This is a genomic window from Arthrobacter sp. MMS18-M83, from assembly GCF_026683955.1.
GTDB lineage: Bacteria > Actinomycetota > Actinomycetes > Actinomycetales > Micrococcaceae > Arthrobacter.
In genome coordinates, this window is the sequence record NZ_CP113343.1 from 2818680 (window position 1) to 2931757 (window position 113078).

Consider the following 113078-nt stretch of genomic DNA (forward strand, 5'->3'; position numbering starts at 1 on the left):
CCGAACGCCTTGCCGTAGCGGGCGATCTTGCTCCCGATCTTGCCCAGTCCCAGCACTCCAAGGGTCTTTCCCGACAGTTCGAAACCCACGGTGCTCTGCCAGTTTCCGGCGCGCAGCCGACGGTCCTCGAACGGCACCTTGCGTGCGAAAGCCAGGAGCAGGGCCCACGTCAGTTCCGGCGCTGCGGCGGGCGAACCGCCTGTTCCACAGACGACGACGCCCTGCTCCTCGGCAGCGCGCAGGTCAATGGCCGCGTTGGCCATCCCGGTGGTGACCAGGAGTTTCAGCTTGGGCAATTGCCGAAGGAGGCCGGCGTCGAAGGCGGTCCGTTCCCGCATGGCCATGATGATGTCGAAGTCGCGGAGCGCGTCCGCCGCGTCCGCCAATGGCTCCGTGAAAACGGTGACATCGACGCCGTCGTCGGCGAGCTCGGCCCACGGTGCGTACTTGTAGGCGACGGTCTGGTAGTCGTCAAGGATGGCGAGGCGCTGGCCCATAGAATTCCCTTCGCTTTTCCGGATCACGGCGGTCCCGGATACGTGGAAAGTTACACCCCCGAAGCCAGCGCTAGCTCTTCGGCAGGCCCGGCGGGTTCAGTTCAGACTTCTGGATCCCTTCCGCCGAGAGTCCCCAGCGATCCAGGATCTTCCCATACGTCCCGTCCTTGATCAGCGAGTTCAGGCCGGCCTGCGCTGCCGCCGCGAAGCCGTTGCCCTTCTTGGTGGTGACCGCAATGTTAGCCTTGAGCGGCCAGCCGCCGTCCACCAGGCCCACGTTCTTGGTCTTGCCATCGGTTTGCGACTTGTAGGACGCCGTCGCGTTCGGCCCGAACGTAAGGTCCGCACGGCCCGACTGAAGCGCCAGCGTGGAGGCCGAGTCGTCGTCGTAATACTGGAATTCAACCGGCTCTTCGCGGTAGCTGGCGAAATCGAACTTGAGCTTGCGCTCTTCCGTCACCGTGACGTTCGAGATGACGGCCTCGTACTTGCCCGATTCCACGCCCAGCGGCCAGTCGGCCCAGGCCGTCGGGACAATGTCCGCCTTGAGCCCCAGCGGATCTGCCAGCGCGACGGCGATATCCACCTCGTTGCCCACCGGCGTCTTGTTGTCCGCGGCATAGACGGCCAGCGGCGCGGCGAAAGGGCTCACAGCGACGGTCAGCTTTCCGTCTGTCTTGACCGACTGCGGCACCTGGGCGGCGGCTTCCGGTGAGACCTGTACAGGGAAGCGGTTCTGTTCCGGTGACAGGTTGAAGGTCTTGGCGGCTGAAGAGCCAGCGGACGACGACGGCGCTGACGCCGCTGAGGCGCGCGGGTCCGAGCACGCGGCGAGTCCGAGAGTCGCGGTCACTGCGAGTGCCAGTGCGGTGCCTGATTTGAGGCGTGAAATAGCCATGGAGTCCCCTTCGAAAGTGGTGGATGGTGTGCTTGTGGCAGCAACTATCCGGCAGGGTCTAGGGCCGGTCAAAGCGGCTTGAAACGCTGGGATACAGGAGTTAACGGGGTTCATTCGAGGTCCCGAGAGGTCACACTCGGGCACGGTGTAGGCTTCCCACACAACGGCCCATACCAGAGGAGATTTTTCGTGAGCAACGAGCAAACCCCAGTTGCACAGGCACTGGATTCCTACGCCGCCGCCGTCCAGGCGAAGGATGTGGATGCCTTCACGGCGCTCTACGACGACAACGTCCACATCTACGATTCCTGGGGGCAATGGCAATACACGGGAATCGATGCTTGGCGGTCGATGGCGGGCGAATGGTTCTCCTCACTTGGCGACGAGCGCGTGCAGGTCGAATTCAACGAAGTGCGGTCCGTTGCGGGGGAGGACGTAGCTTTCGGGCATGCGGCCGTCACCTTCGCCGGGATCTCGGCGGAAGGCGAACGGCTCAGGGCGATGACCAACCGCTTCACCATTTGCCTTGAGAAGAAGAACGGCGCTTGGAAGATCGCCCACGAGCACTCTTCCCTGCCCATCGACATGGAGACGGGCAAAGGCATCTTCACAAGCTGAGACGGAACCCACGGAAGTCAACGAAATAACCCAGCGGCCGCCGTCGTTGTCGCAAGAGTGGCCGGGAAACCGGCCGCTTGAACGAAACCACCTTCGAAAGGCCGGCACCAACGTGACTGTTCCCCTCTCCATCCTCGACCTGGCAATCATTGGCAAAGGCCAGACGGCGGCGGAGAGTTTCGCCGGGAGTGTCGCCATAGCGCAACTGGCCGAGCGGCTCGGCTACCGTCGGATTTGGTACGCCGAGCACCACAACATGGGCTCGATCGCTTCCTCGGCCACGAGCGTCCTGATTGCCCATATTGCGGCCAACACGAGCACCATCCGGCTCGGCGCCGGCGGGGTCATGCTGCCCAACCACTCGCCGCTCACTATCGCTGAGCAGTTCGGCACGCTCGAAACACTGCACCCGGGCCGCATCGACCTTGGCCTCGGACGGGCACCCGGCAGCGACCAGAACACCATGCGTGCACTCCGCCGCGACCCCATGGCCGCGGACACGTTCCCGCAGGACGTATTAGAGCTGCAGGGCTACCTCACGGGACCCACTCGCATCCAAGGGGTCGAAGCGACGCCGGGCAAGGGCACCAACGTGCCGCTCTACATCCTCGGTTCCTCCCTGTTCGGGGCGCACCTCGCCGCACAGCTTGGCCTGCCTTACGCCTTCGCCTCGCACTTCGCGCCCAACGCGCTGCAGGACGCCGTCGCCATTTACCGCCGCGAGTTCAAGCCGTCTGAGCAACTGCAGGAGCCGCACGTGATCGCGGGAGTGAACGTGGTGGCAGCCGATTCGGCGGCCAAGGCCCAGCGGCTCTTCCTTGAGGTCAAGCGGGACCGCGTCTCCCGTTTCCTGGGTGGTGGGCGCGAGTTCACCGACGCCGAAGCGGACCTCATCCTCGACTCGCCGCAAGGCCAGCACATCGCCCAAATGGTGAAGTACTCGGCAGTGGGGACGCCGGAGGTTGTGCGCGATTACCTCGATGAGTTTGCCCGCCACGCCGACGCCGACGAACTGATCGTGGCCCACCAAAGCACCGGAACGGAGCAGCGCCTGCGTTCCGTGGAGCTGGTAGCGGAAGCCGTGGGGCTGACCCGGGTGTAGCCGACGCCCGGCTCGCGCCACTCCGAGCAAACTTTTGAAACGCACGACGACGGCCTACCGCGGAATTGCGCGGAACGCACCGCTGCGCCGGACCAAAAGAACGTCTGGCGTAACGCACCCTGCCGAGCAAACTCGGAAGCGTTACACCCCGGCAATACGCGGGTCATGGAGGCGAAACTCCGCGGGCGGAAACTGGACGAATCCACCCCGGAAGGATCGTCCCCATGGCTACTCCGCTCAACCAGTCAGTGGCCGATTCGGCGTTGCTGACAAAGTCGCTTCCACTCGGCCTCCTGCGGACCTTCGCCCAGTCCGAGGCCGCCCACGACGGCATCACCCCGGAACTCCTCTCCGAGCTGAGGATGCTCGCCCGAACTCCGGGACTCCTGGTGGCTTGCAACTACGGTGGAACCCTCTGCGCGGCTGAAGGCGTGTCAACCGAGACGCTCCCTTTGGGGGGTGCCGCCGTCGCGCTCCGGGCACTGGCCGCACTGCCGAACACGCACACGGCCGTCATCTCCGGCAGATCGCTCCGGGACTTGGCCGCTGTTTCCAGGCTCCCAGCGGAGGTTCACCTGGTGGGTTCGCACGGCGCTGAGTTCGACATGACCTACGCGTACGGCATCTCCATGGCCACCGAGGCCGTCCTTCAGCGGGCAGCCACCGCAGTCAATGAATCAATCGGCTTCGAAAAGGGCATCAGCATCGAGCGCAAGCCCGTGGCGGTCGCGATCCACACAAGGCCGGCGACGCCTGCCGTCGTCGCACGGGTGACGCGCGAGGCGAACCAGATCGCCCGGGAATTGGGCCTGTTCTTCATTGTGGACGGGTCAGTGCTGGACCTCTCCATCGTGGAGCCCTCGAAGGACGCCGCGCTGGAGCATCTGCGAACGCAGTTGGGGGCCAGCGCGGCCCTGTTTGCGGGCGACGCGGACAGCGATGAACTCGCCATCGCCACCCTGCGTGGCCCGGATCTAGGGCTGCACGTGGGCGACCGGGAAACCTCGGCGCGCCACCGACTGCCGGACCCGGAATCCTTCGCCAAAGTGCTCGCCATTCTGTTCGAACTCCGCCGGGCGTGGCTGTTTGGCGAGGACGCAGTGGGGCTGGAGCGGCATTCGATGATCGGCAACGGGACCTCCACTGCGCTGCTCACCCCAGAAGCCAAGATTTGTTGGATGAGCCATCCCCTCCCGGATTCCGGCTCCTTGTTTGCCCACATCCTCGGTGGCGATCCCGCCGGCCACTTCAGCGTGGAACCGGTCAAGACGTCGAAGGTTCTGGGCCAGCGCTACGTGGACAACACCATGATCGTGGAGACGCGCTGGGCGGACGTCACAGTCACCGACTACCTTGAACCCGCACCGGACGGCATCACCAGCCTGGTCCGTGTCCTGTCCGGAACCGGCAGTGCGCGGATTGTTTTCGCACCACGCCCGGACTACGCCAATGCTCCCTTCAACATGGAAATCCGCGGTGAAGAGTTGCACGTCGTGGGCACGTCGGACCCCATCATCCTCTTCGCTCCCGGGGTCTCCTTCACGGTCACCAGCGACGGCAAGCATGGCACCGCCACCGCGGAAGTCAGCCTCGCGTACGGTCCCGTAGTCATGAACCTCAGGTGCGGGGACACTGAGCCGACGACGCCGGACCCCGCCGGAGAGCTCGCCCGGCGGGCCGCCGTCGCGCACCAATCCCGGCAGTGGGTCCGCGGGCTGGAACTGCCCGAAATGAAACCGTCGTTGGTGCGCCGTTCGGCGCTGGTCCTGAAGGCCTTGGTGCACGAACCCACAGGGGCAGTCCTCGCGGCGCCAACCACGTCGCTGCCGGAAGGGATCGGTGGGACCCGCAACTGGGACTACCGTTACTGCTGGCTCCGCGACGGTTCCATGACGGTCAACGCGCTGGTGGATCTCGGTTCCACCGAGGAAGCGGACGGTTTCCTCCGCTGGCTGGGCCGCATCCTCGACAACGCGCCCGGACCGGAATGGCTGCACCCGCTGTACTCCGTGACGGGCTCCCCGCTGTCCACGGAGGCCATCATCGAAAGCCTGCCCGGTTACGCAGGATCCCGACCCGTGCGGATCGGGAACGCGGCGGACCACCAGGTCCAGCTGGACGTTTTCGGACCGATCGCCGAACTCATTCGCGGGCTCAGCAAACGTCGCGGCACCCTGCCGGACGAACACTGGAAACTCATGGAGCAGATGGCCTCGGCCGTCCTGGCCCGCTGGCACGAACCCGACCACGGCATCTGGGAAGCCCGGCGCGCACCGAGACACCACATCTACACGAAGGTGATGTGCTGGGTGACGCTGGACCGGGCCATGCAGACGGCGGTCCGGTTCCGTCGCCCAATTGGAGCCGCGTGGGAGGAGACGGCCAACATCATCCGCTCCGAGGTCCTCCGCGAGGGCTGGGATGATTCCGCGAGTTCCTACACTGTGGCCTACGACAGCCCGGACCTGGACGCGGCTGTGCTCCACATCGGACTCTCGGGCCTCCTGGATGTCCGCGACCAGCGCTTCCTGGACACTGTCACCGCCGTCGAGCGGGAACTGCGGGTGGGTCCCACCGTGTTCCGGTACAAGTACGACGACGGCCTGCCGGGTTTGGAGGGCGGGTTCCACATCTGCACCACATGGCTGATTGAGGCGTACCTTGCCGTGGGCCGGCTGGACGATGCGCTGGAGTTGTTCAACCAGCTCGTGGCGCTCTTTGGGCCTACGGGTTTGCTTCCCGAGGAGTTCGACCCCGGCACGGAGACCCACCTGGGCAATCACCCGCAGGCGTACTCGCACCTGGGATTCATCCGCTGCGCGCAGCTCCTGGACAGGTACCTCGACTTGGTGGACGAAGAGTAGGCCCAAGGACACCAGCCGCCCGCCCAACTGACTCGCATTAGATGTCGTTTTGAGCGCTCAAAACGACACCTAGTGCGAGTCAGTTGGGTCTAGGCAAGCAGCAGGGCCACTGCGATCATTGCCGGGACCGCCACCACCGTGGTGATCAGGACGGTGTCCTTGGCAACGGTGATTCCGGTGTTGTAGCGGCTCGCTGCAACGAACACGTTCTGCGCCGTGGGCAATGCCGAAGTGACCACCACCGCGAACAAGGCGTGTCCCTCCAGACCCAACGCGAAGCGGGCAAACAGGTAGGCCATCAAGGGGTGGACGAACAGCTTGAAGCCGCTGGCCAGCAAGGTGTCCAGGCGGCGGCATGTGTCCTTTTGCAATGGGGGCGAGCCGTTCAAGCTCATGCCGAACGCCATCAGCATCGCAGGGATGGCGGCGCCTCCGATCAGATGGATCGGCTCCATGATGAGCGCGGGCACTTGCCAGCTGGTGCCGGCCACCACCAAGCCGAGGGCCGATCCCACGATCATCGGGTTCCGTACGATCATCAAGACGAATCGGAGGGGAGTGGTGCGGTGGCTGCTGGTGCTGGCATCGAGTGCCATCAGGTACATGGGCGTGAAGAACGCGAGCTGGAAGATCAGCAGCGGTGCCACATAGCTGGCGTCGCCCAGGACGAACACTGCGATGGGGATGCCGAGGTTCGCGGAGTTGGCCAACGAAGCGCTCATGGATGACATGAGCGATTCTGGCAGGGAACGTTTGAGCCAGAACTTTACAATGACGAAGAACAGGGTGCCTGTGGCTACGGCCCCCACGGCTGTGACCAGGAGCGGAGCAGCGAAAATTTCGTGAAGATGGGCCTTGCCCAAGGTTTCAAAGAGGAGCGCAGGGCTCGCGACGAAGAAAGTCAGGCCGCTGAGGACCGAACGCGCATTGTCGCCCAGGATCCCGCGCTTGCCGACGAACATGCCCACCAGGATGATGGCCCAGACCACGAAGAACCCGGAAAGGACGCCCAGCACTACGGCATCCGGAGGGGGATGGGTGCGGGGCGGCGTGGGTTCACAGTCCCAGCCTAAATCAGCTTTATTCGGCGGTAAGGCTCGACGGCGGGATGTTCCGCCATGTGGACGGCGTCAAGGGGCGTCCCGCGGGGCTAGGGAGTCTAGTTCAGGTCGGCGTTGTTGAGGGCGTGCGGCGGGCGCATGAGGCCCGGAGTGAGGCCCTCGGCGGGATCGCTGCCGAGCTGGACGATCTTGTTGGACCTATCCACATGGACAACCTTAGGCTGGTAGGCCTTGGCCTCTTCGGTGGTCATCTCCGCATAGGTGATGAGGATGACGATGTCGCCCACGTGCACCAGGTGCGCTGCGGCACCGTTGATGCCGATGACGCCGGATCCGCGCTCGCCGGCGATGGTGTACGTTTCCAGGCGCGCCCCATTGGTGACATCAACAATCGAGACGAGCTCACCGGGCAGAATGTCCGCAGCATCCAGCAGATCCAGGTCGACCGTCACAGAACCTACATAGTGCAGGTCGGCATGGGTCACCGTGGCACGGTGGATCTTGGACTTAAACATTGTGCGGTTCATAACGTGACAAGTTTAGCGCGTGGGCGCTCGATCGCCGGGTGATGCCTGACACAGGCTAGGCCCTGGCGCCGGCCTTCCTTCCCTGCCGCCTCTTCAGGGAACCGTAGCCAGCGAGCAGCTTGGGAACGGCGAAGTAGACGGCCGTCGGAACCACCACGAGAGTCAAGATGAGGGCGCGCAGGGCAGGGTGCCAGGATTCGGTCAACGGACCAAGGATCGTCAGGCCGATCGCCACGAGCGGGAAGATGGCCAGCCAAGTGATGACTGCGCGCACGTGCACAGAAGGGACGTGGGCGGAATGTGCGTGAACAGAAGGCGCGGGCGCGGAAACCGGCGCAGGCCCGGTGCTGTCCACGGGTGCGGTAACTGGGGACTGGGTGCTCATGAAATTCTCCAACCAATTAGTTGTTTTCCGGGTGAGTTCAGACTAGACGCCACTTCCGAAAACTGCAACTACTTGGTTGGACTCTGTTACGATGGGTGCATGGCATGGGATACCGAGCGGACCAAGCGCCTCCTCCTTGAGGCGGCCACCGCCGAGTTTTGCCAATTCGGACTCGCCGGCGCGAGGGTAGACCGCATCGCAGCCGCGGCCGGAGTCAACAAAGAGCGCATCTATCAGTACTTCGGCAAGAAAGATCTCCTCTTCGACGCCGTGATCGCGTCCCAGCTCAGCAAGGTGGTGGACGAAGTCCGCATCGAGGGCAGTGGTCCCGAAGCCTTGGCCGATTATGCCGGACGCCTGTTCGACCACCACCACCAAGACGCCACCCTGCCGAGGCTGCTGTTCTGGGAGGGGTTGGAGCGGGGCGACTACGTGGTGAACCGCCCTGACCGGGCCGCGAACTGCCGCAACAAGGTTGATGGCGTCATCCGGGCCATGCCGGGCACTTCCAGGGAAGACGCAGCCGATCTGATCCTCACCATCGTTGCGCTGTGTGACGCCTGGCCGGTACTGCCGGAACTGGATGGCCTCATGGCTGGCAAGGGATCAGGCAGGGTGCAGCGGCGACGGAAGGCGATTGTCCAGACCATCCTCCTGGCCGCGCGGGCATTGGTCCCCGAGCCTAGTCACCTCTAGCCCGGCGCCTTCGAGTTCCGGATCCGTGGGAACTATGCCTGCTTGTTGAGCGTCCGGCCGATGATGGCTTGCGTGAGCGCATCCACTACCTCTGCGTTCGCGAGCGGGTTGCGGATGAGGGTGAAGTCGACTTCGCCCACGGGCGGGAGGCCGAAGCGCCGGGTGATTACCGTGAGGTCCTCGGGAACCAGCGACGACGGCATGACGGCGACGCCGATGCCGGCGCGCACCGCAGCCAGGACGCCCGCGATCTGCTTGGTGGAGCAGGTGACCCGCCACGTCCTGCCCATGGCCTCGAGGGCATCGATGGCCAACTTGCGGCTGACGCTCGGTGCCGGATAGCAGATCAGCGGCACGGGGCCCGCAGGGTCCAGCACGGTCTGTTCGACGCCGACCCAGGCAAAGTTGTCGTGCCGGACCACGGTGCCGTCCTTGGCCTCGCCCACCCACTTCACGAACACCAGGTCCAGTTGGCCGGCGTTGAGGCGTTTGTAGAGCTGGTCGCTCTGGCTCACCGTGAGTTCGAGGTTGATCTGCGGATACAGTTGCCGGAATTCGCGAAGGATTCTCGGCAGGCCCGTAATGGCAAGATCGTCGGCGGTTCCGAAGCGGAGCCGGCCGCGCATGGCGGAACCGGAGAAATACCTCGCCGCGGAATCGTGGGCCGCCAGGATGTTCCGGGCAAAACCTGCCATTGCGTCGCCATTGTCCGTGAGCCGCACATCCCTGGTGTCGCGTGCCACGAGCGCCCGCTTTGCCGCCGTTTCCAGCTTTCTCACGTGCTGGCTCACTGTGGGCTGGGCCAGGCCGAGGCGCTCGGCGGCCTTGGTGAAACTCAGGGTCTCGGCGACGGCCAAGAAGGACCGCAGCTGCACTGGCTCGAACACGAGGCTCCTTGAAAGGTGGGGGGACAGTTGCTCAGGGTACTGTATTGCAATTCGCAATGCTAGTTATACAGCCAATTCACTTCCATAATTGTGGCTGCCCACCCTAGCGTTAAGTGCATCCCAGCGAAACGTCTATCCAAGGACTTCTTTTGGCACCCCCACCGCCCTCAGCGGCACATGTCAGCCAATCCTCCATCGATTCACTCGTCGCAAGCAGCAGAAATTCAGGCGCTGCTGACTACTCGGACACAGCCACCCAGCCGATCGCCGTCGTGAGCGAACGGCTACCTTGGCGGCACACATTCATTTCCCTCAAAGTACCCAACTTCAGGATCTTCGCCATTGGCCACTTCGTGGCCGTGATTGCGCTCTGGATGCAGCGGATCGCCCAGGACTGGCTGGTGCTCCAGCTTTCCGGCTCCGTCACCGCCGTCGGAATAACCGTGGCATTGCAGTTCATGCCGTCGCTTTTCCTGGGCCCCTGGGGCGGCATGATGGCCGACCGCTTTCCCAAGCGACGCATCCTCATCCTGTGCCAAAGTGTCGCGGCCGGCCTCGCGGCCATCCTTGCCATATTGGCGTTGAGCCACCGCATCGAGGTGTGGCACGTTTACGTCATTGCGTTTGTCCTGGGCCTCGTGACCGTCCTGGACCAGCCCGCGCGGCAGGTCTTCGTCAATGAGCTTGTGGGACCGAAATACCTGCGGAACGCCATCAGCGTCAACTCCACCACGTTCCAGCTGGGTGGCCTGATTGGTCCCGCCCTGGCCGGCGTGCTGCTGACCGCGGTCGGCGCGGGTTGGGCATTCGCGGCAAACGCCGTCGCGTGCTGTTCCACAGTCACCATGCTGCTCATGCTCCGCAAGAACGAACTCTTTGTCAGCACGCCTGTGCCAAAACGCAAGGGGATGCTGCAGGAAGGCCTGCGATACGCTCTAAGCAAGCCCACCATCTACTGGCCGTGGCTCATGGCCGGCTTTGTAGCGGTCTTCGCGATGAGCCTGCCTGTGCTCCTCGCCGCCTTCGCGGACCATATCTACCATGCGGGCGCCGGCGGCTACGGCTTGCTCAACGCCATGGTTGCCCTTGGCGCGCTTGCCGGAGCAATCACTTCCGCCCGCCGCCGCCAATTGCGTCTGCGCTCGGTGGTCCTGTCCGCCGGGATGTACGGCTTGATGCTGTGCCTGGCCGCGTTGGCGCCGTCCATGGTGTGGCTTGCAGTTGCCATGGTTCTCTCCGGGTTCTGGTGCCTCATGTTCCTGACCGCCGCCAACCAACTGGTCCAAGTCAGCGCGAACATGAGCATCCGCGGACGCGTCATGAGCCTCTACATCATGGTGCTCATCGGTGGCCAAGCCATCGGTGGACCCATGATGGGTTGGCTCGCCGAGCACCTGAACCCGCACGCAGCGCTCTTGGTGTCCGGCGGGGTGCCGGCGCTCGCAGCGGCGACGGTCGCCGTCGTGCTCGCGCGGAAGTCTGAGTTACGGCTCAAAGTGAACGTTCGGGACCGACGCCGGATGGTGCGGATCGTCCCGCAGTCGGCGTAGCGCCGAACGCGGCTGAGCCGGGCGCCTGCCAGGCGCCCGGCTGCAAGGGTGTTTGAACCAGGGTCCGCTTAGGGCACAAGGTGCGGGTAGTCGGCCGCGCGCCCCTGGAATTGCAGCACGTCCGGGTTGCGGATGATGCCGTCCCGGATCTCGATGGCACGGGAGATTGTCTCGTTGGCGTCCCAGGCTTCCGGGCCCGAAATGACGGTCTCGACGAACGGCAGGAGCGCTTCGCTGATCTCCCAGCTGGACGAGTTCCACAAGTAGGACGGGCTGTGGTCCACCGCGTAGTAGTTGATGTGGTCGCCCACGGTGAACATGGGTTCGGCGAAGGTCGTGGTCTGCGCCCAACTGAAGCCCATTCCTTCGTCGCAGGAGACGTCGACAATCAAGCTTCCCGGCTGGAACGCGTCCAGGTCCTCAGTCCGCAGGTACGTCAGCGGCGAGTTCGGGTCCTGCAGGGTGCAATTGACCACGATGTCGCTTGCTGCGAGGAACGGCGCCAACGGCAGGCGGCCACGATCCGTAATGACCTCACTCAGGAACGGGGCGTTCTGGTCGTGGTCGAACTGCACGATCCGCACCGAGTGGATAGGGGAGCCGACCGCCGCAACACCGCGGTTTGTCAGGACCTGGACGTCGTGGATGCCATGGGCATTCAGGGCGGTGACCGCGCCACGCGCTGTGGCTCCGAAACCAATCACGACGGCGCTGAGGCGCCTCCCGTAATCACCGGTGGAGCCAGTCAGGGCAAGGGCATGGATGACGGAACAGTAGCCTGCAAGCTCGTTGTTCTTGTGGAAGACGTGGAGGCCAAAGCCGCCGTCGCTGGCCCAGTGGTTCATCGCCTCGAAGGCGATCAAGGTCAGCTTCTTATCGATGGCGAGCTGGGTGATCGCCCGGTCCTGGACGCAGTGCGGCCAGCCCCAGAGGACCTGCCCGTCACGGAGATCGGCAAGGTCTTCCGGTTGCGGCTTGGGCAGGAGGATCACATCTGACTCGGAGATCAATTCTTCGCGGCTTGCCATGCCACCGACCAAAGGCTCCAGTTGGCTGTCCGAAAAGCCGAATCGCTCGCCGTAGCCGCGCTCCAGCCGGATGTGCTGCCTGAGTTCCGGAACAATGCGCTCCAGATGCAGGGGATGGACTGGAAGCCGGCGCTCGTCCGGCTTCCGCGATGAGGAAAGGATTCCGAGGGTCATGGCGCCTATATGGCCGCTCACTTTTTGTTGCCGGTTGCCGGCTTCGCCACCGTGGTTGCGGAGGACTCTGACGCCCTTTTATCCGCACGCTTTTCTTTGATGGATTTGCCGGATTTTTTCGATGCAGCTTGGCGAGGTGATTTGTCAGCCATGATTGCTCCCTAGAGCAGAGCCGAAATGGCTCCTAGCTCCTGACGATACACCCTTCAGGGTTGGGCGCCTTGTATCCGAAGGGCCGCCGAGGGGCCAGACAAGGATGCCCTGCCAGGGATAATGGAGCGGGCGACGGGAATCGAACCCGCGTATCGAGCTTGGGAAGCTAGCGCTCTACCATTGAGCTACGCCCGCAATGCCCGGCAATTCAGCCGGAGCAGATCCCAGCTTAGCGCAGATAACGCGGCGATTGAGACACAGACTCACCGGCTGCTGGCGCGTTTTCTTCCGCCGCTATCACGGTCGCATCAAGTTTGGCGCTGAGCTCGTAAAGATTCGGTTAAGGCTCGACGCGGGTGTGTTGCCCTGAGTCGCGCCTGACTATTCTGTAGCAGTTAGCTGCTGTGTCATGGGGAACCCGGCTACGTCTATGAGCCGTACGCCGAAAGAGGATTCCGTGGCATTTGCAGAGCATGAAGTACTCATTGGTCGCGACGCCATGACCGTCTACCGGTTCCTTGTGGACGGCTTGAACAATCCCCTTTGGCGCAGCGGAATCCGCAGCATTTCCCTCCGCTCCGGACACGCTGGCGAAAAAGGCGCGGTCTATCAGCAGACCTTGTTAGGCGCTGACGGGCGGCCGATTGCGGCTGACTTCCAGATCACCGAGGCCCGGCCCGGCGCAGAAGTGCGTTTCGCCGTCGTCGCCGGTCCTGCGCGCCCCACCGGTGGGTACTATCTCAGTACTGAGGGCCCAAACACGCGCCTGCGGTTCGCGCTGGAGTTACATCCCAAGGGCTTGCAGAAACTCATGAACACGATGATCCAGAAGACCATCGAAGACGAAGTGGTCCAGCTGGAGCAGCTCAAGGCGGTCATCGAGGGGCAGGCGACGGAAGCGTAGCGGCACCGCAATTCGTCTCAATGTTTCCCCAGATTCGCGTTGTGCCACCTTTCCCAAACACAACAGCGGTAACGGCAGTCTATGCGGTGCACTATAGTCCCATCCGCCACTCTCGCACCGCCTGCTATGTCGCATGCGGTATTTTTGATCCTGTGCTGATCTCCGACCGCGACATACGTGCCGAAATCGACTCCCGACGTATTGTCCTGGAGCCCTACGACCCCGAGATGGTTCAGCCGTCCTCAGTGGATGTGAGGATTGACCGCTTCTTCCGGCTGTTCGACAACCACAAATACGCGCACATCGACCCTTCCGAGGAGCAGCCTGAGCTGACCCGCTTGGTTGAGGTCGAAGGCGAGGAGCCTTTCATCCTGCACCCGGGCGAGTTCGTGCTCGGTTCAACGTATGAGACCGTGAGCCTGCCGGACGACGTCGCCGCGCGGCTGGAAGGCAAGTCTTCGCTGGGACGCCTCGGTTTGCTGACGCACTCCACCGCCGGCTTCATCGACCCCGGATTCTCCGGCCACGTGACTTTGGAGTTGTCCAACGTTGCCACGCTTCCCATCAAGCTGTGGCCGGGCATGAAAATCGGTCAGTTGTGCTTCTTCCGCCTCTCCTCGGCCGCTGAATATCCCTATGGCTCCGGTGAATCCGGCAGCCGCTACCAAGGCCAACGCGGCCCCACCGCGAGCCGCAGCCACCTGAACTTCCACAGGACGTCTGTCTAGGGCTTCACTTGCGCGCGCCGGGGCGGGAGATCTCGCCTCTTTCGGCGCCGGTCGGCGGCTTTCAAGGGCACGCGGCGTCCAGCGACCCCCTTACGTGCAGGCCGATCTCCGCCGTCCCACCGAAGCAAGTGCACCAACGGCTGGCGTTCGAGGTCAAAAGGGAGGGGACAGCGCCACAGGATTGCCGCCGTCGGGCCGCAACAAACTGTTCCCGGCGAGATGCCGGTCAGTAGGCGTGCAGTGTGGGCAAGTTCCTGTGTGGCACCCTAAGGAACACGGACTCCACGGCTAGCCACGCGCAAATCCTTGCGTGAAAAGGGCGAGACCTCACGTCTCGAAGGAGGCAACGGGTTCGGATGCTTTCGGCTTGCGCGGAGACTTGCGGAAGACCTTGACCACGGGCTCCACGAAACGGGCTGCGAGCGGTCCGGCGATGGCCATGAGCAGCACATACGCCGTGGCGAGGGCTGCGAGATCCGGCGGGACTGCTCCCGAGGTTACGGCCAAACCCGCAATGACAATCGAGAACTCGCCGCGGGCTATCAGGGCGGCTCCCGCGCGGAACCGGCCAGGTACGGCAATGCCTGCCCGCTTGGCGGCCCAGAATCCGGTCAGCAACTTGGTAACAGTGGTCGCTAAGGCCAAGAGCAGTGCCCAGCCGAGTACCGGCGGGATGGTGGACGGGTCCGTGTTCAGACCGAAGGCTACGAAGAAGATAGCGGCAAAGAGATCCCGCAGAGGCTCGAGAATTCGCGTCGCGCTGTGGGCGGTTGCCCCGGAAATCGCAATGCCGAGCATGAACGCGCCCACGGCCGCGGAGACCTGGAGGGCGGACGCGATACCCGCTACCAAAAGCGCGGCACCGAGGAGATTGAGCAGGAAGACTTCAGAGTTTTCGCTGTGCACGGCCTGGGACACCCGGTGGCCGTGTTTGAGGGCCACCACCAGCACCAGGGTGACCACGGCCAATGCAATACCCACGGTCTGGAGTCCGCCCAGGAAACCCACGCCCGCGAGGATCGCGGTGAGGATCGGCAGATAGATGGCCATGGTGAGGTCTTCGAACACCAGGATGGCCAGCACCACCGGAGTCTCACGGTTACCGATTCGGCCGAGATCCGTGATCACTTTCGCGGCGATGCCCGACGACGAAATATAGGTGACACCACCCATGACGATCGCGCCCACAAGTCCCCAGCCGAGCAAGACGGCGATACCCGCACCAGGAAGGAAATTCAGTATCAGGTCCAGCACGCCTGCTTGCCAGGACCGTCGCAAGCCTGTGACGAGTTCGGCCGCCGTATATTCCAATCCGAGCATCAACAGGAGCAGGATGACACCGATTTCGCCGGAAAGATGCGCGAACTCGTGCATGCCATCGAGCTTGATCAGACCACCCGCCCCGAAGGCCAGTCCCCCGACCAGATAAAGCGGAATGGGGGACATGCCGATCCTGCCGGCCAATCGAGCCAAGAGCCCGAGGCAGGAGACGACCGCGCCCAGCTCAATGAGGGTCAGGGCCAGGGGGTCCATGAACTTCAGCCGTTGCGCAGAATGGCAGCCGCAGAGTCAAGACCTTCCTGCGTACCGACAGCCACTAGCAGATCACCCGTGTGAAGGACGAGGTCGGGTGCCGGTGACGGAACCACTTCTCCTTCGCGCATGATCGCCACGATCGAGACACCGCTGCGGGTGCGGATCTGGGCTTTGCCCATGGGCTGGTTGCTAAAAGGGGAGTCCGCGGTGATCGAGAACTGCCGCGTGGCAATGCCGGGGATTTCCTTGTGGGCCTCGGCGAGGCGCATGGCGATGTGCTGCCCGCCCAGGAGGTTGCCCAGGGCGGCTGCTTCGTCGGCGGTCAACGGGATGGACGCCTGGCAGGTATCGGGATCGTCCCAAGTAGAGACGAAAAGCTCGGTTTCGCCTTCGCGCATCTCGACAACACCGATCCGGCGTCCCGAGGCCGTGATGAAATCCTTGCGGACCCCAAGGCCTGGAAGTTCTGTCTCATCCACGTTCATAAGTCCACCCTAGCCCTCTTGGGCAGGCGGTGGAATGACGCCACTCCCAGCCGCCGAACGAAGCGATCCGCCCCTTACTAGGGGGTCAACGCGAGTCCGCGCGCGGCGTCGTCGTAGTATTCCCGGTTGGCGAGCCCGGCGGCGGCTGCCTCATCGAGAACCACCACGGCATCGGCATGCCACTGCAGGATCGATCCGGGGCACGAGGCCGTCAGTGGGCCCTCGACGGCGGCAGTGATCGCGGCCGCTTTGGCGGCACCGGTGGCGATGAGCACCAGCCGACGCGCATCCAGGACGGTCCCCAACCCTTGGGTGATGCAGTGCGTCGGGACATCGGCGTCGTTGTCGAAGAACCGGGCGTTGTCCCGCCGCGTGCGGGACGTCAGCCGCTTCAGCCGGGTGCGGGACGACAACGAGGATCCGGGCTCATTGAAGCCCACGTGACCGTTGGCGCCGATTCCCAGGATCTGCACGTCGACTCCGCCGGCAGCGCGGATCGCGGCATCGTATGCGGCCGCTCCGGCCTCGAGCTCCGCCTGCGTGGCACCGGTGCCGTCAGGAACGTTCAGCCCTGCCAGCGGGAGCCCGATGACATCGCAGACCTCACGGATCAACACCTGCCGGTAGGACTGGACATGTCCAGCCGGGAGTCCAACGTATTCGTCCAAAGCGAAGCCCACGGCGGCCGAGAAATCGACGCGGCCAGCGCGCGCAGCGGCCGCGAGCTCTGCGTACAATCCCAACGGGGACGAACCCGTGGCCAGTCCCAGCACTGCCCGCTTGCCCGCGGGAAGCCCCGAGAGGACGGCGTGGGCGGCAGCCGAGGCGGCGGATTCCGGGGTGGGCGCGACAATGACTTCCATGGCAACTTTCTGTCGAAGGGTGGTGTGCGGGCTGCGGCAGTCAGGCTTTGACAGTGCCGTCCAGCAGCAGTGATGTCAGGGCCTGGGAAACCGTGAGGGACGCACCATAGGTGACGATGTCCGCCCCGCCGCGCGGCCAGCCGCACTCGACGGCGATCACCGCGTGTCCTTCCGCCCTCAACCGGGCGAAAACGGTCCAGAGCGGGTGCTCGGCATCCAGGCCGCGCCCGACGACGGCGACCCGGGCGCCGTCGGGCACCTCGCCTTCGCCGACCACCGCTTGAGTCGCGGCGGCGGGACCCCAGGGCACGTGACCGACGGCGAAATTGGCTCCGGTTTCAACCTGCACGATGGCCACGGGCTCCTGCCGCGCGAGCCACTTTTCGGCTGCCTCGGACACCTCGAAGGCCTCGGCGATGCGCTCGCCGTCGAGTTCCTTGGCATCGGCAACCATGCCGGAAGGCTGCGGCTGGCCGGTTTGGAGCCCTAGCTGGCCCCTGATGGCGGCCTCCTGGATTTCCGCGGCGCCCGCGGCGGGGAAGCGCGAGGACAACGCCGCCGTGCGGGCAGCGGCATCAGCCAGCCGCTCAAGGGGCAGGCGTCCCTCCTCAACGGCGTCGGCGATCGCGTTGAGCGTCCGTTCGAAGAGGGCCGGGCCTGTTTCGGAGCCCAGGCACAGCAGGTCCGCCCCGGCCACCAGTGCACGGACGGCCGCTTCAGGGACGCCTGTCTCGGCGGATGCCCCGGCCATGTCCAGGGCATCCGTGATGATGACGCCCTCGAATCCCATGTCCCGGCGAAGCAGGTCTTGCAGGATGCGCGAGGAGAAAGTGGCGGGGTGATTCGGGTCCAGGGCCTCAACCAGGATGTGGCTGGTCATGACGGTGGCGCCACCCGCCGCGACGAGCGCGCGGAACGGGACTAGTTCGCGGGCATCCAGCGTAGCGGCGTTGGCCGTGACCCGCGGGAGCGCAAGGTGCGAATCGGTGGTGGTGTCGCCGTGGCCCGGGAAGTGCTTGGCGCAGGATGCCACACCGGCGTCTTCGAGTCCACGGATCCAGGCGGCAGTGTGCCGGGCCACCAGGTCCGGTTCGGCCCCGAAGCTGCGCACGCCGATCACAGGATTGTCCGGAGCGGAATTGACGTCGGCATCCGGGGCCAGGTTGAGGTTGATGCCCAGGCCTGCGAGTTCGTAGCCGATGGCGCTGGCGCTGGCGGCGGTCAGTTCGACGTCGTCCAACCGCCCAAGCACGGCGTTGCCGGGCTGCGTTGATCCGGTGAGGTAGTGCAGACGCGTGACGTCGCCGCCCTCTTCATCGACGGCGATGAGCGTGCTCGGGGAATGGGAGCGGAGCCCGGCGCAGAGCTCGCGCAACTGCACGGGGGACGCCACATTGGTGCCGTAGAGGCACACAGCCGCGAGCCCGGCGTCGTACGCATCCAGGATCCAGACGGGGACGGCGATACCGGTGAATCCGGGCATGAGGGTGCCTGCCGCCAATCGGCGGAGGTGCGCGCGGGCGGGCCCGGTGGCAAAGGACTGGGTAGCGGGGGACTGAATCGTGTCCATGTCCGGCTCCTTTGGAGGGATGCTTATTGGGTAGTCAGGGCTGGAAACGGCAGGCGCGGCGCTCAGGCCACACCGAGCTGGTTCCACAGGACCATCACGGCGGCTCCGCGCAGGACAATGTCCTGTGCGTCTGCCGCGAGACGGACGGACACCGGTGCGGGGTCCTGGTGCAGTAGCCGCCCCAGCAGGGTCTGCTGGACGGCGTCGAGAAGGGGGCCCTCCAAGAGCTCCCGGGGTCCACTGAGGACCACTTCAGCCAAGTCGAGCGCGCCCACCACGGGCGCGAGGGCGATGGCGAGCCGCTCGCCTGCTTCCCGGAGCACGACGTCGGCCGCGGCTTCCGGCTCGGAGCTCGCCGCCGCTTCGGTGAGGGCACGTTCGAGGCTCGGAACGGACATCCAGGTTTCGAGGCAGCCGGTCTTTCCGCACTTGCATATGGTTCCGCCGTCGGTGCCGACCGTGACGTGGCCGATTTCCCCTGCCGCGGAGTGGGCACCCCGGGCACGCCTGCCGCCCACGATGAGTCCGGAGCCGACGCCGCGGCCGATTTTCACAAGGACCATGTCGTCACTGCCGCCGCCGAAGGTGTGGTCCGCGTGGACTGCGGCATCTGCGTCGTTGGAAACGAGGGTCGGCAGGCCAGTGTGTTCCTGGAGGAGGTCGCGGAGGGCAAGGTCCTTCCATTCGAAGTTGGGGGCCGTGGTGACCACGCCGTCCGCATTGACGATGCCGGGGGTCCCGACGCCGATGCCCAACAACGTGGCGGTGGCGCGCGCGACTGCCTCAGAAGCGAGTTCGAGTACCTGGTTGACCACGTCCCGCCCGGTTTCCGAAGCAATGGTGCGCTCGACGCGTTCGAGGATGTTGCCGTCAAGGTCCAGGACTGCGGCGCGCAGCACGGAATTTTCGGCCAGATCCATGCCGATCACCTGGAGGCCTTGGCGGTTGATGTCCACAAGGATGGCCGGTTTGCCGGGGCGTACTTCATCCGATTGCCCCAGTTCCACTACGTGGCCGCGCTCGAGTAGGTCCGAGACGAGGTCTGATACGGTGACGCGGGTCAGGCCCAGCGTCCTGGAGAGTTCCGCGCGGCTCATCGCACCTGCCGAGTGCAGCGTCTGGCGCACCAAGGAGAGGTTGTGGGCACGCCCATCGGAGGGCAGGGTCGCGGCGCCTGTTCGATCGGTGCGGTGGCGGTCAGTCCGGGGGCGGTCACGAAGGGCTTCCATGTGAGTTAGTAAACTCTACTAACAATCAAAGATCAAGGGTTTTCCTCGTCATATTTTTGCCGTCCCGCTCAGGGCACCGGCCCGGGGCCGGGTCTTCACTGCAGAGCAGCTGTCTTAGCGCAGCGGGACTGTGGCAATTTCCGTCTTGCCAGGTGATTTGACGGGCAGGATCACCAGCAGGCCGGCGAGGAGCACCACCATGATGCCCAGAATGCCCCAGCGTTGGGCTCCGCCCGGGGCCACGAGGGGTGTTGCCATGGTGATGCACAAGGAAAAGAGCGCCGGTGCCAGGAAGCTCACTGCCCGGCCGGTAGTGGCGTAGAGTCCGAACAATTCGCCGGATTCCCCGTCTGGCGCCAGCCTCGCGAGGTAGGCGCGGGAGGACGACTGGGCCGGTCCGACGAAGAGGCTAAGGAACAGGCCGAACACCCAGAAAGTGGTGCTGCCTGCCCAGTGGGATCCGAAGAACACGTAGTCGCCATTGCCGAGCACCAGGATTCCAGTGCCGGCTACCAGGAGCCCCATCAGGGAAATGATGATGACAGCCTTGGGTCCGATCCTGTCGTCCAGGAACCCGCCGATCATGGCACCTACGGCGGCCACCACGTTTCCGAAAATCGCGAAGAAGATGACTTGCTTGAGCTCGAATCCAAAGGTCCCGGCAGCAATGACTCCACCAAAGGTGAAGACCGCCGCGAGGCCGTCGCGGAAGATGGCACTCGCGAGGAGGAAATAGATTGTGTGCGGGCTGGTTCGATAGATCGCCACGATCCGGCGGCCCAACAGACCGTACGAGGCCAGGAATCCGAGCCTGGATTCCGTTTTCTTGACGGAAAGCTCCGGCACCGCAAAGAGGACCGGCAGCGCGAAGATGAAAAACCAGAGCGCGGAGAAAACAGCCACGAGCCTGATATTCAGGCTGTCCTGAGTGGAAGCTCCGAACCACTCAAACGACGGCTGGACGAAAAGCTGCAGCACCACGAGCAGCGCTACGATTCCGCCCAGGTACCCCATTCCCCAACCGAAGCCACTCACTTTGCCGATATTGGCAGGGGTGGAGATCTGCGCCAGCATGGCGTTGTAGTTGACGCCCGCGAACTCGAAGAACACATGGCCAAGCGCAATAAGCGATACGCCAAGGAGCAGGAACTCGGGCTTGGGGAAGACGAAGAAGCACATGCCCGTGAGGACTGCGACAATCGCTGTGTTGACCCCAAGCCATAGTTTGCGGCGGCCACCGGAGTCGGAGCGCTGGCCGGTGACGGGCGCCAGGAGGGCGATCGCGACGCCGGCAATCGCCAAGGCGGCCCCCAACGTTGCCGAGGCAGAGTCTTCACCGCCGAAGGCTTTGGACGTCAGATAAACCGTGAACACGAAGGTGGTCATGACGGCGTTGAATGCTGCGGAACCCCAGTCCCAGGAGGCCCACGCAAGAATCTGGCCCTTGTTGGACAGGGCGGGCCCGGACGCAAGCTCGGATGCCGGGTGCGGGGCCTCAGGCGCGGTTGCCATGTTCATGGACTGAATGGTAACCGCCTGAAGCGACAGTTTTGGGACGTGTTGCTGGCCGGCGTCGAACCGCACCCCTATACACCGTGGAAGCGGACATTGCTTGTCACATCCGGTTGATAAACTACCTGCACCGAACCCAACGATTGACCGCCTGCTCCAACTTTTGACAATTCATTCCTGACTTTGCGGAGATACCAGTGATCACAGTTCTTGCCGTGACCTTTGCAGCGGCAACTGTGGCGCCTTGGATCTTCCGGAAACTCCAGCGGAATGCCTTCTACGTCCTCGCAGCGGTTCCAGCCGGGGCCTTCGTCTGGCTGCTTTTGCAGTATGACCAGATCTGTCCCGGAAAAGGCGGGGACCCAACCGGCGGCTTCGTCGAAGAGACCCTCCCCTGGATTCCAAACCTCAAGCTTGAGTTTGCCTTCCGCCTGGACCCCCTGGCCTGGGTGATGTCCTTGCTGGTCCTGGGTGTCGGCGCGCTCGTCTTGGTCTATTGCGCCCGTTACTTCAAGAACAAGGACGCCGATCTGGGCGGGTTCGGGGCCCAACTGCTTGCCTTCGCCGGTGCGATGTTCGGCCTGGTGACGGCCGACGACCTCCTGATGATGTTCATCTTCTGGGAGCTCACCACAGTCCTGTCCTATCTGCTGATCGGTTACGCGCGCACCCGCCTCGCCGCCCGGCGCTCAGCGCTGCAGGCCCTCATCGTGACCACCGCCGGTGGCCTTGCCATGCTCGTCGGCCTGATCATTCTGGGCCAGGTGGCCGGAACGTACCGGATTTCGGCGGTCATGGCTCAAGCAGCCACCCTCGTCACGGGACCGGCGCAGGGAGCTGTCGCTGCCGCCGTCGTACTCATCCTGGTAGGTGCGATTACCAAATCGGCGCTCGTCCCGTTCCACTTTTGGCTCCCGGGTGCCATGGCCGCCCCCACGCCGGTGAGCGCCTACCTGCACGCAGCCGCCATGGTGAAGGCCGGTATCTATATCGTGGCGCGCATGGCGCCGGGGTTCAGCGAAAGCCCCTACTGGTTGCCGCTGGTGCTCGGACTGGGCCTGGCGACGATGCTTGTGGGCGGGTATCGGGCGCTCCGGCAGACCGATATCAAGCTCATCCTCGCCTACGGCACAGTCAGCCAACTCGGGTTCCTGACCATGGTGGTGGGCCTCGGCCGGCCAGACGCCGCGCTCGCCGGACTCGCGCTCCTGCTGGCACACGGACTCTTCAAGGCTTCGTTGTTCCTAGTGGTGGGCATCATCGACCACCAATCCGGCACACGCGATATCCGCAAGCTCTCCGGGGTGTACAAGTCCTCGCGGGCCCTTGCCATCGTGGCTGGGATCGCCGCCGCGTCCATGGCCGGAATACCGCCGCTGGCGGGCTTCGTGGCCAAGGAATCCGTGTTCGAGGCGTTCGTTCACTACGGCGCCGGACCCTCCGGCGCGGGCGCTGCGTCGCAACCCTGGGGACTGATCATCCTGGCGGGTTTGGTCCTGGGGTCCATTCTCACTTTCGCTTACAGCGCCCGCTTCATGTGGGGTGCGTTCGCCACCAAGCCGGGCGTGGACCGGACGCCGTTCAAAGCCGTCCAGCCATCGTTCCTGGCGGCGCCCGCCATCCTGAGCGTCCTCACCATGGTGTACGGCCTGTGGCCGGATCCGGTTGACGCGTGGATCCAGCCGTATGCGGCCCTTTTTGCAGGGCACGACGCCGGAGCAGACAGTGCCGTTGCCGGTCACCTCGCGCTGTGGCACGGGTTGACGACCGCGTTGGGCCTGACCGCCGTAACGTTCGCGGCCGGCGTTGTGATGTTCTACGGCCGGAACCTCGTGTCCCGGGCGCAGAGCCGTATCCCGGACTGGGTGGACGGCGATCGCGCCTACCAGCGCACCATCGGTGCACTGGACGACGTCGCAGTGTGGGTTACGGGGCGCACGCAGCGCGGTTCCCTGTACTTCTACTTGGCAGTCATCCTCACGGTGGCTTTCGCTGTCCCGCTGACGGCCCTCATCATGGCCAACAAACCACTTCCGGGTGGTCTCTACCTGATCGACCCGAACTCGCCGCTCCAGCTGATCGCCGCGGCGGGAATCGTTGTTGGCGCGCTGGCCGCCGTTCGTGCCAACAAGCGCTTCCTCGCCGTGCTGATGGTCTCCGTCACCGGCTACGGCATCGCCCTGATGTTCGCGTTGCAGGGAGCCCCGGACCTCGCCCTGACCCAGATGCTCGTGGAGACCATCATCCTGGTGGCCTTCGTCCTGGCGATGCGCAGCCTCCCGCCGGAGCTCCGGGACCGTACCGGCGGCAAGTACCGGGTGGTGCGCGTCATTATCGGTGTGGCGTTCGGCGTCACCATGATCTTCGTGGCGATCTACGCCATGGGAGCCCGGATCGCGGAGCCTGTGTCGCTCTCCTTCCCCCGGCTTGCCTACGAAGGCGGCGGCGGCCTCAACGTCGTCAACGTGACGCTCGTGGACATCCGGGCGTGGGATACCTTCGGTGAGATTTCGGTGCTCGCGGTTGCGGCTACCGGCGTCGCGAGCTTGATCTTTGTGCGCAGCCGGGGTGAGCGCCTCAACAAGGCGGCCACGGTGCCCGAAGGCACCGTGGGAAGGCGCGCCGCCGTCGGGGGCAGTTCGCGCGAGGACGCTTCACTTGCACTCGTGCGCAAGTTCGCCGGATCCCTGACGGACCCCTGGCTTGTGGCTGGCCGAACCTTGGCACCCGAACGCCGTTCCATCATTTTCGAGGTGGTTACTCGGCTGATTTTCCACTCGCTGATCGTTTTCTCGGTGTATCTGCTGCTGGCGGGACACAACCTTCCGGGCGGCGGCTTCGCAGGCGGACTCACGGCCGGGCTCGCCCTGACCATCCGCTATTTGGCCGGCGGACGCTTCGAGTTACGGGAAGCCGCACCGATCAGCGCAGGCATGCTGCTCGGAACCGGTCTTGCGACGGCGGCCGCGGCGGGCTTCGTTCCGCTGCTTCTGGGCGGCCAAGTGTTCCAAAGCGCCATCATCGGGTTCTGGCTGCCGCTGTTCGGTGACATCAAATTCGTCACCTCCACGATCTTCGACATCGGCGTTTACCTCGTGGTGGTAGGCCTTGCATTGGACGTGTTGCGCAGCTTGGGAGCCGAGATCGACGAACACTTCGAAGAGACCGCAAGCGGGGACGCAGGTGGTTCCGGGGTAGCCCGGTCCGAAGCTTCCACGCCCACGGCCACCGGGGCTGCTGCGTCGGAGGCATCCACGGCAACCGGGAAGGGGACACCATGAGCGTCAACCTGACCTTGTTGATCGTCATGGGCTTGCTGTATGCCTGCGGAATTTATCTGATTCTGGAACGCAGCCTGACCCGCGTGCTGCTGGGGCTCATGCTTCTGGCCAACGCTACCAACCTGCTGATCCTGTCCACCGGCGGCTATGCCGGACTTGCTCCACTCTTCAACAAATCGACGGATCCGCGCGACTACAACGATCCTTTGCCACAAGCGTTGATCCTGACGTCCATCGTGATTTCCTTCGCGGTGACGGCCTTCATGCTCGGCATGATCTACCGGACCTGGGCTTTGGCACGCCAGGACGATATCCAGGATGACGCTGAAGACCGCCGCGTGGCCAAAACGCCCAGCTTTGACGCCGAGGACGATTCCGTGGTCCCCGAGGAAACGTCGGAGTTCCCGGTTACTGCAGTCACCGAAGCAGCCAAGGAAGGAGGCCCCGAGTGAACATCGCCAGCCTGGCGCCGCTCGCCGTCGTCCTCCCCATCCTCGGTGCCGCACTGACATTCGCCCTGAACAGGAACCCGCTGGCGCAGCGCGTGGTCAGCATCGGCCTGTTGTCCCTTACCCTGCTCCTGGAATGCTTGCTCCTTGCCTCGGTCTGGACCACGGGCACGGCATCTGTCACGTTGGGCGCCTGGCAACCGCCCTGGGGCGTGGTGATGGTGGTGGACCAGTTCTCTTCGCTCATGCTGGTGGTTTCCTCCGTCATCAGCCTCGCCGTGCTGATCTACGCGACGGGTCAAGGCATGGCCGACGGCGACCGTGAAGCACCGGTGTCGATCTTCCACCCGACCTACTTGATCCTGGTGGCCGGTGTTTCCAACGCCTTCCTCACGGGTGACCTTTTCAACCTTTACGTCGGTTTCGAAATCCTGCTCACAGCGAGCTATGTGCTTATGACACTTGGTGGGACCGGTCCGCGTATCCGCGCAGGGGTCACCTATGTGGTGGTTTCCGTGGTGTCTTCGGTGTTGTTCCTGATCGCCATTGCGATGATTTACGGAGCCACGGGAACAATCACCATGGCGGACCTCGCCATCAAGCTTGCCGAGTTGGACCCGGGTACCAGGAATTTGCTCCACGTCATGCTGCTGGTGGCGTTCGGCATCAAAGCCGCGGTGTTCCCGCTGTCCTTCTGGCTCCCTGACTCGTATCCGACAGCCCCCGCACCAGTCACCGCTGTGTTCGCCGGCTTGCTCACCAAAGTAGGCGTCTACGCGATGGTTCGTACGGAGACGCTTCTGTTTCCGGGGGACACGTTGAATACCCCGTTGATGGTTGTGGCGCTACTGACCATGCTGGTGGGTATCCTCGGCGCCATAGCCCAGAGCGACATAAAACGTTTGCTCTCCTTCACCTTGGTCAGCCATATCGGTTACATGGTGTTCGGCCTGGCGATGTCCTCGATTGCGGGGCTTGCTGCTGCCGTCTTCTACGTGGCCCACCACATCACCGTCCAAACGAGCCTGTTCTTGGTGACGGGTCTGATCGAGCGCCGCGGAGGGAGCTCGTCCATGGACAGGCTCGGTGGACTGGCCAAACTGTCCCCGCTCCTTGCGCTCTTGTTCTTCATTCCCGCCATGAACCTCGCCGGAATCCCGCCGTTCTCGGGGTTCCTGGGGAAACTAGGGCTCATCCAGGCCGGCATTGCCCTGGGAACGCCTTTGGCTATTACCTTGGTGGTGGGCGGGGTGGTCACCAGCCTCTTGACTTTGCTGGCCGTTGCCCGCGTATGGAACCGCGCATTCTGGCGGAAACCCGAGGATGCGGAGTACCCGGACCCCGTGCTGAAGGACAGGGCCGGCGTCGGACTGCTTCCGCGGACCATGGTGGGGCCAACCGCCGCGCTAGTGGTCTTTGGCGTGGCGTTGACCGTCTTTGCAGGTCCGCTGTTCCAATTGGCCGGCAACTCCGCGGAACAGATGCTGGACCGCACGGCATATATCCGCTCCGTGCTTGGCGAGCATGCCCGGATTCCAGGAATCGCCGCGCCAGTGCAAGGGGGTGGCAAGTGAGCCGCAGGCGGATTTCATTCCGCACCGAATTGCCCCTGCTGGTCTGGCTGGTAGTCGTCTGGGGAGCTCTCTGGCGGGACTTCAGCCCGGGCAACCTCGTCTTCGGTGCCTTGATTGCAGTGATAGTGGCCAGGATCTTCTACTTGCCTCCCGTGGAGCTCAGCGGACGCTTCAACGTGCTGCGTGCCATTCCTTTCGTCGTGGTGTTCCTTGGCAAAGTGGTGGCCGCGAGCTTCCAGGTCATGTACTTGGCGATCTTCCGCGGGCCCTCGGTGACCAACGCCGTCGTCGCTGTTCCGTTACGAAGCCATTCTGACCTCATGGTCACGGCCACGGGACACGTGATTTCGCTGATCCCGGGTTCGCTGGTGGTTGAGGTGGACCGCTCTACGTCCACGCTTTACATCCACGGGCTCAATGTCCGGAACGATTCAGACACCGCCAAGCTGCGCCGGGAAGTCCAGGACACCGAGGCCTCTTTGATACGGATCATGGGCACACAGGCGGAAGTAGACGCACTCCAGGCCGAAGGCTGGCCTGCAACGAGGGGAGCCAGTTCATGAAAGACATCGTGCTGATCGTTACGGCGGTGATTCTCAGCCTCGCGGCGGCCGGCGCGATCTACAGGATCGCCGTCGGGCCGTCCCTGTTGGACCGCGTGCTCGCCTCAGACGTTCTCCTGGCCATCCTGGGCGCGGCACTGGCGATCGACATGGCCGTTAACCGGCATCTCAATAACCTCGTGGTGCTCGTGGCGCTGACGTTGATCGGGTTTGTCGGTTCGGTGACAGTGGCCCGCTTCGTGGCCGACCGGAGGGGACAGGCCAATGACTCCTAACGCCACCGGTGTGGATGCCGTGATCGATGCAGTGACCGCGGTGCTGCTGATTGTTGGTGCGCTGATGTCATTGGGCGCGGCAATCGGCTTGTTGCGCTTCCCGGACCTCATGAGCCGCATGCACGCAGCCACCAAGCCGCAAGTATTAGGGCTGTTCCTGGTCTTGGCGGCCATCGGGCTGCAGCTGCGCGAATGGTGGGTATGGCCGGTGCTGCTGGTCGCCTGGATTTTCCAACTGCTGACAGTGCCGGTGTCCGCACACATGGTGGGGCGTGCAGGCTACAGGACGAAGCACCTCCACCCCGAACTGCTCAGCGCAGACGAACTCGAGGCCGTGGTGTTGCGTGCTGCTGGTGAGCGGGCAGCCGAGAAAGCCCAAGAAGCAGGCCCGGATGCGTCCCAGAGCCGGAACGGTGGGCACCCGGGCGGCATCGCAGGGGATAGCGGGCCCAAGGGGAATGGCGGCGCGTCGTCCTAGACGATGTCCGGCGTCTTCGAGAAGCGTGAGATGGCGCGCTGGGTACTGCGGCCGGCTACAACCTGGATGATGGTGCTGACAGCGGCCGAAATCAGGGCGAAGGTCAGCGCTGAGCGCAGGCTGGTTTCCATGTCGTCGTGGCCTTTGGGCGGCTTGTTGCCCGTGGCCTTTTCCCACAATGCGTTGACGAGCTTGCTGCCGACGATTCCTGCGCCGATGCTCACACCGGTGCCGAGCAATTTGAAGAGCAAGTTCATTCCGGGACTCCTTGCGGGAGGAAACAGGACCATCCCCAGCCTAACCCCACTTCAGGACAGTCACGGCGCAACGGATGGGGGTTGGCGCCTGAGCCGGAAGAACTCCTGCAGGGCTCCGGGCTCCGGCCGCACGGGCACGATGTCACGCTCTTCAGCCAACACAGCCTCCACCGTGCCGAGAGCGAGCAGTTCATCCAGCAGGACCAAAGTGGGCGGCATGAGCTTGAGGGTTCCCGCGGCCTCGGCATCCAGGATTCCACGGACTGGCATCCACAGTGATGACGACGCCTCCGTCGTCTGGTGCCGCGGCTCAGCCCCAACTGACGGGCAGGCAACGTAGAAGTACGTGTCGAAGCGCTTGGGCTGGTCTTCCGGAGTGACCCAGTTGGCCCATGGGCGGAGGGTGGCGGCGTCGAGCTTCAGCCCGGCCTCTTCGAACACCTCACGTTGCGCGGCCGCCAGCACCCGGCCGGCGTTGTGCCGAGCCGATGCAGGCTCGACGGCGATGCTGCTCCGGTGCCATGCTGCGGCATGCTGCTCAACGACGTCGTCCGTGAAGTTCCAGCCGGTGCTGTCCGCATGATCCACCCGGCCCCCGGGGAAGACGACCATGCCCGCGGCGAAATCCATCGTGGACACCCGGTGCTGGACGAACACTTCCAGATCGCTCACGGCACCTTCGGAAATCGCCGCACCGCCGGCACCTTCAAAACGGGCCGAACCTCCAGGGCTCGCGGGAATGGGCGCGTCGCGGACAAGGATCACGCTTGCGGCGAGCCTCGGTTCGGCCACGGTGGTGCTGTTCGCTTCGCTAGTGCCTGTCAAGACCGCTCCTTTGCCCTGCTTGCTGCGTCGGATTCTGCTGGATCATTCTCCCAGCTTCGGTGGCCGCCCGCGCCATTTCGGGCTTGCCCGCGCCGGCCCTGCGAGTGATCCAGCAGAATCCGTCGCTTTCCGCTCGGCAACCCCGCCAAGGTGTAAACTGAACCACGCCCAAAAGGGTTGATTGATAGCGACAGGGGAGCGCCGCCGTCGGGCTCGCAGCAATGCGGCACGGAGGAGGGGCGCTGAGAGTGCGGACAGCCGCAGACCCTCGAACCTGATCCGGCTAGTACCGGCGCAAGGGAGTCGAGTTCTCATAGTGTCCGGAACCGGCGGCGGAAGCCGTTCGCAGGCAAACCGGAAACACTTTCCCCTCCTGTTCCTCAGGAGGACAAAATGACTGGTATTTCTGCAAGGCCGGGCCTCACCAAGCCTGGATACAACTGGCGCGTCGTGGACATCGTCGTGGCAGCACTGATCTCCATCGCCGGCGGCGTGATCTTCTGGGCTTGGGACCAGATGGCCGCGCTGGTTTCGACCCCGATGAACGCCGCCTACCCGCCCGTGACCGGCATCATCGCCGGCGGCTGGATGATTCCGGCCGTGCTGGGCATGCTCATCATCCGCAAGCCGGGTGCGGCAATTTTCTGTGAGACGGTCGCCGCCACCAGTGAGCTCATCATGGGTTCCCAGTACGGCACCACTGTGTTGATCTCGGGCCTGCTCCAGGGGCTCGGTGCAGAACTCATCTTCTTGGCATTCATGTACAAGAAGTTCAACCTGCCGGTATCCCTGTTGGCCGGAGCCGGTGCGGGCCTGTTCTGCGGGCTGAACGACTCCTTCCTGCCGTGGGGCTGGAACATCGCCTACGAAGCCGTCGACAAGCTCGCGTACATCGCGTTCTGCACGGTTTCCGGTGCCGTCATTGCCGGCGCGCTGGCCTGGATCGCCACCCGCGGCCTGGCCAAGACCGGGGTGCTGAGTGCGTTCGCGTCCCGCAAGGCCGCCTCGGAGCCCGTCTTTTCCTGATGCCCAGTCCTGATTCCGGCACCCCTGCTGTGGTGCGACCCGCCGCAATTTCCGCGCAAGGTTGGGGCTGGCGGCACGCGGGCCGCACCACGCAGGCTATCCACGCCCTGGACCTGGACATCCGTCCGGGGGAGCGGGTTCTGCTGCTTGGCCCCTCGGGCGCGGGCAAGTCGACGCTCCTGCATGCCCTCGCGGGCGTGCTGGGCGAAGAAGGCGACGACGCCGACGAAACCGGCTCGTTGCTGGTGGACGGCGTCTCGCCGAGGGCCCAGCGGGGACGTGCCGGACTCATGCAGCAGGACCCCGAAACCCAGGTGGTGCTTTCCCGCTTGGGTGACGACGTCGCCTTCGGTGCCGAGAATCTTTGCGTGCCGGGGAAGAGATCTGGAAGCGGGTCCATGAAGCGCTCGACGACGTCGGGCTTCGGAATAGTGCCAGCGGCAGCTTTGCGCTGGACCACCCGACGTCGGCCCTCTCCGGTGGGCAGAAACAGCGCCTCGCGCTGGCTGGCATCCTGGCGATGCGGCCAGGCTTGATCCTCCTGGACGAGCCGACCGCCAACCTGGATCCTGCCGGTGTGCTGGAGGTCCGTGACGCCGTAGGCCGTTGCCTGGACAAGACCGGCGCCACCCTGGTGGTGGTGGAGCATCGGGTCTCGGTGTGGAAAGACCTGGTGGACCGGATCGTGGTTCTCCAGCCGGGCAGCTCCTCTGAGGGGGGCTCGACGCCGGCGGTGCTCCTGGACGGCGACCCGGACACGGTTCTGGCGCAAGCAAGGGACATGCTCACTGCAGCGGGCGTCTGGGTGCCCGGTTACGTGCCGGCCACCCGGCCACGTTCCAGAACAGCAGCCGGCTCCGGTGCGACGGGCGGTGGAGAGTTGCTGCTCGCCACCCGGGAGCTTGCGGTGTCACGCGAACGGGCACGCCGCCGCGGGTTCACAACCATCCCGCCTCATCCTGTGCAGACCGGACTCGACGCCCAGGTGCTCGCCGGCCAAGCGCTGACCATCACGGGCCCCAACGGCGCCGGGAAATCTACCTTCGCTTTGACCCTCGCGGGCCTGCTGGCTCCCGTGTCCGGCACGGTGACTGCCGCCGTCGGGCTCAGCGACGGCGCTGGCGCCGATCCTTTCAAATGGAAGGCCCAGCAACTGATCTCGCGAATCGGAACCGTGTTCCAGGAACCGGAACACCAGTTCGTCACCGGCCGGGTGTTCGACGAGTTGATGTTCGGACCCAAGCACCTTGGACACGGCGAGGAGCGCGTGGACGAATTGCTGGAACGGCTGCGGCTGAGGCACTTGGTGGACGCCAATCCGTACACGCTCTCCGGCGGGGAAAAGCGCCGGCTGTCCGTGGCCACCGTGCTTGCCGCGCACCCGCGGGTCCTGGTGCTGGACGAACCCACTTTTGGCCAGGACGCCAATACCTGGGCTGAGCTTGCGTCCTTCCTGTCTGAGCTGCTCGACGCCGGCACCTCCGTGGTTTCCGTGACGCACGACCAGGAATTCAGCTCCGTCCTCGGCGGCACCGAGATGCGGCTCGCGCCTGCCTTCCAAGGTGGCGCCCGGCTGGAAGCGGGTGCGGCATGAGGGAAGCGTTGAGCCTGCGCGGCAACAATGCCCTCCTGACACGCGCGAATCCGCTGGCCAAGTTCGTGGCGGTCTTCCTGATCACCTTGGTGCTGGCGTTGTCCATTGACATGGTGTCCGCCTCGACAGCGCTCCTCGGCGAATTGGCGTTGTTCCCCCTCGCGGGGCTGACCGTGCGCTTGCTGTGGCAGCGGGGCTGGCCCTTGATCATCGCGGCAGCGCTGGGTGGCTGGAGCACCGCGATCCTGTCAGCTGTCAGCGGCAGGATACTGCTCGACGTCGGGATCTGGTCTATCAGCGAAGGCTCGCTGCAGCTGGGACTCGGGTTCATGCTGCGAGGCTTAGCGATCGCGCTGCCGGCCGTTCTCCTGATGAGTTGCACCGATCCCACCGATCTTGCCGATGCCCTGGCGCAGAAGGCGAGACTGCCGCACCGCTTTGTCTTGGGTACCTTGGCGGCGCTGCGGCTCGTGGGACTCATGGCGGAGGAGTGGCAGACCATCGGCATGGCACGGCGCGCGCGAGGTGTCGGCTCGCATGGTAGCCCGCTGCAACGGTTCAAGGCCATGCTCGGCCAGAGCTTCGGCCTGCTTGTCCAAGCGATCCGCCGGGCATCCCGCCTGGCCGTAACCATGGAGGCACGTGGCTTCGGCGGTGGCCGGCGAACCTGGGCGCGCGAATCCACCTACAGCCGGTTGGATGCCTGGGTCCTGGTGGGTGGGATGTTCATCGCAGCCGCGGCTGTGCTCGCAGCCCAATGGGCAGGGACGTGGCACTTCGTCTGGCTGAAGCAGCCCAACTGACTCGCAGTTGTTGCCGTTTTGAGGCCTCATAGCGACTGTGGAGTCTCATGACTTAATGGACACTTATGTCTCATGACTTCGTGGACAGTGTGTCTCAGGACCTCGTAGACAGACGGGGCGGGTTTGCTCTGGTTCATGAGCAAACCCGCCCCGAAGATCAGTGTCCGTCATGCCGTTGCTACGTGGCCGGCCGATGCGCCACGCGGTGCCGTGAGCGCGTTCTGCACCGAACACGGTGTCTCGCGTGCCTGGTTCTACAAGGTCCGCACGGCGGCCGGACGCGTCGGGCCGGTGAAGGCCCTGGAGATCAAGCGCCCGGTGCCGTTGACCAGCCCGAAAGCCACGGCACCGGCGATGGTCGAACTCCTCCTGGCCACCCGGGCGGATCTTGAGGCCAAGGGGCTGGATCACGGCCCGTTGTCGGTAATCGCAAAGCTGTCCCGGCAAGGCTTCGCCCCGCCGTCCCGGGCGACGGTGGCCAGGATCTTCGACCGGGCCGGTGTCGTGGTGCCCGAGCCGCGGAAGAAGCCCCGCAGCGCCTACCAGCGGTTCGTCTACCCGCAACCGAACGCGTGCTGGCAGATCGACGCGACCGAGTGGCGGCTGGCCGACGGGAAGACCGTGGCGGTCTTCCAGCTCCTCGATGACCACTCCCGCCTGGCCCTGGCCTCCCTGGCGGCCACCGGGGAAACGAGCGAGGCCGCGATCGCCGTCGTCGCCCTGGCCATCGAACGCCACGGCGTGCCGGAGAAATTCCTCTCCGACAACGGCGCAGCCCTGAACCCGACCCGCCGCGGACGCACCGGCGCACTCGTGGAGTTCCTCAAATCCCACGGGGTGGAACCGATCACCGGCAGACCGGGCAAACCCACCACCCAGGGCAAGAACGAACGCTTCCACCGCACCCTGCACCAGTACCTGCACCGCCAGCCGGCGGCCCCGTCGATTCCCGTCCTGCAAGCCCAGATCGATGCCTTCGACCACTACTACAACACCGAACGCGAACACCAGGCCCTGCCCGGGGCCCTGACCCCGCAGGAAGCCTGGGACGCGACCCCGAAAACACCCGCACCGGCCCTCCCGGAACCCGCCATGACCGTTCCGGCACCGGCACAGAGCACGCAACGGCTCGTCAGGAACGACGGCCGCGTTACCGTGCTGGGAACCGCGTTCAACATCGGCCAGGACCAGGCCGGGAGCACCGTGCACATCGTTTACGACCACGCCGAGATCATGTTCTTCGACACCCGCGGCACCGAGATCACCACCCACCCCCTGCCTGTCAAAGGCACCCGCTACGTCGGCAACGGCAAACCCTCAGGCATCGCAGCAGACCCCGCCGGAGCACGCCGGAAACGGACACGCTACCCGCGCCTCAAACCACCCACGGACGAAGTGTCCACGAAGTCATGAGACATCAACCGTCCACAAGGTCATGAGACATGAACTGTCCACGAGGTCCCGAGACATGACAAGGCCTCATAGCGACAACAACTGCCAGTCAGTTGGGTATTGTCGGGCGGTGGGCCCGCATGAGTGCGCCCGTACCGCCGTCGAACTGGGTTGTGTGAAAGCTCGGCGCCTTGGCGACTTCCACGAACCCCCATCTACGATGCAACTCGATCGACGCCAGGTTGGACGCGTTGACGACATACCAAGCTTCCGACGTGCGGCGCCATATCCAATCAAGTCGGGCTTGGGTCAGTGCTGTGCCGATGCCTCTGCGTCGATGTTCCGGCTGCACGGTGATCCCGCCCAGATAATGGCCCTTGGGAGCGAGGCCGTCGTCATGGTCCCAGAAGTGGGTCTTCCCCCAACCGGCAAGCTCTCCGACGTCGGACACTCCGCGCACAAAAGCGACCACCACGAGGCGGGTGTCGTCGTCGATTGCTTTTTCCAAGCTGTTGGCGGCTGGAAGGGCGAGGCCAGCTTTGGCCTGGATGTCGAGAATGCGGGCGATGTCACTGGTTTTGGCCGGGCGGATTTCCGTACCTAGCTCAGGGGACACACAGTTGGAAAAGCCGTTTGCGCTCATTCGAGTGAGCCTCCCTCCCAGTCGCGGTCGTGTCAATGCATATCGCACCAAACGACTATCTTGACGATAATGCGGCGTGTTGCACCATAAAATGGGCCCTCGTAGACCATCCATGATATTTATTGGTTATGACGCAACCGACTGCCGAACATGTAGGTCACCTTCTTCGCGACGCCCGCGGCGAAAAGGGCTGGACACAGGGACAGCTCGCCTCGGAACTGGGCACCAGCCAAAGCGCCATTGCCCGTATGGAACAGGGCAAGCAGAACCTCAGCCTCCGGATGATCGAACGCCTCGAGTCCATCTTCGGACGCACCATCGTCAAAGTGGGCAAACGGCAGATGACCCACCTGCGCGTTGAGGGCGGACGCACGCTCTCCGGCTCGGTGGACGTCAACAGTAGCAAGAATGCCGGCGTCGCGCTGCTTTGCGCGAGCCTCATCAACCGCGGCACCACCACCTTGCGCCGGCTGGCCCGGATCGAAGAAGTCAACAGAATCGTCGAGGTCTTGACCTCCATCGGTGTCGAGTGCACCTGGCTGAACGGCAACGATTTGCGTATCCGCCGTCCGAAGACCCTTGACCTCGCCTCAATGGACGTGGAGGCGGCGCGCCGCACTCGCAGCGTCATCATGCTGCTAGGTCCCCTCCTGGATGAGGCTGCCTCGTACCAACTGCCTTACGCTGGCGGTTGCGACCTCGGGACTCGAACTGTGGAACCGCACATGCAGGCGCTGCGGCAATTTGGGCTCTCCGTGGAGGCCAAGTCCGGTTTCTATTCCGTGCAGGCCCCACCGGCCGACGGCGATCACCGCACCTTCGTGCTCACGGAACGTGGTGACACGGTGACGGAGAACGCCATCATGGCCGCCGCACACCGCAGCGGTACCACAGTGATCCGCAACGCCAGCCCCAACTACATGGTGCAGGATCTGTGTTTCTACCTGCAGGGGCTCGGCGTGGTGATTGACGGCATCGGGACAACCACCCTGAAGATCACGGGCCGCCCGGCGATCGACGTCGACATTGAGTACTTCCCGTCTGAAGACCCGATCGAAGCCATGAGCCTCATCACGGCAGGCATCGTGACCAACTCGGAGGTCACCATCTGCCGGGTTCCGATCGAGTTCATGGAGATCGAACTGGCCACGCTTGAGCAGATGGGCCAGCAACTGGATATCTCCGGCGAATACTTTGCACGCAATCGGCGGACACGCTTGGTGGACGTCACCACCAAGCCATCCCGACTGCGCGCCCCCGAGGACAAGATCCATCCGATGCCGTTCCCCGGGCTGAACATCGACAACCTGCCTTTCTTCGCGGTCATCGCTGGCAATGCTGAGGGCCAGACCATGATCCACGACTGGGTCTACGAAAACAGGGCCATCTACCTGACTGAGCTCAACAAGCTAGGAGCCCAGGTACAGCTCCTCGATCCCCACCGCATCTACGTCAATGGCCCCACCAAGTGGCGTGGGGCGGAAGTGGGATGTCCACCGGCCCTCCGTCCTGCCGCTTGCCTGCTGTTGGCCATGCTGGCGGCCCGTGGCACATCCGAGTTGCGCAATATCTACGTGATTGAACGCGGATACGAGGACCTGGCTGAGCGGCTCAACACCATCGGCGCCAAGATCGAGTACTTCCAGGACTGACGGCGTCGGATTTCGCACAATCATTCGCTGTGGCTGGGTAGCGAACCGCGGACTCGCCGAGCTGGACTATTTGTCCAGCGGAATGATTGTGCAGAATCCTTCACCCGCGAGGGCAGCCGCGTTCCAGCATGGCCCGGATTTCCCGGAGAACCGCGCCCGGATTGTTCCATATCTGCTCGGGTGGGTAGCTCAAAACTGCGTAACCCTGGGTTTGCGCGATGTTGGACCGGCTCATGTCCCGGCGCCAAGCTTCGCGTGAACTGTGGAATTGGTAGCCGTTGATCTCAACGACGAGCCAGCTTTCGATCAAGAAGTCCACCCGCCCGACGCCGGCGATCTGGACTTGACGGCGGAACTTGAGCCCCGCTGATTCGAACAGGAGCCGCGCGCTGATCTCCGGTACCGACTCTGACAAACCGTCAGCCATTGCCAAGCGCTTTCGGGCAGTTCCGTAATATTTTGCTGTCATTTCGGACTCAAGGACGAACCTGGGTACACCGTGATGCTGCATGGCAGACTGCGCCATGGCTATGGCATCTACTTCGCTGAGGCATGTCAGTCCGTGAATTACGGTGTCCTCAAGACTAGCGATCGGCAGGCGTTGGTCCGGCTCGAAGCGAAGGCCACTATGCCTGGCGAAGTGTCGGCCGCGGTGGTGTTTGCTGACCAGGTGAAGACGCCCCGGCCGGTCCTTGAGCCAAAGCTGGTAACGGGAGCCACTGGATGCGCACGTTAGGAGCGAATTGTCGATGATGGCCTCCAAAAATTCGGGGTCCGCGTCCGGTAAAGCCCAGACACCCTTGCGAGGTTGGATAGCCCCGGCGGAGGCCAAGCTCCGCACAGCACGCTCGGAGTAGCCTTCCCGTCGCAGCAAGCCAACCCGGGCTACCCCGCCGAGCGATTTCAAGAATTCCAACGGGTCCATGGATCGAGCTAGCCACGATTCCGGCCTTCATTGACTTGGGAAATGGCTCCATGTGGACAGATCGGGCTGTGGAGGAGCGGTCCGGCGTCGGATTTCGCACGATCATTCGCCGCAGCTGGGTGGCAGTCCGCGGAATCGCGGGCATCGGAAGTTCATCCAGCAGAATGATCCAGCAGAATCCGTCGGGAGTCAGACTCCGGCGCAGGCCTCCCCTGTCCCGCCCCTGTTTCCGAAAGGCTGCCATGGCGCACAATTGATCCGTGCGCACTTTTGGTGTGGAAGAGGAGTTGCTGATCGTCGATCCCGTGACCGGCGAGCCCCTTGCCCTTGCCGACGCGCTCCTTTCGGGCATGGCCCCGAACGGCGCACCCCAGAACGGCGCACCCCAGAACGGCGCACCCCGGGACGGCGCACCCCGGGACGGCCCCACCCCGGACGACCCCGAAACCAGCTTCAACCCTGAGGACATGGACGACCCCGATACCGCCCTCACCCACGAGCTCAAGCTTGAGCAGATCGAGACGCAGACCAGGCCATGCCGCAGCTACGCTGAACTGTTGCACCAGATCCGCAAAGGGCGGGGCCTCGCGAGCCACGCGGCACGGCGCCACGGTGCAAGGATCGCGGCGTTGGCCACGTCACCTGTGGACGCCGCTTTGCACACCACTCCGGATCCCCGGTATGCCGTCATGCTAGAACGCTTCGGCATCACGGCACATGAACAGCTCACCTGTGGATTCCACGTACACACCTCGATCGAGTCCCCGGAAGAAGGCGTGGTAGTCCTGGACCACATCCGCGACAAGCTCGCAGTCCTCACCGCGATCAGCGCCAATTCGCCCTTTTGGCGGGGGCTGGCGACGGGCTTTGAGAGCTACCGGACGCAAGCCTGGAACCGTTGGCCGTCCTCGGGTCCGTCGGCCGTCTTCGGTTCCTTGGCCTCCTACCGGCGGGTGGTCGGAAGGCTCATCGAAACGGGTGTCCTGCTGGATGAAGGCATGGTCTACTTCGATGCCCGGCTATCCCGGCACGTTCCCACGGTGGAAGTTCGCGTTGCCGATGTCTGCCTCCGGGCAGAGGACGCCGCGTTGATCGCGGTGCTCGTCAGGGCCTTGGTGGAGACCTCTGTGCGTGAATACCATGCCGGCATAGAGCCTGCGGCAGTGCCCACGGTGCTTTTGCGGATGGCGTCGTGGCAGGCGAGCAACTTTGGACTCCGCGGCGAACTCCTGGACTTTGGAACCTTTCGGCCCGAGCCTGCCGCCGACGTGGTCTGGTCGCTGGTGGAATATCTGGAACCGGTGCTCGCCGAACAGGGTGAATTCGATTTGGCGAAGGCCGGCGTGGCAGCCATCCTGAGCCGCGGCAACGGCGCCATCGAACAGCGTGGTGTTGCCGATCGCTGGAGCGAGAACAACGGCGGGGCGCCCGACGCCTCCGGGCTGGCCGCCGTCGTCGAGCACGCCGTTCAGATCACGATGCGATCAGAGAGGGACGAGAGCGACACGAAGCCGCAGCCTGTCCTCACCTGGGTGCGCCAGGACTGGCGCGAGGCGCCCGGCTAACCACGCCGGGGCTAACCCGCACCTGCTAGACCTGCTTGAGTGCCCGTTCCAGGTCCCGGATGAGGTCGTCCACATCCTCCAGTCCCACCGAAAGCCGTACCACACCGTCAGCCAGCCCGATGGCCGCGCGGCCTTCCGGACCCATGGCACGGTGCGTGGTGGTGGCGGGGTGGGTGATGAGGGACTTGGAGTCGCCCAGGTTGTTTGAGATGTCGATGACGGAGAGCCCGTCCAAAAGCGCGAAGGCGGCCTCTTTCGCCGAGCGCCCCGCAGAGGCGAGCAGTTCGAAGGTGAGCACCGTGCCGCCGGCCTTCATTTGCTTCGCGGCGAGCTCGTACTGCGGGTGCGACTTCAAGAGCGGGTACTTGACCCAGCTGATGGCCGGCTGTTGCTCAAGCCATTCCGCGATCCGCAGCGCTGACGCCGAGGAGTGGTTCACGCGCAGCCCCATCGTTTCGAGGCCCTTGGTCAGGACCCAGGCGTTGAACGCGGAGAGGGATGGCCCGGTGTGTCGCATGAGCTGCTTGACGGGACCGTCGATGAACTCCTTGGTGCCCATGATCGCTCCGCCCAGGACCCGGCCTTGGCCGTCGATGTGCTTGGTGCCCGAGTAGACGATCACGTCCGCGCCCAGATCGCCGCAGCGCTGCAGCAGGGGAGTGGCAAAGACATTGTCGACGACGACGGTGGCGCCCGCCGCGTGGGCCAGTTCGCTCACCGCGGCGATGTCGACGATTTCCTGCATGGGGTTCGACGGCGACTCGAAGAACACTGCCGTAGTCGGCTCGGACAACGCGGCACGCCACTGGCCCAGGTCCGGCCCGTCGACGAAGACGGTCTCGACTCCCCAGCGCGGCAGGATCTCGTTGAGGATGACGAAGCAGGAACCGAACAGTGAGCGCGCGGCAACCACCCGGTCACCGGCTGCCAGCAACGCACCGAGGGCGGTGAAGACAGCGGACATGCCCGACGCCGTCGCGAAGCACGCCTCGGTGCCTTCGAGCAGGCGGAGGCGCTCCTGGAAGGTGGCCACGGAGGGGTTGCCGTAACGGGAGTAGACGAAGCGTTCGTCCTCTCCGGTGAACGCGCGCTCGGCTGCTGCCGCGGACTCGTAGACGAAGCCGGAATTGAGGAAAACGGCCTCGGAAGTCTCCTGGAAATTGGTACGGTCAAGGCCACCGCGGACTGCCTGGGTGTCAGGGCTCCAGCCGGCGGCGTCAGGATTGAAAGTCACTTAGATGTTCCCCAGGTTCGTCGGAAGTCCACGGTTTTTCCAGCCGTTGACGGTTCGCTCGCCATAGCGGTCAGGCTCGCCTTCAAAGCCCTCCAACACGTTGTAGGCGGTGTAGCCGGCCTGTGTTGCGGCGATGGCGGCGGCGATGGAACGCTGGCCGGAACGGCAGAGGAAAACCAGCTCGGTGCCATCAGCCTCCGGGGCCTGCTGCGTCAGCTCTTCGATGAAACGCGTGTTGGGGATCCCGCCGGCAAGGTTCCACTGGATGAACAGGGGATCGTTTTCGGTGGCCTTGGTGTCTGGAATGCCGATGTGTGCCCACTCGCCTTCGGTGCGGACGTCCACCAGGATGGCGCCCTGCTCCAGTTTGGCCCAGGCGTCGTGCGGGCTCAGGTCGCCTGCGTAGCTCATGCGTGGCCCTCGCCGTCGAACTCTTCGTCGAGTGCATCCACTGCAGATGCGACTGCCGCATCCGCGCTGGCGATCGCCGCGGGGAGGACGATGGCCTGCGCCACGATCACGTCCGTGCCGTTGAAGGTGGCAGCCGGGCTGCCGTGCAGCACGTAGCCTTCCGAGAGCGCGGTGGAGATCCGCTCGCAGAATTCCTTGGTGTCGGGACCCGTGATGAGCCGGTAGGAGAGTTTTTCTTCGGTGGGTTCAGGCATTGGTGCTCCTCAGTCACGCTTGCAGTTCGAAAGTGTCGATACGCCGAGTAGTCACCTGAGGCACCCCGCCGGAGAGAGGGTTGCCGACCAGCAAGTCAGGGCTTCGCGCTGGTGCTCATTACTCAAGAAGAAAATAACATCCACGACGGCGGCCCGCACCACCGGCCGTCGTCATGTTCCGTAACCGGGGCGGCGGCCTAGCGGATCCGAGCGAAGAGCAGCGCTCGACGTCGGCCCTTGCGGGACCCGAATGCCCCTGCAAATATGTGGCAGGATCACGCATTTACCCAGCGTGGCTGGCTGAGCTAGGCCTCGGTTTCCCTCGGAAGCGGTTCCAGGCTTGCTTGGATCCGTCGTGGCAATGGTTTGGACTCTTGCACAAAATACGACGGTGAATGATGGAAGGTAGTGCCTTGATGCTTTCGGATTTCGAGCAACTCGTGGACGGATATCCCGGTGGCCGTGGCCAAGGCATGCAGCGAGAGGCTGTTGTGATGAGCTAAGGCAAAAACCACGCCTGACAGGGCTTCGAAACCTTCTGTCTCGTAGATTTCCTGTACCAAGTTGGACATGGCATTCGCATCGTCGATTGATCCCGCTGACGCGGCAGTCGCCATGGCAGTCAGCGACCATGCAGCGGAGTCGGGGCTGATGTAAATGCTCATGACGACACCCTACGGACTCAAGCCCACTTGTGGAATGGGCGGAAACGTTTCCTCGCCAACCCAAGCCTGATGCGCCGGCCCCAGAACCGGCGCATCAGACGTTTTTATCCGGCTGGGTGCCGCTGGCCCTAGAGGCAGATCGCCCTCCCCCAGCAGGGTTCACGAAACTAGTTAACTACCGCGGCCATGGCGGCACAATAGAGTGTAGCGAGCCAAATGACCCTGCCCGCTACACTCGGATTCATGTCGGGTCATGGGGGAACCAGAACGGTAGCGGTATTGCTGGCGGGGCTGCTGCTCGCCGCCGGGATATCCGGCTGTGAATATACCGACGCCGGTGATCCGCGGCCGGCTGCCGCACCCATGCGGACTTCTCCGCCGCGGGTCCCGGTGCCCACCAAGGATCAGGCCACAGCCGCCCTTGAAGCCAACAACCTGGTTATCGCTAGACACCTGCTCGGGCAAGCATCCGGGGCAGTGATCCTGGAGGACTCCGGCGCCGTGGGCGGCGCGGTCAGCGGAGTCAGCAAGAGCACCAAGGTAGAGACCGCCGGCTCGTACACCGTGACGGCGGCCTGCGTTGGTGCTCCGGAGGTCCAGATGGTCATCGGCCAGGATCCGCGGACCGGGTTGGCCCCACAGGACCAGACGTTCGATTGCTCCGCCCCATACACGGGAGTTGTTCAGCTGCAGCCGGGGCCGGTCAGCGTCCAGATCCATGTGGCGCGTGCCAACTCGGGCGCCTCCGCCTCTGCCGGAGCTGGAGAAGTCGCCGCGGTGAGGATTACGGCCAGTGGCTGAGAGGCGAGGCAGATCCTGAGTCAGTAGTGCCGCGATGGCGCCTATTCAATCCCCGCGAACAGCTCGTTGAGCTCGGCCGTGAGCTGCTTGCGCATTGCCGGGGTGCCGATCTCCCTGCCATCTATGTGGTTGACCGGCGCGATGAGCCTGATGCTTGAGATCAGCCACACGGCGTCGGCGTCGAACAGGTCGTTCGGGACCAACGGGCCGTAGCCGAGCTCCCAGCCGGCCGCCTTCGCTTTTGCGAAAAGTGCGTCTTGCGAGGTGCCGGGGAGGATGCCGCTGTCCAGTTGCGGAGTGATGAGGCGCTTGACCGTGCGCACGGAACCGGCGCCGTCGTCCACCGTTTCAACATGCGCCAGCAAAACGGTGGAGGTCGGGCCTTCTAGGACTCGGCCGTCTGTTGAGGTGAAGATCGCGTCGTCCGCGCCTTGCTTGTGCGCATAGCGCAGAGCGGCCATGTTCACGGCATAGGACAAAGTCTTGGCACCGAGCAGCAGCCAGGGGGCGCGCTCGCCCGCATCCGTGTCGAAGCCGCGGTCAAGAAGTACGACGTCGATGCCCGTCTCGCGCTGCCGGCGACTGCCCGCGGGGGACGGCGAAGCCTGGATCCAGCATGTGGGAGTCGAAGCGCCTTCGACGCCGCGTGTCACCAGAAGCTTGATGACTACTTCGTCCTCGGCCGGGCTCGGCGCGGGGAACGCGTCGCGGAATTCGGTGATTGCAGTGTTGATCGCCTTGCGCCATACCTCTTGATCGGGAATGTTCAAGTCCAGAGCGCGGGCTGAGCTCTCGAGCCTGTTCAAATGGGCCTGTACTTTCCGTGCCCGGCCCTCGAGGGCGAGCAGCGATTCGAAGACGCCGTCACCTCGGGTGGCGCCCAGGTCCGTGGCCATGAGCTGCGGCTGGCTGGAATCGGCGATGCGGCCGTTTTCGAACGCGGGATCCAGGAAAACGAGGACCGTCGAGGCAGGAAAAGTCATGCTTCCAGCTTAGTGCTGGCCCGCAGCACGTGAGGTCAGCAGCGGTGCGCCAGATAGGCTGTGCTGACTGCTAGTTCTTTTGACCGTGGGGGTTGTCGAGTGCTGTTTCCTTTTCAGCTCGGGATGGAGTGGACCTGGCTCCTGGGCGCGTGGGCGATCGCTGAAATCATCCTGCGCATCGTGCTGCTTGGGGTCATCCCGGGGAACCGCCGTCCCACCACGGCCATGGCCTGGCTCCTGGCCGTCTTCCTCGTCCCTTCCGTCGGTTTCGTCCTCTTCCTGTTGTTCGGCAATTTTCGGCTGTCCCGCCGTCGTCGTGAGCAGCAAGAGGAGGTCAACGAACGGGTGCGTGCCGGCACCTCGGCGATCGCCTCCGCCGTCAGTACATACTCCGGACCCGAATGGGTGACGTCGGCGGGTGAACTGAACCGGCGGCTCGGCTCGCTGCCGATGGTGGACGGCAACTCCGTGGAGCTGATCCCCGGCTACGAGGAATCACTCAAGGCCATGGCTGAAGCCGTGCGGGGGGCCAAAAAGTTCGTCAACGCGGAGTTCTACATCATGAGCAGCGACTCCGTCACCGACGAACTCCTCACCGAGTTGGAAAACGCGGCCGCGCGCGGTGTCAACGTGCGGCTCCTGTTCGACCACATCGGAACGCTGCGGATACCGGGTTACCGAAGGCTGGTACGCAGGCTCAGGGGTGGCCAGATCCAGTGGCGCCGCATGCTGCCTCTGTTGCCCGTCCTCGGTCAGTGGCGCCGTCCCGATTTGCGGAACCACCGGAAAATCCTGGTGATCGACGGCGAAGTTGCCTTCACCGGCTCCCAGAACCTGATTGAGCCCTCCTATAACAACCCCAAGCACCGACGCGCCGGCCGTAAATGGGTGGAGCTCATGGCCCGCATGGAGGGGCCGATCGTTGCCACCCTCAACGTCGTCTTCGCCACCGACTGGCTCAGCGAAACGGACGAGTCCCTCGAAAACCAATTGCAGGTCTCGGTCCGAGCGGCGCCCGGCAGGATGACCGCCCAGGTGGTCCCCAGTGGCCCGGGATTTGTCACGGAAAACAACCTGCGCCTCTTCAACACGTTGATCTACTCGGCCCAGCACCGCATCTCGATTTGCAGCCCTTACTTCGTGCCTGACGATTCGCTCCTGTATGCCATCACGACGGCGGCCCAGCGTGGCGTGGATGTGGAACTTTTTGTGTCCGAGAAGGGCGACCAGTTCCTGGTGCATCACGCGCAGCGGTCCTACTACGAAGCGCTCTTGGAAGCCGGAGTGCGGATCTACCTGTACCGGGCACCGTACGTGCTGCACGCCAAGCACTTCACGATCGACGATGAAGTTGCGGTTCTCGGTTCAAGCAACATGGACATGCGCTCCTTCTCCCTCAACATGGAGGTCTCCGTGATGCTCCTGGGTGCGGAGGCCGTGGACAGTATGCGCTCCGTGGAGTTTTCGTACCGGGAAATGTGCCGCGAACTGACCCTGGACGATTGGCTGGACCGGCCGATGCTTGCCAAGTACGTGGACAACGTGGCGCGATTGACGGCGACGCTGCAATAAGGGTCAATCCTCGGCGCAGGCTTCGTCTGCGGGTTCGGCATGGATCCGCGACAGCAGCCCGTGGAGTTGGAAGAGTTCATTCGCGGAGAATCCGGCAAAGGCCTCGCGTTCGACGTCGGCCACGGCAACTTCGATCGAACCCACCGCGCGTTTGCCTTCCGCGGTGATTTCCACGATATGGCGGCGGCGGTCCGCTGGATCGCGGCGGCGTTCTGCGAGCCCGTCGCGTTCAAGATCGTTCAATACGGCCACGAGTGCGCTGGCGTCGATCGAGAGGATATCGATGAGGCCTTGCTGGCTGATGGGCCCCGACTCGTCGAGCCGGCACAAGAGGACCGCATGCCTCGGACTAAGACCGGAGAAGTCCAGCGCTTGGCGAAGACGAGTGTTCATGATGCGCCCGTGGCGCGCCAAGAGAAACCCCAATTGTTTGCCCGCTGCTGAAGGACTCATCGAGAAAATCTTATCACTGAGGAAATTATTGTTCATTTTAAATCGTTGTGATTCATGAACGATCTGAGCGGCACCAGCCGAGCAGCGTGAGCTTCTTACCTAAGGAGTTGCCATGAATGATCAGGCCCATCGCCCCACTGCGGTGGTTATCGGCGGAGGCTACGGTGGCATCGCGGTAGCCAAGGCGCTCGACGAACATGCGATCGTCACCTTGGTGGAGCCCAAGGACGCCTTCGTCCACAACATCGCGGCGCTACGCTCCGTGGTCCAGCCCGACTTCCTGCCGCGCATGTTCCTGCCGTACGACCGGCTGCTGGTGCACGGCGAAGTGTTGCGCGATCGAGCTGTCAGGGTGGACGGACACACGGTCGAGTTGGCTTCGGGGGCCAATTTGATGCCGGACTATATTGTTCTCGCCAGTGGTTCCAGCTACCCCTTCCCGGCCAAAAGTGATCGGCTGGTCACCACCGACGCCATCGCCCGCTATCAAGCCGCACATGATGACCTCAAACGGGCCAGCAGGGTGATGCTCCTTGGTGCCGGGGCGGTGGGCCTTGAATTCGCTGGCGAGATCGCGTCCGCATGGCCGGACAAGGATATTGTGCTGGTGGATCTGGCGCCGGACATCCTTCCCGGACCGTACGATCCACGGCTGCGGGTGGAGGTCAACCGGCAGCTGGATGGTCTCGGCGTGCGGCGAATCATGGGCAGCGCGTTGGTACAGCTGCCCCCGGTTCCCGCCGGGGAGTTCGGCACTTTCACGGTCAACACCACGGACGGCACGGCCATCGAGGCGGACATCTGGTTCCGCTGCTACGGGATCGCCCCACAGACCGACTATGCGGCGGGGGACCTCCTTGGCGCACGGACGCCGGAGGGCTACCTGGAAGTCACCCCGGAACTCCGCGTGGTGGGCTTCGAGAACGTCTATGCCTTAGGCGATATCTCGGCGATCGACGTCAACAAAGCCGGCGTCGCCGGACGCGAGGCCGCGGTGGTTGCCAAGAACATCCAGGCCCAGATCGACGGCTCAGCCGAGTTGGCCGCTTATCCGCCGTCGCGGCCCGTCATCATTCTTCCGTTGGGGCCCGCGGGCGGCTCAGGACAACTGCCCGACGGCGAGATCGCCAGCCCGGAGCTGATCTCCCAGATCAAGGGCCAACACATGATGATCGACCGGTATGCGGAGATGCTAAACCTGACGGCCTGAGCGTCCACAAGCAAGTTCATGGACGTCAGGCAAGCTCAGGAGTACGCTGGCCAGTACCCGGCTCTAGCTGATCCGGGGGTGTTGCTGCGTCGATGCGGACGTTAGTTCAATCACTTCCTGGGGGGATTTGATGACGACACTTGTCCAAGCCGAGGACGAATCGCACCTTCGCGTGGACGCGGACGCCGTTCCTGCCGTCGAACCGACTGATGGCAATGTGCCGTCAGGTGCGCATAGTGCGAATGTCACGATGGAAGACGCCGGTGATGGGATCCTCCGGATCACGTTGCGCCCAAAAAGCCGGATCACCGCAGAGGATGGAAACCTGGTCCGGGAGCGGTATCTGGCTCTGACGGGCGGCGCGGGGGCCGCGGTGTTGCTGCAGATTACGGCCGCAGCCGGGGGCTTTCCTTCCTGCCGCGATGGGGCGATTCTGTAATTCCAAGCATGTTTGGAAGCGTTCTTCGGAGGCATCATGGTGCGGAAAAATGAAACCCCGGCCGTACAGGCACCACCGGAGCCGAGTGTTGAACACCCGGAGAAGGTTCGGATCCTGGCCGAAGGCCGAGTGGTCAGCGACCGGCTGTGGAACGAGGACCTCGCCCCGGCCAGGCAACGGAACTGGAGGGTCCGCAGCCTCTTCGCCCTGTGGATGTGCGACGTCCACAGCATCGCCGGTTACACCTTCGCCGCGGGCCTCTTCATCACTGGATTGGTGGGCTGGCAGGTCTTCCTGGCACTCGTCCTTGGCATCACCCTGGTCTATTTCCTCATGAACTTCGCGGGGACTGCGGGGCAGAAGACCGGCGTCCCTTATCCGGTCCTGGCACGGATGTCCTTCGGCCTCTTCGGCGCCAACCTCGCGGCCCTCATCCGGGCGCTCATTGCCATTGCCTGGTACGGCATCCAGACGTGGCTCGCCTCGGAAGCAGTGTTGGTGCTGTTGTTCTCGGTATGGCCGCAACTGACCTCCCTCGACGGCCCGGACGTGCCGCGCATCCTTGGCCTGACGCCGCTCGGATGGGCTGCTTTCCTGGTCCTCTGGGCGGTCCAGCTGCTGGTCATCCGCCGGGGCATGGAGACGGTCCGGAAATTCCAGGATTGGGCCGGCCCTGCCATCTGGGTGGCCATGTTCGCGCTCGCGGTCTACATCCTGACTCAAGCGGGTGACAAGTTCAGCCTCTCGATTCCGGGTGTCGCGCCCCTGGACGGCCCCGCGGCGCTTACGCAGTTCTTCTCCGCCATCGCCCTGACGGTCACCTACTTCTCGGCACTGCTCCTGAACTTCTGCGATTTCTCCCGGTTCTCCCCGGATCGCAGGACCATCCTGCGCGGAAACTTCTGGGGCCTGCCAGTGAACTTCATCGCCTTCGCCCTTGTCACGGTGGTGGTCACCGCCGGGGCGGCGTCCTACTTCACCGCAGACCAGTACCGCGGCCAGGACATGTTCAAGGTCATCACCGACCCCGTCGCGATCGTTCAGGCCATCAAGAATCCGTGGATCACCATCATCGCCGCTGTCACGTTTGTGGTGGCCACGATCGGCATCAACGTGGTGGCAAACTTCGTCTCAGCCTCCTACGACCTCGCCAACGTGGCCCCGCATAGGATCGACTTCCGCCGCGGCGGCCTTATCAGTGCAGTCTTGGCGATCGTGATCCTGCCGTGGAACCTCTTCAGCAGCCCGGTGGTGATTGTGTACTTCCTGGGCGGCCTGGGCGCGCTGCTTGGCCCGCTGTTCGGGGTCATCTTCACCGACTTCTTCCGCATCCGGCACCAGCGCTGCAAGGTCTCGGACCTGTACCACGAGGACGAGAAGGGCCTCTACTTCTATACCAAGGGCTGGAATCTCAAGGCCATCGCCGCGCTGGTTCCGGCCGCCGTCGTCGCCGGTGTCATGGCGCTGGTCCCGGCACTGCAGGCCTTCCTCCCGGGAGGCTCGGGCCTGGGCCCGTATTCATGGTTCGTAGGGGCCATCCTCGCCAGCCTCATCTACTACACGATTACCCGCAACGATCCCAGAACGGTCCGCGCCCGCACGGAAGAGCACGACTGACTCAGCCCTCGGGGAACTCCGCGCCCAGCGCCGAGAGCACCCCGAATGCCTTGGTCCGGATTTCTTCGTATTCGTCCAAGGGCGTGGAGTCCGCCGTGATGGCTCCACCGACGCCGAGACTGAGCATCCGTCCGCCGTCGCCGTCCGGACCCATCACCAAAGTCCGGATCACGACGGCGAGGTCCGTCGCCGCGTTGAGCGAAAAGTAGCCGATGGCGCCGGAGTAGATCCCGCGAGGGCCGGACTCCAGCTGGTCCAGGATGTCCATGGTGCTGATCTTCGGGGCGCCCGTCATGGACCCAGCGGGGAATGCGGCGGCCACGGCCTCGGCCCGGGGGTTCCCGGCCGCAACTGGGCGTCGATGGTGCTCACCATCTGGTGCACCGTGGCGTAGCTTTCCACCGCGCATAGCCGGCTGACAGTCACCGATCCGGGCACAGCAAAATGACTCAAATCATTGCGGAGCAGGTCCACGATCATGATGTTCTCGGCACGGTCTTTGAGGGAGGATTCGAGGCCACGCCGCAGCGCATCGTCGATGACGGGATCGTTCGCCCGGGCCCTGGTGCCCTTGATCGGCTCGGCCCGCATGCCGCCGTCGGAGGTTATCCGAAGGAAGCGCTCCGGCGAGGTGCTGGCTACCGTCAGCTCGCCGAACCGCAAGTAGCTCGCGAAAGGCGCGGGGTTGCGGTCACGCAGCGCGAGGTAGCTCTCCCACGGGTCGAGTCCCGGATCCGCGGCGCTCACGGTGGTGGTCAGGCAGACCTCGTACGTGTTGCCCTCGGCGATCTGGTGCTGGGCGTCAGTGATTTTGCCTTTGTATTCGTCTTCGGTGTCGCGGCTGGAAAAGCTCGGAACCGGCGGTGTTCCCGGCACCGGCAGCGGCTTCTCCGAGGAGCGCCCGACGGCGCGACGCACCCGGGCGAGCCACTCGCCGTCGTCGGGGTCAAGGGTGAGGGCCCAGACGTGGCCGCTCTGGTGGTCGAGGACCACCGCCCGGCCGGCGAAGATCAGTTGGGCGTCCGGGGTGTGCGATCGTACGTTGGACCCGCCCGTCTCGCGCTTCAACTCGTACCCCAAGTAGCCGAGCCAGCCGAGGGTGAATCCGCATCCATAGCCATCGGGGCCTTTGAGCGTTCGGCGACCCCAAACCGAGTTGAGCCAACGGAAGAACAGTCCTTCCGCGGCCACGGATGCCTGGCCGGCCGTAATGGTGGTGACTCCATCGGAGTGCCGGGCCCATTGTCCGAAGGCTCCCGAATCGTCGGCCATGATGCTGAAGCGGCGGCGATCCGCGCCCGGAGCCGTGCTGTTGCCGGAAGCGTTGGAGGAATCCAGCCATACTGCCCGCGGCGAATCGCCATACAGCTCGGAAAACAAGGCCGCCGGATCCGGGAGCACGCCCTCATGGCGCTCGTAGTTCAAACTCAAACCGCGGCGTGCCGAGAGCTCGGGAGCCAACACGGGGGAGAGGGAGGGGAGGTAGTTCAGCGCTTGCAGCACGTCCTCCGGGGCATTGCCGTCCGCCCGGTTCCGGACCCTGATGTCAAGGTGTTCGAGGACGTCGTCGGTCTCCAGCCACTCGTCTTCCTGGGATGCCCAACTGTCCCAGAACTGTTCGTAGCTGCTGCCGTCCCGGGCCAATGCGCGGTGCTTGCGTTCGTCGTCGGGGACGTCTACCCAAACCACGGCGTCCAGCATGGGCCGGGCGGCGCTGGCGGCCGCCCCGACGCCCTCCACAATGACGATCTCGGCGGGCAAGGTCACGTGGCTGCGGCCGTCGTAGTGTTTCTCCCAGTCCCAACTGACCCATTCGGCCGCATCGCCGTTGTGCAGTGGTGCCAGGACGGTGGTGACGTACCGCTCGATGCCCGCGGCGAGGCCGTTCCAGTCCGGATAGATGTCCTCAAGATGGAACAGCGACACCTTGTGATGCATGCGGAGACGGGCGGCCAGTTCGACGGCGAGGGTGGTCTTTCCGGCGCCGGAGCGGCCATCGACGGCGATGATCACGGGTGCTGGGGTCATGAAATAGAGCGTACCTGCTGCGGGTCGAGGTGCTGTGCCTGCTGCCCGGCGCCCGGATGTCCTGCTGCGAGGGCGGCCCGCGTGTGGGCTACGATCCCGGGGACGGCCGCGCGGATGAGGTTCCACGTGACGTCGAAATCGTGGTGGCCGCCGTACCAAGGATCCTCGATGCCCAGATCCAGGGTGCTCCGGCCGGCCACCGCGGGGTCGAAACTGCGCAGCATCCGGATTTTGGCGAGCGTTTGTGAGTCCGGGGCGGCCTCGTGCAGCCAGCCGTAGTGGTCCACATCGAGGGCCAGGATCAAGTCCCGTTCCCGGAACCATTCCTGCCGCCAACTCCTGGCCACGTGCTTCTCAGAGCGGATGCGGTGCGCCGAAAGGACACGGGCGGCGCGTGGGTCGATGGGGTGCCCGGCCTCGTATGACGTGGTCCCAGCGGAGTCCACCACAACCGCCCCACCCAACCCTCCGGCGTCGAACGCTTCGGTCAACATCAGCTCAGCCATGGGCGAGCGGCAGATGTTCCCCGTGCAGACGGTGATGATGCGGTATGGGCTCGACGCTGAGTACATGCAGCAAGCATGGGGGATGCCACCCCGTCTTGGCTAGTCAAAAAGTTGGGAGATTAGAGAATTTGTAAAGTCGCTGTTGTGGGCGTAAAAGTGGCCGTTGCCTAGGTGCACACCAGATCGCGACGGCGGTAGCCCACCAGCCCGGCAACGGCCAGGATGGCGGCGATCGCCAGGGTCCACCAGGTCGAAAGCCAGTCCGTTCCGGCCGAGAAAACGTGAGGAACAACGTGGAAAGGACTCGTATCGAGCAGCCATTCCGGGACCTTCAATATCGGCCCGAAGAACGTGAGCAGCAGCCAGTAAACCAGGAGCAGCCAGGCGAGCGAACGCAGTTGCGGGGCAAGCCCGATGAGGGCAAGGGCCACCCCCACGGCGAGCCATATCGCTGGAAGCTCGGCGGCGCCCTGCAGCACCACCTTGCCCACGTCGAGGGGAGAGCCGGAGACGTTGGACGCGGTGGCCAAAGCGAGGGAGCAAATGCCCATCCCCACCGCGGGAGCAAGGATGGAAAGCGCCGCAGTCGGTATGACGTGGCGCAACCGTGACAGCGGGGCGGACAATATCCACTCCGCCCTGCGCTCCTCTTCTTCCGCGAAGAAACGCAGGGCGAGCTGAATGCCCATCACCGCGCCGATGATCCCCAGGATGAGCACCAGGACTTCGACGAACGCGTAGGTTAGTTGTTCTTCCGTTGCGACCCGGAAGGCGATCATTTGCCTGACGAAGGGGTTGCCGGCAAAGGCGCTGCTCAGGGTGCCCGTGACCAGACCGAACACCGTGCCCAGAATCAACAGGTTCACCCCCCACGTCCACAGCGGCAGGCGGTTCAGCCGCGAGGTCAAGCCCCAGATGCCTGAGCGTCCCCGAGCCGGACCGGGCCTGGTGGGGATCAGTCCGAGACCAAAATCCCGCCGCGAAGACAACCACGCGGCGAGGATCACCAGTATTCCGCCGGCCCCCACCAGGAGCAGCAGCGGCCCGGCATTGTTTTCCGATGCCGGACGGATGTGCTCCGCCCAGCCCAGCGGACTGGCCCAGAGCAGCCAATCGGAGTCTTGGAGGGTGTCACCTAGTCCCCGCACGAGGTAGCTGATGCCGAGCACCGTACCTGCAAGGGTGTTGGCTGTGCGCGCCACGGAGCCCAGTTGCGCGGTCGCGGCTCCTACGCCTGCGAAGGCCACCCCAGTGCCTCCCATAGCGCCCCCCAGCGCATAGGCCGACGCGGTCGGCGCTCCAGCCAGCGTCAACGCCGTCCCCACCAACAAGGCCAGTCCGGCGGAGGCCAGCCAGGCGAACAGGACGGCGGACGTCAGCCTCGCGAGCCTGCCCACGACTCCCGAGTCCAAAAGCTCGGCTTGTCCTGAGTCTTCGGTTGCCCGGGTATGCCGGGTTACTGCGAGAATCGCCATGAGCGCGGCGAAGAACATGCCGAACATCTGGATCCGCCACGTGGTGAAGCCGATCGCGTTGCTGAGATCCGTTGCGGGGCCTAGGAGCAAAGAGAAGGCCGGGTTGGTGGAAAGGCTCGATTGGAGAGCCAAGGCGTCCAACGGCGTGGGGAAGAGGGATCCGTAAACCGCGTAGACAACTACCGGAATGACCCCGAAGGCCAGAAACCAAGGCAGCAACTTCCAACGGTCCAAGCGGACCGCGTGGCGCAGCAGGGGCAGGGTCCCCGTGAACGCGCGGTTCATGGTGCGCGCCTACGGCCTCGCCCGGCGAAGAACGAGGTGTTCAGTTGTTGGTCGTCCTCGTTCCCGGAAGGATCATGTTGCTCGCCGTAGTGCTGGAGGAACAGGTCTTCAAGGCTCGGCGGTGTCACCGTCAGCGCGGACATCCCGTGGCGGGCAAGCACGCTCATTGCGTCCCCAAGGGTCTCTGCGTCCACGCTGAAATGCACGCGGTTCCCCTCGATCCTCAGATCCGCGATTCCAGGCAACGCGGCCAACGCCCCGGGGTCATCATCGAGCGTCGCCGAGACGTTGGTGCGGGTCCGGCTGCGCATCTCTTCAAGGCTGTTCGTCTCCACGACCTTCCCTTTGCGGATGATGCTGATGCGGTCGGCCAGGGCTTCCACCTCGGCGAGGATGTGGCTGGAGAGCAGCACGGTACGCCCCAAGGTCCGTTCCCGGAGGATTTCCTCCCGGAAGGTCGCTTCCATCAGTGGATCCAAGCCGGCAGTCGGCTCGTCCAGGATCAACAGCTCGGCGTTGGAGGACAAGGCAGCCACGATGGCCACTTTTTGCCGGTTGCCCTTCGAGTAGGTGTGCCCCCGCTTGGAAGGATCCAACTCAAGGGTTTCCAGGAGATCTTTGCGGCGCTTTTCGTCCAATCCACCCCGCAGTCTGCCGAGAAGATCGATGGCCTCGCCTCCGGTCAGGCTGGGCCAGATGCTGACATCCCCTGGGACATAGGCAATGCGCTTGTGCAGTGGGACCACGTCCCGCCACGGGTCACCGCCAAGAACCTTGACAGTGCCCGAGTCCGCTCTGAGGAGGCCAAGGAGAATACGGAGGGTTGTCGATTTGCCTGCGCCGTTCGGCCCCAGAAAGCCATGGACTTCGCCTTCGAGGACCTCGAGGTCCAATCCGTCCAGGGCCCTGAACCGCCCGAACGATTTCACCAGCCCCGAAATGCTGACCGCGGCAGTCATGGAGTGAGCATACTCCCGCGCCGAGAGCGCGGACAGTATTCCCTGCGGACGGCCCGCGGACGCCTCAACTTCCTACCGCTTTTGACCTACGTTGACGTCACCGATGGGGTTTTCCGGGGAAACGGAACCGGAAAACTGGTAGGAAGTTGAGGCGGGCTAAGTTAGGAAATTTGCAAGTGCCCCAGGACTTCCTCGGCCCCGGGGTAGGCGGCTTGGGTGCCTTTCTTGGTGGTGGCGAGCGCCGCGGCAACCGATGCGAACGCCGCGGCCTCCGCCAGGGTCTCACCTGCCGCGAGGCGCGCAGCCACTGCACCGGTGAAAGCGTCACCCGCGCCGGTCGTATCCACTGCATTGACCTTTGTAGGCGCGATCCGGGAGATCTGTTCCCCGGACGCGGCGAGTGAATCCAACACCACCGAGCCGTGGGAACCAAGGGTAACCAGCACACGCTGCAATCCCCGCTCGGCGAACTGGTTCCGGACCGGCTCCCAGGCGCTTGCGTGCGCGCCGGGGTGGGGCATCTCGGCGTCGCCCAGAAACATGGAGGCTTCATGGGCATTGACCAGCAGGACATCGCTCAAGTCGGCCAGGCTCTGCGGGATCTCGGCGTATGGCGAGAGGTTGAGCAGAACCGTTGCTCCGGCGTCGTGCGCTGTTTTGGCGGCGGCCTCAACAGTCTCAAGTCCGACCTCCAGGCAGAGGCAGAGCACCGCGGCGTCGTCGAAGGCGTCGGCCGACACATCCGCAGGGGCGAGCGTTCCGTTGGCGCCGGCCGAAATGATGATGTTGTTCTCCCCGTTCGCGTCCACCGCGATCACCGCGACGCCTGTGGCCACATCCGCGGAACGGCGGACGCGCGACACGTCCACGCCTGCGCCTTCCGTGGAGGCGAGGAGCATGGCGCCGTTGGAGTCATTGCCGACGGCGCCGATCAGGCTTACCGTGCCGCCCAGCTTGCTCGCCGCGACCGCCTGGTTGGCGCTCTTGCCGCCGGGATTGACCGCGAAACCGTTGCCATGGACGGTTTCGCCCGGGAGCGGGAGCCGCTCGCAATAGATCGTCAGATCAGCGTTCAAGGACCCGACGACGACGATCCTGCGGATCACTTTTCAACCTCGGCTTCGAGGGGCTTGGGAATGAGCAGCGATGCCGCGAAGGCGGCAACCGTGATGGCCAGGCCGACGACGACGACCGTCAGGTAGGAGGCCTTGGCGTCGCCGAGCGCCGAGGTCGCCACGAGGACCGCAGGCAACACCAGGAAGCTCAGGCCAGCGCCGAGGTTGAACGCGCCGGCGTTCATTCCGGGCAGGAAGCCGGGGTTACCAGCCGGGGAGAGGACAACTCCGAGTCCGTTGAGCATGATGTTGACCGTACCGGCGTACATGATGCCCAGCAAGGCCGTTCCCACGATCATGAGGGGCAGGCTGCCGAGGCCAAAGAACGCGATGATGGCCAGGGCAACGATGCTGCCAAGCATGCCGATGCGCAGGACTTTGGTGTAGCCGAGCACCGGGGCGAGTCGGCCACTGATGGGTCCGAATACCCAGCCGAGGAGGGCATACGGGGTGAGGATCATGAGCGACATCTCGGTGGGGCCGACGCCGAAGCCGGGTGCAGCTGCCTGGACGTAAGCGGGGACGATGCCGTTGATGACTGCGAAGATGCCGGTCATGGCGAGGGTGGTGGTGAGCAGTGGTGCCCAGGTGGAACGTTGGCGAAGGTGGACGGTTTCCACCATCGGCTCCTTGGAGCGCGTCTCAACCGTCCAGAATGCGGCGAATGCGGCAACAGCAACGGCGATCAGCCCGATGGCCAGCATCAGCGTGCCGGAGGAGAAGGCGCCCACTAGCTTGGAGCCCTCGTTGAGCGCCGTCAGGAGCGCGCCCACGGCGATCACGATGAAGAACACGCCCAGCCAGTCCATGGTGGTGCCGGCGGCTGGCTTGCTCTCACCGGCAAGGAAAGCGATCAGGGCTGTGGCCACGACTGCGAGGCCGACCATGAGCCAGAAGATGCTGCGGAAACCGAAGTGCTCGGCGAAGTAGCCGCCCACGAAGGAGTCGACGCCGGCCACGCCGCCGTTGACTGCCGTGATGAGGCCCATCAGGGCTCCGTACTTGCGCGGGTTGTTGACCGCGGAGCGGAGCATGATGAGGCACAGCGGCACGGTGGGGCCGCTGACTCCCTGGATGATGCGGCCCACGAATAGCCACGTGACATCCGGGGCCGTGGCTGCGACGACAGAGCCAACCGCCATCAGCAGCATCATGCCGAGGAGGATCTTCTTGCGTCCCACAATGTCGCTCAGGCGCGGCAGGAAGAGCGAGAACAGGGCTGCGGCGGTGAAGAACCAGGTCTGGGAGAGGCCGATGACTGCCTGGTCCGCGTGCAGTTCGTTGCCCATGGTGACCAGCGCGGGGCTGAGCATGGACGCGTTGAGCTGGAAGGCCACGCAGGCGGCCAGCAGGGCGACCATGAGGGCGGTGACGTTACCGCGGGTGGTCTTGGTTTCGGTGATCAGGGTGGTCATTTACTTGGCCTCTCCGCTTGCTGCAGCGGCTACTTCGACGGCGACGGCGGTGCTGGCGCCGCCGATGGTGGCGGGAGCGCCGGCGTCGGGCTCTCCGATGCTCGGCTCTCCGATGCGGACGATCGCATCGGTGACGAGGTTCCAGAACTTCTCGTGGTCGAGGTCGACGGCAACGGAGGTATTGCAATCAGCCGGTGCGGGGCTACGGAAATCGACCACGGTCATGCCAAGGGTGAGCTTGCCCTGCAGTTCGATGTCCACGGGGACCTTGCGGGTGGTCATCACGGTGGGATCGATGACGTAGGCCACGGCGCAGGGATCGTGGACCGGTGGATAGTCGAATCCTTGGGCGTCTTTGTAGGTCTTGGTGAAGAACTCCATCAGTTCCATGACGAACTTGGCCGGCCGGGTACCCACTGCGGCGATCTTCTCGACAACCTCCGGGGTGGCCAGGGCCTGGTGTGTGAGGTCCAGGCCGACCATGACCACGGGCCATTTTTCGTTGAACACGATGTGTGCGGCCTCGGGGTCGATGATGATGTTGAATTCTGCCACTGCGCTCCAGTTGCCCACGTGGTAGCCGCCGCCCATGAGGACAACTTCCTTGACGCGTTCTACGATGCGCGGCTCCTTGCGGGCGGCCATGGCGATGTTGGTGAGTCCCGCGGTGGGAACCAGGGTTACGGTGCCCGGCTCGTGCGCCATGATCGTTTCAATGATGAGGTCGACGGCGTGGCGGGAGTCCAGCTCGATGGTGGACTGGGGCTGCTCGGGGCCGTCCATGCCGGTTTCGCCGTGGATGTCCGGCGCGGTTTCGATGGAGCGAACCAGCGGGCGGTCACAGCCGGCGGCAAAGGGAACACCCGTGATGCCAGCGATGGTGCCTACCGAAAGGGCGTTGCGGGTGACCTTTTCGAGGGTCTGGTTGCCAACCACCGTGGTGACGGCGAGCAGTTCGATGTCCGGGTTGCCGTGGGCCAGCAGTAGGGCCACGGCGTCGTCATGCCCGGGGTCGCAGTCCAGGATGATTTTCTTGCGTTCACGGGTCATGGTGTTGGGGTCCATGTTCATCTCCACGTCATTGGGGCCTGCGTAAGGCAGGGCGCTAAAGCATTCAAGGGAATTCTGGCACCGGCTCGTGCGTCACGTCAAGCGCTTAACGCAAATCGCGTCAAGCGCTTGATGCCTTGCGGGCCGGGAACAGCTGGTTCCCGGCTACGATCGATGTATGGAATCGGCGGAACGAGTGCAGCAGGCCCTGGTCCGTACGCAGCGCGTGACTGCGGCGATGGTGGCCTCCCTGGCAGGGGTTTCCACCGCCACGGTGTCCTTGGTTGCCAACGGGAAAACCCAGGGCAGGGTGTCCGAGGAGAACATTTCGCGCGTCCGCCAGGCCATCGCCGAGCTTGGTTACGTGGTGGACGGCATCGGCAGTTCCTTGGCCAAGGGCGTGAGCTCGATTGTGATCCTTGTGGCGCCGGACATTTCCAACCCCTTTTTCGCGAAGGTCATCGCCGGGGTCCGGGAATCGCTTGGTTCCGATTATCAACTGTTGCTCTCAGTGACCGACGCCGGTGAATTCCCGCGCGCTGACGACGTCCGGAAGCTCCTTGCCCTTCGCCCTGCGGGACTGCTGGTAGATGCACCCAACGCGGCATTCCTGGAGGAGCTGTCCGTTGCCGGGCCGCTTGTCCTTCTCGATGCCCCGGGCCTTGAAACCTACGCCCCGTCGGTGAACCTCGATGTTGCCCATGGCGCCCGTGAGCTGGCCGCACATCTTGCTGCTTCGGGGCACAAGCGCGCGGCCTACGTGGACAGCGTGACGGGAACGGCAACGTTCGAGGTGCGCCGGGCGGCATTCTTGGATGAGGCAAGCGCTCGCGGTATTTCCGTGGCAGACGCGCATATCACCAGTACAACCATCGACGTCGGGGCTGCCGCGGCTGCCTTCGCTGCCGCCTGGCCGGATTGGCAGCGTGCCGGGGTCACCGCCGTCGTCTGCGGAACGGACACGCACGCCTACGGTGTGTTGCAAGAGGCCCGTGTGGCTGGTGTCCGGATTCCGGAGGAACTGGCCGTTGCCGGCTTCGACGATCTGCCGTATTCGGCCACGAGCAACCCGAGCTTGACCAGTGTGCATTTGCCGGCGACGACACTTGGGCTCAAGGCTGGCGAACAACTCCGCGGTCTCATGGAAGGCCGTGTGCTGGAGCCGCCGCAGCTGACGCTGGAGAGTTCGTTGGTGGTGCGAGGCTCCACGGCTTAACGCTCCCTAGTGGATGACGGCGAGTAGCACGCCCACCGACATGAACAGTATGCCGAAGGTGCGGTTCAGGACCTTTTGCCCATGTTCATTGTGCGTAAACCGTTGGAATGAACGGGCTGCCAGAGCGAAGAAGAACCACATTACGCAGATGTCAATGAAAACGATCGTGGTGCTGAGGACCAGGTATTGCGGAATCAGTGGCTGCCCGGGGCGGATGAATTGCGGCATGAAGGCCAGGAAGAAAACGATCGCCTTGGGATTGAGCAGATTGACCCACACGCCCCGCTGGAACATGGACCACGCCGGCTCGTTCCTTCGGGCTTCCACCTTCTCTTTGTCCAGGTCCGGCCGGTGCAGGAACTGCCGGATGCCCATGTACACCAGATAGGCCGCCCCGGTGTAGCGGATCACGTTGAAGACCACGGGCGAGCTCGAGACCAAAACCCCCACCCCGAGGGCCACGATCAGGATGTGGATGATCAGTGCCGCCTGTTGACCCAGCACTCCCCAGATGGAGCGGCGGAATCCGGAGTTGAGCGAGTTGCTCATGGTGGAGATGGCGCCCGCGCCGGGAGTGAAACTGATCAGGGTACCGGCGCCCACCAGGGCCAGCCAAAGCGAAATTTGCACCGATCCAGCTTATGCCCGCGGGACGCGGCGCCCGGACGCGTGGCTACTCGGATGCTGTGGCTACTCGGGACGCGGCGCCCGGACGCGTGGCTACTCGGAGCGCAACTGCCTGAATGCGCCGCTACCAGACCGTCTCGACCAACGGGAACCTATGGAATTCCTGATCGGCCGTGATGACCACCATGGATTCCACGATGGCTTGCGCCGCGATCAGCCTGTCGAAGGGGTCCCGATGCTCCCAATCGAGGTGTCCGGCTGCGAGTGCATGCACGCTCTTGATGGACAGTTCCTCGTTGCACAACTCGGCGACGTGGCGCCCATAGCCCAGAAGCAGGCCATCCAAGCCCGGGAGCTTTCCCAGCTTGTGCTTGTAGCCGAGTTCGTAGGCGCTAGCCGATGACGCAACGAGCGGGTTATCGAAAGATTGAATGACACGTCTCGCCTTGGGGGAGAGCTTTCGGGGATCGGTGAGAGCCCAGATCAGGGCGTGGGTGTCGAGGAGGTAAGGGGTGCTTCCCACAGTGCAAGTTCCTCCTCGTCCATGGGCTCAAGAAAGTTGTCCGGGAGCTGTCCTTTGACGAATCCAAGGCGGCGCTTCGTGGGAGGCTCGATCATTACCAGCCGGGCGACGGGCCTGCCGGCCTTGGCGATAACCACTTCTTCGCCCCGTTCAACCATATGGAGAAGTTCGGAAAGGCGGGTTTTTGCTTCCTGGACGTTGTACTGTGCCATGTTGACCAAGTCTAGTTGGTCAACCTCTGCGGCGTAAGGCACAGCGGCTCGATGGGTGTCCGCGACCCCCGGACGGCGACGTTCACTCACATCGGCCAAACCTCGAATGCACCCAGTGAGTCATGGTGCTGGGGAGATCGTCTCCTAATGAATATTGGTCGAAGTAGGAGTGCGGGCCGTTGGACATGTACCCCGTGTCGTCGAGCCCAAAATGGCCGATCATGTGAAGCCCGCGCTCCTTGGCAATGCCGCTGAGTTGCTTCGCCTCCGCAAGAATTGGCTGTTCATCGAAGTAGTCGTCCTCGACCCAGATCCCCGCGTGCGCGATAGCAAAATACTTGGTCCCCTCGAGATCCGGATGTTCCAGGATGGCGTCCTGGAAGGGTTTCAGGCTGCCTTCAAAGGACTCGCTCACAACTCTGATGCTTTCGAGCTGCATCTCGGCGTCGAGGCCGATCACCACGAGTCGTGGGCGGAGCTTTCCTTCTTGGACAATGAGCGGACGGGCGAGGAGTTCGAGGTCAAAGCCTGCTTGAATGATCATGATCCGAGGCTATTCGCGGCCGCAAGCCACGGACAGGCGGCATTTTTCCTATGTGGACAACTGCCCGAGTTTGGCCGCCTTCACCAGGAGAAACTGCCGCTCTTGCAAGCTTCCCGTCATCTTTGCCGCGGCAAGAAAACACTCCCGGGCACCGGCAAGCTCTCCGGACATTTCGAGCAAATGCCCGCGAACGGCGTCGAGCCTGTGCCACCTTTTAAGCTCCACATCAAGCCCATCCAGTAGCTCAAGGGCCGCGCGCGGTCCTTCCACCATTGCCACCGCAACGGCGCGGTTGAGCGTCACAACCGGGCTTGGGGCCATGGCTTCGAGAACCTTATACAAAGCGAGGATCTGCGGCCAATCGGTCTGGTCCGCGGAGGCCGCCTCGGCATGGACCGCCGCGATTGCGGCCTGCAGCTGGTAGGGCCCCGGACGACCAACGCCCAGCACCGTTGACAAGAGTTCAAGGCCCTCGGCGATCTGCGCCGTGTCCCACAGCCCGCGGTCCTGCTCGGCGAGCGGCACCAGCATGCCGTCCGGCAGTGACCTCGCCCGGCGCCGCGCATCGGTGAGGAGCATGAGGGCAAGAAGTCCGCCCACCTCGAGCTCGCCCGGGAGTAGCCCCCACAGGAGCCGCGTAAGACGGATGGCCTCCGCGGTGAGGTCTTCGAGTTGCATGGATGGGCCGGAACCCGCCGCGTAGCCTTCGTTGAAGATCAAGTACAGGACGTGGAGTACGACGCCGAGCCGCGCCTTTCGCTCGCCAGTTTTCGGGAGCCCGAAATGGGCTCCGGCCTTCTTGATGCCCTGCTTCGCCCGGCTGATCCTCTGGCCCATGGTGCTTTCAGGGACGAGGAACGCGCTGGCGATTTCCGCCGTCGTGAGCCCTCCAACTGCCCTCAATGTCAGTGCCAGCTGCGAGGGTGCCGAGAGAGCGGGGTGGCAACAGAGGAAGAGGAGGGTGAGGGTATCTTCTGCAAATCCGTCCGCGTCGCCAACTGAAGAGGATTCCTCGCCGGGCGGCGGCTCCAACGCTGCGGCGCGTTCTTCGCGAGCCTGCCGGGCACTTTCACTGCGCCAGTGGTCCACCAGGCGACGCGTGGCGACGGTGAGCAACCACGCCTTGGGGCTGTCCGGGACACCGGACGCGGGCCATTGCAACGCGGCCTCGAGCAGAGCCTCCTGGACGGCGTCCTCGCACTCTGCAAATTGCCCGTGCCTGCGCACGAGCACGCCAAGGACCTGCGGCGCGAGCGCGCGCAGCAGGTCCTCGAGAATGGGTTCCCCGGAAGGCCCGGCCAAACGCTATACCTCCGGCGGCTCGTCCTGGACACGGCGGAGTTCCACGACCGGCGCGTATTTCACGATGCTGGAGCAGATTTCCACGGCCCGTTCCTCGCTTGCCACATCCACTACCCAGTAGCCGATCAGCGATTCCTTGGCTTCGGCGAACGGCCCGTCAGTGGTGATGACCCCGTTGTCCGTCTGCTTGACCAGCTTTGCGGTGCTGGCATCGGCAAGTCCTGCGTTGAAGACCATCTCTCCGGAATCGGTGAGATCCTTGTCGATCTGGATCATGAACCCGATCATTTCCTTGATCCATTCGGGATCGGCGGTCTCCATCATGCCTTCGGCAGAGCCAAACATCATGATCATGTATTTCATCTCGAACTCCTTATGAAGGGCGCTCCGTGTGGGCGCTTTCATCCATGGGTCGGAACTGCAGGACGGTTTTCGACATAGCTTGGTGGAAAATCCTAAGAATCTTTTGGGGGCCGCTACGCCCGTGCGATGACCTCCCCGTTCGGGATCAGGAAGAAGCCATCATCAGTGGAGCCCCAACGGTGCCAACCAGCGGCAATCCGCGCCAGATCGGCCTCGTTGGCCAGCCCGTATTCCAGCGCTTGCTCGGCAAATGCCGAGTGCAGGACGCGCTCGCTCCACACCCGTGACTGCCAGCGGCGCTGCTGCGCGGTGGCGTAAAGCCAGTTGCTGCTGGAGGGAGCGACGTCGGTGAAGCCCGCCTGCTGCGCCCAGGACACGAGCCGCCGTCCGGCGTCGGGCTCTGCTCCGTTCCGGCGGGCGATCTTCTGGTAAAGCTCCATCCAATCGTCGAGTTCGCGGACCTCGGGGTACCAGCTCATGCCGTGGAAATCGGCGTCGCGCACCGCCACGATGGCACCGGGCTTGGCGACCCGCCGCATTTCGCGCAACGCGGCCACGGGGTCGGTCAGGTGTTGCAGGACTTGGTGGGCGTGGACGAGGTCGAAGGTCTCGTCCTCGAAGTCCAGATCGTAGATGTTGCCGGTCACGAATTCCACGTTTTCCACGCCACGTTCGGCCGCGAGCGAGGCAGCCTGGGCCACAATCTCGGCGGAACGGTCCAGCCCGACTACCTTCGCAGGAGCCACCAGCTCCGCGAAGTCGCAGGTAATGCTCCCAGGTCCGCATCCGACGTCGAGCACTGACGTCCCGGGGGTGAGATGCGGGATGACAAACGCGGCAGAGTTCTCGGCTGTCCGGGAGGCATGGGCGCGTACGACGGACTCGTGGTGGCCGTGTGTGTAGACGTCTTCAGGCTTCTGCTCGTTCATAGGGAAACGCTACCCCGATGGAGTCGAAAGCGAGCGGAACTTGGGCGAAACCTTGTTTTCGACTGCCCGCCTGCCACAATGGAACCATGGCCGCAGCGAGGTGGGGTCAGGGGTCGCAGCTGGGGCGCGGATCGGGCCTCGGTGGGCTGCGTGACGGACCATCCCCGGACGCCTTGCGTCGCCCGTTCTTCATTGCGGCAGTGGCCGTCTTCGCCGTCGTCGTCCTGGCTGAAATCGGCCTTTCGATCCTCCTTGGCGGGACCGCCGCCGAGCCCGTTTCCCCCGACCAAGCGGACAAGCTCGGCGTTCCTATCGACGTCTTCCTCAAAACCCAACGCGCGTCAGCTGCGCCGCCGGGCGCGGGAATCGGTTTTCTTGCGTTCCTGGACGGGCTGTTGCTGTTCACCGTGGTGATGCTCGGGCTCAGCCTGATCATGGACCTCAGGGTTTACGGGCGGGTTCAAGGGATCGTCACCTTGATTGTCACGTTTCTCTGGGTGGTGGGCGCGTTCTTCACAGCCCTTTTGGCGTTGGCAAAGCTGTTCCTGATGTTCGGCCTGTTCGTGGCTGCACCCTTTGGGACCATTGCCTACCTGGCGTTATGGGGGAGTTTTCCCACGAGCCAGGCGGCGGCCATCCTTGCCCTCCTCCTGCTGCTGAAGATCGTTTTCGCAGTGTTGCTGGTCCTGAGCCAGCCGAAATTCCTGAAGGTCACCGGGCTTGTGGTGCTGCTTCTAGTATCAGTCCTCCTGCAGCTTATTCTTGGCCTCATTCACGGATTCCTCCCCGGCCCGCTCGTGTCAATCGGGGATCAGTTCTGGGCGCTCATCACGGTGGTGGTGGCCTTGGTGTGGGCACTCATCATGCTCATAGGGTCCGTCCCGGCCATCATCAACGCCCTGCGGGTCAGCGGCTCGGCAGGCGACTGACATCCCGGACGCTCGCTCACTTTTAGCGACCTTTTGGCAGATCCTCGCTCACATCAGGTGAGTGGGGGTTGGGGGAAACCCGGCTATACGTGAGTGGGGGTTGGGGGAAACCCGGCTATAGGTGAGTGAGGGTTGTGAGGGGCCCTACTCCTCCGGTCGGTTCCGATAGGCGGCCAGGAACGTGGCGATCCTGCGCACGGCCTCTTCGATCTCCCGGACGGACGGCAGGATGACAAAGCGGAAGTGGTCCGGGGTTGGCCAGTTGAAGGCCGAGCCGTGGGAGACCAGGATCTTCTGGTCCTGCAGGAGTTCCAGGACGAATTTCTCGTCGCTCTCGATCGGGTAGATCTCAGGATCCAGCCGCGGGAACAAATACATGGCCCCGGCCGCCGGAACGCAACTCACCCCCGGGATGGCCGTCAGCAGCTTCAACGCCAGATCCCGTTGTTCCCGGAGCCGGCCGCCCGGCCTGATGAGTTCCTCGATGCTCTGGTAGCCGCCCAAGCAGGTTTGGATGGCGTGCTGCGCTGGAACGTTGGAGCACAATCGGAGGGACGCCAGCAACTCCAACGCTTCACGGTAATCGGCGGTGGCAGCGTGCGGACCGGTCACTGCGACCCATCCCGCACGGTACCCGGGCATCCGATAGGCCTTGGAGAGGCCGCTGAAGGTCAGGACGCAGATATCGTCGGCCACGGAAGCGGTGTGGATGTGCTGGGCGTCCTCGTAGCGGATCTTTTCGTAGATCTCGTCAGAGAAGAGGACCAGATCGTGTTTGCGTGCCAGCGCCGCGAACTGCTCCAGGATGTGGCGAGGGTATACCGCGCCGGTGGGGTTGTTCGGGTTGATGATGACGATGGCCTTGGTGCGCTTAGTGATCTTGGCCTCGACATCGGACATGTCCGGCCACCAGTTTTGGCCCTCATCACAGAGATAGTGCACCGGATTACCGCCAGTGAGGGTCACGGTGGCCGTCCATAGCGGATAGTCCGGCGCGGGGATGAGGACCTCGTCGCCGTTCTCCAAGAAGGCCTGCAGCGTCATGGAGATCAGTTCGCTCACACCGTTGCCGATGAAGATGTCCTCGACGCCGATATTCATCAGGTTTTTGGTCTGGTAGTACTGCGAAATCGCTGTCCGCGCCGTGAAAATCCCCTTGGAATCGCTATACCCCTGGGCGCCGCGCAGATGGTGGATCATGTCCACCACAACGGACTCGGGCGCTTCCAGTCCGAACGGTGCGGTGTCACCAAGGTTCATCTTGAGGATGCGGTGCCCTTCGGCCTCCATGGTCTTGGCCGCTTGGAGGATGGGGCCACGGAGTTCATAACGGACGTTCTGTAGTTTGCTGGAGTGCTGCATCGGACGCATGGTTGATCTTTTCATGGGCGGCACTGTTTTCGGCACCGGATTACACGCAGCATCAAGTACGCCCTACTGCTTGACCGCGCAGATCTGCGGCTGGACTTTGCAGATGTTGATCGGATTCGGCTCGATGATGATGCCCCGGATTTCTGTGCGGACTAGTACCAAGGCGTTTTGGTTCACTTTGCTTCCGACATCGGGGTTGACGCCCACCACAACGCAGCTTTGCAGGAATCCTCCGGGTGAGGCCTGGCACATGGAGCCCTGGGTGAAATCCAGCTGGATTTTCGCATTCTGGAAGGCTGTCCGTGCATCTTCGATGTGCAAGCCCAGGACCGCGGGCACCACCGATTTCACCGGTGTCGCGATCTCCAGGTTGACCATGGAACCGCGCCCGGCGGACTTGCCGCCGTCGGGCGTTTGCTTCACCACGGTGCCTGCCGTCTGCCCGCTCTCTGTTTCCGTGGTGCTCACCTTGAACCCGGCGTCCTCAAGCGTTTTTACCGCTTCCGCCTGCGGCCTGCTTTCGACCGAGGGAACCGTTGCGTCCTTGAGAAGGAACCAAATCACCCCACCAACCGCCGCCAACAGCACGACGCCGCCGATGATCACCCACAGCCACGGGAATCCAGGCCTCGGCTTGGTCGGTTCGGCGGGCTTGGTGACGGTCAGCGTGACCACGTGGGCCTGGTCGGCATAGTCCTCAGGGGCGTCGTCGGCAGAATAGGCGATCAGTTTCACGGGATATGAGCCGGGTGCGGCACCGGTGGTGTCGAAATTGATCAGGTATTGCTCCGTTGCTCCGGCGGCGATGGTCCGCAATGGAGTGGGGATGGTGGTGTACGTCGGCGACGGCGGTGTGCTCTCCATGCCGGGGAAGGCCCCCAACACCACGCGTTCGGGGCCGGGAGCTCCGTTGGTCACAGACGCCGTGAGGGAGCCTTTGCAATCCTTGAGTTCCACCGTGGGGGAACTCAGCGTCATGGTGATGGTGCTCATGCGACAACCGCCTTTCGGGCAATGGCAATGGAAAAGGTGACAGCCACTTCATCCGCCTGCTTCCAGGAGCTTCAGCGCACACGTGCCAACAACGCGGCACGTGATCCCGAGCTGACCTCCGGAGGTCCCGAAGGTCAGGCTGGCGGTGTCGCCTGCGGAGATATCCTGCTCTGTTCGCGTGCCTTCCACGACGAGGGTCACGGTGACTGCTTGCTGGGGAGCCAGCCGGGCACGCTTGGTGGGGCTGCCCAGATCGAACAGGCCCCCGAATTTCCTGACCTCGAAGATGCAGCTTCCCGCCACCAGCAGCTGTGTTGCCGCCGCGGAGCATTGGCCGCCCGGGCCCACAAGGTCGGAGGCCTTGAGTGTCCCCCCTGCAGCAGCCTCCGAGAACCCCGCCTGCCAGCTGGCCGCCGCGTTGTTGTTCCCGCCGCCGCAACTGACGCCGAAAACCAGCACGAGCACGGCGATGACGCCACATACGACCACCGCGATAATGGGCTTCCGGTTCTCATCGTTCACGAGTCCATCACCGCGATCTCGTCCGTGACGTGGGCAGGCTTGATGCCCTTGACGATTCTGCGAATCAGCTCCACTTGCCCAGCGGCAGCCGCGGGGACCAGAACCTTGATGTGGAACTCGCCCGGGACGGATTCGACCCCGAACCCCGCGATCCCGGTGGCCAGCTGCAGGAAGCGGGTGAGACCGTCCACGGTGCCCCTGCGCGCGGACAGGGAGGCCGCGCACGCAATCAGGTCCCGTTGCCGTGCCACCGGGACTCCTGCCGCCGTGGAGTCCACGGATTCCGGGCCCGGTAGGGTCAGCCAGTCCAGGTCCACCCAGCGCGACAGAAACGGAATGAACGACGACGGCGAGCGGCCGGGATCCGGAACGGTGTGTATGCGGTCCAAGACGTCCCGGACGGGCTGTTGCATGTCCTCCGCCACGGCGATGAGGGCCTGCAGCGGCGTGCTGGTTTCAGCCGCCACTTGGTAGATCTCGGGCAGGACCTTCAGCATCGGAGAGTTACGCAGCACGGGTTCAACCATTGCCATGCACCACTTCGATCCGGTGGTCGCCCGAGCAGAACAGCCACGTGTTCGGGAGGGTCACTACGTCGTCAACCATCCGCCGCGTGCAGCTCGCCCAAGAAACGGCGTTGTCCGTGCTCCGGTAGATCCCCTTGGGGCCGGCTGCGAGCACAAGCTGCGCACCGTCGTCGCGCACTACGCCGGACACCGCGCGGACAGGCTCGAAACGCGTCCTATCCCGCAAGGGCAGGTTGCAGTTCACGTCGGGCACGCTCCACTGCGCGGAAGCCTGGCCGAGCTGCAGGCGCAGCACGCCTCCGCTCTGGGTGGCGGCATAAGCGGCATTGCCCATCACATGGACACCCCAACAACTGCCACCGGTCCAACCCGCGTTGAACTGTTCCCAGGAAGCCATCAGGGCGGCGTCGAACTGGGTGCGGGCGAGTTCGTCGATCTTCAGGCGCAGGCAGCCCGTCCCTGTACCCTCCGGCACGGAACGGCCGAGCCAGACATAGCTTGCGCCGCCGTCGTACTGAATCGTCATGCAGCGGATGTCCTCGCCCGCAGATTTGATCTGATGGAAGCTGCCGGCCGCTCCCGCGTCGGGGGAGAGCCAAATGCCCGCGGAGGCTTCGGCAGCCACCACCACACCGGTGCGTCCGCGTACGTCCACGAGTGCGTCCACCGCGTAGAAGCCGCGGTCCGGCTGGCTCGCGTCCACCACGTTCTGGACCGGGATGGCCCCCTCGCCCATCGGCAGCTCATAGAGCCCGTGCTCTCCAGCGAGCAGCAGCACCGAGACTCCCTGCCGGTCCACCCAGCACAAGTCCGCGACGACGAAGCCCAGTTCCGCGGCCCGACGCCAGGATTCGCCGAGGTCCTCGCTGACGTAGATGCGCGAGCCCGTGGGGGTCACGGTGCTGACTGCCACCATGCCGGGATGGTGTCCGGGACCGAAACCGCCAGGGCCAAATCCACCGGTGCCGAAGCGGCCCGGAGCCGGGGAACGGAAAGGCGCGATGGACCTCACCGTTTCACTGGCCGCCTCCGAGCCGAATTCGGCGCAGGCCTCCCAGCCTTCGCCCGCGTTGGTAGTGCGGAAAAGCGTGCTGTCCTGGGCGACAAACCAGGTGTTGTCCTGTCCCTCGGCCTGCACCAGCGCCAAAGCATCGGTGTCCGGAACCTTGTCCACTTCGAGCCGCACCCGGTCCACGTACTGGACTCCGGGTTCCGCTTCCTCCATCGCACGGTAGAGGTTGGAGACGCGCAACGGCTTGCCGAAGCCCGAACCGTAGTTGGAAGAGCTCGAGCTCAGGGGACTGATTCCTTCCGCGAGCCGGCCCACGATCCTGGATTTCACGGCCTCGGCGTCCTCATCGGGCCGGACTACGATCCTGGCGTCCACAAGCACTTGTTTATAGAGGCCCCAGCGGACCACGGGCTCTGCCCCCACGGTGGAGCGGCGGCGCAAGTACTGTTCAACCTCGAGCCGGACGCTTTCACGTGCCTGGGCGTTCAGCTCGGCGGCGCGGACAGGACCCGGCGCACCCGGCACGAACGGCACCAGCACTACCTCCACCTCGCCGGGTTTGGCGAAAGCCCAGATGTCCCGCCGCGTGAACGCTCGCGCCCTCGCGATGCCACCATGGCGCATGGCCAGGACCTCGTAGTCGCGGACAGTGACGGCCCTGTCCCTGGCCTGGAAATCCTGCGGTGCCCGGCGGAGCGCATTCTCCAGCGATTCACCGTCGCGCCCTCCCGTGGCAGCTTCCGGGTTGCTGACCTTCAGCCCCGGGATCGGGGTGCGCATCATCGTCAGCTGGCCCGCTCCGACGTTGCCACGCAGGCCTCCGCCGCCGCGGTACCAAGCGCGCACCTCGGCCCCCGGACCCGGAACAACTGCCGTCCGCGCTACGGACTCCTCGTCCCACCATGCGAACATCACGACGCCGGCACTCCGGTCGATCCGGACCGGCGCCTCATCCGGACCGGCGTCTGCGAAGGCCTCAACTTCGCGGCAAAACCGGAAAGGCTTGCCATCTACCATGACGGCTTCGCCGCTGCTCAACTGGGTGCCCGCGGGGACTTCTATGGCGATGGACAGGCCCGCCCCGGAGACGATGGGCGCGTTAGGAATGACGAAGCTCTGGCCCGGGCGTCCGGTTCCGACGCCGATGGGGACGGCGTCGTACAAGGTGACATCGGCTGCCGGGACCTGCACACTGGACTCGCCCGCAGCAAGGACGGCCGCCGTCGTCGTCGTGAATACCGGTTGAGGGGCGCCGGGCACGCCGGGCGGGCAGCTGACCTGAGTCCCGCGGGGGATGCGGATGTCCTGGCTGCCGGTACTGCTTCCGGCCGACGATCGGGTGAACTCGAGGACGGTTTCGGCAGTGCTGGGCGGGTACAGGCTGGTGCCGAGAAGGTTCAAGTAGACCGCATACAGCTTTTCCGGCACCCGGTTGAGCCGATACATCAGGGTGTCCGTGAGGTAAGCGAAAGCCTCGAGGATGGTGATGCCGGGATCATGGACGGAGAGGTCCGTCCAATCCGGGGTAATCTGCTGGATACGCTCGCGGGCACCGGCCACGAGGTCCGCGAAGCTGCGATCGTCAAGATTCGGCACGGGGATACTCATGCTGCACCTCCGGAATCGACAGGCAGGGCGATGGCGAGCTGGTCTTCGAGCTGGGTGGAACGGACCCGGTATCGCAACCGGACCTCCAGCACTTCAGGACTTTCGGGGGACCGGGAGGCATCCAAGGACAGGACCGTGATCCGGGGCTCCCATTGCTCCACAGCCCGGGCAACATAATGGATGGCCAAGCCCGCCGTGGTGTCATCCGCGGGCGCGAACGCGAGCCGGAACAGATGGCAGCCATACGTGGGTCGGTTGACGCGCTCGCCGGGCCTGGTGCTCAGCAGTAGGAGGAGCGCCTGGCGCACGGAAGTTGCATCCGTGACGGTGGCGAGCCGTCCGTCGGGGGTCAGCCGCAAGCCGGGAAGGCCGGTGGCGGCATCGAAATCCGGGTGGACGAAGGCCACCGACTTGTATCTGGGGATGCTCACGGCTGGCCGCCTCTCATGACCCCGCCGCCACGAATTCCTGGCCCGGCCTCCGGACCGTGTACTTCACCGCACCGGGCGGAGTGCCGTCCGTGTAGCCCTCCACAGTGTCCAGGCAGACCTTCTTGCCGCCGATCCGGACAAAACTCGAATAGCCCTTGATCACAGGCAGGGTCTTGGTGCAGGGCTTGATGTTGAGGCCGACGTTCGGGCACATGCTGATGTCGCGTCCCTGGGGATCGTTGTCGACCAAAACCGGCGAATCGGCAACTCGAACCCACTGCTGGGAAGGCAGGTTTTCCACCTTGCCGTCGTGCCCGCAGCGCAGGATGGCTTCCTTGACCAGGAACTTCGGCATCAGGCCTCCTCGAAATCGACGGTCTTGGCTCGGATCTTCATGGCCTTGCCCGGCGCCTCCAGGAGCAGGTCCGTAGCCGAGGTGATGCGGAGCTTCTCCGGCCCGAGTTCCACCGTGGAGCCGTGCCCGTCTGTGAAACTGATGGTGCGGCTACCGCCGTCGAGCACTATCTGCTGGCCGTCAGCGCTCCGGAAGGTGTAGCGGCTGTCCCGCGGTGTGTTCGCTGTGTTGTCCGGCGTCTGCTCCCTGCCGTAGAGCCCGCCCAGAATGATGGCCTGCGCCGGATCCGTGGCCGGCAGCAGGACCAGCACGGTGTCCCCCGGGGCGGGTGGCACCACGAAACCTTTCCCCGCTCCGGCTCCCATTGTGAGGACCGGCGCCCAGGCTGATTCCAGCGGCGGATACGCGGGGAGCCGGACCCGTGCCCGGCCCCGTCCTTCCGGATCCTCGACGTCCAGCACGGTGCCCAAGGTGAAGACGTCGGGCCGCCGGGCGGTCGGGGGTTCCGGGGGCCGTGTGGTGATGGTGGTTTCGTAGCCCGTGCCGTCCAGCTTGTGAGTGGCGGCGGCAATTGCGTAGGTGCCTTCGAGCGACGTCGCGAGTCCGCGCACGCGAACCCGGCGCCCGGCGCGGAGGCGGGGATCGCCGTCGGCCACGAAGACGGCGATGACTTGCCCCGCCATCCGGACGTCCAGTTCCGCCTGGGCCAGGCCATGGGCCAAGGATTCGGAGGCGAAGGACTCGTTGTCGCGCAGGAGCTCGCCACCAGCGCCAACACTGGCCAGCGCAGGGTCTGCGGAGACATTCGCTTTCGCGTCGCTGTTCCCTGCGGAGGCCTGCTGCACCGAGGCGTCGTCGGACCGCCAGCCCGAGGTCTTGGCACCGAGATACGCCGGCTCCTGGCTCAACTCCACCTCGGCCGAATGCAGGCTGCTGCCCAATTCCAACTCAATCGGTTCTCCTTCGCCGGACAAATCGGTCAGCCTCAGGGCATCGCCATCCGCCACTGGATACGCACCCACCCGTGCGCTCTGCTCCACCAAGAGACTCAAGTCCGATCGTGCACATTGGTACACCTCACCGAGCCGGGTTGCCCCGCCCACCACTTGCAGACCCGTGCCCTCCGTGAGCGTTCGGGCCAACCCGGCGAGGTCGACGTCGCTGTGCAGCCGGGTGAACTGGCGTTTCCTCAACCGGTGCAGGGCATCGTAGGCGCGGACTCGCACTTCCTGTGAAAGATCCGCTCCGTAACTGTGCTCCACCACCGTCACTTCGCCCACGAAGAGCGGAGTGCGTTGGCCCCCCAATTCCACGCGCAGGGCGTCCCCAGGTGCAGGGTCCACTCCGCCGCGGGCCGTAGCCGAGCGTCCGGGACCGGGGCGCCAGCTAATGAGGCACTGGGCTGGCCTGGCGAGCGAGCTGAGAACCTGCACGGAGATGATCGCCGCCGTTTCGGCCGCGGAGAGGCGTCGCCGCCCGAGGGTGACGATGAGTTCCGGGAGGCCTTGGAGCTGCCTCATCGGGCTGAGCCCTTCACGGGGCGCCTCATGGGGCCTCGCCAACCGGGGGAACGGCGAGGGGGCCGTTGAAATGGGCGGGATCGTCGATGTTGTTGTACTCCAGCAGCAACTTCCACAGCAACGGCGTGCCAAAGGCGGCCAGGCTGAGGCGCCCCAACTCACCCGGCGGGACCTCCGGAAGCAGTTCGCCGCCGTCGGGCGCTGTTGCGTCCCTGTCCGTGCTGCCGTCGCCGCCCACCGCGAGCGTATCCACGGGCGGCGCCGTGAGATCAACGGCCGGGAGCCGCTGGGCGAGCTCGTAATTCTCGCCCCCTTCCTCGTCAGCGCTTTGCCCGACCCGCACGAACACCATGCGCATCCACGAGCGCAAGGGGGAGCCATCCGGCGAAAAGCGGTCGAAGCGCTCCGCCACCTCGGTCACGATCCCGGGCACGTTCCATGCGCGTCCCCACACGAATCGCACTGACGGCGGCCGGCGTTGCCTCTCCACCTCGGCCGAGTTCTCCGCGAGCGCCCAGATGGGCCGCGTCATCTGGCGCACGTCCTGGACATGGAGCGACGCCGGCGCGAGGTCGACGTCGAACAGGAGATCCAGGCGAAGCTCGGTGTGTCCGCCTCCCGTGAAGAGCAAGGGATCGTCCGCGAGGCCCGTTCCCGTCAGCTTGCCGCCCGCCGAACGCCGGGGCTCAACACCGGCCGTCCGTGACATCACCACCGTCTCCGGATTGAGCAGGCAGCCAAGGTGTTCCCCGGTGTCCTCGATCAGGAAAGCGACGCGTTCCATGTCAGATCGCCAACTGTTCGCGGTTCAGCCGGACGGCGCGGGCCATCGCTGCTGTTGCTGCCGCCGATGTTTGCTCCGCGGGCTGCGGTGCCGGGCGTGGGGCCAGTTCCGGCCAGTTTCCGGTTATTGGTGCGGCGGGGATGCGTGCCAGTGTTGCGCTTGGGTGGCCTTGATGTTCCGCGTTCTTGAAGCCGACGACGACGGCGGGAGCCGCTTCCGATGGCTGGTGCAGGGGTGTTGTGGGCGGCTGAGGGGTGGTTGCGTTTGGTGGGCTTGCGTTTGCTGGGGGAGCCGGGGCTGCGCTCGGTGGGCTTGTTTCGATGGCCGTGGCTGGGGGTCCTGGGTGATGTGTTGCTTGCCCAGGGGCCGGCCGGGTTGTCGCCTTGGCTGGACGTGTCCCGCGGAGTCTCAGGATGTGGCGTGGTTGCCGGGCATCCGGGGATGCGGCTTCCGAGGAGGGGATCGCCAGGGTTTCGACCGAATCCTTTGAATCTTTGTCCAGGGGTGTGCGCACGGAGGAAAAGGAGGCCGTCGCCGGTTCCGGGGCGCGGACCGGCGGGGAGCTAGCGGCGTCAGCACTCTGGAGGCGTTTGCCCAGCGTTAGCCGGGGGAGGAAAGACGACTTTGGGGCGGTTGGGGCTTCGGAGACGGTCACGGCGTCGGCGGGAGAGGGAGCGCCAGGCGCCGGACCGTCGTCGGAGACTGGATTTTCGCGGGTGTACCGCCGGGGCTCGGGCTCAAGGATCCGGTCCTGGATCGAGCCCGGACTACCGGTTTCCCTGACGACACTCGGGTGGTATTCGTCCGGATGTGAGCGAGCGTTGGGGATGGACGGGGGTATATCTGCGGGAGGGTTGGGGTCGGAGGGGGGTATATGTGAGCGAGGGTCGGGAGGGGACGGGACCAGGCCGGCGTCGCGCAACAACCGGACCCAATGCTCCGGTGCGCCGGACATGTCCAGTCTCCGTACCGGCGTCGGGCCATCGGTTCCAGCACCGCCCTCGGTTCCAACCCCGCGCCGCATTCCAACTATTCCACCAGGCCGACCACCACTCCGGGAGCCGGGCGCGCCGTCAGGGTGCAGCGGCGGTTCCAGCCTCTCCGCGAGTTCCCGGAGCCGCCGCGCCACCGAACGACGCCACGGGTTCCGGGGCCACCTCCCATCAAGCCACGGGAGCGCGGGCATCGTCGAGCTCCAAGCGGTCGTACGCGATGCTGAGGGATTCGATCGCCAAGTCCTTGCCGAGGGCATCCAACGGGGCTCCGAACCAGTCGCACGGCCAGGCGCCCAGCAAGTTCCAGCGGCGGACCTCCACCGAGCCGGCGTCGTTGAGCATGGCAATGGAGACGTTGCGCCGTTCCACATGCCCATCGACGGCCTTGAACAGCCATTGGAGCATTTCCGTGGAATCGGTGAGTCCGTAGCGGAGCGTCACCGGGGTGTACTCCACCTGGCCGGGGATGACCCGGACCGTGCTGTTCTCGCCGCCGGAGCGGTACAAGATGCGGTCGATTTTCAGCCCGAGCCCTTCAACCTTGGTGAAGTGTCCCTGGACCACGCCTTGGATGACGAGTTTGAAGTTGTAGGCGCGGTACGGATCCACGACGTTCCCGGGCTGGGCAGCAGGGGCGGGGGTGCTTGGCTGCGTGCTCATTTCAGGCTCCTGCACTCTCTGTCTCGCTGGTGTTGTCGGCCGATTGCATGAGCTTGAAGATCACGAATTCGGCGGGTTTGACGGGTGCGATGCCGATCAGGGTGACAACCTGCCCGGCATCGCGGACTTCGGGCGGGTTGGTTTCTTCGTCGCATTTCACAAAGAAGGCCTGTTGAGGAGTAGTCCCCAACAGCGCCCCGTCCCGCCACACATTGGTCAGGAATGCGCCGATGTCGCGGCGGATGGACTTCCACAACGTGTGGTCATTGGGTTCAAAGACCACCCAGCGCGTTCCGTCGGCTACGGATTCCTTGATCATGTTGGTCAGCCGGCGGACGTTGACGTACCGGTATTCGCTGGCCTCGGGGGCCTTGGTCCGGGCACCCCAGATGCGGATGCCCTCGCCGGGGAAATAGCGGATGCAGTTCACCCCGGCGGGGTTCAGCACTTCCTGTTCGCCGCGGCTGACGCGCCGGACCAGGTCCAACGCACCTTGGATGGGTTCGTTCGCGGGAGCCTTGTGGACACCGCGCGTCGCGTCGACGCGTGCCCAGACCCCTGCAACATGGCCCGACGGCGGTTGGGTCACTTTCTTGCCGGAGACCGGATCGATCATGACAATCCAAGGGAAGTACAGGGCGGTGTAGCCGCCGGGGGATTGGGGTGCGCCGATCGCGTCCTCGCCAGTTGCCCGCTCGGCGTTCGGCTTGTCGGTGCCGGTCTTGGGGTCGTCAGACTTGTCCGCGTCGCCTCCGTCGTCCGCTTTCACGCCGGTGGACTTTGGCGCGTCCGGCACGCCGGAAGTCGCCGCCCGGGTGAGGGCTCCGACGTCGTCCACCTTCTCCGGGGTGTCCATGATCGCCACGCGGTCCTGCCGCAAGGGATGCTCCACATGGGCCTGCAGCGCCGCGTACGCTTCGGCGTCGGCGTATCCGGGGGCGGCCACCATGGAGATGTCGTCGATCGCTTCGAACAACGTCACTCCGCTGGGCTTTGCGGCGGTGCCGGTGAGACTGCCGCCGGTACCGATGTTGACCACATAGCAGCGGCTGCCACCGTTGGCGAAGAATCCGAAGACGGCGTTGGACAGGGGTGTTCCCTGCGTGGACTTGCCGACGTATTGGTCCACGAACTGGGTCCAGTTGTCCAGAACCCTTGCTTCATCCGGAAAGGCCAGGGGGTCGGGGGAAACTCCTACAAAACCGGCAATGCTGGTACTGACCTGGCCGATCGATCGTGCACCGCTGGGCACTTCCTGTACATACACTCCCGGCGCTTGGTAATTCGCCATAGTGTGCTCCCTTTCACTCCCACCGGATGATGACCGGCAGGCTGCTCGTGTCTGCTGAGACTTCCCGTTCAGTGCCGCGGACTGCCACGACAAAGTGCTGGAGTTCGTCTGCCGAGGCCAGGACCTCGAAATGGCCGGTGGGATCGCTCACGACGGCGGCGGCGGACGAATGCGGGCGGATGTAGGCATCTGGGATGCCTTTGTTGTGGACGTCCACCAGCCGGCCGTGGATCCGGCGGGCCACTGTGGTGGAGGCGATGAGGGGTTCGGTGACCGGCGGGCCGAGGGGCTCGTCGAGACGTATCCCCACGGGGATGCGCACCAGGAAACCGAGGCCTTGGCGGATACCGGCATCGTATTCGTCCGGCTGGAATTCGCCACTGGAGACCACCGAGTACTGGGTGTTTTGCTCGAGGGCCAGCAGGAGTTTCTCCATGTTGTCCAGTTGCGTTGGGCCGTGGCACTCCACGGCCACTTTGAGCTCGAGGTCCAGCAGTGGGCCTTCACGTCGGGAGCGGCCCACCCTGTTCATAGCGACGGCGTGGACCGTGACAGGTGCCTCGGGGGATTGGCCGGTAGGTGGTTCGGAGCCGTCATCGAAGCGGACACGCTCGGGCGAAACGGCGTCAGAAAGTACCCCGAGGAGCTCGGTCAACGATGATCGCACAACACCCACGGTGACACCCCAGTCCACGAAGTGGTCCAGCACAGCCGATGTGCTCTACGTTACTCCCGCAGTGGCCTGCGAGTCACTGGGACCTCAGGAATAACTCCATTCGATGGTTCGGCTTTGGGGGTGGCATTACCGGGCCGCCACGGGTTCCTGATCCCGCCACCAGGCCACGGTTGCCGTCACCGAGTCCGCAAGCGGCGTCGGCTCGAGGCCAAGCTTGGCCTGGCTCGCGGTGGAGTCCATCACGAACGGCCGCTCGAACTGGTACAACATTTCGGCCAGCTCCCGCATGTCCGTGGAAAACAAGCCAAGGGTCCGGAGCAGCCAACCGGGAACAACACTTAGCTTCGGTTCCGGAACGCCGGCCGAGCGTGCGAAGTTTCCTGCGATTTCCCGCATTGTCATGGCGGGTCCCGTCGGGGCGTGTAGCACCGAGTTCCAGAGCTTGGGCTTTTGGGCGGCGCCGATCATGGCCGCGGCAAGGTCCGGGACGTAGGTGAAGGAATGGGGCTGATCGGCGTTTCCAAGGACCTGGACCGTTTTGCCTTTGAGGACCAGTGGAACCATGCGCTCGCCGGCATGCGCCAGGCGGGCCCGTGGCCCGAAGAAATCGCCTGCCACTACGCTGACCGTGTTGGCCGGGTGGGCTTGCCGTGCCTTCAAGAGCGCCGTCCGAATTCCGCGCTTACCGACAGCCGCCTCACGCGGGCTGTCCTCGGTGATGGTCTTGTCCGGCTCGCTGTACGAGTAGAGACTTTCCGGGAAGACGACGACGGCGCCTGCCGCCGCTGCGGCGTCCATCACCACTTTCTCTGCTCCAGGAAGTTCGGCCGCCCAGGCTTTGGCCCGGTAGGCAGAGCCGTGGATGCAGTGGAAGACGGCCGTGGCGCCGTCGAAGGCTTGTGCCAGCTTGGCCGGGTCCGAGACGTCCACGCGGAGCTTCTCGATCAGTGGATGGTCCGGGCCGCTGCCGGAACGCGTCAGGACGCGAACCTGCTCTCCATGGTCCGCGAGTTGCTCAGCAATGGTCCATCCGACAGGGCCTGCTCCAGTGACGACGTACATGGTGGTGCTCACTTTCTGATGGGAAGGGATTCGAGAGCGGTGCTCTCTGAATCCAGAATGCGTCCTCCTGGATTGCATGTCAAGAGCACTGCTCACATTTGTTGTCAGTGCTCTCACATGTGGCATGCTGGATGCATGAACCCCGCTCCCGCCGCAGCAGCCAAGCAATCGACGCCCCGCGAGCGCGCCCGGGCGCAGACTGTGGCGGACATCATCCGGCTTGGCCGCCAGCACCTTGCGCTGCATGGGGCCGCGGGTCTGTCGCTGCGGGCCGTGGCGCGGGATCTCGGCGTGGTTTCCTCTGCCGTGTACCGCTATGTGGAGAGCCGGGACGAACTTCTGACTCTTCTGCTGATTGACGCCTACGGTGAGCTGGGCGACGAGGTGGATGCCGCCGTCGACGCCCTCGCCGATGACGACTACCGCGGAAGGTTCCTGGCGCTCGGACGGGCCGTTCGCCAGTGGGCCCTGCGCGAACCAGCCAGTTATGCCCTGCTGTTCGGCAGCCCGGTGCCCGGGTACCAAGCACCGGCCGAGCGCACAACCGAACCCGGAACGCGCGTGATTTACCGGATGGTGGGAATCTTCGACGCCGCCCACCGCGCAGGTTCGCTGGCCGCCGAGGTGGTGCCCGCCGTCGTCGTTCCTCCTGCTCTTGCCGCAGACCTCCAGGCCATCCGGGCCGAACTGGGCCTCGCCGTTCCTGAGCCGGCCTTGGCCCGGGGTGTGCTGGTGTGGACATCGGTCTTCGGCGCGGTCAGCTTCGAGGTGTTCGGCCAATACGGGGCGGATACCTTCGCGGCCCGGGACGAACTGTTTGATCACCAGTTGGAGGTCCTGCTGGGGATCGTGGGGCTGTAGCCGCCGACGGTAGAGTAACTAGATGGCTCGCGGACTTGCTGACATCGGCGCGGAGGGCGTTTTGCTCGCCGGGGCGGGCCGCGCCATCCTGATGCAGATCGCCGATCCGGCGGTCGGCCACGGCGTCGCGGAGCACAGCAACTTCGCCGAACAGCCGCTGGACAGGCTCCGCGCCACTATGACGTACGTCTATGCCGTGGTCTATGGCACCGAGGAGCAATTGGCGGCGGTTCGCCGCGCCGTGAACCGTGCGCACGCACCCGTTCGGCGGGCGGCGGACGATTCGACCAAGGGGTACAACGCCTTCGACGCGCAATCCCAGTTGTGGGTGGTGGCAACCCTCTATGACACCGCCGTCACCGTGTACGAAAAAGTCCACGGAACGCTCGACGACGACACCGCCGATCGTATCTATCGTGAGTACGCGCAGATCGGGACAGCCCTCCAGCTGCCCCCCGAAGTCTGGCCAGAGGACCGCTCGGCCTTCGCCAGGTACTGGCAAGAATCGTTGGGGAAGCTGGAACCGGACGCGGCCGCTTTGAGGGTTGCCCGCGAACTCCTGTACCCCGTGAGTGGGCCGCTCTTGTTGCGCCTGAGCATGCCGTTGGCCCGTTTGCTCACCGCGGGACTGCTGCCGGAGCAGCTTCGGGAGGGTTTCGGGCTGCCTTGGAATGCGTGGCATCGCCGCGGTTTTGATGGCACCATGCGTCTCTTGGCTATGGCCTATCCCAAGCTGCCGGAGAAGGTCAGGCATTGGCCGAAGAACTACTATCTTGGCCAACTCGGCCCGGCCGGGAATCGCACGGGCCCGGCGAGGGGCGGCCAGCAGCACTCCGATGCGTGAACTCACCGCGGTAGAGGAACTTATCGATGGGAGTGCAAGCCGCTTCCTGGGCGGCGCTCCTGCCCGGGCCCTTCGGACCAAGCTCACTGAGTTCACTGTGTTCGGGCTCAAGCAAGCATGGGCTTGCATCTTTGGCGCTTCGCTCCTGGCCGTCATCTTCGGGGCCCACCTTTGGTACCCGGCCGATGCCGGCCTGGCCCGGAACGATTTCCTGACGATCGCCGCCATCGTCATCCAGATACTCATGGTCGCTACGAAGCTTGAGACCCTCCGGGAGCTGAGAGTGATTGTGCTCTTCCACCTGGTTGGGACGGTCATGGAGCTTTTCAAGACCGACGTCGGCTCGTGGTCCTATGAGGCCGAGGGCGTCCTTCGGGTCGGCGCTGTTCCGCTCTTCAGCGGCTTCATGTATGCCGCCGTCGGCTCGTACATGGTGCGCGTCTACCGCGTTTTTGACCTGCGCTTCTCCCGATACCCGAGGCGTTGGATCACTGCGATCCTGGCCATCGCCATCTACGTGAACTTCTTTTCGCACCACTACGTTGTTGATGCCCGCTGGGTCCTGCTGGCTGCCGTCGTCGTGATCTATGGCCGGTGCGTCATGTACTTCCGGGTGTTTCGACGCCGGTTCCGGATGCCGCTGATCGTGGCATTCCTGCTGGTTGCGCTCTTTATCTGGATTGCCGAAAATATCGCAACGTGGTCGCATGCCTGGCTGTATCCGAGCCAGTTGGATGGCTGGCACTTGGTGTCACCGGACAAGCTTGTCTCGTGGTTCCTCCTGATGATCATCTCCGTGGTGCTGGTGGCATGGGTCTACGAGCCGACGCCGCGTGACGGAACACCCGCCGTCGACATCGCCGGAACGCTGCAGAGTCGCCGGAGCGCTCACGCGAACCGGCACTGTTCCCGCGAGTTCGGCGTCGGCCCTCAACGGGCGTTCTCCCACGGCGAAATCGGCCAAAGATCACTGTGTTTCCGGGGTTCTGCGGCCCCTCGAAAGCAGAGTTGAGTGTAGTTGACTCAACTTTGGATTGACTTTGAGTGGGGCCTGAGTACAGTTGAGTGCAGAACGCTCAACTAGCCGAATGTTGAGTGCTCCCCGGCTCCACACCCTTCGCGGGTTGAGGAAGCGGGCGAAATCTCGATCGTCGGCCATTGAAAGGAAGCAACATATGTCACGCGCTGTAGGTATCGACCTCGGAACCACTAACTCCGTCGTCTCTGTTCTCGAAGGTGGCGAGCCCACCGTCATTGCCAACGCCGAGGGTGGCCGCACCACGCCGTCGGTCGTTGCATTCTCCAAGTCCGGTGAAGTCCTGGTTGGCGAAATCGCCAAGCGCCAGGCCGTCAACAACATCGACCGGACCATCGCCTCCGTCAAGCGCCACATGGGCACCGACTGGAGCGTTGCCATTGACGACAAGAAGTACACGCCGCAGGAAATCTCCGCGCGCATCCTCATGAAGTTGAAGAACGACGCCGAGTCCTACCTCGGCGAGAAGGTCACCGACGCTGTCATCACCGTCCCGGCCTACTTCAACGACGCCGAGCGCCAGGCCACCAAGGAAGCCGGAGAAATCGCTGGCCTCAACGTCCTGCGTATTGTCAACGAGCCCACCGCGGCTGCACTTGCCTACGGCCTGGACAAGGGCAAGGAAGACGAACTCATCCTTGTCTTCGACCTCGGCGGCGGAACGTTCGACGTCTCCCTGCTTGAAGTCGGCAAGGACGAAGACGGCTTCTCCACCATCCAGGTCCGCGCCACTGCCGGTGACAACCGCCTCGGCGGCGACGACTGGGACCAGCGGGTCGTCAACTACCTGCTGAACCAGCTCAAGGTCAAGGGCATCGACCTCTCCAAGGACAAGATCGCCCTGCAGCGCCTCCGCGAAGCCTCGGAGCAGGCCAAGAAGGAACTGTCCTCCTCCACCAGCACCAACGTTTCCCTCCAGTACCTCTCCGTCACCCCCGACGGCCCGGTCCACCTGGACGAGCAACTGACCCGCGCCAAGTTCCAGGACCTCACCAAGGACCTGCTGGAGCGCACCAAGAAGCCGTTCCACGACGTCATCACCGAGACGGGCATCAAGCTCTCCGACATCGACCACATCGTACTGGTGGGCGGCTCCACCCGCATGCCCGCCGTCTACGACCTCGTCAAGGAGCTCGCTGGCGGCAAGGAGCCCAACAAGGGCGTCAACCCGGACGAAGTTGTTGCCGTTGGCGCAGCACTCCAGGCCGGCGTGCTGAAGGGCGAGCGCAAGGACGTCCTGCTCATCGACGTCACCCCGCTGTCCCTCGGTATCGAAACCAAGGGTGGCGTCATGACGCACCTGATCGAGCGCAACACGGCCATCCCCACCAAGCGTTCCGAGACCTTCACCACCGCTGACGACAACCAGCCGTCCGTTGCCATCCAGGTCTTCCAGGGCGAGCGTGAATTCACCCGCGACAACAAGCCGCTGGGCACGTTCGAATTGACCGGCATCGCCCCTGCACCGCGTGGCGTGCCGCAGGTCGAGGTCACCTTCGACATCGACGCCAACGGCATTGTCCATGTCTCCGCCAAGGACAAGGGCACCGGCAAGGAGCAGTCGATGACCATCACCGGGGGCACCGCGCTGTCCAAGGAAGACATCGACCGCATGGTCCGTGAAGCCGAGGAGCACGCAGCCGAGGACAAGGCACGCCGTGAGGCTACCGACACCCGCAACACTGCCGAGCAGCTCGCCTACTCCGTGGACAAGCTCATCGCCGAAAACGACGACAAGCTGCCTGAAGAGGTCAAGACCGAGGTCAAGGCCGACGTCGACGCCCTCAAGAAGGCCCTCGAAGGCACCGATGACGCAGCAGTGAAGACCGCTTTCGAGAAGCTGCAGCACTCGCAGTCGAAGCTCGGCGAAGCGATCTACGCGCACGCCGGTTCCCCGGATGGTGCAAGCAGCGCTGCCGGTGCCGGGGGCGCTCACCCTGGTGCCAAGGCTGCCGACGAGGACATCGTCGACGCCGAGATCATCGACGAAGACGAAAAGAAGAAGTAACCATGCCCCACCACGGCAACGATGCAGAGCACTCACCTTCCAACAACGAGGGCAACGAGCAGCACAAGCCGGTCATCCGGGACAACCGCAAGGTTGACCCGGAGACCGGGGCCGCCCGCCACCCCCAGGGATCGGCAGCTGATTCCAACGCCGCTGCCGCCGAGGGCGACGCCCTGTCCCAGGCTGAGGAAATCCTCAACGGCATCGAGGTTCCGGCTGAAGAGTCGGTGGCCCCAGGTGCCGCAGCAGAAGCAGAGGCCGCGGAACTCCGCAACGACCTCCTGCGCCTGCAGGCCGAGTACGTCAACTACCGCAAGCGCGTGGAACGCGACCGAGCTGTCGCAGGGGAAATGGCCGTCATCGGCGTCCTGAACTCCCTGCTGCCGGTGCTCGACGACGTCGACGCCGCCCGCCAGCACGGCGACCTCGTGGACGGCCCTTTCGCCGCGATCGCCGCCAAACTGGAGAACGCGCTGAAGACGTACGGACTGGAGCGCATCGCGGAAACCGGTGTCGATTTCGACCCCACGATCCACGAAGCCCTCATCCAGCAGCCGGGCGAGGACATCGAAGTGGACACAGTCAGCCAAGTGCTGCGCTCCGGCTACCGCTCCGGCGACCGAGTGCTGCGTGCGGCCCAAGTGATCGTGGCTGTGCCGGCGTAGTCACCAAAGCCTTCGCGGATGAGGGGGCCCCGCCCCTACGCGTGGCGGCTAGGTCCTGCGGACCCAAGCCGCCAGGCTCCGGCAGGCCCGATGCCACTCCCGGGCCCCCTCATCCGCTACGGCTCAGCGGTAATCTCGCCGTAACGCCTTTGTTGATTTGAAAGGAAACGCCCTTGGCCAGCCAGGACTGGGTTGAGAAGGATTTTTACGCCATCCTTGGTGTCGCCAAGGACGCCTCTGACGTTGACATCAAGAAGGCGTACCGCAAACTTGCGCGGAAGTACCATCCGGATACCAATTCCGGGGATGTTGCTTCGGAGAAGAAGTTCAAGGACATCTCGGAGGCCTATTCGGTCCTTTCAGATGCCGAGGAACGTCAGCAGTACGATGCCATTCGTGCCATGGGCGGGGCACGCTTCGCGCCTGGTGCGGGACGCGGCGGGCCGGCCAATGGCGGCTTCGAGGACCTGTTCGGCGGACTTTTCGGCGGCGGCGCACGTCAGCCAGCCGGTGCCGGCGGTATCCCTCCCGAGTTCGCTGACCTGTTCGGCGGCGGTTTTGGCGGTGGACAAACCGGTTTCCAGCGCGCCCCGCAGAAGGGCAGCGACCGCACAGCGTCCACCTCGATTTCCTTTGCCGGCTCGATCCATGGCACCACGGTGAGCCTGCGCGAAAGCAACGGCAACGTCATCGAGGTCAAGATTCCCGCGGGCATCAGGGACGGCCAGAAGGTCCGTCAACGGGGCAAAGGCAATCCGGGTGCGGCAGGCAATGGGGACCTCATCATCACGGTGAACGTCAAGCCCCACGATTTCTTCATTCGCGACGGCGACAACATCCGCATCCACGTGCCGGTCACCTTCGCGGAGGCCGCCTTGGGTTCCAACATCCACGTGCCAACGCTCGACGGCGACAACGTCACCGTCCGCGTCCCGGCGGGCAACCCTTCCGGCCGCACGCTCCGGGTCAAGGGTCGCGGCGTCAAGACCCCGAAGGGCACCGGAGACCTGCTGGTGACAATCGACGTTTCCGTCCCGCACAACCTCAACAAAGAGGCCGAGGAGGCCGTCAAGGCATTCGCCGCGGCCACCGCCGACGCCGATCCGCGCCACGACCTGGCCGCCAGGGCCCGCTTGTAGCGGCAGCGACACACAGGAGGGACGTAGTCATGGGCATCGACATCAACCAGCCGATCTTCGTCATCTCCGTCGCGGCCGAACTGGCTGACATGCACCCGCAGACCCTGCGCCAGTACGACCGCCTCGGCATCGTGTCGCCGAGCCGTGCACCGGGCAAGTCCCGGCGCTACTCCCAGCGGGACATCGACCGCTTGCGTGAAGTGCAGCGGCTCTCCCACGAAGGCGTATCCCTCGAGGGCATCAAACGCATCCTCGATCTCGAAAACCAAGTGGCCGCGCTGCAGTATCGCGTGGCCGAGTTGAGCGAGGAATTGCAACGCCGGCGGGGCCCGGTGGAGGCCCGTATTTTCGCGGCAGGAGCAGCGGGCGACGTCGTCAGCCTGGCTCGCGGGCAGCGCCCCCGGGCGCGGTCCCAGGCAGTTGTGGTGTGGCGACCGCGTCCGGAGGAGTAGCCCTCTAGGCCTGGGGGAGGGTCGCCAGCAGCACGGGGCTGCTTTGATCGGCCCAAGTACCCCTCAGGTCAGCAGCAGCATCCGAACCCTGTGTCCCCAGATCCAGGACACGGTTCACCAGCAGTGTGAGCTCACCGGCGTCGATGCTTGTGATGGTGTCCTGGGTGATCGGGGCTCCTGGGCTCAGCACGGGGACTTCGCTACCAGGCGTTCCACTGCTGGGCGGGGCGGAGCCGTCGTTGGTGAACCACGTCTGGGCGGGCAGATACTTTTCAATGAGTTCCAATTTGCTGGGTCGCAGGGTCGCTCTGTGGATGATAGCCATGCGGTAGAGCCTAGTTGGCAAGTGCGGGTGCGGAGACTGAGCCCGGGGTCCAGCGCAGGTGCGTGTTGCCGGCGTCCGACTCGGGCTCTTTCAAGAGTGAAAGCCGGGGCCTCACGGCATCTGTGCGGGAGCTCGGCGGTTTCCGTCGGCCCGCCCGGAACTGTGGCACCCATTGCGCTCCGGGGCCCTGGTATTCCTGCTCGGCCGCGGCGTGGAGTGTCCATTGGGGGTCGAACAGGTGCGTCCGGCCAAGGGCCACGAGGTCTGCCCGTCCTGCAAGGAGGATCGAGTTGACGTCGTCGAAGCTGGAGATGGCGCCGACGGCGATGACGGCTGCTCCCGCCGGTGCTGCAACTTCCTGCCGGATGCGGTCGGCGAAAGGGGTCTGGTAGCTGCGGCCGAAAGCCGGTTGTTCTTCCTTGGCGACCTGGCCGGTGGAGACGTCGATGCCCGCTGCGCCGTGGGCCACGAATGCCCGCGCGATGCCGAGCGAGTCATCCGAGGTGTTGCCGCCTTCGACCCAGTCCGTCGCGGAGATGCGTACCGTCACCGGCTTGCTGGAAGGCCAGGCCCCGCGGACGGCGTCGAACACTTCCAGGGGGAACCGCAGGCGGTTCTCCAAGCTGCCGCCGTATTCGTCCGTCCGGAGGTTGGACACCGGCGAAAGGAAAGAGGAGAGCAGGTAGCCGTGCGCGGCGTGGAGCTCGAGAAGATCAAAGCCTGCCTGCTCGGCCCGGCGGGTCGCATCCACGAACTCGGCTTTGATGGCCTCCATGCCTGCGCCGTCGAGTTCCACAGGCGTCTGGTTGCGGGGACCGTAAGGCAGGGCCGACGGCCCGACGACGTCCCAGTTGCCGGATGCGAGCGGCTCGTCAATGCCTTCCCACATCAGCCGCGTGGAGCCCTTGCGGCCGGAGTGTCCAAGTTGCGCGCCGATCTTCGCCGTCGAGTTGGCATGGACGAAGTCCACGATTTCCCTCCAGCTGTCGCGTTGGCCGTCCGTGTACAGGCCGGTGCAGCCGGGGGTGATCCGCCCGGTCTCGGAAACACACACCATTTCGGTCATGACCAGTCCGGCGCCGCCAAGTGCCTTGGAGCCGAGGTGGACTTTGTGGAAGTCACCGGGGATTCCGTCGACCGCGGAGTACATGTCCATGGGGGAGACCACAATGCGGTTCTTCAGCTCCAGTCCGCCGATCCGGAACGGCTGGAACATGGCCGGGGCGGTCTCTGCCAGTCCTTGGGATTTCGCGAAGTTGCGGTCCACAGTGTCGGCGAATTCCGGGTCGCGCAGCCGCAGGTTCTCCTGGGTGATGCGGCGGCTCCGCGTGAGGAGGTTGAAAGCGAACTGCGTGGGGTCCTGCTCTTTGTATTGGGCGATCCGCTCGAACCATTCGAGTGAAGCCTGGGCAGCGCGCTGGGTGGAGGCCACAACCGGACGCCGCTCGGTTTCGTAGGCGGACAGTGCGGATTCCACATCCGGGTGCTCGTGCAGGCATGCGGCGAGTGCCAGGGAGTCCTCCATGGCCAGTTTGGTGCCGGAGCCGATGGAGAAGTGTGCGGTGTGGGCCGCATCGCCCAGCAAAACCACGTTGCCGTGGCGCCAGCTTTGATTGCGCACGGTGGTGAAGTTGAGCCACTTGGAGTTGTTGGACAGGACTTCGTAGCCGTCGAGTTCCTCGGCGAAGATGGAACGGATCTTGCTGATCGCCTTCTCATCGGACACGCCTGGCGGGAAGACCTCGGCTGCGGTCTCGTCGAAGCCGGCAGCGCGCCACACGTCCTCGTGCATTTCGACAATGAACGTGGATCCTTCGTCGGAATAGGGGTAGCCATGGATCTGCATGACTCCCCATTCGGTCTCTTTGACGAAGAACTTGAAAGCTTCGAAAACCTGGTCCGTGCCCAGCCACATGAACTTGTTGGGCCGCAGGTCCAGGCTTGGAATGAAGGAGTCCGCGTATTTGGCGCGGATCTGGGAGTTGATGCCGTCCGCTGCGAGGACCAGGTCATAGCTGGCCTCGAGTTCCTCAACGGGCGGCGCAAGGGTCTGGAAACGCAGGTCGACGCCGAGCTTGGCGCACCGGCGCTGAAGCAGTTCTAGGAGTTCCTTGCGGCTCATGGCCGCGAAGCCCTGGCCGCCCACCGTCACCGTTTCCCCGCCGAAGTGGATGTCGATGTCGGACCAGCGTGCGAAGCGCCGGCTCATGTACTCGGCCACGACCGCGTCGGCGTTGCCGATGCCGCCGAGCGTCTCATCGGAAAATACGACGCCGAAACCGAAAGTGTCGCTGGCGGCGTTGCGTTCCCAGAGGGTGATCTTGTGCGACGGGTCGAGTTGCTTCATCAGTGCCGCGAAGTACAGGCCGCCGGGGCCGCCGCCTACGATTGCGATTTTCATGCTTTTTGCTCCTTCTCAGGCCTGGCCCAGGCCTGCGCCGGCAAGCTGTTCGGGGTCGTTGTTGATGCGGTCGCGCAGCTTGAAATGCTGCAGCTTGCCGCTGGGGTTGCGGGGGAGTTCGTCGACGAACCGGATGTCCCGCGGATACTTGTAGGGGGCGATCGTCCGTTTGACGAAGTCCTGGATTTCCTTGCGCTTGGCGTCGTCGCCCTTGACGCCTTCGCGCAGCACGATGAAGGCACAGACCACGCTGCCGCGTGCCTCGTCGGGCCGGCCGATAACGGCGTTCTCCACCACATCCGGGTGCAGGTCGATGGCCGTTTCCACCTCAGGGGCACCGATGTTGTAGCCGGAGGAGACGATCATGTTGTCCGATCGGGCCTGATAGGTGAAGTACCCGTCCTCGTCTTTCGTGAAGGTGTCGCCGGTGACGTTCCAGCCGTTGACCACATAGTTCGATTGCCGTGGGTCGTCCAGGTAGCGGCATCCGGTGGGGCCGATGACGGCGAGCCGGCCAATCTGCCCTGGTCCTAGTTCCAGGCCCTCGTCGTCGAGGATGGCTGCCCTGTACCCGGGAACGGCCCGGCCGGTGGTTCCGGGCCGGATGTCGTCCCCGGACGCGGAAATGAACACGTGCAACAGCTCGGTGGCTCCGATGCCGTTGACGAGCCGGAGGCCTGTGGCCTCCCGGACTGCCTCCCACGTTTCCTTGGGCAAGTGTTCGCCCGCCGAGACCGCCACACGGAGCCCGCGGAGCAACGATCCGCGGCCCTCCTTGAGGATGGCGCGGTAGGCGGTGGGTGCGGTGAAGAGGATGGTGGCCCCGGCAGCGGCAGCACTCTCGGCAAGTTCCACGGGGGTGGCCCGTTCGGTCAACAGCGAGGATGCACCGAACCGCAGCGGGAAGACCACCAGCCCGCCGAGGCCGAACGTGAAGGCGAGGGGCGGTGAACCGGCAAACACGTCGTCGGCCGTTGGCTGCAGAATGTGGCGTGCGAACGTGTCGGCGTTCGCGAGGATGTCCCGGTGGAAATGCATGGTGATCTTGGGCGTTCCCGTTGTGCCCGACGTCGGGCCGAGCAGCGCGACGTCGTCGGCTAAGGTGGGCACGGCTGTGAACTCGCCGCTCTTGGCGGCCGCGCGGGACGTGAGGTCGCCGGCGTCGTCGGAGCCGTAGGAGAGGACAACGGTGTCCTCTCCTGCCGCCGCGAGCAGTTCGTCCATGAACCGGTGGTCCGAGATGGCCACAGTGGGACGCGTGAGGCCGATAAGCGTGCGGACCTCGCTGGAACGCAGCATCGGCATGGTGGTGACGACGACGGCTCCGGCTTTGAGTACGCCAAGCCAGGCTGCAACGATCCAGGGATTGTTCGGCCCGCGCAGCATGACGCGGTTGCCGGGCAGCACTCCGAAGTCCTCGGTGAGGACCTGGGCGACCTGGTTGGCGCGCTGCTGCAGTTCACCGTAAGTCCAGACCGCGCCGTCCGGGGTTCGCAGGGCGGCCTTCTCGGCACCATGGTTTGCGACGGCGTCGTCGATGAGCACCGCTGCTGCGTTGAGCGTCGCCGGGTACTGGAGTTCCGGCAGGGTGAATTCGAGGGTCGGCCACGTGCCGGCCGGTGGCAGATGGTCGCGGGTGAAGGTGTCCACGTGGGCTGATCTCAACATTGTCATGGCCACTCCTTTCAGTAATACGGCGGAAAAGTAGAAAGTGTTCAGGAGCCGGCGCGGATCATGCCTTCCTGGGCCACTGTTGCCAGCAGGCGTCCTTGCCTGTCGAAGAAACGGCCCGTGGCCAGCCCTCTGTTGCTTTGCCCGGACACGGCCTCCTGGGCGTACAAGACCCAGTCGTCAGCGCGGCCGTCCCGATGGAACCACATGGAATGGTCCAGGCTGGCCGTGGCGAGCCCGGGACTGGACCAGTGGAGCCCGTTCACCCTGAGCAGGGGCTCAAGGATGGTGTAGTCGCAGACGTAAGCCAGTGCCGCCCGGTGCAGATCGGCAGTGGCGTGTTCGTCACCAGCGTCGGGAAGTTGCTCGAAAGCCTTCACCCAGATGGCCTGGTGCGGCACGGATTCACCTTCCACCTGCAGATATACCGGCCCGGGAATGTGCCGCATATCGAAGCTGCGCTTCGAGGACCAGTACTCGGCAGCCGGCCCATCGACGCCCTGCAGCACCTCGGCGGCGCTGCGGAGGGATTCGGGTTCGACGGCGGACGGCGCCTCGGGCTGGAAGTCAGGGCCGTCTTCGGGCACCTGGAAGGAACCCATCGCCGCGTACACGGTCTTGCCGTTCTGGTATCCACGGACGCTGCGTGTCGAGTATCCACGACCGTCGCGGAGGCGTTCAACTTCGTAGCGGACCGTGGCCCCGATCTCCACGGGGCGCATGAAGTAGCTGTGCATGGAATGCAGCGAACGGTCGTCGTCGACCGAGCGCATCATCGCTGCCGCGGCCTGGGCCACCATGTCTCCACCGTAGGCTTTGGGCCACGGAACGTACTGCGAGGTGCCTTCGTAGGCTTCGTCGTGGATCTGGGCCGGGACGGCCGTCAGCGCGATGGCTTTGAGGAACGTCTCCGAGGTCAGGATTCCCGTGGACATGTCCATCAGGCCCTGCGGAAACCGGCGAGGGTCTCGTCCGCAACATCCTCCAGGTTGACCACCAGGTTCTCGGGGGTGCGTGCGGTCAGCCAAACGAGCTCCTCAGTCACGGACATGTTGGCTTCGACGTGCGGCATGAACGGCGGGACGAACACCCAATCGCCGGTCTTCATGTCCAGGAACTCGGAGTAGTTCTCGCCGAAGTAGATGCGTCCATTGCCGCGAAGCACGTAGCCGCCGGTTTCCGCTTCGCCGTGGTGGTGCGGCAGGGAGCGGTAGCCGGGGACGTTGGAGACCTGCCCGAACCAGATCTTGGTGGCCGGCGTGTGCTGGATGCTGACGCCGGAGACGCGGACGCAGTCGCCGGACTGGGCCGTGTTGGTGTCCTCTTCGCCGGCGCGCGTGACGACGGGAACCACTTTGCCGTCGGGCTGGGCGTAGATGGAGTTGTCGCCTTCGGTACGGTACTCGGTGGTGGTTTCGCTCATGATGCTCACTCCTTGGAAGTGCTTGTGGATGCGGTTGTCGTCTTGGGTGAGTCGGCTGCGTGGATCCGGACGGTGTTTTCCAAGCGGCCGATGCCGACGATCTCGGTGGTGAGGACGTCGCCGTCGTTCAGGAACCGTGGGGGAGTCATGCCCATGCCCACTCCGCCCGGGGTTCCGGTGAGGACCAGGTCGCCGGGGCGCAGGACGGTGAACTGGGAAATGTAAGAGAGCAGGCGGGCCGGGCCGAACACCAAGGTGCTGGTGTTCCCGGACTGCACCGGCTCGCCGTTGACATAACCGCGGACCTCGAAATCGCCGTCGACCTCGTCCGCGGTCACCATGACCGGCCCCACTGGGGTGGTTCCGTCGAACGCCTTGCCTTGGAACCACTGGAGGGTCCGGTTCTGCCAATCGCGCATGGAAACGTCGTTGGCCACCGTGTATCCCGCGATAGCCTTCCGCGCTTCGTCTTCGTCTGCGCGGAACAGTTTGGAGCCGACGACGACGGCCAGCTCGGCCTCCCAGTCGACCTTCGCGCTGCCGTGGACATGGATGGTGTCAGCCGGGCCGGTGAGGGTGTCCGCGTACTTCGCGAAAAGCGTGGGGTATTGAGGCAACTCGCGGCCCATCTCCTGGATGTGGTCGCCGTAGTTCAGCCCGCAGCAAATGACCTTCCCGGCCCGGGGAAGCAGAGGTGCCAGCTCGCTAGCGGGTGTAGAAACGGCTGCCGCTCCGGAGGTTGCAACGAGGGCGGCTTCGACGAGCGCGCGCCAGTCCCGGACTGCAAGGAGGGCTCCGACGTCGTTGGCCGGCAGCGGAACGTAACTGTTCCCGCCCGTGGCGAGCGCCGCCGTCGTGCCCCCGTCGGCTGTCCGCAAGGTGGCCAGCTTCATGGTTTATGTCCCTTCGTTTCCCAGCAGTTCCTACATTCTTCCCGATGTGTCGACTTTTTTACGATCGTCACATATGCTCAATGTAGCACGGCGGGGAATGATCTGCACAGGGTTTTTTCGAACATGCCGCAGCTGCCATCACGAGGAGGAACAACATGAGCCATAAGACCGTCAATCCCGGGTCGCTCCCGAAGCCGTCAGGCTTTGCCCACGGAATGCTCGCGGGAAACACCTTGTTCCTCGGCGGGCAGACGGCCCTGGACAAGGACATGAACATCGTTCCCGGCGGGATCGTAGAACAGTTCACACAGGCTTTTTCCAACGTGCTGACCACCCTGCGCGAGGCCGGCGGATTACCCGAGGACCTGGTCAGTGTGACCATCTACCTCACCGACGTGGACGACTACATGGCCAACGGCCGCGAGATCGGACGAATCTGGCGCGAAATGGCCGGATCCGAGTATCCCGCCATGGCTGGAATCGGCGTCACGCGGCTTTGGCAGAAGGAAGCCCTCATCGAGATCCAAGGCATCGCCGTCATTCCGGGGCGCTAGCCCAGGGCGCAACATTCAAGAAAGTTTCGAGCAAAGGAGACAACGATGTCACAAAGCTTCGACCTGATTAAGAACCGCGAGCGCGGACTCAAACGCGAACTCACCAGTCCCCAGCTGACCATGATCGCGCTGGGCGGCGCGATCGGCACCGGGCTCTTCCTCGGAAGCAAGTTCGCAATATCCTTCGCCGGGCCCAGCGTCTTGCTGAGCTATGCAATCGGTGGCCTGATCGCCGTGATGCTGATGGGCGCGCTGGCTGAGATGACCGTGGCGCATTCGACCACGGGGTCCTTCGGGGCTTTCGCCGAGCACTACATTTCGCCCCTCGCGGGATTCCTGGTGAAGTACCTCTACTGGTCCTGCGTCGTGCTGGCCGTAGGCACTGAGGTCCTCGCGATCGGGGACTACATGAAACTGTGGTTCCCCGGAGTTCCCCCGTTGGTTTGGATCCTGCTGTTTGCCGGGGTTCTCATCGCCGTCAACATGTTCAACGTCAAGGCCTTCGGCACCCTTGAGTACTGGTTCTCCAGCATCAAGGTGTTCGCCATCCTGGGATTCATCCTCCTTGCCGCCATTCTGGTCTTTGGAAAGGGGGAGGCCGGCTACGGCATCCGCAACTACACTGCCGAGGGCGGGTTCTTCCCCAACGGGGTGTCCGGCATGTGGGTTGCCGTGATCGTCGCGATCTTCAGCTATCTCTCGGTGGAGATGATCGCGATTGCTGCGGGTGAAGCGAAGGATCCGGGAACGGCGGTCAAGAAGGCGTTCAAGGTCACCGTATTCCGTCTCTTTCTCTTCTACATCCTGACCCTGGCGCTGATCCTGGCCATTGCGCCCGTCAGCCAGATCCTCGCCGGAAACAGCCCCTTCGTTACCGTCATGCAGGTCATCGGCATTCCGTTCGCAGACTCTGTCATCAACGTCGTGGTGATTGTGGCTGCTCTTTCAGCGATGAATTCGCAGCTCTACATCTCCACCCGCATGATGTTCAGCTTGTCCCGGGCAGGCCAGGCGCCCGCCGTGTTCGGACGGCTCCACAAGAACGGATCCCCGGTCAACGCGCTGATCCTCTGCACAGGTGGAATCGCGGTCGCGGCATGCGTCTACGCCATGAACCCGGACTCGGGCTTCACCTTCATGATGGCGTTGTCGATGTTCGGGGCCATGGCAACGTGGCTCATGATCTTCGTAACCCACTTGGCATTCCGACGCTCAGTGAAGCGTGACGGGACAGCCCTGTCATACAAGCTTCGGCCCTACCCGGCGGCGTCCTGGGGCGGAGCCATCCTCATGGTTGCCATCATGGTCACGACGCTCTTCGTCGAGGCCTTCCGGATGACATTGATCTTCGGGGTCCCGTTCGCCATTTGCATAGTCGTCCTCTACTTCGTCTTGAAGAGGGGCCGCCAGGGCGCCCCTTCGGGAACTGCAGAGTCCGACGTCGCCGGTACCGCAACCGGTGACAAAGGCGCCTCCGCCGGGTCCGTCGTCGTCGGGGCCGGCTCCGACGCGACCGGAACCTGAAAGGGCGGCGCCCTCCTAGGGTAGGGGCGCGCACCCCTTTGGGCGTGGGGAGGACCGGCCGTATTGCGGCCGGTCCTCTCGTGCTCCGTGGACTCGCGCGCTAGGCGCTAAGGCGCCACCAGATCGATGGTGCCGTGGATGAGCTCGTGCGCATAGGCTGCCGCGAGGGGCGCGGCAAGGCGATGAACCGCCTGGAACGTCTCGCGAACCGCCGGGCCGTGCCAATCCTTCGGGAGATATTCCATCGGCAGGTTCGGGTCCCGGTATGGGAAGCGCCGCCACAGCGTCAGCATGGGAATGTAGTAGCGGAAAGCATCCCGGCGCAGCTGGGCCGTCGAGTTGGTCAGGGCGGCCTCGGGATCATCTCCTAGCAGTCCGGCCCAGAGATCTCCGGCCCCTTCGTAGAGATCCAAGAACTCGGCGAATTGCTCGTCGATGGCCTTCAGATCCCACCATGCGGCCACCTTTGGCCGCATGGGGCCCTCAAACAGGTAGTCGCCGCGGAAGAAGTCCACAAACTGGATGAGACCGCGCGAAGCAAGCCGCTCCCGGGCCTGGTCAAGGACTTGGGCCGGCGCTATCCATACCCCCGATGCCACGGACCCAAAACCGAGCCCGGACAGCTCGGAACGCAGTTGGTGCCGGCGGTTCCGCATTGACTCGGGGACGGAGAACACCGCGAGGATCCAGGATTCCAACTGGGGGGAGCGATCGGCGGCGAAGATCCTCCTGTCGCCCTCGCGGAAGACGTCCAGAACGGTGTCGGACAGTTCGTATTTGGCGACGCCGTCCTGGCGGACACTTTTGAGGACACCCTTGGCCTTCAGCCGCGAGACTGAGGATCGGACTCCCGGCGCGTCGTAGCCGAGGTCGCCCAGCATGGAAATCAGTACGGAAACAGGGAGGGCATCGCCTGAACTGCGGCCGTAGAGCCCATAGATGGTGACGATGAGCTGCTGGTGGCGCACCGGAGGAGTGGGCATGTCCATCACGTTTCAGAGCCCCGATTCCATTCCACAATTCTGTCGATGCTTGCCTGCATCACTGGCGGCGCTTCCTTGCCCTCCACGGGTCCCCTTTCGGGGACGTTGTAGTGCTCTGGCCGCGTTCAATTGTATACATCAAGTGACGGCCGTTCGGAACTTGATATGCCGAAGGAGGTGGGCTTGTTTACGTGCGCGCCCAAGGACTCACACGTCGCGTCCAGCCAGGCGACGGTTAAGCCTGTCCACTTCGTCCAAGACTTCGGTCGCTGCCCATGCACGATTCCGTTGAGACTGGGTGATCTGCGTCAGAATCCCGGCGTTGGTCAGCCTGTCCAGGACCCTGTAGATGGATCGCTCTTCGATGCCTGCGATGTATGCGGCGCTGTGTGCTTCGAACACTGGCCGCTCCAAGAGCCAAGGAATGATCTTCTCGTCTGCGGAGCCCTTTCGGGGCCGGGCTGCCTCCATCCATGCGGCCGGGAGGGCGTCGAGGGACGCCACTGACTCACGGGCCGCTTTCGCTGCGCGGAGTGAGGATTTGGCCAAGTACAGCACGAACGGATCTGCGTCGCCATTGCGGTAATTGTTGAGCAAGGAAAAGTAGCTCTCTACGTCCGCAACCATGGCCGAAGCGATTGGTATTACGGTGTTTTTGGTCAGCCCCCGCCGACGGGAGATGGCTCCGATCAGCGCCCGGCCAATACGACCATTGCCGTCGGTGAACGGGTGGATGGATTCGAAATGTGCGTGCGCAATAGCGGCTTGCGCCATGATTGGGACGTCTCGCCGGGCGCAGAACGCCATGAGATCGTCCATGAATCCGGGGACGAGCCCTGCGGGCGGTGGCACATGAATGGCCCCTCGAGGTGAGTAATCGCTTCCGCCGATCCAGTTCTGAACGTCGCGGTACGAACCGGCATGCCTACCGTCCATGGGGTCGTCCTTCATGAGCGTTTTGTGCGCGGCAAGTATGGCCTCCAGCCTGACCTCACCAGTGGTGCCGGCATCGTTGATCATGCTCTGGACGGCTTCAGCGGCAGCCACCATCGAGTTAGCCTGGTCCGTTGCCTTCAGCCCGATCATGGCGCGTGCGTAGTCATTTCGGTTGGCGTCGACGTGCTCGATCTTGGATGAAGAAACCGCCTCGCTGCGAAGGAGAAATCCGCTGACGGCCGTCATGCGGGTGCCGGCTGTTACATCCAAAGATGCGATGGCAACTGCAGCCTCTTCGAGCGCCACGATGGTTTCACGTCCTGGCTCGAACCAGAGATCCGCTATGAGCGGTGGCAGCGACACCTCTACCTCTGTGAACTCCCGATCCTCGCGGGGCGGTCGTCCGGATGACTTCCATGGCACAATCTTGCTTCCGTGCGCGGGCCAAGTAGCCATGTAGCCTCCTGAAAACCGTGAATTAGTGGCTCGTTATTCACATTTTATGGCAAAAAAGTGAGTAATAGCGATCTTGGTCGTCATTTCTCACACGGAGAAGCCCTACTCCGCGAACAGCCCCGCCAGGTCCTCCGCCGTCAGAGCACCGCCGGCCAGGGCATCGCCTTCCATGACATCGGCGAACAGCTGTGACTTCTTGGCCTTGAGCGCCATGACCTTTTCCTCGATGGTGTCCTTTGCCACTAGGCGGTAGACCATTACGTTCCTGGCCTGCCCGATCCTGTGGGTCCGGTCCACGGCTTGTGCCTCGGAGGCCGGGTTCCACCATGGATCCAGCAGGAATACGTAGTCGGCCTCTGTCAGGTTCAGGCCGAACCCGCCGGCTTTCAAGGAAATGAGGAATACGGGCGCTGCGCCGTTCTTGAATTCGCTCACGACGTCGGCCCGGTTCCGGGTGCTGCCGTCGAGGTAGCAGAACTCCGTACCTTCTTCCTCAAGACGCTGGCGGACCTTGCCCAGGAATCCAGTGAACTGGCTGAAAATGAGCGCCCTGTGCCCCTCGGCGACGATGTCCTCAAGCTGCTCGAACAGCACGTCCAGCTTGGACGAGCGCACAGCGGACAGGGATTCATCCACCAGGGAAACGTCCAGGCTCAACTGCCGGAGCAAGGTGAGCGACTGGAAGATCGTGAAGCGGTTCTTGTTGACGTCGTCGATGAGCCCAAGGATCTTCTGCCGCTCACGCTGCAAGTGGGTCTGGTACACCTTTTGGTGCCGTGGGTTGAGGACCACTTCCAGCACTTGCTCCTGCTTGGGCGGCAGGTCCTTGATGACCTGCTCTTTGGTGCGGCGCATCATGAGCGGACGGACCCGACGGCGGAGCTTGGCGAGCTGGGCTTTGTCGCCGTTCTTTTCGACCGGCTTCTGGTAGTACTCCGCGAAGCGGCGCGGGCTGGAAAACAGCCCGGGCGCCACGATGGAGGTCAGCGCCCAGAATTCCATGAGGTTGTTTTCCAGCGGCGTTCCCGTGATGGCCAGCTTGAAAGATGCCGGGAGTTTCCGGGCGCATTGGTAGGCCTTGGACTGGTGGTTCTTCACGAACTGGGCTTCGTCGAGCATGAGCCCGGCCCACGCCTTGGCGGCATAGGCCTCGTAGTCGATCCGGAACAGCGCGTAGGAAGTGATCACGACGTCGGTTCCGGCCATGGCTTCCTGTGGATCCGTGCCGCTCTTGGCGAAGGTCTCTCCGATGGTCTTCATGCTTAGACCAGGCGCGAATCGTTGCACCTCGGCGGCCCAGTTGCCTACCACGCTGGTGGGGGCGACTACCAAGAAGGGAGCACCACCCGAACCCGCCTTGCCGAAGTCGGCGACGCCAACCCCACCGGAAGCAGACGCGGCCTCCTCCTTCGCCGCGCACATCAAGGCGATCGCCTGCACAGTCTTGCCGAGGCCCATGTCGTCGGCCAGGACTCCGCCCAGGCTGTGCCGGTACAGGAAACTCAACCAGTTGAAGCCCTCCAGCTGGTATGGACGGAGCTCAGCGTCAAGCGAGCCCGGCAGCGGTAGCCCGGTCACGCCGTCGTCGAGCAATCCGCCCACGGCCTCGCGCCATGCGGCCGCCTGCTCGTCAACAATCCCTAGCTGCGCGAGCTCATCCCAGAGCCCGGCCTGGAAGCGGCTGATCTGTAGGGTGCCGTGTCGGTCCGGGTTGTCCTGCAAGGACCTGGCCTCGTCGATGAGCGCACGGAGTTGGTGCAGCTCGGGTAGGTCCAGCGAGAAGTAGGCGCCGCTTGGCAGGAGCATGCGGCTCTGGCCCGCGGCGAGGGCGGAAAACACTGCGGCGAAGGACACCGGTTCGCCCTCGAGCGTGATGACGATGCCGAGATCGAACCAGTCGCGGCTGTCCGTCGCCTTGGTCGAAATGGAGACAACGGGGGCCTCGGTGGCTTCGCGGTAGTCGGCGATCTCGCCTGAGGTGTCCACGACGACGTCGGGCAGTTCCCGGAGCCGGGGCAGTACCTCCTCGGTGAAGGCCAGCGTGTCCAGCCCGTCTAGCGCCACCGAGGCCGCCAGCCGCGGGGCTCCCCATCCGCCGCTCGAGGATTCGCCCAGCGCGCCAACCGTGTCCCAAGGCCGGCCTAGGATCTCCAGGATCCGCGCTTCCTCGGCGTCGTCGCGGTAGCCGTGATCGTCCGGGTGCCGCCAGAGGGGCTGGGCAGTCACGAGCTTGCCGGCCTTGTAGTGCCACTCCCAATGCAACCTCACCCGGTGGTCAGCGCCGTAGTTTGCCAGCAGGGACAGCGTGGGCACGGCGAGGACCGGCAACTCCACGGAATGGTCCGCCGCCGTAACCCGGGTGGACTGCTTGAGCTTCGGAAAGAACGCCGTGAGGAATCGTTCTTCGTCCTCGGCCGGGATCTGGAGCCGGGACGCGCCCATGACGAAGTCCAGGAGTTCCTGCGACTCGCCGCCCTCCAGCGGGGCTAACGTGATGAGATTCTCGGGGGCCGAAACGCCGGGCAGATGCCCCTCGCCAGGGCCAGTGAAGAACAAGCCATGCGCCGGGCGGCCGATCAAGCCCAAGGTCGCCGGATCAAGGGCGTTCCCGCCCAAGGTCACCGACGGCGCCAGCTGCAGCCCGTCGTCGGGCCGGCTGAGGTCAAGCCCGACGACGGCGGGCTCCGCGGCAATGCGGACAGGTTCAGCACCGCCGGAGTGGATGAGCGCGACCCCCACTTTTGCGGCTTCGGCCAGAAGGTTCCACAAGTTCTTGCCAGCGAATTCATTGAGCAACATCCACATGCTGGACGTGAGCTGCCGGTAGTCCGTGGTGGAATGCGCCGCAAGGAAGTTCTGCATCCAGTCGATGTGGGCTTCGTTGAATTCGCGCTTGTAGCTGAGGTAGTTCAGGTTGGTCCAGGAGACGTCGCCGCGGATCCACTTGCCCTTGGCTCCCATCATCACCGGGCGCGCCTTGAGCTGGCGCACGCTTCGGAGAGGATCGCGCCGGCCTGTGTAGGAGAAGTGCGGGGCAGGCTCTTCCACCTCGAACGCCAGCGCCAAGGGGAGGCCTTGGCCTTGCGGGGCGGTTCCCGGAGTGGCGATGAGCTTGCTGAGGGCCTGTTCCCACGCCGGCCGCTGCACCGTTCCGCTGGTCTGGGCCGTCTGTCCGAACGCGGGGGCGCTGAGCAGCTGAGCCCTCACGGCAGGATGGTCCTCGGCGGCGAAGAGGAGGGCCGCCACGTGTTTGCAGTCTTTGCGGACGGGGCAACTGCACACCCCTACGGTGCAGCTCCAGCCGCCGGGCTTGCGGACCAGTTTGGCCGACGTCGAATACGCTGATGGGCCACTGCCCCGGACCTTGCCCATCATCAAACCTGTGGCCGAGTCGAAAGTGATGCTGCTGACCCGGCTTCCCATGGCATAGGCGAGGCCGGCCGCCAAGGAGCGGTCGTTAATGGCGGGTGTCTGAATCGCCAGTTCCCAGGAGTCGTCTGAGTGGGAAGGCATTCTTTGGGGCTACTTTCGGCAGGAGGCTATCTATGAATCCTAGTCAGCCGCGAGCGGCGCTGAAACTTTGCCGGACGTTCACCTCGGCCTAGCCTGCCCGACTACCGCCCCCGCGTACGTTGAAAGGGTCCGGAGAGCACAAGCTTCCTAGCAGTGAGGAAATCCCATGACCAGCATTGAGAACCCCGTCATTCTGACGAAGGACAGCATCGAGGCCGCCAACGCAGACGTTGTGGACGCGAACGTCACCGTGGTCAACGAGATGTACGAGGAGCTCCTCAACCATGAGGAAATCGCTACCAACGCGCTGCGCAGCTACTTTGTGGACTACTACCTGACGCAGGCACTGGCCGGCGGCTTCGCCCAGTACGTATTCACCGTCCCGGAGCGCGAAGAGGTGGACACGTTTGTCCGCGAAGGCCTCGAAGCCATGGGCGCCACCGGCCACCTTGAGCTGTTCAACCGCACCGCAGCAGCATTCGACGCCCTGTCCGAGGACGACGCAGAGGCGTACCTGGACGGCGACCTTGACGAGTCGGAAGTGGCAGCGGAAGCCGTGGCCGAACTCGAAGCCCTCGACGGTGAATTCGAATCCCTCCTGGAGACCGAGGACATCATCGAACTCAACGCAGCGTGGCTCCGCAGCCAGGATGGCGTCCTCTACCTGGACGAAGAGCAGCGCAAGGCCCACATCGCCGAGCGCGTCGCCCTCATTCCGAACCTCGAAGAGCGCCAGGCCGAGGCCGCCGAAGCCGAACTCGAAAATGCCCCTGAATTCGAGCTCATCATCCGTGAACTGTGCGACGTCGCCGGCTACGAGCTGGAGAAGATCACCATGGGCGATCCCAACTACGAGCACGACGGCGAGACGATCCTCGCCTGGCACTTCGCCACGGACCACGGCAACTACATCATGATCGAAGAGGACGACGAAGCCTTCATGATCCACCCGGAGACGAAGGAAATCATCGCGGCCGTCGAGTTCGAAGACGCCTAAAAACGCTCGCTCACCTTTAGGGCTTTTGAGGCAAACGCTCGCTCACCTTTGAGCCTTCCAAGGCAAACGCTCCTTCAGATCTGCCGGCCTGGCCGGACAGATCTGAAGGAGCGTTTGTTGTTTGGTGCTCAAAGGTGAGCGAGGGTTTCAGTAGCCCGTGCCGCCACCCTTGACCATGTCACCGGACGGGCTGACCAGGTACCAGACGCTGTTCACGCCCTGGCCCTTCACGTCACCGGCGGCCTTGTCCTGCCCGAAGTAGTAAATGGGCATTCCGTTGATGGTGATCTGCATCTTTCCGTCTGCCGTGGGGATGGTGCCGAGGGTTCCACTCACGTCCTCAGCCGTCGGCTTGCTCGACGTCGTTGTCACGGCTGGCCACGAGGTGGCGCAGCCTCCGGTGCAGGCGCTCTTGCCCGAATCTTTGACGTCCTTGGTGAAGAAGTACACGCTCCTGCCGTTGGCGCCCACCACAATCTTGCCGGCGCTCGACGTTGCAACCTCCAGGTCATAAGCCTCAGCAGAAGCGCTCGACGACGGTGCCGGACTCGTCGCCGTCGGGCTCGGCGCCGCGGCGCTTGAGCTCGCCGGGCTTGATGAAGTTGTAGAAGTTGTAGAAGTGCCCGGGCTGCCTCCGCAGGCACTAAGGACAATGGCCAGTGCGAGGACGCCCAGACCGGTGCCAAGTTGCTTCTTCATGGTGTGCTCCTTTGCTTGGACCGGCCGTTGGCGTGCCGGAAACTAACCCGTACGACGACGTGAGGTGAAGAATGGTTCACAGGGCTGAACCTTTTTCGTGTCAGGCACGTCGTATCGCTGGAGAAGGGGAAGCCGACAGGAGACAGGAGGCGCCGATGCCGCTCGACGAGGACGTCGTGGCCGCGATCTACCGCGACCACGGCACAGCCCTGCGCCGCTTCGTGCTGAGCTGCACGCCGGACGCACATCTGGCTGACGATGTGGTGCAGGAAACCATCCTTCGGGTTTGGCAGCACGCGCCTCAGATCACCGGGAGCCTCCGCAGCTATTTGTTCCGCACTGCCCGCAACGTCATCATCGATAATTATCGGAAGGCCCAGCGGCGGCCCGCCGAGGCCGCCGAACGCGACATGGCGGACCCGGGGGAAGCCACCGAACGCGTTGACGAGCTCCTCAACCGGGTCCTCATGGAAGAAGCCCTCCTGCGGCTTAGCACTGAGCACCGGGAGGTCCTGATAGCTCTGCATTACGAACGGTTCACGGTGAACGAGGCCGCGCTGAGGCTCAACATCCCCAGCGGAACCGTGAAATCCCGGGCCTTTTACGCCGTCAGGGCGCTTCGCACGATTCTGGACGAAATGGGGGTGCAGCGGTGAACGAAACAGGACTTCACCAATTGCTGGGCGCCTACCTGCTTGGCGGCTTGGAGGCTGACGAGGCACGGGCCTTTGAGGAGCACCTGGAATTCTGCGCTGATTGCCGACGCGAGCTTGGCGAGCTGGAAAGCCTTCCGGCCCTTCTCGACGCCGTCCCCGTGCCCGACGCCGTCGCGCTCGCCGCCGGGCGCCCCGCCGTCGAGCGCCCTGCCGTCGAGCGCCCTGCCGCTGGGCAATCCGCTGCGCCTTTCACGGTCGGACGCCCCGCCGTCGAACCCACTTCCGACGCTCGCTCACTTTTGCGGACCTTTTCGGAAACGCTCCCGCAGCCGATCCTCCTGAAAATGGCAGCGCGGCGGCGGAAGTCCCGACGCCGGTGGACGGCTCTGGTGAGTGCCGTGGCCGCCGCTTGCCTCGGGTTGGGAGTCCTCGCCGGGCCGCTGCTGAACCAGCCGCCCAAGCCTGACGCCAGCTACTCGGTGCAGACGGACAACGGCCTGCAACTCACAGTGGGGCTCGTCAAGAAGTCGTGGGGGACCGAGCTGCAACTGGAAGGCCGTAGCATGCCGCTGCAGGGCACCATGTACCTGTGGGTCAAGGGCCGCGACGGCAACGAGGAATTGGCGTGCGGTTGGACCGCGACGTCCAGCGGACGCATCAAGGTGACGGGCGCGACGCCGGTCCAGCTCGCCGGGATCTCGGGCGTGGAACTGCGGGACGACGCCCAGAAGACGGTCGCGGTGATTTCGGTCCCGGGGAGCTAGGGGTCCCCGGAACCAGTTAAGGCCGCCCGCCGGCTACGCGGAGGCTGGTTCGTTGGCCGCAGGATCGGGCAGGTCCATTGGTTCCCACGTGGGCCTGTCCAGCCTGTTGAAGCTGTAGAGATGGATTCCCGCGACGCTGTCCGCGTGGGCCATGAGTTCGGAGACGAGGCTCTCCGGTGAGTACCTGTCGCCGCTCAAGAGCCGGCGGGCGAGAGTTCCCTTGCTGCTGAGGAACTTCAGGGACGTCCCGACGCCGATCTGGGTTGCCAGGGCCAGCAGCTTGGTCCGGGGAACCGCCCCGGCCACTCCGGCCCACACCGGCAGTTCCACCCCTTCGCGACGCAGGAGCGCTGTGTAATCCCGGACCTTGGGTGAGGAGAAGCACATCTGTGTGACAACGTGCGTGGCCAGATGCTGTTTCGCCAACAGGGCATCCAAGAGGTCCAGCCCGCCCACGGAAGGATGACCTTCAGGGTAGCCGGCGATGCCCGCCGAAATCCTGCCGCCGGAGTATTCGGCGATATCCTCCACGAGGTGAAGGCACGATTCGTAGGGGCCAGCACCTCGCGGTCCGTCTCCACCAACGGCGAAGACCTCGGTGATCCCCGCACCTTCGCAGTCCCGGAGGATGCCGGAAAGCTGCCCCGGTCCTCCAGCCCGCGTGCCGAGAGATGCGGAATCACGTTGTAGCCGAGGAGGCTGAGCTTCAGGGAAGCCTCCATGGTTCGCGTAATGCCGTGATGGGGCAAGCAGGTAACGGTGAGTGTTGTGGATACAGGCACCGTCGCCTGGACCTTCTCGACGATTCCGTCCGAGGGAATGATTTCAATCCGGGTGGGGAACATGCTGGGGTCCTTACGGATCAGGCCGTCGCGTGGTGTGCGAGGAGGGTGCTGGCTTCCTGGCGGGTGGTGCCGGAGTCCTGGATGCCGTCGGCGATGTGGGCCAGGTGGGTGGGGATGTCGCGGCCTTTTTTGCGCATCGCGGTGGCCCAGAGGCGTCCGGCGCGGTAGGAGGAGCGGACCAGGGGTCCGGACATGACGCCGAGGAAGCCGATGTCCTCGGCTTCGGCGGCGAGCTCGACGAATTCCTGGGGTTTGACCCAGCGGTCCACGGGCAGGTGCCGTTCGGAGGGGCGCAGGTACTGGGTGATGGTGATCAGGTCGCAGCCCGCGGCGTGCAGGTCGGTAAGGGCTTCGGAGATTTCGGCCCGGGTTTCGCCCATGCCCAGGATCAGGTTGGATTTGGTGACCATGCCGGCGTCCCGGCCCTGGGTGATGACGTCCAGGGAGCGGTCGTAGCGGAACGCGGGGCGGATGCGCTTGAAGATCCGGGGCACGGTCTCGACGTTGTGCGCGAAGACCTCGGGGGCGGAGTCGCAGATCGCGCTGATGTGTTCGGGTTTGCCGGAGAAGTCCGGGATGAGCAGTTCCACCCCGGTGCCGGGGTTCAGTTCGTGGATCTTGCGGACGGTTTCGGCGTAGAGCCAGACGCCCTCGTCGGCGAGGTCGTCCCGGGCGACGCCGGTGACGGTGGCGTAGCGCAGGGCCATGGCCTGGACGGAGCGGGCGACCTTGGTGGGTTCGAACATGTCCACGGGGGAGGGTTTGCCGGTGTCGATCTGGCAGAAGTCGCAGCGGCGGGTGCATTCGGAGCCGCCGATCAGGAAGGTTGCTTCCTTGTCTTCCCAGCACTCGAAGATGTTCGGGCAGCCGGCTTCCTCGCAGACGGTGTGCAGGCCTTCCTTTTTCACGAGGTTCTTCAGGCCCACGAATTCCGGGCCCATCTGGACCTTGGCCTTGATCCACTCGGGCTTGCGTTCGACCGGGACGGCTTTGTTGCGCTGTTCAACGCGCAGCAGCTTACGGCCTTCAGGTACCAGGGTCATGAGGAACTCCATAATTCAGGTGGCGCGGACGCGCCACGATGATTCGGTTCCTCCCCGCTCTGTATTGGACCTGAGAGTTTCCGCGCCACCCCGCCTTCGCGGCTGGACGCTTGCACCGTCGGTGAGTCCGGTTGCCCGGGCTGCTTTCCAGAGTTGCCTTGCCGCGGCGGTACATGGGCCTGAGAGATTCCTGGGGAGGATTTGCTCCTACGGCGCCTGCTAAAACGTACCGGCAGGGCTCTCCCGCCGCAGATCATAAGCACGTGCCACCTTTCGGTGACACGTCTCACATGGTATCCGGTGCCCGGACGGTGCGCAAAGAGTCGGCTGTTCAACCGGAACTCCGGATGCGCGGGTACGGCTCAAACTTGTACCCGCGCTTCTCGGAGAACATTTTTAGCGAGTGACTCCGTGCATCTCGGAGGTCGGCGGGTAGAAGGGAATCTCCGGCTTTTTCGCACCGATGATTACGCAGATCAGCGCATCATCTTCGCTGACGGTGCGAAGGCTCCGGGGAACGCCTGCAGGAACGCGAATCAGGTCGCGGTAGCCCAAAACACGACTGGCCGTCTTTGTACCGTCCTCGACATCGTGGACGCTGAACTCCACCTGCCCCTCGAGGACAAAGAACACCTCTTCGACGTCAGGGTGAGTGTGCTCCGGTCCTACGCACCCGGCCGGCAGAACCATGTTAGAGAACGTGAAGTGCTCGGCCTGGAGGATGTTGTTATCGTCCGAGTGGTCCCCGGTAGCCCCGGAGCCGATGTAACGGACCTGGCCACGCCGGAATTTGTCTCCCATTTTTGTCTGGAATTTCAGAGTGTCAAAGTCAACAACACGGCTCTCACGGGACGCGATAGACGAATCGATGAGCTCTTCGAGATCTGTTGTCGGTGCACTTACGGTTTCACTCATTGTTAAACCTCTCTGACTGGGGCGATGTAAACCAAAAATTGGCAGCAAAGCTCAGGAGTGACTCCCTCAACTCTAACTATCTCAACACTAAGGTAAATTGAACTAAGTAACAAGACCTTGAGTGGAACTAGACTGAGTTAATTGATTGCTGAAAAGCTCAATGTTTAGATGCATCACCTACATCCAAAGGACGGGTCCATGCCTGACGATTCAACTGAAGCCGACGCCATTGACCGCATTCTGGCGGATTGGCTGCGTGAACGGCCGGACTTGGATGCGAGCTCAATTGGCGTCCTCGGGCGGCTCTTGCGGCTGGCCAATCAGGTCCGCGCTGTCGAAAGTTCCTACTTTGATGCGTACGGTCTGACACTTGCGTCCTTCGACGTCCTGGCCAATCTGCGCCGCTCCGGGCCACCGCACCGGAAGACGGCCGGCGAGCTCGCGACCTCCTCCATGCTCACGACCGGTGGTATTACTTTCCGGTTGGACAGGATGGAGGAGCAGAACCTCATCGAGAGAGTTCGGACCCGCGAAGACCGTCGGGTTGTGTACGCCCAGCTGACCGCACATGGTAAGGCTGTTATCGATGAGGCATTCGGAAAGCATTTAGACAAGCAACGTCAAATGTTGAGCGGTCTGACACCATCGGAGCTCGATCAACTCGCAGCGCTGTTAAAGAAGGCGGAGGCATCGGTGGTCGCTTTTGATGTCAATGCGATGGAAGCGGTTGGCCGAGGCTCCTGAAACGCTTACTGCCCGATGCGGGAGGCTGTAGTTCGAGGCGGTTCCTGCACTCATATCAACCCACCCCGGCCACCGATAATGGAGTCCAGAGATCGTAGTACGGCGAACGGTACTACACCGCTTGTCCTCGGATTGTCCTCAGAAGGCTTGTTGCGGATTTCGAACCGGTATTCCCCCATGTTTCCAGAAGCTTCGATGACGTGGCTGGTCAGTTCCGCCGCGGGGTCTGCCCTTACTCTGACCGTCACAGCGTCCCAGTTGTTAACAGCGATGGCAACGGCGGCGCCAGCGTTTAGGGACTTGGGGAATAACAGCGCGGCCTCAGCGGCCGATCCTTTATAAATGTCCAGTGGGCCACGAGCATTGCGTATCTCCTCAACCAAAGCCTCGTTCATCCAGGGCTGGACAAGGGAGTCCGGCAGTTTCGTCGTCGTAATCGTGACTCTGTCATAGCCTGCCGCCCGGGCGCCTGAGGACAAAAGGTCGAGGCCGCCAACTGCGCCAGATGTCAGGAAGAGCCGCCCGGGCCCGGCGGCGTTGAGCTGCTTTGAGAATTCTCTATCCGCCAGGGCACCAACCGACGTCACGAGCAGGTCAACACCCGCGCGGAGGACAAACTCGGCGTGTTCGACGAGTGCTTCCTGACCTGCACATTCAACCAGCAAGTCGCAGCATTCCAGAGCCTCCGTCAGGGTGAGCTGCTTCACCGGGGCACTGCTTAGCAGGCTCCGGGAGATGACCCCTTCCAAGACAGCCCCTGCGACCCGTCCCTTGGTAATCCCAGCAACGACGGGTACTCCGATGGCGCCGTAACCGATAACTCCGACTCGGCAGGTGCGTGCTGACTTCATAATGTCCTTCAAGTCTTGATAGTAGGCAGTTAGTTCCGCTCGCACTCTGAACTACCGGTGCTTTCACGCGCTCTACAGCGCCTTAGCGGGAGAGGAGGTTGGCGGCCCCCGAAAGTCGGATTGCCAATTACATTCCGACTTTCGGAGGCTCTATTAAAGGCCTTCCCCTCTGAGGACGGCGGCCTGCTTTTCAGCGTCGGCTTCGTATACACGCCTGATCCGTGCGACGCCGAGATCGTGCTGATAGAGGTGTTCGTCTTTGTCAGCGTCGGCGGCGAGAGCTTCGAGGACTTCTCGGTCCTGTTCCAAGACTGCCCAGTGTTTTTCTTCAAGGGTCGTCTTGTACATGAACCGCCAGACGTCGCGCTCCCAGTCGGAGACGGTGCGGGTGCGCCAATGGAAAATTGCCGAGTTGTTTGCATCAATGGGAGTGGCCATGCCGACGATGCCAAAAGTCCCGCCGGGTCCTGCGGACTCGGCATAGGGGATTTCCAGATCGACGTAGTCCATGGCTTCGCGGCAGTACTCGACCCAGTCGAAGTTCACGCCGCGCTGGTCCGTCTTCTCAAAGAAGAAGCCACGGTCGGTTTCGCGGATGCGGAAGCGGGCGCTGGTGTCTCCGCCGAACATTGAGTGTGAGTCGCGGTGAAGGAAAGCGCCGTGCATCGGATCCAGGACGTTGTCCATGTAGAAACGCCAGGGCCCCTTCCATTCCGCGAAGTTCGAGAACCAGGAAATTTCCGGATTGGCCAAGCGGTCCGGCAGCTTGAACTCCGTTACCTCGGAATCAGTTGTCAGTGGCATGAACGCAAAGATGGTATCGGCTGCTTCTGCAACTGCCAGCGACGTCGTGACGGTTCGGCCTTCGAGGGCACATCCGGGCATGCCAGGAACGGAAATTACCGTACCGTTTCCATCGACCTGTACTCCGTGATATTTGCAGGCCACGCGGTCTCCGAGGTGCTGACCGACCGAGAGGGGGGCACTGCGGTGGGGGCAGCGGTCCTCGAGCATACGAATACGTCCGGTGGCGTCGCGGAACAGCAGCCAGTCCACGCCCAGGCGCTTGACCTTGACCATGTCCCCAACGCCGACGAAACGGGAGGGGTAGACGGGGTACCAGCGGTCCCGCAAGCCCATCACTGCCAGTTCCTTGGCATCGACTTCGTGGCGGACGCCGACGACGTTCTTTGTCTTGCTCTTGCCGCCGGTGGGGCGTGCGGTTTGTGTTGTAGTTGTCATTTCTTATTCTCCCAATCGTCGCATTTCGGCGCGGAAACGGGCTTCGTCCCACGGGCTGCCATCCGGAGCATTTAGACCGAGGCCGTTCAAACCTGCAACCACTCGCGGCAGATCTTTTGTGCCGCCAGCGAAGATCTCGCTGAGTGCCCCGGCGAGTTTCTTCTCGTAGGGAGTCACACGCCCGGTGCGGGCCTGATTCGGTTCTAGGTATTGTTCAGTCACGGAAATCCTCCTCCGATTCGGCGAAGGTGTGCAGGCCTTCGGCGATGTTCATGAATGATGTGGCCCACTCGTTGAAAGAGTCAGCCCTTGTTCGGTGTGCGGGGACGGCGGTATTTTCGATAATGACGAAGACCCCATTGTCGATGCCGCCGGCAATGCTCTGGGGCTTGGCGATGTCGGTGTCTGCCTGCGGCGCGGCGGCGATAACCAGCGATGGGGCTTGAACGAGCTGGAGCGAATGGGCATATCCCTCGATGGAGGTGTCAACCTCCGGGTCACCGAGAATCATGCTTTTGACCAGCTCGGGATAACGGCCGGCGAGCACGATCGTGCCGTAGACGGTACGGCCGGAAGCCACTAGGTGCACCGGGGTGACCCCGCCGTCCCGCAGCGCTGCGGCAGCAGCTGTGACCCATCCTTCAAGCTGGTCTTCTGGGGCGGTGGCACCCAGATCGTTGCCATCCAAGGTTTGGGCATCGTAGGCGGCCACCTGCCGTGTGTACCATTCCCCGGCTCCGGAGCCGTTGTGGAGACAGACGACCCGGTGCCGGATCTGCCGTGTGTCCGCTTGTGGACTGTCCAGAGTCGGTGGTTCTGTGTGTGCCATTTTTCCTCTTCGTCCTTTAGTGGTTCCGGCTGGGGATATGCACCGGCAGCACAAACGCTCCCGGGGCTGGGTCCAGGGCCGTGACGTCAATTTCGATTACCGCCGGTCCTCGGACTGCCAGCGCTTCCTCCAGCGCCTGGTCGAACTGTCCGGAACCACGGACCCGCCAGAACGGCAGGTGAAGTGATTGGGCCAACAGATCGAAGTCCGGTGTGTGAAGGTTCACGCCGGCTTCGGCGAAGCCGTTGGCCTTTTGCATGTTCCGAAGGACTCCGTAGCCGCTGTCATTGAAGACCAGGGCTACGCACCAGGCACCCGAACCTGCTAGGGAGGCGAGCTCACCGAGGTGGACCGCCAGTCCGCCGTCGCCGACGATCACCGCTGTGGGGATCCCGGGCCGGGCGCAGGCGGCGCCGATGCCCATGGCGAGTCCCTGACCGATCCCGCCGCCGAGCGGGAAAATGTTCGTTTCCCGAGAGTAGATTTCCAGCAGGCGGTTGCCCCATTGGCTGGAGGGGATCGTCACGTCCCGGGCGATCACCGATTCGCGGTCAAGCCGCCGGCGAAGGCTTTCGCAGATCTCGGCATACCCGCCGATGTATTCGGTCAGGGCGGCACGGACGTTCCGGCGCGTCGCGCGCACCCGCTCGGTCCAGCCCGTCTCGACGCAGGGGGCGGAGAGTTTCCTGACGATCTGCTCGAGCAGGATTCGGGAATCCCCCTCCAGCCCGACATCAGCCGGGTAGACACGGCCGATGGCGGCAGGATCAATGTCAAGCTGGATGTGCGTGCTGGGCAGTGCCATAGAGTAGTGCTTCGTTTCGTTGGAACGGAAATGCGTTCCAACACTCAGCAGCACGTCCGCGTCTTCGAGGAGTGCCAGCGCCTCGGGCGTGGTTGCGAAGTTTCCGATTACCTGATCGTCGTCTTCGGGCACCACGCCTCTGCCTGAATTGCTGGTCAGCAACCCGGCCCCGAGGCGGTGCAGCAGCTCTGCGAGAGCCGTACCGGCACCTGCGGCCCCGCCACCTGCCCAGATGAGGGGCCTCTTGGCCTGCGAGAGCAGTTCAACGGCTTCGGCCACGGCTTCATGGTCGATGGAGACTTCAGGCCGGCTGGGTGGGTCCGCTGGTCGCTGGTCCTCTGGCAGGGCCAGGTACTGAAGGTCAATGGGCCATTCCAGGCTGGACGGAGTATGCGGGACGGACAGCAGGTGCGCAATAGCTTCCTCCAGGTCCGCTTCGGCATCTTTGGCGTTGAAAATGGTCCGTGCGTAGCCCGATACTGCCTGAAGCATTTGCAGCTGGCGTGGGACCTCATGGATCACTCCCCGGTTGCTTCCGAGGAATTCACTGTCAATCTGGCCGGTGATGTGTAGCACGCGGCTGCCTGCAGTCAGTGCCTCCACCATCGACCCGGCAGCGTTGCCGGCACCTGTCCCGGTGCTGGTCAGGGCTACTCCGAACTTGCCCGAAGCGCGCGCGTAAGCATCCGCCGCATTCACGGCCGCAGCTTCATGGCGGACGGCGACGAAGTTAAGTTCCCGGTCCACGGCCTCGATCAGGGGAAGATTGTGGATGCTGATCACCCCGAAAGCGGTGTCAACGCCGTGCCTGCGCATGACCCGGACGAGGATGTCACCGCCGGTAGGGTTTTGGGGTATTTTCGTTCCTTGTTCCATGGATATGACTCATCTCTTTCGTAGATCAAGGCTGGGCAGGCGATTCAATGTGAGCCAGATGGCAGGCGCCTTACACATAGCGGCCAACACCGCCGCCGACATCGATCGTGGCTCCTGTTGTATAGCCGCTTAGCGGGGATAGAAGGGTGAGAATGTGGAAGGCGACTTCCTCAGCTGTGCCGAAGCGGCCCAGTTTTACCCCCCGGTCTTTGGTGATCTCGGCGCTCCAGTCCGCGAAGTCCAGCCCGCTGCCTGATTGCTCGAATCGGCGGCGCCACTGGCCGGTGTCGATCAATCCGAGCAGCACTGAGTTGACCCGGGTACCGTCCGCGGCGAGGTCTTCAGACAGTGAGTGGCTCAGGTTCAACAACCCGGCACGCGCGGCTGAAGTAGCGGCCAGGCGCAGCTCAGGCTGGCGGGACAGGATGGCATTGACGTTAACCACTGAGCCGTGCGGTGACGCTGCCAGGGCAGCCCGCGCCGAGCGCACTATGTTCAACACCCCGAAAATCTTGAGGTCGAATTCTTCGCGGAACTGTTCGTCAGCCGTCTCATCCAACGTGGCCATAAGGGAACGGCCGGCATTGCACACCAGCCCGTCAACAGCCCCGAAGTTCTCCAAGGCCCCGGCAACAAATGCGTCGGTGGCTTTGCGGTCGGTGACGTCGCAGCTAGCCAGGTAGATCGAGTCCCGATCAGTCCAGACACACTGATCGAAAGCTGCCGCGAGGCGCCCGGCATCCCGGGCGCAAGCAGCTACTTTGGCGCCTTCTGCGAGCAGGTAACGGGCGGTAGCCAGCCCGACCCCGGAACTCGCTCCGGTCACAATGACGGTGCGGTCCATTAATTGCAGATCCATCTGTTGGTCTCCTTGATCATCAGCCGGAGCCCGGCATCGTGGGTAGTTTTGGGAATGGGGGATGTTTCAGCCGGTGATGACCGTCTTAATGCCCCATGACAAAGCCGCCATCCACCACGATGTTCTGACCGGTGATGAACGCCGCAGCGTCCGAGAGCAGAAACTGGACAACCCCTGAGATATCCTCGGGCACCTGGTCCCTTTCCAGCACCCTGTTCTCCCCGTAAAGCCGGTAGCGGGAGGACGGCACGGATTCGGTTGCCTCGACCCTGATCAGGCCCGGCGAGACAGCATTTACACGGACCCCGGCTGCTCCCGCATCACGGGCCATGGTCCGGGTCATCGCCAAGACGGCTCCTTTGGAGCCGACATAGTGGACCAGACGCGGCGAGCCATACAGCGCGGCGTCGGAAGCGACGTTCACGATGGCCCCTGCCTGCTTTTGTGCCAGCTGCGGATAGAAGTGCTTGCTCACCAGCCATGTACCGAAGGCGTTCACACTCATGACCCGCTGGAAGAAATCTTCTTCAAGGTCCCAGAAGGTGTCACCGCCAACCCCGTCAGCAAGAGCCGCATTGTTGACAAGACCATCTGCCCCGCCCAGTTTCCGGACGGCATCGGCTAAGGCGGCAACGGAGGCCTTGTCCGCAATATCGGTAATGATTGCCGTAGCATCGAAGCCGCGTTCCCGCAGCGTGACTGCTGCATGTTCTGCGATCTCGGCGTTTTTCTCAGCAATTACGATGCGATCACCTCCGGCTGCCAGCCGTTCAGCGATACTGAACCCCAGTCCGCGTCCAGAGCCGGTGATTACTATCAACCGTGTCATGAAAGCCTCTTCCAAAACTCTAGAATCGATGACGCCATCTCTGCGGGCTTCTCCTGCACTGCGGCATGGCCAGCGCGGGAAACGATTTTGAAAGAAGCGTCTGTTATGGATTCAGCGAGGATCCGAGATTCAGCCACGCCGGTAACTACATCGTCTTCGCCGACCAGGACCAGCGACGGTACCTGCAGAGACGGCAGCACATCCGATGTGTCGGTGGCTGCCATCATGGTTGCCGCGGCCGTGTAACCAGGAAGCCGGACCGCGGCCATTTCGGACCTGACCGCCGCGGCCGTGACAGCATCCGCTGAGGGCGAGAGAAGCCGGGGAGCCCGTCGGCCGGCAAAGGCTTCTGGCCCCAATTCGGCTAGTTCCGGGATGCGCGCCAACATCCTGTCCGCCGAATCCCCGGTAACAGCCGAACCCCTGGTGCTGTCCGCTAGAACCAGAGAGCGGACAGCATCCGGTGCTTGTGCTGCCGCTTTAGTGGCGATAACTCCTCCCCACGAGGTCCCGATCAGGTGGGCGGGTCCGACGGCGAGGGAAGCCAAAATCTGCAAGACGAGCCCGGAGTGGTCCACCGGTCCCCGCGGATCCGTAGATTCCCCGTAGCCGGGCGCATCCCAGCAGAACGTGCGGTAACCGGCCTCACTGAGCAGTTGCGCCAACGCCCCGCAAGACGAGGCATTTCCCCCGATGCCATGCAGCAGGAAGACAGGCGCTCCTTCACCGCGGACCACCAGCGATACGTTGTGGAGGGAAATACGGCTGTCCAGGTTTCCGGTGGTGGTAGCTACCTCAGTGGGCAACTGCATGGCTTGCTGCATTTACCGAGGGGACGGTGAAGTAATCGGCGCTACCCGGAACAACCAGCGAGCGGTAGCCGTCATCGGGGATTCCGGCCATAGCGGTGCGAACATTTACGGTGGGCGGCCCGGCGGTTCCCCATT

Annotated in this window: 110 protein-coding genes, 1 tRNA gene, 2 pseudogenes and 4 riboswitches (2 of these 117 cut by a window edge); of the genes and pseudogenes, 39 read left to right on the plus strand and 74 right to left on the minus strand. The window is 64.0% G+C overall.

What is annotated here, in order from left to right; translation table 11 throughout:
• Together OW521_RS13330 and OW521_RS13335 are read right to left on the minus strand one after the other, a co-directional pair.
• On the minus strand, positions 1-497 hold the 5' portion of the coding sequence (locus OW521_RS13330) for a D-2-hydroxyacid dehydrogenase family protein (protein ID WP_268020112.1). 454 nt of this gene lie to the left of the window's left edge; only the first 497 of its 951 coding nucleotides appear in the window; the start codon lies at positions 495-497; the stop codon falls past the left edge of the window.
• Between the two features lie 70 nt (positions 498-567).
• A complete protein-coding gene (locus OW521_RS13335) occupies positions 568-1395 on the minus strand; it encodes a transporter substrate-binding domain-containing protein (RefSeq protein WP_268020113.1) in 828 nt (275 codons plus the stop codon).
• A 189-nt stretch (positions 1396-1584) separates the two neighbouring features.
• Between OW521_RS13335 and OW521_RS13340 the strand changes: the two genes are divergently transcribed.
• The 3 genes from OW521_RS13340 (at position 1585) to OW521_RS13350 (ending at position 5979) form a co-directional block, all read left to right on the plus strand.
• Positions 1585-2013: a YybH family protein gene (locus tag OW521_RS13340; protein ID WP_268020115.1), complete on the plus strand. Its 429-nt coding sequence runs from the start codon at positions 1585-1587 to the stop codon at positions 2011-2013.
• Positions 2014-2125: 112 nt separating this feature from the next.
• Positions 2126-3115, plus strand: a complete 990-nt coding sequence (locus tag OW521_RS13345; RefSeq protein WP_268020116.1) for an LLM class flavin-dependent oxidoreductase — start codon at positions 2126-2128, stop codon at positions 3113-3115.
• 224 nt (positions 3116-3339) lie between these two features.
• Positions 3340-5979 carry a trehalase-like domain-containing protein gene (locus tag OW521_RS13350; protein ID WP_268020117.1) on the plus strand — a complete coding sequence of 880 codons (2640 nt, stop codon included), beginning with the start codon at positions 3340-3342 and terminating at the stop codon, positions 5977-5979.
• An 89-nt stretch (positions 5980-6068) separates the two neighbouring features.
• Here the strand turns inward: OW521_RS13350 and OW521_RS13355 are convergent, their stop codons facing one another.
• The 3 genes from OW521_RS13355 to OW521_RS13365 form a co-directional block, all read right to left on the minus strand.
• A complete protein-coding gene (locus OW521_RS13355) occupies positions 6069-6995 on the minus strand; it encodes an AEC family transporter (RefSeq protein WP_268020118.1) in 927 nt (308 codons plus the stop codon).
• Positions 6996-7138: 143 nt separating this feature from the next.
• A complete protein-coding gene (gene panD, locus OW521_RS13360; protein WP_268020119.1) occupies positions 7139-7567 on the minus strand; it encodes an aspartate 1-decarboxylase in 429 nt (142 codons plus the stop codon).
• Between the two features lie 55 nt (positions 7568-7622).
• Entirely contained in the window at positions 7623-7952 is a 330-nt protein-coding gene (locus OW521_RS13365; protein ID WP_268020120.1) for a hypothetical protein, read from the minus strand.
• 99 nt (positions 7953-8051) lie between these two features.
• Here OW521_RS13365 and OW521_RS13370 point away from each other — a divergent pair, with 99 nt between their 5' ends.
• Complete coding sequence (locus OW521_RS13370; RefSeq protein ID WP_268020121.1) at positions 8052-8648, plus strand: TetR/AcrR family transcriptional regulator; 597 nt, start codon at positions 8052-8054, stop codon at positions 8646-8648.
• A 32-nt stretch (positions 8649-8680) separates the two neighbouring features.
• Here OW521_RS13370 and OW521_RS13375 read toward each other — a convergent pair whose 3' ends face one another.
• Positions 8681-9535 (minus strand): LysR substrate-binding domain-containing protein, encoded by an 855-nt coding sequence (locus tag OW521_RS13375; RefSeq protein ID WP_268020122.1) that lies wholly within the window; start codon positions 9533-9535, stop codon positions 8681-8683.
• 149 nt (positions 9536-9684) lie between these two features.
• Here OW521_RS13375 and OW521_RS13380 point away from each other — a divergent pair, with 149 nt between their 5' ends.
• Entirely contained in the window at positions 9685-11085 is a 1401-nt protein-coding gene (locus OW521_RS13380; protein ID WP_268020123.1) for an MFS transporter, read from the plus strand.
• A 68-nt stretch (positions 11086-11153) separates the two neighbouring features.
• Here OW521_RS13380 and OW521_RS13385 read toward each other — a convergent pair whose 3' ends face one another.
• From OW521_RS13385 to OW521_RS13395, 3 genes are all read right to left on the minus strand, one after another.
• Positions 11154-12287, minus strand: a complete 1134-nt coding sequence (locus OW521_RS13385; protein ID WP_268020124.1) for a N(5)-(carboxyethyl)ornithine synthase — start codon at positions 12285-12287, stop codon at positions 11154-11156.
• 17 nt (positions 12288-12304) lie between these two features.
• Positions 12305-12439: a hypothetical protein gene (locus OW521_RS13390; RefSeq protein ID WP_264637052.1), complete on the minus strand. Its 135-nt coding sequence runs from the start codon at positions 12437-12439 to the stop codon at positions 12305-12307.
• A 122-nt stretch (positions 12440-12561) separates the two neighbouring features.
• A tRNA-Gly gene (locus tag OW521_RS13395) sits at positions 12562-12635 on the minus strand.
• Between the two features lie 262 nt (positions 12636-12897).
• On the opposite strand from OW521_RS13395, the gene OW521_RS13400 reads away from it, so the two are divergent.
• Together OW521_RS13400 and dcd are read left to right on the plus strand one after the other, a co-directional pair.
• On the plus strand, positions 12898-13344 hold the full coding sequence (locus OW521_RS13400) for an SRPBCC family protein (protein ID WP_268020126.1): 447 nt from the start codon (positions 12898-12900) through the stop codon (positions 13342-13344).
• 152 nt (positions 13345-13496) lie between these two features.
• Complete coding sequence (dcd, locus tag OW521_RS13405; RefSeq protein WP_268020127.1) at positions 13497-14072, plus strand: dCTP deaminase; 576 nt, start codon at positions 13497-13499, stop codon at positions 14070-14072.
• Positions 14073-14399: 327 nt separating this feature from the next.
• Here dcd and OW521_RS13410 read toward each other — a convergent pair whose 3' ends face one another.
• From OW521_RS13410 to OW521_RS13435, 6 genes are all read right to left on the minus strand, one after another.
• The gene (locus OW521_RS13410) at positions 14400-15605 is read right to left on the minus strand and encodes a cation:proton antiporter (RefSeq protein ID WP_268020128.1); all 1206 of its coding nucleotides are present in this window, start codon (positions 15603-15605) and stop codon (positions 14400-14402) included.
• Positions 15606-15610: 5 nt separating this feature from the next.
• Positions 15611-16093, minus strand: a complete 483-nt coding sequence (locus tag OW521_RS13415) for a cation:proton antiporter regulatory subunit (RefSeq protein ID WP_268020129.1) — start codon at positions 16091-16093, stop codon at positions 15611-15613.
• A 77-nt stretch (positions 16094-16170) separates the two neighbouring features.
• Positions 16171-16956, minus strand: a complete 786-nt coding sequence (locus OW521_RS13420) for a glucosamine-6-phosphate deaminase (protein WP_268020130.1) — start codon at positions 16954-16956, stop codon at positions 16171-16173.
• A gap of 40 nt (positions 16957-16996) precedes the next feature.
• Positions 16997-18526 carry a glycoside hydrolase family 3 protein gene (locus OW521_RS13425; protein WP_268020131.1) on the minus strand — a complete coding sequence of 510 codons (1530 nt, stop codon included), beginning with the start codon at positions 18524-18526 and terminating at the stop codon, positions 16997-16999.
• 62 nt (positions 18527-18588) lie between these two features.
• Positions 18589-19755 carry an ROK family transcriptional regulator gene (locus tag OW521_RS13430; RefSeq protein WP_268020132.1) on the minus strand — a complete coding sequence of 389 codons (1167 nt, stop codon included), beginning with the start codon at positions 19753-19755 and terminating at the stop codon, positions 18589-18591.
• 114 nt (positions 19756-19869) lie between these two features.
• The gene (locus OW521_RS13435; RefSeq protein ID WP_268020133.1) at positions 19870-21273 is read right to left on the minus strand and encodes an MFS transporter; all 1404 of its coding nucleotides are present in this window, start codon (positions 21271-21273) and stop codon (positions 19870-19872) included.
• Between the two features lie 191 nt (positions 21274-21464).
• Here OW521_RS13435 and OW521_RS13440 point away from each other — a divergent pair, with 191 nt between their 5' ends.
• The 6 genes from OW521_RS13440 to mnhG are packed head-to-tail and all read left to right on the plus strand — an operon-like array spanning position 21465 to position 27887.
• Positions 21465-24548, plus strand: a complete 3084-nt coding sequence (locus tag OW521_RS13440) for a Na+/H+ antiporter subunit A (protein ID WP_268020134.1) — start codon at positions 21465-21467, stop codon at positions 24546-24548.
• Positions 24545-25000, plus strand: coding sequence for a Na(+)/H(+) antiporter subunit C (locus tag OW521_RS13445; RefSeq protein ID WP_268020135.1), 456 nt, complete (start codon positions 24545-24547; stop codon positions 24998-25000). The genes OW521_RS13440 and OW521_RS13445 overlap by 4 nt, the downstream gene beginning before the upstream one ends.
• Positions 24997-26571, plus strand: a complete 1575-nt coding sequence (locus tag OW521_RS13450) for a Na+/H+ antiporter subunit D (protein ID WP_268020136.1) — start codon at positions 24997-24999, stop codon at positions 26569-26571. The genes OW521_RS13445 and OW521_RS13450 overlap by 4 nt, the downstream gene beginning before the upstream one ends.
• The gene (locus OW521_RS13455; protein ID WP_268020137.1) at positions 26568-27134 is read left to right on the plus strand and encodes a Na+/H+ antiporter subunit E; all 567 of its coding nucleotides are present in this window, start codon (positions 26568-26570) and stop codon (positions 27132-27134) included. The genes OW521_RS13450 and OW521_RS13455 overlap by 4 nt, the downstream gene beginning before the upstream one ends.
• Positions 27131-27409 (plus strand): monovalent cation/H+ antiporter complex subunit F, encoded by a 279-nt coding sequence (locus OW521_RS13460; protein ID WP_268020138.1) that lies wholly within the window; start codon positions 27131-27133, stop codon positions 27407-27409. The genes OW521_RS13455 and OW521_RS13460 overlap by 4 nt, the downstream gene beginning before the upstream one ends.
• The gene (gene mnhG / locus OW521_RS13465) at positions 27399-27887 is read left to right on the plus strand and encodes a monovalent cation/H(+) antiporter subunit G (RefSeq protein ID WP_268020139.1); all 489 of its coding nucleotides are present in this window, start codon (positions 27399-27401) and stop codon (positions 27885-27887) included. Before OW521_RS13460 ends, mnhG begins: the two co-directional genes overlap by 11 nt.
• Here mnhG and OW521_RS13470 read toward each other — a convergent pair.
• Entirely contained in the window at positions 27884-28144 is a 261-nt protein-coding gene (locus OW521_RS13470) for a DUF4235 domain-containing protein (RefSeq protein WP_268020140.1), read from the minus strand. The genes mnhG and OW521_RS13470 overlap by 4 nt on opposite strands.
• A 60-nt stretch (positions 28145-28204) precedes the next feature.
• Entirely contained in the window at positions 28205-28969 is a 765-nt protein-coding gene (locus tag OW521_RS13475) for an NUDIX hydrolase (protein WP_268020141.1), read from the minus strand.
• Between the two features lie 182 nt (positions 28970-29151).
• Positions 29152-29288: riboswitch (TPP riboswitch) on the plus strand.
• Positions 29289-29362: 74 nt separating this feature from the next.
• Here OW521_RS13475 and OW521_RS13480 point away from each other — a divergent pair.
• The 4 genes and pseudogenes from OW521_RS13480 (at position 29363) to OW521_RS13500 (ending at position 33805) form a co-directional block, all read left to right on the plus strand.
• On the plus strand, positions 29363-29995 hold the full coding sequence (locus OW521_RS13480; RefSeq protein WP_268020142.1) for an ECF transporter S component: 633 nt from the start codon (positions 29363-29365) through the stop codon (positions 29993-29995).
• Positions 29995-31589, plus strand: a pseudogene (locus OW521_RS13490) (ABC transporter ATP-binding protein). The gene OW521_RS13480 and the pseudogene OW521_RS13490 overlap by 1 nt, the downstream one beginning before the upstream one ends.
• Positions 31586-32392 carry an energy-coupling factor transporter transmembrane component T family protein gene (locus tag OW521_RS13495; RefSeq protein ID WP_268020144.1) on the plus strand — a complete coding sequence of 269 codons (807 nt, stop codon included), beginning with the start codon at positions 31586-31588 and terminating at the stop codon, positions 32390-32392. Before OW521_RS13490 ends, OW521_RS13495 begins: the two are co-directional and overlap by 4 nt.
• Before the next feature lie 135 nt (positions 32393-32527).
• Positions 32528-33805: a DDE-type integrase/transposase/recombinase gene (locus tag OW521_RS13500; RefSeq protein WP_268020145.1), complete on the plus strand. Its 1278-nt coding sequence runs from the start codon at positions 32528-32530 to the stop codon at positions 33803-33805.
• A gap of 88 nt (positions 33806-33893) precedes the next feature.
• On the opposite strand, the gene OW521_RS13505 is transcribed toward OW521_RS13500, so the two are convergent.
• Positions 33894-34427, minus strand: coding sequence for a GNAT family N-acetyltransferase (locus OW521_RS13505; protein ID WP_268020146.1), 534 nt, complete (start codon positions 34425-34427; stop codon positions 33894-33896).
• A gap of 128 nt (positions 34428-34555) precedes the next feature.
• Here OW521_RS13505 and OW521_RS13510 point away from each other — a divergent pair, with 128 nt between their 5' ends.
• Positions 34556-36079, plus strand: a complete 1524-nt coding sequence (locus OW521_RS13510; protein WP_268020147.1) for a UDP-N-acetylglucosamine 1-carboxyvinyltransferase — start codon at positions 34556-34558, stop codon at positions 36077-36079.
• 100 nt (positions 36080-36179) lie between these two features.
• Here the strand turns inward: OW521_RS13510 and OW521_RS13515 are convergent, their stop codons facing one another.
• The gene (locus OW521_RS13515; protein WP_268020148.1) at positions 36180-36995 is read right to left on the minus strand and encodes an endonuclease domain-containing protein; all 816 of its coding nucleotides are present in this window, start codon (positions 36993-36995) and stop codon (positions 36180-36182) included.
• A 269-nt stretch (positions 36996-37264) separates the two neighbouring features.
• On the opposite strand from OW521_RS13515, the gene OW521_RS13520 reads away from it, so the two are divergent.
• Positions 37265-38569 (plus strand): glutamate--cysteine ligase 2, encoded by a 1305-nt coding sequence (locus OW521_RS13520; protein ID WP_268020149.1) that lies wholly within the window; start codon positions 37265-37267, stop codon positions 38567-38569.
• A 25-nt stretch (positions 38570-38594) separates the two neighbouring features.
• Here OW521_RS13520 and OW521_RS13525 read toward each other — a convergent pair whose 3' ends face one another.
• The 4 genes from OW521_RS13525 to OW521_RS13540 all read right to left on the minus strand — a co-directional run bounded on the left by OW521_RS13525 (position 38595) and on the right by OW521_RS13540 (position 41133).
• Positions 38595-39803, minus strand: coding sequence for an O-succinylhomoserine sulfhydrylase (locus OW521_RS13525; protein ID WP_268020150.1), 1209 nt, complete (start codon positions 39801-39803; stop codon positions 38595-38597).
• On the minus strand, positions 39804-40214 hold the full coding sequence (locus OW521_RS13530) for a rhodanese-like domain-containing protein (protein WP_234750991.1): 411 nt from the start codon (positions 40212-40214) through the stop codon (positions 39804-39806). It lies immediately after the preceding gene.
• Positions 40211-40468 (minus strand): DUF1737 domain-containing protein, encoded by a 258-nt coding sequence (locus OW521_RS13535; RefSeq protein ID WP_268020152.1) that lies wholly within the window; start codon positions 40466-40468, stop codon positions 40211-40213. Before OW521_RS13535 ends, OW521_RS13530 begins: the two co-directional genes overlap by 4 nt.
• A gap of 10 nt (positions 40469-40478) precedes the next feature.
• Positions 40479-40591, minus strand: a riboswitch (SAM riboswitch).
• A 182-nt stretch (positions 40592-40773) separates the two neighbouring features.
• Positions 40774-41133 carry a hypothetical protein gene (locus tag OW521_RS13540; RefSeq protein ID WP_268020153.1) on the minus strand — a complete coding sequence of 120 codons (360 nt, stop codon included), beginning with the start codon at positions 41131-41133 and terminating at the stop codon, positions 40774-40776.
• A gap of 216 nt (positions 41134-41349) precedes the next feature.
• Between OW521_RS13540 and OW521_RS13545 the strand changes: the two genes are divergently transcribed.
• Entirely contained in the window at positions 41350-41934 is a 585-nt protein-coding gene (locus tag OW521_RS13545; RefSeq protein WP_268020154.1) for a hypothetical protein, read from the plus strand.
• A gap of 41 nt (positions 41935-41975) precedes the next feature.
• Here OW521_RS13545 and OW521_RS13550 read toward each other — a convergent pair whose 3' ends face one another.
• On the minus strand, positions 41976-42917 hold the full coding sequence (locus tag OW521_RS13550; RefSeq protein WP_268020155.1) for an aminodeoxychorismate lyase: 942 nt from the start codon (positions 42915-42917) through the stop codon (positions 41976-41978).
• A 99-nt stretch (positions 42918-43016) separates the two neighbouring features.
• Between OW521_RS13550 and cls the strand changes: the two genes are divergently transcribed.
• On the plus strand, positions 43017-44489 hold the full coding sequence (gene cls, locus OW521_RS13555; RefSeq protein WP_442781156.1) for a cardiolipin synthase: 1473 nt from the start codon (positions 43017-43019) through the stop codon (positions 44487-44489).
• Between the two features lie 3 nt (positions 44490-44492).
• Here the strand turns inward: cls and OW521_RS13560 are convergent, their stop codons facing one another.
• The gene (locus tag OW521_RS13560) at positions 44493-44942 is read right to left on the minus strand and encodes a MarR family winged helix-turn-helix transcriptional regulator (RefSeq protein ID WP_268020156.1); all 450 of its coding nucleotides are present in this window, start codon (positions 44940-44942) and stop codon (positions 44493-44495) included.
• A 112-nt stretch (positions 44943-45054) separates the two neighbouring features.
• Here OW521_RS13560 and OW521_RS13565 point away from each other — a divergent pair, with 112 nt between their 5' ends.
• From OW521_RS13565 to OW521_RS13575, 3 genes are all read left to right on the plus strand, one after another.
• The gene (locus OW521_RS13565) at positions 45055-46152 is read left to right on the plus strand and encodes an FAD-dependent oxidoreductase (RefSeq protein WP_268020157.1); all 1098 of its coding nucleotides are present in this window, start codon (positions 45055-45057) and stop codon (positions 46150-46152) included.
• A 130-nt stretch (positions 46153-46282) separates the two neighbouring features.
• Complete coding sequence (locus tag OW521_RS13570; protein WP_268020158.1) at positions 46283-46591, plus strand: hypothetical protein; 309 nt, start codon at positions 46283-46285, stop codon at positions 46589-46591.
• A 36-nt stretch (positions 46592-46627) separates the two neighbouring features.
• Positions 46628-48208, plus strand: coding sequence for an NCS1 family nucleobase:cation symporter-1 (locus tag OW521_RS13575; protein WP_268020159.1), 1581 nt, complete (start codon positions 46628-46630; stop codon positions 48206-48208).
• Position 48209: 1 nt separating this feature from the next.
• Here OW521_RS13575 and pabB read toward each other — a convergent pair.
• The 7 genes and pseudogenes from pabB to uriH all read right to left on the minus strand — a co-directional run bounded on the left by pabB (position 48210) and on the right by uriH (position 57056).
• Positions 48210-50236, minus strand: a pseudogene (gene pabB / locus OW521_RS13580) (aminodeoxychorismate synthase component I).
• Positions 50233-50808 carry a low molecular weight protein-tyrosine-phosphatase gene (locus OW521_RS13585; RefSeq protein ID WP_268020160.1) on the minus strand — a complete coding sequence of 192 codons (576 nt, stop codon included), beginning with the start codon at positions 50806-50808 and terminating at the stop codon, positions 50233-50235. Before OW521_RS13585 ends, pabB begins: the two are co-directional and overlap by 4 nt.
• Positions 50809-50909: 101 nt before the next feature.
• The gene (locus tag OW521_RS13590) at positions 50910-52502 is read right to left on the minus strand and encodes an ABC transporter permease (protein ID WP_268020161.1); all 1593 of its coding nucleotides are present in this window, start codon (positions 52500-52502) and stop codon (positions 50910-50912) included.
• A complete protein-coding gene (locus OW521_RS13595) occupies positions 52499-53461 on the minus strand; it encodes an ABC transporter ATP-binding protein (RefSeq protein WP_268020162.1) in 963 nt (320 codons plus the stop codon). Before OW521_RS13595 ends, OW521_RS13590 begins: the two co-directional genes overlap by 4 nt.
• 161 nt (positions 53462-53622) lie before the next feature.
• Positions 53623-54567, minus strand: coding sequence for a ribokinase (locus tag OW521_RS13600; RefSeq protein WP_268020163.1), 945 nt, complete (start codon positions 54565-54567; stop codon positions 53623-53625).
• Positions 54564-55991 (minus strand): uridine transporter UriT, encoded by a 1428-nt coding sequence (gene uriT / locus OW521_RS13605; protein WP_268020164.1) that lies wholly within the window; start codon positions 55989-55991, stop codon positions 54564-54566. The genes OW521_RS13600 and uriT overlap by 4 nt, the downstream gene beginning before the upstream one ends.
• Positions 55992-57056 (minus strand): uridine-preferring nucleoside hydrolase UriH, encoded by a 1065-nt coding sequence (gene uriH, locus OW521_RS13610; RefSeq protein ID WP_268020165.1) that lies wholly within the window; start codon positions 57054-57056, stop codon positions 55992-55994. It abuts the gene before it with no gap.
• Positions 57057-57219: 163 nt separating this feature from the next.
• On the opposite strand from uriH, the gene OW521_RS13615 reads away from it, so the two are divergent.
• Positions 57220-58257: a LacI family DNA-binding transcriptional regulator gene (locus OW521_RS13615; RefSeq protein ID WP_442781157.1), complete on the plus strand. Its 1038-nt coding sequence runs from the start codon at positions 57220-57222 to the stop codon at positions 58255-58257.
• A gap of 6 nt (positions 58258-58263) precedes the next feature.
• Here the strand turns inward: OW521_RS13615 and OW521_RS13620 are convergent, their stop codons facing one another.
• From OW521_RS13620 to OW521_RS13650, 7 genes are all read right to left on the minus strand, one after another.
• Entirely contained in the window at positions 58264-58887 is a 624-nt protein-coding gene (locus tag OW521_RS13620; protein ID WP_268020166.1) for a LysE family transporter, read from the minus strand.
• 121 nt (positions 58888-59008) lie between these two features.
• Complete coding sequence (locus tag OW521_RS13625) at positions 59009-59407, minus strand: type II toxin-antitoxin system VapC family toxin (RefSeq protein WP_268020167.1); 399 nt, start codon at positions 59405-59407, stop codon at positions 59009-59011.
• Positions 59368-59709, minus strand: a complete 342-nt coding sequence (locus OW521_RS13630) for a type II toxin-antitoxin system Phd/YefM family antitoxin (RefSeq protein ID WP_268020168.1) — start codon at positions 59707-59709, stop codon at positions 59368-59370. Before OW521_RS13630 ends, OW521_RS13625 begins: the two co-directional genes overlap by 40 nt.
• Entirely contained in the window at positions 59702-60163 is a 462-nt protein-coding gene (locus OW521_RS13635; protein WP_268020169.1) for a hypothetical protein, read from the minus strand. The genes OW521_RS13630 and OW521_RS13635 overlap by 8 nt, the downstream gene beginning before the upstream one ends.
• A 48-nt stretch (positions 60164-60211) precedes the next feature.
• Positions 60212-61465 (minus strand): RNA polymerase sigma factor, encoded by a 1254-nt coding sequence (locus tag OW521_RS13640; protein WP_268020170.1) that lies wholly within the window; start codon positions 61463-61465, stop codon positions 60212-60214.
• Positions 61466-61468: 3 nt separating this feature from the next.
• Entirely contained in the window at positions 61469-61828 is a 360-nt protein-coding gene (locus OW521_RS13645; protein WP_184739637.1) for a YciI family protein, read from the minus strand.
• Positions 61829-61941: 113 nt separating this feature from the next.
• On the minus strand, positions 61942-62757 hold the full coding sequence (locus OW521_RS13650; protein WP_268020171.1) for a methyltransferase domain-containing protein: 816 nt from the start codon (positions 62755-62757) through the stop codon (positions 61942-61944).
• A gap of 86 nt (positions 62758-62843) precedes the next feature.
• Between OW521_RS13650 and OW521_RS13655 the strand changes: the two genes are divergently transcribed.
• Positions 62844-63686: a hypothetical protein gene (locus OW521_RS13655; RefSeq protein ID WP_268020172.1), complete on the plus strand. Its 843-nt coding sequence runs from the start codon at positions 62844-62846 to the stop codon at positions 63684-63686.
• A 144-nt stretch (positions 63687-63830) separates the two neighbouring features.
• Here the strand turns inward: OW521_RS13655 and OW521_RS13660 are convergent, their stop codons facing one another.
• The 13 genes from OW521_RS13660 to OW521_RS13720 form a co-directional block, all read right to left on the minus strand.
• Entirely contained in the window at positions 63831-65057 is a 1227-nt protein-coding gene (locus OW521_RS13660) for a pyridoxal phosphate-dependent aminotransferase (protein WP_268020173.1), read from the minus strand.
• A 63-nt stretch (positions 65058-65120) separates the two neighbouring features.
• A complete protein-coding gene (locus OW521_RS13665; RefSeq protein ID WP_268020174.1) occupies positions 65121-66050 on the minus strand; it encodes a PASTA domain-containing protein in 930 nt (309 codons plus the stop codon).
• A 48-nt stretch (positions 66051-66098) separates the two neighbouring features.
• Positions 66099-66572 carry a hypothetical protein gene (locus tag OW521_RS13670; protein WP_268020175.1) on the minus strand — a complete coding sequence of 158 codons (474 nt, stop codon included), beginning with the start codon at positions 66570-66572 and terminating at the stop codon, positions 66099-66101.
• Positions 66569-67105 carry a phage tail protein gene (locus tag OW521_RS13675; protein ID WP_268020176.1) on the minus strand — a complete coding sequence of 179 codons (537 nt, stop codon included), beginning with the start codon at positions 67103-67105 and terminating at the stop codon, positions 66569-66571. The genes OW521_RS13670 and OW521_RS13675 overlap by 4 nt, the downstream gene beginning before the upstream one ends.
• Complete coding sequence (locus OW521_RS13680; RefSeq protein WP_268020177.1) at positions 67092-69719, minus strand: baseplate J/gp47 family protein; 2628 nt, start codon at positions 69717-69719, stop codon at positions 67092-67094. The genes OW521_RS13675 and OW521_RS13680 overlap by 14 nt, the downstream gene beginning before the upstream one ends.
• Positions 69716-70150: a GPW/gp25 family protein gene (locus OW521_RS13685; protein ID WP_268020178.1), complete on the minus strand. Its 435-nt coding sequence runs from the start codon at positions 70148-70150 to the stop codon at positions 69716-69718. Before OW521_RS13685 ends, OW521_RS13680 begins: the two co-directional genes overlap by 4 nt.
• 13 nt (positions 70151-70163) lie before the next feature.
• Entirely contained in the window at positions 70164-70505 is a 342-nt protein-coding gene (locus OW521_RS13690) for a hypothetical protein (RefSeq protein WP_268020179.1), read from the minus strand.
• On the minus strand, positions 70505-72025 hold the full coding sequence (locus OW521_RS13695; protein WP_268020180.1) for a phage baseplate assembly protein V: 1521 nt from the start codon (positions 72023-72025) through the stop codon (positions 70505-70507). Before OW521_RS13695 ends, OW521_RS13690 begins: the two co-directional genes overlap by 1 nt.
• 25 nt (positions 72026-72050) lie before the next feature.
• Positions 72051-72809: a CIS tube protein gene (locus OW521_RS13700; protein WP_265979786.1), complete on the minus strand. Its 759-nt coding sequence runs from the start codon at positions 72807-72809 to the stop codon at positions 72051-72053.
• A 1163-nt stretch (positions 72810-73972) separates the two neighbouring features.
• The gene (locus OW521_RS13705) at positions 73973-74464 is read right to left on the minus strand and encodes a phage tail protein (RefSeq protein WP_268020181.1); all 492 of its coding nucleotides are present in this window, start codon (positions 74462-74464) and stop codon (positions 73973-73975) included.
• A 1-nt stretch (position 74465) separates the two neighbouring features.
• Complete coding sequence (locus tag OW521_RS13710) at positions 74466-75755, minus strand: phage tail sheath family protein (RefSeq protein WP_268020182.1); 1290 nt, start codon at positions 75753-75755, stop codon at positions 74466-74468.
• Between the two features lie 13 nt (positions 75756-75768).
• The gene (locus tag OW521_RS13715) at positions 75769-76464 is read right to left on the minus strand and encodes a hypothetical protein (RefSeq protein ID WP_268020183.1); all 696 of its coding nucleotides are present in this window, start codon (positions 76462-76464) and stop codon (positions 75769-75771) included.
• A gap of 93 nt (positions 76465-76557) precedes the next feature.
• Positions 76558-77493, minus strand: a complete 936-nt coding sequence (locus tag OW521_RS13720; protein WP_268025874.1) for an NAD-dependent epimerase/dehydratase family protein — start codon at positions 77491-77493, stop codon at positions 76558-76560.
• 135 nt (positions 77494-77628) lie between these two features.
• Between OW521_RS13720 and OW521_RS13725 the strand changes: the two genes are divergently transcribed.
• From OW521_RS13725 to OW521_RS13755, 7 genes are all read left to right on the plus strand, one after another.
• Positions 77629-78354 (plus strand): TetR/AcrR family transcriptional regulator, encoded by a 726-nt coding sequence (locus OW521_RS13725; protein ID WP_268020184.1) that lies wholly within the window; start codon positions 77629-77631, stop codon positions 78352-78354.
• 22 nt (positions 78355-78376) lie between these two features.
• Positions 78377-79198: an oxygenase MpaB family protein gene (locus OW521_RS13730; RefSeq protein ID WP_268020185.1), complete on the plus strand. Its 822-nt coding sequence runs from the start codon at positions 78377-78379 to the stop codon at positions 79196-79198.
• Positions 79191-80210, plus strand: coding sequence for a DUF817 domain-containing protein (locus tag OW521_RS13735; protein ID WP_268020186.1), 1020 nt, complete (start codon positions 79191-79193; stop codon positions 80208-80210). Before OW521_RS13730 ends, OW521_RS13735 begins: the two co-directional genes overlap by 8 nt.
• A gap of 163 nt (positions 80211-80373) precedes the next feature.
• Positions 80374-82242 (plus strand): molecular chaperone DnaK, encoded by a 1869-nt coding sequence (dnaK, locus tag OW521_RS13740; RefSeq protein WP_268020187.1) that lies wholly within the window; start codon positions 80374-80376, stop codon positions 82240-82242.
• Between the two features lie 2 nt (positions 82243-82244).
• Positions 82245-82907: a nucleotide exchange factor GrpE gene (locus OW521_RS13745; RefSeq protein WP_268020188.1), complete on the plus strand. Its 663-nt coding sequence runs from the start codon at positions 82245-82247 to the stop codon at positions 82905-82907.
• 173 nt (positions 82908-83080) lie between these two features.
• The gene (locus OW521_RS13750) at positions 83081-84046 is read left to right on the plus strand and encodes a DnaJ C-terminal domain-containing protein (protein WP_268020189.1); all 966 of its coding nucleotides are present in this window, start codon (positions 83081-83083) and stop codon (positions 84044-84046) included.
• Positions 84047-84075: 29 nt separating this feature from the next.
• Positions 84076-84498: a heat shock protein transcriptional repressor HspR gene (locus OW521_RS13755; protein ID WP_268020190.1), complete on the plus strand. Its 423-nt coding sequence runs from the start codon at positions 84076-84078 to the stop codon at positions 84496-84498.
• A 4-nt stretch (positions 84499-84502) separates the two neighbouring features.
• Here OW521_RS13755 and OW521_RS13760 read toward each other — a convergent pair whose 3' ends face one another.
• From OW521_RS13760 to OW521_RS13785, 6 genes are read right to left on the minus strand one after another with little or no spacing between them, the layout of a single operon-like run.
• Complete coding sequence (locus tag OW521_RS13760; RefSeq protein WP_268020191.1) at positions 84503-84823, minus strand: hypothetical protein; 321 nt, start codon at positions 84821-84823, stop codon at positions 84503-84505.
• 10 nt (positions 84824-84833) lie between these two features.
• Positions 84834-87224: a bifunctional salicylyl-CoA 5-hydroxylase/oxidoreductase gene (locus OW521_RS13765; RefSeq protein ID WP_268020192.1), complete on the minus strand. Its 2391-nt coding sequence runs from the start codon at positions 87222-87224 to the stop codon at positions 84834-84836.
• 15 nt (positions 87225-87239) lie between these two features.
• Positions 87240-88898: an AMP-binding protein gene (locus OW521_RS13770; protein ID WP_268020193.1), complete on the minus strand. Its 1659-nt coding sequence runs from the start codon at positions 88896-88898 to the stop codon at positions 87240-87242.
• Between the two features lie 41 nt (positions 88899-88939).
• Positions 88940-89830 carry an acyl-CoA thioesterase gene (locus OW521_RS13775; protein ID WP_268020194.1) on the minus strand — a complete coding sequence of 297 codons (891 nt, stop codon included), beginning with the start codon at positions 89828-89830 and terminating at the stop codon, positions 88940-88942.
• 5 nt (positions 89831-89835) lie between these two features.
• Complete coding sequence (locus tag OW521_RS13780; RefSeq protein WP_268020195.1) at positions 89836-90318, minus strand: cupin domain-containing protein; 483 nt, start codon at positions 90316-90318, stop codon at positions 89836-89838.
• A gap of 5 nt (positions 90319-90323) precedes the next feature.
• Complete coding sequence (locus tag OW521_RS13785) at positions 90324-91211, minus strand: fumarylacetoacetate hydrolase family protein (protein WP_268020196.1); 888 nt, start codon at positions 91209-91211, stop codon at positions 90324-90326.
• Between the two features lie 155 nt (positions 91212-91366).
• Here OW521_RS13785 and OW521_RS13790 point away from each other — a divergent pair, with 155 nt between their 5' ends.
• Both OW521_RS13790 and OW521_RS13795 read left to right on the plus strand, forming a co-directional pair.
• Entirely contained in the window at positions 91367-91765 is a 399-nt protein-coding gene (locus OW521_RS13790) for a RidA family protein (protein ID WP_268020197.1), read from the plus strand.
• A 45-nt stretch (positions 91766-91810) separates the two neighbouring features.
• Positions 91811-93289 (plus strand): amino acid permease, encoded by a 1479-nt coding sequence (locus tag OW521_RS13795; protein WP_268020198.1) that lies wholly within the window; start codon positions 91811-91813, stop codon positions 93287-93289.
• A gap of 107 nt (positions 93290-93396) precedes the next feature.
• Here the strand turns inward: OW521_RS13795 and OW521_RS13800 are convergent, their stop codons facing one another.
• The 3 genes from OW521_RS13800 to OW521_RS13810 all read right to left on the minus strand — a co-directional run bounded on the left by OW521_RS13800 (position 93397) and on the right by OW521_RS13810 (position 99177).
• Complete coding sequence (locus OW521_RS13800) at positions 93397-94272, minus strand: PaaX family transcriptional regulator (RefSeq protein ID WP_268020199.1); 876 nt, start codon at positions 94270-94272, stop codon at positions 93397-93399.
• A 207-nt stretch (positions 94273-94479) separates the two neighbouring features.
• Entirely contained in the window at positions 94480-95664 is a 1185-nt protein-coding gene (locus OW521_RS13805; RefSeq protein WP_268020200.1) for a Fic family protein, read from the minus strand.
• Positions 95665-95766: 102 nt separating this feature from the next.
• Entirely contained in the window at positions 95767-99177 is a 3411-nt protein-coding gene (locus OW521_RS13810) for a DEAD/DEAH box helicase (protein WP_268020201.1), read from the minus strand.
• 166 nt (positions 99178-99343) lie between these two features.
• Between OW521_RS13810 and OW521_RS13815 the strand changes: the two genes are divergently transcribed.
• Positions 99344-100174, plus strand: coding sequence for a DMP19 family protein (locus OW521_RS13815; protein WP_268020202.1), 831 nt, complete (start codon positions 99344-99346; stop codon positions 100172-100174).
• 147 nt (positions 100175-100321) lie between these two features.
• Here the strand turns inward: OW521_RS13815 and OW521_RS13820 are convergent, their stop codons facing one another.
• On the minus strand, positions 100322-100873 hold the full coding sequence (locus OW521_RS13820) for a COG4315 family predicted lipoprotein (RefSeq protein WP_268020203.1): 552 nt from the start codon (positions 100871-100873) through the stop codon (positions 100322-100324).
• Between the two features lie 155 nt (positions 100874-101028).
• Here OW521_RS13820 and OW521_RS13825 point away from each other — a divergent pair, with 155 nt between their 5' ends.
• Together OW521_RS13825 and OW521_RS13830 are read left to right on the plus strand one after the other, a co-directional pair.
• Complete coding sequence (locus OW521_RS13825) at positions 101029-101529, plus strand: sigma-70 family RNA polymerase sigma factor (RefSeq protein WP_268020204.1); 501 nt, start codon at positions 101029-101031, stop codon at positions 101527-101529.
• Complete coding sequence (locus OW521_RS13830) at positions 101526-102293, plus strand: anti-sigma factor (protein ID WP_268020205.1); 768 nt, start codon at positions 101526-101528, stop codon at positions 102291-102293. The genes OW521_RS13825 and OW521_RS13830 overlap by 4 nt, the downstream gene beginning before the upstream one ends.
• Before the next feature lie 33 nt (positions 102294-102326).
• On the opposite strand, the gene OW521_RS13835 is transcribed toward OW521_RS13830, so the two are convergent.
• The 3 genes from OW521_RS13835 to OW521_RS13845 all read right to left on the minus strand — a co-directional run bounded on the left by OW521_RS13835 (position 102327) and on the right by OW521_RS13845 (position 105096).
• Positions 102327-103067 carry a methylenetetrahydrofolate reductase gene (locus OW521_RS13835; RefSeq protein WP_326494038.1) on the minus strand — a complete coding sequence of 247 codons (741 nt, stop codon included), beginning with the start codon at positions 103065-103067 and terminating at the stop codon, positions 102327-102329.
• Between the two features lie 88 nt (positions 103068-103155).
• On the minus strand, positions 103156-104181 hold the full coding sequence (gene lipA / locus OW521_RS13840) for a lipoyl synthase (RefSeq protein ID WP_268020206.1): 1026 nt from the start codon (positions 104179-104181) through the stop codon (positions 103156-103158).
• A 49-nt stretch (positions 104182-104230) separates the two neighbouring features.
• A riboswitch (glycine riboswitch) is annotated at positions 104231-104337 on the minus strand.
• Position 104338: 1 nt separating this feature from the next.
• Positions 104339-104437, minus strand: a riboswitch (glycine riboswitch).
• 140 nt (positions 104438-104577) lie between these two features.
• The gene (locus tag OW521_RS13845; protein ID WP_268020207.1) at positions 104578-105096 is read right to left on the minus strand and encodes a cupin domain-containing protein; all 519 of its coding nucleotides are present in this window, start codon (positions 105094-105096) and stop codon (positions 104578-104580) included.
• A gap of 198 nt (positions 105097-105294) precedes the next feature.
• On the opposite strand from OW521_RS13845, the gene OW521_RS13850 reads away from it, so the two are divergent.
• On the plus strand, positions 105295-105840 hold the full coding sequence (locus OW521_RS13850; protein WP_268020208.1) for a MarR family winged helix-turn-helix transcriptional regulator: 546 nt from the start codon (positions 105295-105297) through the stop codon (positions 105838-105840).
• Between the two features lie 50 nt (positions 105841-105890).
• Here OW521_RS13850 and OW521_RS13855 read toward each other — a convergent pair whose 3' ends face one another.
• The 9 genes from OW521_RS13855 to OW521_RS13895 form a co-directional block, all read right to left on the minus strand.
• Positions 105891-106691: an aspartate dehydrogenase domain-containing protein gene (locus OW521_RS13855; protein ID WP_268020209.1), complete on the minus strand. Its 801-nt coding sequence runs from the start codon at positions 106689-106691 to the stop codon at positions 105891-105893.
• Between the two features lie 153 nt (positions 106692-106844).
• Entirely contained in the window at positions 106845-107933 is a 1089-nt protein-coding gene (locus tag OW521_RS13860; protein ID WP_268020210.1) for a Rieske 2Fe-2S domain-containing protein, read from the minus strand.
• A gap of 3 nt (positions 107934-107936) precedes the next feature.
• Positions 107937-108155: a recombinase-like helix-turn-helix domain-containing protein gene (locus OW521_RS13865; protein WP_268020211.1), complete on the minus strand. Its 219-nt coding sequence runs from the start codon at positions 108153-108155 to the stop codon at positions 107937-107939.
• Entirely contained in the window at positions 108148-108762 is a 615-nt protein-coding gene (locus tag OW521_RS13870; protein ID WP_268020212.1) for an alpha/beta fold hydrolase, read from the minus strand. The genes OW521_RS13865 and OW521_RS13870 overlap by 8 nt, the downstream gene beginning before the upstream one ends.
• 16 nt (positions 108763-108778) lie before the next feature.
• Positions 108779-110443 (minus strand): thiamine pyrophosphate-binding protein, encoded by a 1665-nt coding sequence (locus tag OW521_RS13875; protein ID WP_268020213.1) that lies wholly within the window; start codon positions 110441-110443, stop codon positions 108779-108781.
• A gap of 70 nt (positions 110444-110513) precedes the next feature.
• Positions 110514-111302 (minus strand): SDR family oxidoreductase, encoded by a 789-nt coding sequence (locus OW521_RS13880; RefSeq protein ID WP_268020214.1) that lies wholly within the window; start codon positions 111300-111302, stop codon positions 110514-110516.
• A gap of 85 nt (positions 111303-111387) precedes the next feature.
• Positions 111388-112131: an SDR family oxidoreductase gene (locus OW521_RS13885; protein WP_268020215.1), complete on the minus strand. Its 744-nt coding sequence runs from the start codon at positions 112129-112131 to the stop codon at positions 111388-111390.
• A complete protein-coding gene (locus tag OW521_RS13890; RefSeq protein ID WP_268020216.1) occupies positions 112128-112943 on the minus strand; it encodes an alpha/beta fold hydrolase in 816 nt (271 codons plus the stop codon). The genes OW521_RS13885 and OW521_RS13890 overlap by 4 nt, the downstream gene beginning before the upstream one ends.
• Positions 112927-113078 carry the final stretch of a VOC family protein gene (locus OW521_RS13895; protein WP_268020217.1) on the minus strand. It continues 844 nt past the right edge of the window, so the window shows 152 of its 996 coding nt (coding positions 845-996); its start codon lies off the right edge, out of view; it ends in the stop codon at positions 112927-112929. The genes OW521_RS13890 and OW521_RS13895 overlap by 17 nt, the downstream gene beginning before the upstream one ends.

Coding starts and splice junctions, on each gene's coding strand:
- OW521_RS13565 (WP_268020157.1), top strand. CDS start 45,055: ATGAATGATCAGGCCCATCGCCCCACTGCGGTGGTTATCGGCGGAGGC.
- OW521_RS13370 (WP_268020121.1), top strand. CDS start 8,052: ATGGCATGGGATACCGAGCGGACCAAGCGCCTCCTCCTTGAGGCGGCC.
- OW521_RS13510 (WP_268020147.1), top strand. CDS start 34,556: ATGACGCAACCGACTGCCGAACATGTAGGTCACCTTCTTCGCGACGCC.
- uriH (WP_268020165.1), bottom strand. CDS start 57,056: ATGGACCCCAACACCATGACCCGTGAACGCAAGAAAATCATCCTGGAC.
- OW521_RS13420 (WP_268020130.1), bottom strand. CDS start 16,956: ATGGAAGTCATTGTCGCGCCCACCCCGGAATCCGCCGCCTCGGCTGCC.
- OW521_RS13410 (WP_268020128.1), bottom strand. CDS start 15,605: ATGGACCCCCTGGCCCTGACCCTCATTGAGCTGGGCGCGGTCGTCTCC.
- OW521_RS13710 (WP_268020182.1), bottom strand. CDS start 75,755: ATGGCGAATTACCAAGCGCCGGGAGTGTATGTACAGGAAGTGCCCAGC.
- OW521_RS13495 (WP_268020144.1), top strand. CDS start 31,586: ATGAGGGAAGCGTTGAGCCTGCGCGGCAACAATGCCCTCCTGACACGC.
- OW521_RS13385 (WP_268020124.1), bottom strand. CDS start 12,287: ATGACCCTCGGAATCCTTTCCTCATCGCGGAAGCCGGACGAGCGCCGG.
- OW521_RS13645 (WP_184739637.1), bottom strand. CDS start 61,828: ATGAAATACATGATCATGATGTTTGGCTCTGCCGAAGGCATGATGGAG.
- OW521_RS13825 (WP_268020204.1), top strand. CDS start 101,029: ATGCCGCTCGACGAGGACGTCGTGGCCGCGATCTACCGCGACCACGGC.
- OW521_RS13730 (WP_268020185.1), top strand. CDS start 78,377: ATGGCTCGCGGACTTGCTGACATCGGCGCGGAGGGCGTTTTGCTCGCC.
- panD (WP_268020119.1), bottom strand. CDS start 7,567: ATGAACCGCACAATGTTTAAGTCCAAGATCCACCGTGCCACGGTGACC.
- uriT (WP_268020164.1), bottom strand. CDS start 55,991: ATGACCACCCTGATCACCGAAACCAAGACCACCCGCGGTAACGTCACC.
- OW521_RS13770 (WP_268020193.1), bottom strand. CDS start 88,898: ATGACAATGTTGAGATCAGCCCACGTGGACACCTTCACCCGCGACCAT.
- OW521_RS13660 (WP_268020173.1), bottom strand. CDS start 65,057: ATGCGTCCGATGCAGCACTCCAGCAAACTACAGAACGTCCGTTATGAA.
- OW521_RS13790 (WP_268020197.1), top strand. CDS start 91,367: ATGAGCCATAAGACCGTCAATCCCGGGTCGCTCCCGAAGCCGTCAGGC.
- OW521_RS13415 (WP_268020129.1), bottom strand. CDS start 16,093: ATGAACGTGGATGAGACAGAACTTCCAGGCCTTGGGGTCCGCAAGGAT.
- OW521_RS13530 (WP_234750991.1), bottom strand. CDS start 40,214: ATGAGCTACGCAGGCGACCTGAGCCCGCACGACGCCTGGGCCAAACTG.
- OW521_RS13650 (WP_268020171.1), bottom strand. CDS start 62,757: ATGAACGAGCAGAAGCCTGAAGACGTCTACACACACGGCCACCACGAG.
- OW521_RS13795 (WP_268020198.1), top strand. CDS start 91,811: ATGTCACAAAGCTTCGACCTGATTAAGAACCGCGAGCGCGGACTCAAA.
- OW521_RS13575 (WP_268020159.1), top strand. CDS start 46,628: ATGGTGCGGAAAAATGAAACCCCGGCCGTACAGGCACCACCGGAGCCG.
- OW521_RS13590 (WP_268020161.1), bottom strand. CDS start 52,502: ATGAACCGCGCGTTCACGGGGACCCTGCCCCTGCTGCGCCACGCGGTC.
- OW521_RS13755 (WP_268020190.1), top strand. CDS start 84,076: ATGGGCATCGACATCAACCAGCCGATCTTCGTCATCTCCGTCGCGGCC.
- OW521_RS13800 (WP_268020199.1), bottom strand. CDS start 94,272: ATGCCCACTCCTCCGGTGCGCCACCAGCAGCTCATCGTCACCATCTAT.
- OW521_RS13695 (WP_268020180.1), bottom strand. CDS start 72,025: ATGAGGCAGCTCCAAGGCCTCCCGGAACTCATCGTCACCCTCGGGCGG.
- OW521_RS13425 (WP_268020131.1), bottom strand. CDS start 18,526: ATGGACACGATTCAGTCCCCCGCTACCCAGTCCTTTGCCACCGGGCCC.
- OW521_RS13815 (WP_268020202.1), top strand. CDS start 99,344: ATGACCAGCATTGAGAACCCCGTCATTCTGACGAAGGACAGCATCGAG.
- OW521_RS13655 (WP_268020172.1), top strand. CDS start 62,844: ATGGCCGCAGCGAGGTGGGGTCAGGGGTCGCAGCTGGGGCGCGGATCG.
- OW521_RS13785 (WP_268020196.1), bottom strand. CDS start 91,211: ATGAAGCTGGCCACCTTGCGGACAGCCGACGGGGGCACGACGGCGGCG.
- OW521_RS13430 (WP_268020132.1), bottom strand. CDS start 19,755: ATGGAAGCCCTTCGTGACCGCCCCCGGACTGACCGCCACCGCACCGAT.
- OW521_RS13780 (WP_268020195.1), bottom strand. CDS start 90,318: ATGAGCGAAACCACCACCGAGTACCGTACCGAAGGCGACAACTCCATC.
- OW521_RS13765 (WP_268020192.1), bottom strand. CDS start 87,224: ATGAAAATCGCAATCGTAGGCGGCGGCCCCGGCGGCCTGTACTTCGCG.
- OW521_RS13595 (WP_268020162.1), bottom strand. CDS start 53,461: ATGACTGCCGCGGTCAGCATTTCGGGGCTGGTGAAATCGTTCGGGCGG.
- OW521_RS13480 (WP_268020142.1), top strand. CDS start 29,363: ATGACTGGTATTTCTGCAAGGCCGGGCCTCACCAAGCCTGGATACAAC.
- OW521_RS13745 (WP_268020188.1), top strand. CDS start 82,245: ATGCCCCACCACGGCAACGATGCAGAGCACTCACCTTCCAACAACGAG.
- dnaK (WP_268020187.1), top strand. CDS start 80,374: ATGTCACGCGCTGTAGGTATCGACCTCGGAACCACTAACTCCGTCGTC.
- OW521_RS13365 (WP_268020120.1), bottom strand. CDS start 7,952: ATGAGCACCCAGTCCCCAGTTACCGCACCCGTGGACAGCACCGGGCCT.
- OW521_RS13680 (WP_268020177.1), bottom strand. CDS start 69,719: ATGAGTATCCCCGTGCCGAATCTTGACGATCGCAGCTTCGCGGACCTC.
- lipA (WP_268020206.1), bottom strand. CDS start 104,181: ATGACCCTGGTACCTGAAGGCCGTAAGCTGCTGCGCGTTGAACAGCGC.
- OW521_RS13435 (WP_268020133.1), bottom strand. CDS start 21,273: ATGAACATGGCAACCGCGCCTGAGGCCCCGCACCCGGCATCCGAGCTT.
- OW521_RS13870 (WP_268020212.1), bottom strand. CDS start 108,762: ATGGCACACACAGAACCACCGACTCTGGACAGTCCACAAGCGGACACA.
- OW521_RS13690 (WP_268020179.1), bottom strand. CDS start 70,505: ATGCCGAAGTTCCTGGTCAAGGAAGCCATCCTGCGCTGCGGGCACGAC.
- OW521_RS13735 (WP_268020186.1), top strand. CDS start 79,191: ATGCGTGAACTCACCGCGGTAGAGGAACTTATCGATGGGAGTGCAAGC.
- OW521_RS13505 (WP_268020146.1), bottom strand. CDS start 34,427: ATGAGCGCAAACGGCTTTTCCAACTGTGTGTCCCCTGAGCTAGGTACG.
- OW521_RS13570 (WP_268020158.1), top strand. CDS start 46,283: ATGACGACACTTGTCCAAGCCGAGGACGAATCGCACCTTCGCGTGGAC.
- OW521_RS13550 (WP_268020155.1), bottom strand. CDS start 42,917: ATGACTTTTCCTGCCTCGACGGTCCTCGTTTTCCTGGATCCCGCGTTC.
- OW521_RS13460 (WP_268020138.1), top strand. CDS start 27,131: ATGAAAGACATCGTGCTGATCGTTACGGCGGTGATTCTCAGCCTCGCG.
- OW521_RS13845 (WP_268020207.1), bottom strand. CDS start 105,096: ATGAGTGAAACCGTAAGTGCACCGACAACAGATCTCGAAGAGCTCATC.
- OW521_RS13535 (WP_268020152.1), bottom strand. CDS start 40,468: ATGCCTGAACCCACCGAAGAAAAACTCTCCTACCGGCTCATCACGGGT.
- OW521_RS13545 (WP_268020154.1), top strand. CDS start 41,350: ATGACCCTGCCCGCTACACTCGGATTCATGTCGGGTCATGGGGGAACC.
- OW521_RS13860 (WP_268020210.1), bottom strand. CDS start 107,933: ATGACAACTACAACACAAACCGCACGCCCCACCGGCGGCAAGAGCAAG.
- OW521_RS13390 (WP_264637052.1), bottom strand. CDS start 12,439: ATGGCTGACAAATCACCTCGCCAAGCTGCATCGAAAAAATCCGGCAAA.
- OW521_RS13890 (WP_268020216.1), bottom strand. CDS start 112,943: ATGCAGTTGCCCACTGAGGTAGCTACCACCACCGGAAACCTGGACAGC.
- OW521_RS13820 (WP_268020203.1), bottom strand. CDS start 100,873: ATGAAGAAGCAACTTGGCACCGGTCTGGGCGTCCTCGCACTGGCCATT.
- OW521_RS13585 (WP_268020160.1), bottom strand. CDS start 50,808: ATGTACTCAGCGTCGAGCCCATACCGCATCATCACCGTCTGCACGGGG.
- OW521_RS13615 (WP_442781157.1), top strand. CDS start 57,220: ATGGAATCGGCGGAACGAGTGCAGCAGGCCCTGGTCCGTACGCAGCGC.
- OW521_RS13760 (WP_268020191.1), bottom strand. CDS start 84,823: ATGGCTATCATCCACAGAGCGACCCTGCGACCCAGCAAATTGGAACTC.
- OW521_RS13805 (WP_268020200.1), bottom strand. CDS start 95,664: ATGGCTACTTGGCCCGCGCACGGAAGCAAGATTGTGCCATGGAAGTCA.
- OW521_RS13885 (WP_268020215.1), bottom strand. CDS start 112,131: ATGACACGGTTGATAGTAATCACCGGCTCTGGACGCGGACTGGGGTTC.
- OW521_RS13675 (WP_268020176.1), bottom strand. CDS start 67,105: ATGGCAATGGTTGAACCCGTGCTGCGTAACTCTCCGATGCTGAAGGTC.
- OW521_RS13705 (WP_268020181.1), bottom strand. CDS start 74,464: ATGAGCACGCAGCCAAGCACCCCCGCCCCTGCTGCCCAGCCCGGGAAC.
- OW521_RS13725 (WP_268020184.1), top strand. CDS start 77,629: ATGAACCCCGCTCCCGCCGCAGCAGCCAAGCAATCGACGCCCCGCGAG.
- OW521_RS13500 (WP_268020145.1), top strand. CDS start 32,528: ATGAGCAAACCCGCCCCGAAGATCAGTGTCCGTCATGCCGTTGCTACG.
- OW521_RS13560 (WP_268020156.1), bottom strand. CDS start 44,942: ATGAGTCCTTCAGCAGCGGGCAAACAATTGGGGTTTCTCTTGGCGCGC.
- OW521_RS13470 (WP_268020140.1), bottom strand. CDS start 28,144: ATGAACTTGCTCTTCAAATTGCTCGGCACCGGTGTGAGCATCGGCGCA.
- OW521_RS13665 (WP_268020174.1), bottom strand. CDS start 66,050: ATGAGCACCATCACCATGACGCTGAGTTCCCCCACGGTGGAACTCAAG.
- mnhG (WP_268020139.1), top strand. CDS start 27,399: ATGACTCCTAACGCCACCGGTGTGGATGCCGTGATCGATGCAGTGACC.
- OW521_RS13720 (WP_268025874.1), bottom strand. CDS start 77,493: ATGTACGTCGTCACTGGAGCAGGCCCTGTCGGATGGACCATTGCTGAG.
- OW521_RS13350 (WP_268020117.1), top strand. CDS start 3,340: ATGGCTACTCCGCTCAACCAGTCAGTGGCCGATTCGGCGTTGCTGACA.
- OW521_RS13850 (WP_268020208.1), top strand. CDS start 105,295: ATGCCTGACGATTCAACTGAAGCCGACGCCATTGACCGCATTCTGGCG.
- OW521_RS13635 (WP_268020169.1), bottom strand. CDS start 60,163: ATGATCATTCAAGCAGGCTTTGACCTCGAACTCCTCGCCCGTCCGCTC.
- OW521_RS13540 (WP_268020153.1), bottom strand. CDS start 41,133: ATGAGCATTTACATCAGCCCCGACTCCGCTGCATGGTCGCTGACTGCC.
- OW521_RS13700 (WP_265979786.1), bottom strand. CDS start 72,809: ATGGAACGCGTCGCTTTCCTGATCGAGGACACCGGGGAACACCTTGGC.
- OW521_RS13875 (WP_268020213.1), bottom strand. CDS start 110,443: ATGGAACAAGGAACGAAAATACCCCAAAACCCTACCGGCGGTGACATC.
- OW521_RS13335 (WP_268020113.1), bottom strand. CDS start 1,395: ATGGCTATTTCACGCCTCAAATCAGGCACCGCACTGGCACTCGCAGTG.
- OW521_RS13880 (WP_268020214.1), bottom strand. CDS start 111,302: ATGGATCTGCAATTAATGGACCGCACCGTCATTGTGACCGGAGCGAGT.
- OW521_RS13445 (WP_268020135.1), top strand. CDS start 24,545: ATGAGCGTCAACCTGACCTTGTTGATCGTCATGGGCTTGCTGTATGCC.
- OW521_RS13810 (WP_268020201.1), bottom strand. CDS start 99,177: ATGCCTTCCCACTCAGACGACTCCTGGGAACTGGCGATTCAGACACCC.
- OW521_RS13855 (WP_268020209.1), bottom strand. CDS start 106,691: ATGAAGTCAGCACGCACCTGCCGAGTCGGAGTTATCGGTTACGGCGCC.
- OW521_RS13775 (WP_268020194.1), bottom strand. CDS start 89,830: ATGTCCACGGGAATCCTGACCTCGGAGACGTTCCTCAAAGCCATCGCG.